Origin of the sequence: Micromonospora sp. C28SCA-DRY-2 (assembly GCF_030519475.1) — a bacterium.
Classification (GTDB): Bacteria; Actinomycetota; Actinomycetes; order Mycobacteriales; family Micromonosporaceae; genus Micromonospora.
Map to the genome: position 1 here is coordinate 111139 of NZ_JAUMKD010000007.1, position 111850 is coordinate 222988.

Here is a 111850-nt window from a genome sequence, read left to right on the forward strand (position 1 = left end):
CCGGTCGACGCGGCCGCCCGGGCCTGGTGGTCGACCGCGCCCAGCCTGGACTCCTACCGGCAGCTGGCCAGCGGTCCCGAACTGTGGCGCACGCTCGGGTTCACCCTGGTGCTGGCCACCCTGGTCACCGCCGCCGTGCTCGGCATCGCGCTGCTGGCGGCGTACCCGCTGGCCTGGCTGACCGGCCCGCCCGCGCAGGCCACCGGGCTGCTGCTGATGGCGGCCAGCGTGGTGCCGGTGCAGGTGATCGCCGGTCCGGTCAACGAGGTGCTCGGCGCGGTGCTCTCCTCCGGCACCACCCGCGGGCTGGCGCTGGTGCACGTGGCGCTGGGCATCCCGTTCGCCGTGCTGGTGCTGCGCAACGCCTTCGCCGACCTGCCCGCCGAGCAGGTGCGCGCGGTACGGCTCGGCGGGCGGCACTGGTGGAGCACGCTGCGGCTGCTGGCCCGGCACAACCGCCCGGCGGTGATCGCGGTCGCCGTGCTGGAGTTCGTACAGGTGTGGAACGACCTGGTGGTCGGCCTGCTGTTCAGCGGGCCGGGCGCGGCGCCGCTGGGGCTGTTCCTCGCCGGCCAGACCCGCGGGTTCGTGGCCAACAGCGGGGTGCTCGCCGCCGGTTCGGTGGTCGCGTCGATCCTGCCGGTGCTGCTGGTGGTGCTGGCCCGCCGCCAGCTCGTCGCCGGGCTGGTCGCCGGGGGCGTGCGGTGAGCCGGCCGGCCGGGCGGTCGCGCGGGCCGGGCCGGCTGAGCGTGCTGCTGGCCGTCGGCGGGGTGCTCGGCGGCGGGGTCAGCGCGCTGCTCGGCAACGTCGCCGGCAACCTGCTCTCCGAGCTGTCGGTCCAGGTGCTGGGCTCGGCGAGCGTCGGCGTGGTGGTGCTCGGCCTGCTCGCCTCCTTCCTGGTCGAGTGGCGCCGGCGCCGGCGCGACCAGCTCGCCGAGCCGGACGAGACGGACGCCGAGGCGCCGGCGGCGGCCGGGCCGCCCACCCTGCCCTACCCGGCCGGGTTCACCGGGCGCGACGACGAGGTGCAGGCCGTCGTCGACGAGCTGAAACAGCACCACGCGGTGGCGGTGGTGGGCCGCCGCGCGGTCGGCACCTCGTGGTGCGCGATCCAGGCGGCCAACCTGTGCCGGGCCGAGTTCCCCGACGGGCTCTACCACCTGGACCTGCGCCGCGGCGGGCGGCGCCGGTCGGCGCGGCAGGTGCTCGCCGCGCTGGCCCGGATCCTGGGCACCCGGCCGCCGGCGTCCGGCCGCCCGGACGACCTGGCGCACGCCGCCGACGAGGTGCGCCGCCAGCTCGACGGCCGCCGGATCCTGCTGGTGCTGGACAACGTGGACGACCCGGCGCAGGTCCGGCCGCTGCTGCCGCCGACCGCGCGGACCTGCCGGCTGCTGCTGGCCGGCACCGGCGCGCTGGCCGCCAGCCAGGGGGTGGCGGCGCACTGGCTGGGCGAGCCGGACACCGACGACGCCGTCGAGCTGTTCGCCGCGGCCGGCGCGGCGGCGCCGGCGGCCCGGCCGCACCGGCCCGACCCGCGTACCGACCCGGCGGTGCGGGACATCGTGGAGCTGTGCGGGCGGCAGCCGCGTACGGTGGCGGAGCTGGGGCGACGCACCGCGCAGCACGGGTGGCGGCACGCCGACGTACTCGACGCGCTGCGCCGGGCGGTCGGGACTCCCCCGCACCAGGAGATCGACGCCTCACCGGCCACGCTGCTGGTGACCGCCCGGGACACCGCCTACCACGCGCTCTCGGCGGAGGCCCGCCGGCTGTGGCGGCTGATGTCGCTCAGCCCGGCGCCGGTGGACCGGCCGACCATCGCGGCGCTCGCCGACCGGCGACCGGACCGGGTCGCCGCCCTGCTGGACGAACTGGCCGCCGGGGCGTTCGTGGTCGGCGCGCCCGGCGACCGGTACGAGGTACGCCCGCTGCTCGGCCCGTACGCCCGGATGCACCTGCGCGACGACGAGCCGGTGCGCCGGCGGGTGGCCGCGCAGGCCCGGCTCACCCGGCACCTGGCCCGGCGGGCCGACCGGCACGTGGCGAGCCTGGCGGTGGCCGCGTCCACCCTGGACCGGGACCGGCCGCTGCCGCTGGACGACGACCCGTACGGCTGGTTCGACCTGCACCAGGAGCTGCTGCTCGCGGTGGTCAAGGTGCCGGCGGGCGCGGCCGAGACGCTGCCCCGGCGGGTCCGCCGCTGGTGGTTCCGGCTGGCGGTCGCGCTGTGCGGCTGGCTCGCCCACGTCGAGCGGCTGGACGAGTGGGACGAGGTGTGCCGCACCGTGCTGGCCACGCCGACCGCCGACGACCGGCCGGAGATCGCCGGCTGGGCGCACAACGAGCTGGGCGTGCTGCGCCGGCGCCGGCACGACCCGCAGGGCGCGGCGACCGCGCTGACCCTGGCCGTGGCGGAGCGCGGCCGCCGGGGCACGGCCCAGGCCCGGATGAACCTCGGCCTGGTCCTGCTCGACCTGGGTCAGCTCGACGACGCGGTGGAACACCTGGAGCTGTCCCGCCGGCACCGTTCCAGCGCCGACCGGGCCGGGCACGCGCTGACCCAGCTCGGCCTCGGCGCCGCCCAGTTGGCGCGCGGCGAACTGGAGATCGCCCACCACCACCTGGTGCGGGCGGCGAACACCTTCCGCTCGCTCGGCGACGCCCGCGGCTACGCGGCGGCGCTGACCAACCTGGTGCTGGTGCACGCCGAGATGGGCGAGCACCTGGACGCGGCGCAGTCGTGGCGGGCCGCGCTGCGCGAGTACGAGTCGGTGGCGGACCCGACGAACCGGGCCGCCGCGCTGCTCAACGCCGGTGCCACGCTGCTCGGCGCCGCGCCCGGCCAGGCCCGGCAGGCGTACGAGATGCTGGCCGAGAGCCGGCGGCTGCGCGAGGGCGGGCCGGCCACCCCCGGGCTGGGCCGGACGCTGTTGTACCTGGGCGACGCGGCGGCCGCGCTCGGCGACCCGGACGAGGCCCGGCGGCACTGGGTGGACGCGGCAGCGATCTGCGAGGCGGCCCGGGACGCCGAGGGCCAGGCCGAGGCGGACGCCCGGCTGGCCGGGGTGGACGCCCCGGCCGACGAGCCCGCCTGATCGGGAGCCGGCCGGGGGGGCACCTCGCGCGGGTCAGCCGTCGAGGCGGCGGACCATGTTCATGATCGTCTCGACCTGGGCGCCGCCCTTGATCGGGTAGTTGGTGGCGCCGAGGTAGCCCCACCAGTCCCAGCAGCCGTTGGGGTTGGTGCCCGCCGTGGCGGCCTGGGGGTAGAGCACGATCAGATTGTTGGTGTCGGCGTACTGGTTGAGGTTGGCCCGGTCCACGAACGCGGTGCCGACCGAGCCGTACGCCTGGAGGCAGCCGTGCAGGGCGACCAGCAGCCGGCAGGACTGGCCGGCGGCGCACGACGACGGCACGTACGCGAAGCCGTTGGCGTCCATGCTCAGGCCGGGGGCGTAGCCGTTGACCGCGTGGGTGTTCTGGCTGAACCGGATGAGCGTGCCGCCCAGGGCTCCGGTGTTCGGCGCCGCGACGCTGCCCAGCAGCTTGCGCAACAGGGCCTGCTGCGGGTCGGTGCCGCAGTTGTTGAGGAACGGCGCCGCGGTCGCGGTGCAGCCGCGGGTGCCGTACGGGGTGACCCAGGCGTGCCCGGCCGAGGAGCCGCTGTCGTACTGGACACTGGCGCCGAAGTGCTGGTAGTAGCGGACCAGGTCGTCGGTGACGGATTTCTTGACGGTGTTGTCGTTCGCGCCGTGGAAGACGTAGACCGGGTCGCCGGAGAGGTTGCCCACCGGGTCGACCCAGCCGTACGAGGCCCAGGTGCGGGTGTAGGTCTGCAGGGCGGACAGGTTGGTCGGGTACTGGTTGTCGCCGCAGCCGTAGAGCGCCTGGGCGACGTTGTTCTGGGCGCAGTAGTAGGGCCCGGCGGCGAAGACGGCCGCGCCGCGGATCCGGGACGAGTAGGCGACGTGCAGTTGGGTGGCCATGTAGCCACCGGAGGAGACTCCGGCGACGTACACGGTGGAGACGTTGTAGGCGCGCAGCGAACCGGCGACCGGGGTCTTGGTGGACGGGTCGGCGGCCTGGGCGGGGGTCGCGGTGGTCAGGGTCAGCAGCAGGGCGGTGACCAGGGCGGCGGTGGCCCTCAGCGGTGTGGTCATGGACGCTCCCGGTTCGGCGAGCGCCGGCGGTGGTGTCGGCGTGGCCAGACGCTAGCGTGACATCGAGCACACCCGATATGAGCGGGGCCGACACGTCGGGCGGTGCCGGTGTGTCGGGAACCGACAGGCGTGGGCGTCGATGACGCGCGCGGGCGACCCGGCAGTCATGGACCAGGTGATTGTCACCGACGCAGGGCGAACGTCACCCCGCGATGCGGTAGTGGTAGCCGCACAGCTCGGTGAAGCCGGCCCGCCCGTACAGCCGCCGGGCCGCGACGTTGCCGCGCTCCACCTGGAGATACACGTGGTCGGCGTGGTGGGCAGCGGCCCACTCGGCCAGCGCGGCCAGCACGGCGCGGGCGGCGCCCCGCCCGCGCGCCCCGGGCAGCGTCACCATGCCGAACACCCCCGCCCAGCCGGCGTCAGCCACCGCCCGGCCGGCCGCGACCACGTCGTCACCGACCAGGGCGCGGGCGTAGCCGGACGGCAATGCCACCCGGTCGAGCAGTTCCCGCTCGCCGCCGGGGTCGCCACCGGCCGCGTGTACGGCGAGCCAGGTGTCCAGCCACGGTCGGCTCGGCCGGTCGTCCAGCTCGACCCGCAGCGCGCCCGGTGCCAACCGGTCGAGCACCTCCACGGTCCGGGCGACCTGCAACGAGACCGGGCACTCCCGCCGGTAGCCGCGCGCGGCCAGCAGCTCGTCGAGCCCGTCCGGGCACGCCGGCGGGCTGATCTGGAACGCCGGCGGCGCGCCGTGGGCCCGGTAGAACTCCTCGGCCGCCGCGACCCGCTGCGCCAGGTCGGCTCCCCGGGCCGGACGATGCGGCAGGACGCTGCCCACCCACCAGGCGCCGCCGGGGGCGAGGCGCAGCCACCACCCGCGCGCGTCCTCGACCAGCGTGGCGGGCTGGCCCCGGGCGGCCCGCTCCTGCAGGTCCCTGACCAGCTCCGGGTCGGTGACGGTCGACGGCGGGAACACGCCGGGCTCCTCTCCGCGGGCAACTGCCGGACAGCTTCCCAGTCGTTGGGGACGGTGGGCGCCCGGTCGCCGGCGCTCCCAGAAAATGGTCAACTCGGCAGGGCGGCAGCGCCGGGTGGCCGAGGTCTGGGTCTTCTTCGGCGGCCGGGTCTAGGATCCGGCGGCCAGGAGCCGGCGGATCGCGTCGGCGATCACCCGGTCCACGGCGAAGCGCACCTCCAGCCAGGTCAGCGTGACCGCCGCCGCCCGCCGGTTGTGCTGGTAGCCGGGCACCATCGCGGCCAGCGGCAGCACCTCCGGCGGGTACGCCTGCTCGACCCGCCGGCTGGCGTCGAAGGGGTCGCGGCGGTGCCCGGCCTCGGGGTGGGTCAGGTTCAGCAGCCCGATCACCCGGTCGACGGCGTACGACTGGATGAACCGCGCGGCGGTCAGCCGCTCACCACGCAGGTCGCGCAGCAGGCCGACGTAGAGGTTGGTCAGCGCCTCGTTGAGGTGGAACTCGACGGTGTCGTACGGAACCGCGGCGGGCGGCGGGCCGGCGTCTGCCAGCCCGGCGGGCGCGTCGTCGCGTTGCCAGACGACCCGGGCGCCGGTGAACGGCAACCGGGCGAGTTCGGCGACGGTGAAGACGGCGTACTCGACGAAGACGCCGTCGGCGTAGAGCGCCTTCCGCCCGTTGCGGTCGTTGGCGAAGCTGTACGCCACCGGGCACGGTGCCTGCAGCCAGTCGACGGACTCCAGGTAGCGCGGCTTGGCGGGCGCGTCGACCACGACGAAGAAGTCGAGGTCGGAGTAGTCGTCGAGGCGGTCGTGCTCGGCGCCGGCGGAGCCCAGCCCGAGCAGCGCGACCACGTCCGGGCGGGCGGCGAGGTGGGCGGCGAGGTCGTCCAGCCGTCGCAGCATCGGGTGCATCACGTCGTCCCTTCGCGAAGAGTCGACGTTTCAGCCCGTACGGCCCTGCTGGCCGCCGAGGTCGCGACACCGGTGCCCCCGATGCTGGGCAGCGGGCGCCGCCGATGTCAAGGCGCACCTCCCCTGCGGCGGCGGCGGTCACGGCATCGCAAGCCTCCGACGCGCCTAATACTTAGGTATTGACCTAAGCTTCGTTCGCCCCTATACTTAGGTACATGCCTAAGCGATCTGGCGACGGAGGCGGGCCGGCGGACCCGGCCCTGGACGGCGTGTTCCACGCGTTGTCCGACCCCACCCGCCGGCGGATCGTCGAACGCCTCGGCCGGGGGCCCGCGACGACCAGCGAGCTGGCCCGTCCGTTCGACATGGCACTGCCGTCGTTCACCCAGCACCTGGGCGTCCTCGAGCGCTCCGGCCTGGTGACGTCGGAGAAGAAGGGACGGGTGCGCACCTACCGCCTCACACCCGCGCCGCTGGAACAGGTCGACAGCTGGCTCGCCGGTCAGCGCGCGCTGTGGACCCGACGCCTGGATCAACTCGACGCACTACTCCACAACCTGAAGGAGCAGCAGAAATGACCACCTACTCCGCGGACCCGAACCTCGACCTCGTCCTGGAGCGCACCGTCGACGTCGCGCCCGAGCTGGTCTGGAAGGCGTGGACGACGCCCGAGCTGATCGTGCAGTGGTTCACCCCGAAGCCCTGGTCGACCACGTCCTGCGAGCTCGACCTGCGCCCCGGCGGCAAGTTCAACACGGTGATGCGCTCGCCGGAGGGTCAGGAGTTCCCCAACGTCGGCTGCGTGCTGCTGGTCGAGGAGAACTCGACGCTGGTCTTCACCTCGGCCCTCGGCCCCGGCTTCCGGCCGCAGGCCAGCGAGGACGGCTTCCCGTTCACCGCCGTCGTGCACATCGAACCCGCCGGCAACGGCACGAAGTACACCGCCACCGCCATCCATGCCGACGCCTCGGCGAAGAAGGCGCACGCGGACATGGGCTTCATCGAGGGCTGGGGCACGGCCCTGGACCAGCTGGTCGAGGTCGCGAAGCGCCTCTGACGTACCCGGTCAGCCAGGGCGATACGCAGGCGTCAGCGCCGCGGGGTCCTGAACCCGCTGCGCTGACGCTCGGGGCGCTGTTGAACAGGATGGCCTCGGGATTCTGGGTGCCGCTGGTGGCCCCGATGGCGCACGGCCCGCGCCTATTCGGCTGGCACCGATGGTAGGTGCCGCGCCTCGTCAACCCGCGGTCAGCCGCTTTCACCACAGTCAGAGGCGGCTTCGCGGGTGCCTGGTACCTCTGCGGCGTAGAAGGCGTACCCGGTCTTCGCGGCAGCCGGGATGAAGGGCTTGTCTCGGGAAAGAGGTTTCGGACCGCCGAGCTCCGTTGAGCCCCAGTTGGCGTTCGGTTCGAGTTCCCACCACTGCACCGTGTCGGTGAACCGGATGGCGCGCACCAAGCTGTAGTCGGCGTCTCCGGTGTTGTCGCTGCCACCGTCCGGAAAGCCGGTCACCAGCAGGCGGAACGTCAGGATCGTGCATGGGGGCGCATGGACGTCGGCAGGGAAGGCAAACGTGTGCTGTCCCCGATCGGCGTAACCGATGGCGGCACCGATGACGTCGACGATGAAGTAAATCTCTCTGACGGGCACCGGCGCCCGGTTCTGCAGCGTCACGACCGGAAGGCTGCGGGGCTCCGCGACCTTCAACCGGTCGTTCCAGAACGTCACGCGCCTGGCGTATCTCTCTTGGTAGCGCTGGCGGTCCAACTGCGTCGACTCCAGCTGCGCCTCAGTGACGCGGATTTGGTCTTGGTACGTCGCCACAGCAACCCATAGCGCCGGGGCGGCAACGATCACCGCGAGCAGCGCGGCGCCAGCCTGCACCCAGTCCGTCGCCTTCGCCCGCTCGCGCGTCCCCGGCCGTTGACTGCGCCGGCGACTCGGCACTGCCCGGCGCCGTGGTGCTGTTCGAGGCACAGCTACCCTCCCTCGTCAATGCAGCCAGCCGCTCTCGCCGCGGTGGCCGCCTCGCGCGCCGGTTATCGGTGACAGATCGTCGTGCGACGAGCCGCCCTTCCCCGCACCGGCTCGGGACCCTCCATCGTGGCTTGGGGAGTCCACACCCACCTCCGCTCCCAGCGTGTCTCGGCAGCTGATCGGCCGCCAGGAGTCGGCTCGGCGGACGAGATCAGCTGCCTGGGGTCCTGGCCGCCGGGAAGCGCCAAAGGTTCCTGAACCAAGGCCACACGGCCCAGTAGGCCCCGACCCACAGGCGAGCCGAATGCTCCGATCTCGCATTCACCGGGATCCCGTGCACGTTGCAACGCGGTGTCGGCGAGATGACAGGAAGCCATACGTCCGGCCACTGCCCGACGTCGGGAGTGAGCGGCATCATCATGCAGGTGAAGAGCCGCCCGCCCACTCGCCCAGCCGGCAAGGCACCCAGTCCCAATACAGTGGTCGGCCTGGTGGTCGGTGTGGTGCTCGTGGCCTGCTGTGGTTGCGGCGCAATCCAGAATCTCTTTGATGGCGATGACACTGGCTCCGCCTCTTCTCCGGCGACCCGATCCGCATCACCTACCACCAGTTCGTCGACGAACGCCAACCGGCTCGCCGACACCGCTCCGACGGCCAGTCCCACGCCGTCTGCCAGGCCGACCCCGGTCGTGCGCTACGCCACTTGTGAAGAGGTGCGCGCCGCCGGCGCCGACCCACTGTTCGAGGGCGAACCCGGCTATCGCAAGGAGCTGGACCGCAACGGCGACGGGCTGGCCTGCGCCTCGGACGACGAACCCACCAAGGCCGCTCCCCCGCCTGAGGACGAGGACGACGACGTCTACTACGCCAACTGCTCGGAGGCCCGGGCCGCTGGCGCGGCGCCGCTGCACCGGGGGGAGCCCGGCTACCGCCTTGGCCTGGACCGGAACAAGGACGGCGTCGCCTGCGAGTAGCCTGCCCGCCGCGGTGCTGTGGTTCGGCGGGTTCTGGATGAGCGAGTCCTGATGCCGGACGCCCCGGGTGCTCGCGTCCGGTGTCCACCGCGCCGGGGACGCACAGCGGCGTTACCAGAGCTGCCCGCACCGGGCGCAGGTCAGAATCATGCTTTGGGCGTAGCGGGTCCGCCACGCCGCCACGGCCGTCTCACTACGGACGGCACACCGCGGGGTTCCCTCATGCGCTGTCATGCCTCCGCGGCGCGGATCGCCGCGGCCTGCTGCCGGGCCAGCGCGCGCATCCGGCCGAACAGGTCGATGAGCAGCCGCAACTGCGCGTCGTCGTAGTCGGCGAGCGCGGCCGACCAGCCGGCTGCCATGCCGGCGAAGAGCGGCTCGATCTCCGCCAGCCGCTCCGGCACCGGCTCCACGATCACCCGGCGGCGGTCCACCGTGTCGTGCCGGCGCCGGACCCACCCGGCGCGCTCCAGGCGATCGATCATCCGGGTCACCGCGCCGCTGGTCAGGCCCGTGCGCTGGGCGATCTCCCCGGCCGTCGCCGAGCCCTGCTCGGTGAGTGCGGTGAGGCACTTGAAATCGGCCAGCCCGAGACCGAGCCGGTCGGCCGCCGCCTGCTGCACCAGGATCGCGTCGGCCACCGCCTGGGTCAGCGTGGCCTGCAGCTCCAGCAGCAGTTCCTGCCGCGCTCTTGACATGGCCCGACTCTACCGCCGCATAATCTGCAACATCGTTTATCTGCATGGTGCAGATTATGTTTGGAGAAGAGATGTGGTCTCGCAGACTCCTCTGGGCCGGCGTCGCCGGCCCGCTGCTGTTCGCCGCCGTCGCACTGGTCGAAGGCGCCGCCCGGCCGTACTACGACCCGCTGCGGAACTGGATCAGTGAGCTGGCCCTCACCGGGCGCGGCTGGATCCAGATCGCCAACTTCGTGGTCACCGGCGTCCTGCTGATCGCCTTCGCGGCCGGGCTGCGGCGGACCATCCGCTCCGGCCCCGCGGCGGTCTGGGGGCCGCGCTGGGTCGCCGCCGGTGGGGTCGCGCTCCTCGCCGCCGGGGTCTTCGTCACCGATCCCGGCCTGGACTACCCGCCCGGCGCGGCAGCGACCGCCTCGTGGCACGGTGCGCTGCACGACGTCGCCGGCCCAGCCGTGTTCCTCGCCCTGGCACTGACCGCCTTCACCTACGCCCGCCGGTTCGCCCGGCCGTACGGGATCGCGGCGGGCGTCGCCGTCCTCGTGCTGTTCCTCGGCGCCGGCACGCTCGTCGGCCTGGACTACGCCGGCGTGTGGACTCCGGCGCCCGCCGGCCTGCTCCAGCGCCTGTCGCTCTTCACCGGGTTGGCCTGGCTCGTCGGGCTGGCCCACCACGCCCTGACCGCCGAGCGGGCGGCGCGGCCGGTACCGGTCGCCCCCGCCGGCAGCGGCCCCAGCTAGCCGCGCAGCACGGCGCCGACGGTGGCGATCCCCTCCTCGATGGTCGAGGCCGGGTTCGCCGCGTAGCCGAGGACCAGCCCGGGCCGGTGTGCCCGCTGGCAGTGCCAGGACAGCGGCTGCACCTTCACCCCGCGTTCCAGCGCGGCCGCGGCCACCTCGGTGTCCGGCACGTCACCGGGCAAGGTGACCATCAGGTGCAGCCCGGCCGCCGCCCCGTGCACGGTCGCGCCGGGCAGGTGCCGGGCCAGCGCGGAGATCATCGCGTCCCGCCGCCGGACGTGCCGCCGGCGCAGCATCCGCAGCTGCCGCTCCAGCGCACCGGAGGTCATCAGCTCGGCGAGCACGAGCTGCGGCAGCACCGCGTTGCCCAGGTCGGCGTTGCGCCGGGCCTCCACCACCGCCTCCCGGTAGCGCGACGGCACCAGCAGCCAGCCGACCCGTAACGCCGGCGCCAGCAGCTTCGACACGCTGGCGGCGTAACAGACCTGGTCGGGCAGCAACGCCCGCAGCGCCGGCACCGGCGGGCGGTCGTAGCGGTGCTCGGCGTCGTAGTCGTCCTCCACGATCAGCCCGCCGGCCCGCGCCCAGGCGACGAGCTGGCGGCGGCGCTCGCCGTCGAGCACCACGCCGGTCGGGAACTGGTGGGCGGGGGTGAGCATCACCGCGGCCACGCCGCTCGCGGCCAGCTCGTCGACCCGCAGGCCGGCGTCGTCGACCGCGACCGGCGGGGTGTCCACTCCCCAGTTGTTCAGATGCTGGCGTACCCCGAGCGAGCCCGGGTCCTCGACCGCGACGCGGGTGATGCCGTACGGCCGCAGGGCCTGGGCGAGCACGCCGAGCGCCTGGGAGACACCGGTCGTCACGATCACCTCGGCGGGATCGACGGCCACGCCGCGACTGCGGGCCAGCCAGGCGGCGACGGCGGCGCGCAGCGCGGGCGCCCCACGCGGGTCGCCGTAGCCGAAGTCGGACGCGGCCAACTGCCGCAGCACGGTCCGTTCGGCGCGCAGCCAGGCCGCACGCGGAAAGGCGGCCAGGTCGGGTACGCCGGGCGTCAGGTCGATCCGCGCCGGCACCGCCCGTACGGCGTCGAAGACGTGGGTGCCCGGGGCGCGCGGGAAGAGCGTGCCCGGGGCGGGCGCCGCGGCCGGGGGCGGCGCGGGCGGCGCGGCCGGGGCGGCGACCACCACGGTGCCGGCGCGCCCCCGCCCGGCGACCTGGCCGTCCTCGACCAGCCGCTGGTACGCCTCGGTGACCACGCCCCGGGAGACGCCGAGGTCGGCGGCGAGCACCCGGGTGGCGGGCAGCCGGCCGCCGACCGGGAGCCGTCCGTCGGCGATGGCCTGGCGCAGCCGGGCGGCCAGCCAGTCGGCGCGGCCGCCGGGCGGCGCCTCGGCGATGTCCAGGTGCAGGAAGTCCGACCCGGCGGTTATGGACCTCTCGGGCGAACGTGGTTTGGCCCTGCTCATTGGACCATGATGGCAGCAGAGTGGGTGGCGAGACAGCACCACCCATTCGTCGGAAGGACGATGATGACCATCGCGTTCCTGGTCACCTCGCTCGTCGTGATCGCCACCCCGGGCACCGGGGCCCTCTACACCCTCGCCGCCGGGCTCGGCCGGGGCCCCCGGGCGGGCGTGCTCGCCGCCGCCGGCTCCACCCTGGGCGTCGCCCCGCACCTGGCCGCGGCGGTCACCGGGCTGGCCGCGCTGCTGCACTCCAGCGCGACGGCCTTCCAGGTGCTCAAGTACGCCGGTGTGGCGTACCTGCTCTACCTGGCCTGGGCCACCCTGCGGGACCGCGACGGGTTCGCCGTCGACCCGGCGCAGCCGGCCCCGTCGGCCGCCCGCGTGATCTCGGTGGCGGTGCTGTCCAACCTGCTCAACCCGAAGCTGACCATCTTCTTCTTCGCGTTCCTGCCGCAGTTCGTGCGGGCCGGCGAGCCGAACCAGTTCGCCCGGATGCTCGGCCTGGGTGCGGTGTTCATGGCGCTCACCTTCGTGGTGTTCGCCGCCTACGGGGTGCTGGCCGGCGCGGTGCGCGACCGGGTGCTGGCCCGGCCGGCGGTGACCCGCTGGCTGCGCCGGGGTTTCGCCGGCTCGTTCGTCGCGCTCGGGCTGCTGCTGGCCCGCGCCGAGGCGTGAGGGAGGGCGGCGATGTACTTCCAGCACTCCCCCGAGGTCTGGGCCGCGCACCCCGGGCTGGTCGCCGGCCTGCTCTACGCCGAGGGCGTCGCCGGCAAGCCGCGCGCCGAGCTGCCGCTGGCCGAGCTGCACGCGGTGGCCCGGGACCGGCTGGCCGGGGGCACCGAGGCGAGCTTCCCGGAGATCCAGGCGTGGCGGCGCGCGTTCGCCCGGATGGGACTCGCCCCGACGAGGTACCGCTGCGCGTCGGAGTCGCTGCTGCGCCGGCTGCGCACCGAGGGTGACCTGCCCGAGGTGCACCCGCTGGTCGACCTCGGCAACGCGGTCTCCGCCGCGTACGCCATCCCGGTGGGGATCCTGGACGTGACGCGGATCGGCGGCGGCATCGAGGTGCGCCCGGCCCGGGGTGACGAGAGCTACCTGACCTTCGCCGGCGCCGAGGAACGGCCCGACCCCGGCGAGGTGATCTTCGCGGATCCGCAGGGGCGGGCGCACGCCCGACGGTGGACCAACCGGCAGAGCGGCTGGTCGGCCGTGCGCGACGACACCGCGTCGATCCTGGTGGTGGTGGAGGCGATGCACGAGGGCGCCGGGCGGGACGTGCCGCGGGTGCTCGACGCCATCGCCGCCGAACTGCGTCGCGGCTGGTCCGCGCCGTCCCGGACGACCCTGCTGACCCCGGCCGCGCCGCGCTTCGAGTTCTGAGTCCCCCGCGCCCGCCCGGCCGCCCTGCCGGCCGGCGGGCGGGGGGAACGGGCCGCGTCAGATGTTGGACGAGTCGGCCGGCACGTCGGTCGGGAGCCTCGGCGCCCCGGTCGCCGGGCCGGCGCCCTCGCAGGCCAGGCCCACCGTGTACGCGGTCATCGACAGCGAGCCGTAGGCGTACCCGTCCACCAGCACGGTGGACCCGTCGCCGGCGGCGCCGGCCAGGCCGGCCAGGTAGAGCAGCGGGATGAAGTGGTCGGGCGTCGGTACGGCCAGGTCGAAGTCGCGGTGGGCGTCCAGGATGGCCGCCTCGGTCGGCCGGCCGAGCATGACCTCCTTCGCCGCCTCGTCGAACCGGTGCGCCCAGTCGAAGCCCTCGTCGACCATTCCGGGGTTCACCCCGCGCAGGTTGTGCACCACGTTGCCGCTGGCCACGACCAGCACGCCGCGCTCGCGCAGCGGCGCGAGCCGCGCGCCCAGCTCCAGGTGGTAGTCCAGCGGCTTGAAGGCGTTGATGCTCAACTGGACGACCGGGATGTCCGCCTCGGGGAAGGCGTGGGTGAGCACCGACCGGGTGCCGTGGTCGATCCCCCAGGAGTCCACGTCGGCGCCCACCCAGGTCGGGTGCACCACGTCGCTGATCTCCTCGGCCAGCTCGGGCAGGCCGGGCGCCGGGTAGCGCACGTCGAACAGTTCCTGGGGGAAGCCGTAGAAGTCGTGGATGGTCCGTGGCCGGGGCATGGCGGTGACGGCGGTGGCCCCGATGTACCAGTGCGCCGAGACCACCATCGCGCGGCCGGGGGAACGGCGCAGGGCTCAGGCGGCGTCGCCGGGGGCCAGGTACCGGTAGCCGGGCACCGTCTCGCCGAACCAGCCGTTGACGCTGGCCAGCCCGCGCTCGTTGAGCTGGGCGTCGTGGATCGGGAACACCCGCCCGGCGCCGACCGCGCGGGCGAAGTCGATCGCCTCGGTGAGCTTCAGCCAGGACGCCTGCGCCGGCACCAGCAGCGTCGGCACCGGCTGCTCGGGGCGGTGCAGCGAGTCGCCCGGGTGGTAGACGCTCTCCTCGACCAGGTAGCCGAGGTTGGCGCAGTCGGGCTGCCCGTCGTGGATGGCGGCGTGCCGCCCGCCGTACGCGGTCACGCTGAGGCCGGCGGCGGTGAACCGTTGCCCGGCGCGGACCCGGGTGACCGGCAGCGGGGCCAGGTCGGGCAGCACCGCCTGCTCGGGGACGAAGACCGGGACCCCGAGGCCGGCCAGCCGCAGCACGTCGATGTGGTCGGTGTGCTCGTGGGTGACCAGCACGGCGTCCGCGCCGGCCAGGGCCCGCGGCTCGCTCCAGGTGCCCGGGTCGATCACCAGGACCGCCCCGTCGAGCTCGATCCGGACACAGGCGTGGGTGTACTTGATGATCCGCACCCGCCGACCGTACGCCCTACCGTCCACCGCCACCGTCCCGCCAACCGCCGGCGCGGGCCGGGTGCGGTGGTCGTCGTGGCGCTCACCCTCGTCCGCCCTGTCGAGCTGCCCGCGGACCCGGGGCGGGTTGCTGCCGGCCGGTGGCGGGCAGGCTCGGATGGTCCTACTGGTGGGGCAGCTCGACAGGGACCGCGGCGCCACCGGCGCCCGGCCGGGTCCGCGCCGCCACCGGCACGGCGGGCGCGCTCAGTCGTGGCCGCTGTGGTCGCCCGACCGCGGCGGGCGGCCGGCTCGCTGGCCCGGCTCGACCACCACGAACTGGCCCATCATGCCGGCGTCCTCGTGGTACAGCAGGTGGCAGTGGTACATGTACGGCATGTCCGGGTCACTGTGGTCGGTGAACCGCATGATCAGCCGCACCGGCCGGTTGGGCGCCAGGTAGACGGTGTCCTTCCAGCCGCTCAGGGCGGGCGGCGGAGCCGAGCCGCCGACCGAGAGCACCTGGAACTGCACGTCGTGCACGTGGAAGTTGTGCGGGGTGCCGTCCCGGTTGGACACCTCCCAGACCTCGGTGCTGCCGCGGGTGACGGTCTCGTCGATCCGGTCCAGCTCCATCGAGCGGCCGTTGATGCTGCGGCCGGTGAGGGTGAACCGGCGGGTCCGCTCCGCGTCGGCCGGGTCCAGCCGCTCGGTCGGCGCCAGCGTCTGCGGCACCGGCGGCGACGCGGCGAGGGTGTCCGCGGCGCGCAGTTGCAGCACGTCGAAGCGGTCCGCACCGCCGGCGAAGCGGTCGGCCAGCGCACCGGCACCCAGCTCGGGCGGGGTGCTGCGCAGGGTCACCCGCTCCCCCGGCCGGAGGTCAACCACGATCTCGGCGCGCTCGCCGGGCGACAGTTGCACCCGGTCGACCCGGGCGGTGCGCGGCAGCAGCCCGCCGTCGCTGCCGATCAGCGCGAACGGCCGGTCGTCGGAGAGGCCGAAGTCGTACGTGCGGGCGGTCGAGCCGTTGAGCAGCCGCAGCCGCACCCGCTCGGTCCGCACGTCCAGGTACGGCCCGACGGTGCCGTTGACCAGCAGGGTGTCGCCCAGCACGCCGATCCCGGCGATCATGTTGCGGGTCTTCTTGAACTGGCCGCCGCGGGAGAAGTCGCGGTCCTGCACGATCACCGGGATGTCGTCCACCCCGTACTGGCGCGGCAGCGGCAGCGCGGCCTCCCGGTCGTCGTCCAGGATGAACATCCCGGCCAGTCCCCGGTAGACGTGCTCCTCGGTCTGCCCGTGCGGGTGCGGGTGGTACCAGAGGGTGGCGGCCGGCTGGTTCACCGTCCAGGTCGGCGACCAGGTGGCACCGGGGCGGACCATCTGGTGCGGCCCGCCGTCCATCCGGGCCGGCAGGTGCATGCCGTGCCAGTGCACGCTGGTCTCCTCGGTGAGCCGGTTGACCACGTTGACCACGACCTGCTCACCCCGCTTCGCACGCAGGGTGGGACCGAGGAAGTCGCCGTCGAAACCGGCGGTGCGGGTCAGCCGCCCGTCGCCGTGGAAGTCGCGCTGGCCCTCCCGGGCGAGCAGGTCGAACACCCGCCGTCCGCGCTCGTCGACCCGGGACTCGGCCAGCGGCGGCACGGCCAGCGGGCGGACGAAGTCCACCCGGCCGACGGTGTCGGTGCCGCCCCGGGCGAGGGCCCAGCCGCCGACGGCCACCCCGCCGCAGCAGAGGACGAGCACGACGGCGAGCACGCCGATGGTCACCCGGGCCAGGGATCGTCGTCCAGCCACCACGCTGGCACCTCCTGTAGGTTCGGTACCTGTAGCGTGACTGCATATGGCGCGCCTGCCCAGTGGATCCGGCCGGTTTCCGGGGCCGCTCCGGGTTCCCCCGGACGAGCGTCCGGGCCGGCTCCCGACAACCGCCTGCCGCGCCCGGGCACTGGGCGGATGATCGGGGCATGGAGCGACCAGCGGACCGGGGACACCGATGCGTGCCGCACACCGCCGACGTCCGGATCGAGGCGTGGGCGCCCAGCCGGGAGGCGTGCGTGGCCGAGGCGGTGACCGCGCTGGTCGACACGTTCACCGACACCGCCGGGGCGCGGCCGGCGGCCGAACGGGAGTTCCGGGCGCCCGCCGGTGACGACGAGGACCTGCTGGTGAGCGTCCTCGACGAGGTGATCTTCCGGATGGAGACCGAGGGTGAGCTGCCGCTGAGCACCGAGGTGACCGACGACGGCGCGGGCGGCCTGCTGGTGCGCTGGCGCACCACCGACACCGAGGCCGTCGAGTTGGTCGGCGCGGTACCGAAGGCGGTCGCCCTGCACGAGCTGCGTTTCGGCCCCGAGGACGGGCGCTGGTCCTGCGCGGTGACCCTGGACGTCTGAAGGTCGGTCGGCGCCCGGCGGGGGTGAAGCGGCGGGTCAGCCCTTCACCACGCCGATCGGCGCCAGCCGGGCGACCTTCCGGCACAGCCCGGCCCCCTCGGCCGCCTCGATCACGGCCGAGATGTCCTTGTACGCCGCCGGCATCTCCTCGGCCAGCCCGCGCCGGGACGCGCCGCGTACCACGATGTCCTGGGCCTCCAGTTGGGCGCGGGGGTCCATTCCCTTCTCGGCCTTGACCGCCTGCTTGCGGCTCTGCACCCGGCCCGCACCGTGACAGGTGGAGGCGAACGCCGGCGCCCCGGGCACCCCGGTGAGCACGTACGACCCGGTGCCCATCGAGCCGGGGATCAGCACCGGCTGCCCCACGTCGCGCAGGTCGTCGGGGAGATCCGGGTGGCCCGGCGGCAACGCCCGGGTGGCCCCCTTGCGGTGAACGCAGAGACTGCGCCGACCGCCGTCCACCCCGTGCGTCTCGATCTTGGCGAGGTTGTGCGAGATGTCGTAGACCAGGTCGAGCCCCCGGCCGGTCTCCCGCTTGAACACCTTGCGGGCCGCGTCGTGCAGCAGCTGCCGGTTGGCCCGGGCGTAGTTCGCGGCGGCCGCCATCGCCCCCAGGTAGGCGCGCCCCTCGTGCGAGTCGACCGGCGCGCAGGCCAGCTGGCGGTCCGGCACGTGGATGTCGTACCGGGCCATCACCTTCTCCATCCGGCGGACGTAGTCGGTGCAGATCTGGTGGCCCAGCCCTCGGGAGCCGCAGTGGATCATCACGCAGATCTGGCCCGGGCGCAGCCCGAACGCGGCGGCCACCCGGTCGTCGTACACCTCCTCGACGGCCTGCACCTCCAGGAAGTGGTTGCCGGAGCCGAGGCTGCCGACCTGGCGGGCGCCGCGCTCCACCGCCCGCTCGCTCACCTCGGCCGGGTTGGCGTCGCCGACCGCACCGTAGTCCTCGCAGCGGGCCAGGTCGCGCTCGACGCCGAAACCCCGCTCCACCGCGTACCGGGAGCCGCCGCGCAGCACCGCGTCCAGCTCCGACTGCTGGGACAGGTGCCACACCGCGCCCTTGCCCATGCCGCGTGGGGTCACCGCGCCCAGCCCGTCCATCAGCGCCTCCAGCCGGGAGCCCAGCTCGGCGCGGTCGAGGTCGGCGGCGAGCAGCCGGACCCCGCAGGAGATGTCGAAGCCCACCCCGCCCGGAGAGACCACCCCACCGGCGGAGACGTCGGTGGCGGCGACCCCGCCGATCGGGAAGCCGTAGCCCCAGTGCACGTCGGGCATCGCGTACGAGGCGCCGACGATGCCCGGCAGGGTGGCCACGTTCGCCACCTGCTCCAGCGACTTGTCCGCCCCGGCGTCCGGCAGCAGCGACCGGGACGCGAAGACCACCCCCGGTACCCGCATCGGGTCGTGCCGGTCGATCCGGAACCGGTACGGCGACTCCTCCACCAGCTCCATCCGCGCCACCTACCCGGTGCGGCGGGCGTTACACGCCGGGGGCGGGACGGCGCATCGCCCACACCCGCGGCCCACCGTCGGGCACGGCGACCTCCCCGGTCACCGCGAAGCCCAGGCGCTGGTAGAACCGGACGTTCGCCGGCGACGACGTCTCCAGCACCGCCGGCCGGCCGGTCCGGTCCGCCTCGGCCAGGCCGGGGCGCAGCAGCCGTCCGCCGATCCCCCGCCCCTGGTCCGCCGGGCACACCCCGACCGTGGCCAGCAGGAAGGCCGGCTCCGGTGACCGCAGCGGGGCGCACGCCGCCTCGGCGGCGACCAGGGCGGGGTACCGCTCGCCGGCCAGCTCCGCGCCGCGCTCGGTCACCTCGGCCCAGACCTGGTCGGGTACCGGCCGGTCGGGCCGCAGCCACACGGCCACCGCGCGGGGGCGGCCGCCGCCGTCCAGCGCCGCCCACACGTCCCCGTACCGCAGGCCGACCGCCGAGATGGTGGCGGCGAACAGGCCAGCCAGCCGTTCCCGGTGCCGGTCGGCCGCCACCGTCCACGCGGTCCACGGGTAGCCGTCGAACGCCTCGGCGAGCACCTCCGCCGCCGCACCGGCCAGCTCCGGCCCGATCCGCCGTACCTCGATCTCCACGATCCCGACCTCCCCTGCCCGTCCCGGTCGGCGATCATCGCACGGGCCCGGTGACCCCGGCCCCGGGTTTCCGCCCGCCGGCCCCGGGCCGGCACCGGTCCCCGTCGTGGTCAGGCCGGGTCGGCCCGCGTGACGGCGACGGTCTGCGCGAGGTCCCGGTCGCCGCAGGCGGCCGGGCGGGGCGCCACGTTGCCGCGCACGGTCACCCGCGCGCCGGGGCGCAGCGCCGCCGCCACCTCGCCGGTCAACGCCCAGCGCCGCTCGCCCACCAGCAGCATGGTGCACTCGCCGTCGCGCTCCACCGTGCCGGTGAGGGTGCGGGCGCCGAACGGCAGCGGCCCGGGCACCTCGCCGCCACCCGGCGGCGGCGTCGCCCCCGGTGGTGTGGGCCGGGCCGGCGCGGTGGTCGGGTCGGCGGGCGGCGACGGGGGGCCCGTGGACGGCGAGGGCGCGGACGGTGGCTGGCCGGTGGCCGCCGCATCGGGCGCGTCGCCGGTGGAGCAGGCGGTCACCGACAACCCCAGACCGATCGCGGTGAGCAGCAGGAACGCTCTGCGCATGACACGACACCTCCGCCAGCTGGGACGGTCCGGCCGGGCACCGGGTTCCTCAGACGCCGTAGAAGGCACGGTAGCGGCGGACCAGCCGCCACTGCACCAGCACCGCCGCCACGGTCAGCAGGATCATCACCAGGGTCACCGCGGCCGCGTAGCCGTACCGCAGGTACTCGAAGGCGTTGCGGTAGACGAACAGCGACAGGTAGGTGGTGGCGTACGGGGGCGGGCCGCCGTCGGTGACCACGAACGCCGGCACGAAGGAGAAGTGCAGGCTCTGGATGAGGTCCCGCACCGCGAGCAGGGCCAGCACCGGGGCCATCAGCGGCAGGGTGATCCGGCGGAACACGTCCCAGCCGGTGGCGTCCTCGAGCGCCGCCATCTCGTACACGTCGCGGGGCAGCGCGCGGCGTGCGGCCAGCAGCACCACGAAGGTCTCGCCCATGGTGAACAGGCTCATCAGGATGATCGCCGCCCGGGCGTCGGTCGGGTCGGTGAGCCACTGCGGCGGGGTGCGCCCGAGCGCGGTGAGCCCGTTCTCGCCACCGGTGCGCAGCAACTGGTTGATCGGCCCGTACAGCGGGTTGAGCAGCCAGAGCCAGAGCAGGCCGTAGGCGATCTCCGGCACCGCGGTGGGCAGCACCGCCGCGCTGCGGGCACTGCCGACACCGAGGGCACGGCGGTGCAGCAGCAGCGCCAGGCCGAGCGCGAGCAGCACCCGCAGCGGTACGGCCACCAGCCCGAACACCAGCGAGTTGGTCAGCGACACCCGGAAGACCGGGTCGTCGACCAGCGCGGTGAAGTTGTCCAGCCCGACCCAGGTCGGCGGACGCAGCAGGTCGTACTCGGTGAACGCCAGCGCCAGGGTCACCACGGCGGGCAGCAGCACCAGGGCGACCAGGCCGACCAGGTACGGCGCCAGCATCAGCGCCAACTGCCGGCGGGAGCGGGTGTCCGGTCGCGTCACGGGGAGTACCGTCGCCCGGAGCCGGCGTGGAAGACGTGCACGTCGGCCCAGCGCACGGCGATCCGTACCGCCGCTCCCCGGTCGGGGCGGCGGGCGGCCGGCACCCGGGCGACCACCGGCTCCCCCCCGGCCAGCCGCAGGTACGCGTACGCGTCCTCGCCGACCACGTCCACCCGGTCCACGGTGGCCGGGGTGCCCTCGGCGTCGGCTCCGGCCACGGTGACCGCCTCGGGCCGGAAGCCGAGATCGAGCCGGCCGGTCTCGGTGACCGGCGCGCCGGGCGGCGGGTTGCCGGCCGGTCGCACCGGCCCGTCCGCCGGCAGCAGGTTCATCGCCGGGGAACCGACGAAGCGGGCCACGAAGCTGCTCGCCGGGGCACGCCAGATCTCGTCCGGGGTGCCGACCTGCTCGATCCGGCCGTCCCGCAGCACGGCGATCCGGTCGGCCAGCACCAGCGCCTCGGTCTGGTCGTGGGTGACGTGCACCACGGTGGCGCCCACCCGGTCGTGCAGGGCGCGCAGTTCGGCGCGCATCTCCACCCGCAGCGCGAGGTCGAGGTTGGACAGCGGCTCGTCGAGCAGGAACACGTCCGGCTCCCGGACCAGCGCCCGGGCCAGCGCCACCCGCTGCCGCTCGCCACCGGAGAGCTGACCGGGGCGGCGGTCGAGCAGCGCCGCGCAGCCGACCGACTCGGCCGCGACCCGGGCCCGCTCCCGGGCGACCGCCCGGGGGGTGTCCCGCACCTCCAGCCCGAACGCGATGTTCTCGGCCACGCTCAGGTGCGGGAAGAGCGCGTACGACTGGAAGACCATTGACACGTTGCGCCGGCCGGGGCGGTCGCCGGTGACGTCCCGCCCGGCGATCAAGACCCGGCCGGTGGTGACCGGCTCCAGCCCGGCCACCACCCGCAGCACCGTCGACTTGCCGGCCCCCGAGGGGCCGAGCACGACGAGCAGTTCGCCGCGGCGCACCGCGAGGTCGACCTCGTGCAGCACGGTCGAGGACCGGTAGGCGGCGCTGACGCCGTCGAGGACGAGCCCCGGTTCGCTCACCCGTGCTCCCCCCGGGCGAACAGCGGCCTGGTCTGCTGGTCGAGGTCGCGGATCACGTCGTCGAGCCGGTCGCCGCGGTGCATCGCGTTCTCCAGGATCCCGTACGTGACGTCCTCGATCTCGGGCCAGGTGGAGACCGTGGGCAGCGCCCGGACGGTGGGGATGGCGTCGAGGAAGACCTTGGCGCTGCGCGGCGGCTGGGCCGGGCCGAGGAACGCCGGGGACTGCGACACCGCGACGTGCGACGGCACGGTGCGGCCGGTGGCCGCGATGATCCGCTGCCCCTCCTCGGCGATGGCGAACTCCAGGAACCGCCAGGCGGCGTCCTTGCGCTTGGCGCCCCGGGTCATGCAGTACGCGTCGGAGTGCAGCACCCCGACCTGCTCCTTGTAGACCGGCAGCGGCGCGACGTCCCACTCGAAGTCGGTGATCGAGCGGAACGTGGTGGTGGACCGGCGGGAGCTCATCAGCATGGCCAGCCGGCCGTTGGCGAACCGGGACTCGTCGTCCTCCGCCTCCACCTCCTCGTCGGTGGGCACCACCCCGTACGCCAGCCGCAGGTCGACGAGGTTCTTCAGCGCCTCCCGGGCGGCGGGCGTGTCCAGCGTCAGCCGGGTCGGCCTGGCCGGGTCGTCCACGATCTCGCCGCCGTTGGACCAGACGAACGGGGCGAGCCGGATGATCGACGGTTCGACGCCGAGGCCGTGCACGGCCGGGCGCAGCGCGGCGCCCTCGCTCTCGGTCGCCTTGACCACCACGCCGCGGGCGTCGCGGGTCATCGCGGTGGCGGTGCCGACCAGGTCGTTCCAGGTCCAGCCGGGCTTCGGCTCCGGCACGCCGTACTTCTGGAAGAGCGTCCGGTTGTAGTAGACGGCCAGGCTGGACACGTTCTGCGGCAGGCAGAGCTGCTTGCCGTTCCACTTGAACGCGTCCATCGCCACCGGGTAGTAGTCGGCCGGGTCGACGGCGTCCGAGGCGGCGATCCGGTCGTCCAGCGGCTCGACCACGTCCTTGGCGGCGAACTGGCCGTAGAAGCGGTAGTTCATCAGGAACAGGTCCGGCGGTGCGCCGCCGGCCACCGAGGTGGCCAGCCGGGCCAGCAGGTCCTTGCGGTCGCTGGCCTCGACGAGCTGCACGTCGGCGCCGGGCCGGGCCTTCTCGTACGCCTCGATCAGGGTGCGGTAGGCGGCCAGTTCCTCGGGCGCGCCGAAGACCAGCAGGCGCACCGGGCCGTCGGCGGACGAACCCGACCCGGACCCGCAGCCGGTGGTCAGGAGCACGGCGGAGAGCAGCAGTGCCAGCAGGGCCTTCGGTCTCATCGGTTCCGTCCCGTCGGGTCGTCGTGGTGGAGGAAGCGCCGCTGGGCCAGCACGAACACGGCCAGCGCGGGCGCCGTGGCGAGCACCGCCCCGGCCAGGAACACCGGGAAGTTCGTCGGGTCCAGCACCGACAGCGAGCGCAGCGCCAGCGGCAGGGTGAACAGGTCACGGTCGTAGACGTAGACCAACGGGTCGAGGAAGTTCGACCAGGTAAGCACGAAGGTGAGCGCGGTGAGCGCGGCGGTGACCGGGCGGACCAGCGGGAGGGCGACCCGCCACCAGATGCGCATCGGGGAGAGGTCCTCCACCAGGCAGGCGTCGTAGAGGTCGGCCGGCAGCGCCCGGAAGGCCAGGTAGTAGACCAGGACGTAGAGCGGTGAGGTGCCCACCAGCGCCGGCGCGATCAACGGCACCAGGGTATCGGTCAGCCCGAGCATCCGGAAGATCGCGAACCGCGGCACCAGCAGCGCGGTGGCCGGCACCATCAGCGCGACCAGGGAGGCCGCGACCACGGTGGCGGTGGTGCGCGGGGCGACCCGGGCCAGCGCGAACCCGGCCAGCGCGGCGACCAGCACGCTCAGCGGCACCGCTACCACCGCCACCAGCACCGAGTTCAGCGACGCGCGCAGCAGCCCGCCGAGCTCCACCGCCTGTTGGTAACCGGTGGTGGAGACGGGCTCCGGCACCAGCTGCGGCGTCGGCGAGGGCGGCAGGCCGGGCTCGGTGAGCGAGCCGGAGACCAGCAGCAGCAGCGGCGGGACGAAGACGAGGAGGACGAAGGCGGCGCCGAGCGTGCGCCAGACACGCGCGGCCCGCTCGGGCAGCGGTGAGGGGCCGCTCGCGCGGCCCCTCACCCGGTTGGTGCCGATGTTCGCCTACCGCAGGGGGAGCTGCCAGGCGCCGAGACCGTGCGAGGCGGCGTAGAGGATCCGCTTGCCCGGCACGATGGTGAGCCCGGCGACCTCCACGTTCGGCATCCCGCCGGCCGCCTTGACCCAGCTCGTCGTCCCCCTGGCCAGCCGCAGCACACCGAAGTCCGTGGCCGCGTACAGGTCGCCGGTGACGTCGTCGCGGACCAGGTCGGTGATCGGCTGGTCGCCGAAGTCGTACGAGCGGTCGGCCCAGGTGGCCCCGGTGCCGGCCAGCCGCACCTCGAACGCGTGCCCGAGGGTGGTCGGGGTGTTCGAGTTGAACCCGCTGTAGGAGATCCACGCCCGGGACGGGTCGGCCGGGTCGACGTGGATGCTGGTCACGAAGCGGTTCGGCGTGCTCGGCGTGTCGATCCGGGTCCAGGTCACCGCGGCGGCCGGCTCGGCGTCGGCGTTGCGGGTGACGAAGACCCGGCCGGTGCTGGTGGCCGCGTACGCCGTCGAGGAGTCCGTGGCGACCCGCTGGACCACCGAGACGGCGCCGCCGGCCCGGTCGCCCCACGCGGCGTCGGTCAGCGCGACGCCGCCCAACTGCTCCCAGTCGCCGCACCGGGCCTCGAAGGTGCCGGTCCAGCTGTTGCAGATCCGGTTGGCCTCCGCCAGCGACCGGTCGCCGAGGCCGAAGGTCTTGGTGCGGTACACCGAGCGGGCGGTGCCGGCGAACATCGTGCCGCTGACCTTCGGGTCGGTGATCACCGGGGCGTAGAAGAGCGTGCCGGCCTGCCCGAAGACGCCGTCGTAGATGGAGATCCAGCTGCCGATGTCGCCGTTGTTGAAGTTCACCTCGGGCGTGGCGTCGTAGAACGTGTGGAACCGGAACTCCGGGCGGCCGACGTCGAAGCCGGACGCCCCGCCGTCACCGATCATCGTGTTCACCCAGCGAGCCCGCTGGCCCTTGTTCTCCCAGGTGCCGTTGTCCTGGGTGCCGCCCTGGAGCATCCGGTGGTCGTGCGGGCTGACCGAGAGGCTGATGAACTGCAGGGTGTTCATGCCCTTGTTGATGCCGTCCAGCTTCGACGGGATCCGGGACAGCATCTGCCGGCAGCGGTCCTTCTGCGCCTGGGTGGTCAGGTTGCGGTCCGGGTTGTCGCACCACGCCGAGCGGTCCACGAACTGGCCGCTGGAGCGCATCACGCCGCCGTCGTTGGCCTCGAAGAACTGGTACGGGTTGCGCGGGTTGGTGACCAGCGCGTGCTGGTCGGGGTGCAGGCCGTTGGGGTGCAGCTCGTCGGTGCCGTCGTAGGTCATGTCGGTGCCGCTGACCCCGGCGTCGGTGGAGAGCACCACGGCCCGCTTGTGCGCCACCGTCTCGCCGTAGACGTAGGAGCCACCGGTGTAGACGATGTCCGGGTGCCCGGCCGGGGTGTGCACGAAGACGTCGTACCAGCACTGGCCGGTGCACTGGTTGTAGGTGGCGAAGCCCGGGTCGGCCGGGTTGGCGCTGGTCAGGTCGGTGAAGGTGGGCGCCCCGGTGGCCACGTCGTCGCTGCGGAACAGCCGCGAGTAGGGGTTGCCCAGGTTGCCCTCGTAGACGTACATCCGGGTCTTGCCGCCGGGCAGCGCCGTCACGTCGATCGCGGCCCGGGTCTGGAAGACCGCGCTGTTGAGGGAGGGCTTGATCTGCGTCCAGGTGGCGCCGCCGTCCGGCGAGCGCCACACCCCGCGGGCGTACGAGGAGGCGTAGACGATCTTCGAGTCGCGCGGGTCGAGCTTGACGTAGCGCACCCCGCGCGGCGAGCAGGCGGCGGTGTTGTTGTACTCCGCGGCGCTGCCGGTGCACTGGGTGGCGTCGGCCGAGCCGTTGTGGATGAACCGCCAGCTCTTGCCGCCGTCGGTGGACTTGTACAGGCCCCACTTGGCGGCGTCCGGCACCGGCCGGGTGACGCCGGTGCAGCAGGAGCTGGACATGCCGCGCAGCGCGGTGGTGGTGGCGACGTAGAGCGTCTTCGGTTGACCGGGGACGATGGTGATCTCGCCGATGCCCTTGCCGGCGAGGGCGTCCTTGCCGAGCGGGCCCTGCCAGGTCAGGCCGCCGTTGGTCGACTTGTACAGGCCGACGCCGGCGACGCAGCCGGAGGCGCAGGTGTTCGCCTCGCCGGTGCCGACGTAGATGGTCAGGCCGGTCTTGTCGTTACGGTCGATCTTCACCGAGCCGGCGGCGTTGATGCCCAGCGGCCCGCCGAGGTAGAACCACTTCGGCTCGGGCGCGAGCACGTTGAGGGTGCCCCAGACGCCGCCGCCGGCCGGGGTCACGTAGGCCCGGCAGAGCAGCGCGTTGCAGTCCGGGGCGATGTCGATGGAGGTGACCCGCCCGCCGGCGACGTACTCGTCGGGCACGTAGTTGTAGGCGTTGCGGAACTCGGTGAACGGGTAGAGCGCCTCGCTCGGCCCGATGTTGGTCCACCTCTGGCTGCCGCGCAGGCGCCGCTCGGCGGCGGCGTAGGCGGCCTTGGACCGGTCGACCTGGGCGATGCTGATCGAGTCGGCCGGGTACGCGCGCTCCAGGAACTCCTGCTGCGCGGCGTTGCCCGGCCCCTCCGGTGACATCCCGTCGCTGCCCGGCACCGCCTGGCGCAGCCGCTCGAGGTGGGCGCCGGTGGCACCCGGCATCTCGCCGTCGCCCACCGCCGCGGCGGCCGGCACCTCGGCGCCGGTGAAGTGGATGCCCGCGGCACCCGTCGACGCCACCAGGGCGGCGACCGCTAGTCCTGCGAAGAGATGGCGACGTCTGCGCTTCACGAGGGTCCCTCCGGCACGAAAAGGCGTCGCCGCAGCGCGGCACCGGATTGGCGACCGTCACTGGCAGCGTCCACGCTGGAGAATGTCAGAGCGATCGGCCGCCGACAATCCCCTGCACGGACCGACCTCGACGGATGGTTGCATTCGCATACGACGGGTATTGCGGCCGCATGCCAGCTCGCTACGAGAACTATCCGAGAATCGCCATCGTCACCGGCGCCGACTCCGGCATCGGGAAGGCCTGCGCGGTGGCGCTCGCCGAGGCCGGGTTCGACATCGGCGTCACCTGGCACGCCGACGCCGAGGGCGCCGACCGGACCGCCACCGAGGTACGCGCCACCGGGCGTCGCTGCGAGGTCGCCCGGCTGGACCTGACCCGGCTGCCCGACGCCGCCGCCGTGGTCGACGAGCTGGCCGACCGGCTCGGCGGGATCGGGGTGCTGGTCAACAACGCCGGCACCGGCACCTCCGTCCCGTTCGTCGACACCGCCTGGGAGCAGTGGCGCGACGTGCTCGCGGTCGACCTGGACGGGCCCTTCCTCTGCTCCCAGCGGGCCGCGCGGCGGATGCGGTCGGACGGCAGCGGCGGGCGGATCGTCAACATCACCAGCGTGCACGAGCACGCGCCGCGGGTGGGCTCGGCGGCGTACTGCGCGGCGAAGGGCGGGCTCGGGCTGCTCACCAAGGTGATGGCACAGGAACTGGCCGCCGACGGCATCACCGTCAACGCGGTCGCCCCGGGCGAGATCGCCACGCCGATGACCGGCCAGGAGGACGTCGACCCGTTCACCCAGGAGCGCCCCGGCGTACCGGTCGGGCGGCCGGGCGACGCCCGCGAGGTGGCCGCGGTGGTCGCGCTGCTGGCCTCCCCCGCCGCCGCGTACGTCACCGGCGCCTCGTGGCCGGTGGACGGCGGCATGCTGATGATGGGCCCGCAGGCCAACGCGCTGCGGTCGGACGACTGGCGGCGGGTCGAGTCCTCGTAACAGTTGGTGACCATTCCGGTTCACAGTGTCCACTTAGCGTGGTCGGCGGCCCGGTCACACGACGGCCGGGCCGATCGCCGGCCCCCACCCGGGGCCCCGACCGGAAGGACACACCATGCCCTTCGCCCAGCGGGTCGCCGCCCTGTTCGCGGTGACCGTCCTGGCCACCGGCGCGCTCACGGCCGCGACCACCCCCCGCGCCGCCCGCGCCGCCGCCACCGACCGGCCCACGTCGGTGCTGTTGCTGACCGTCCTGCCGCACGTGCACGGCGAACCGCGGGCGGCCGCGCTGCGCTGCCACCCGGCCGGCGGGACGCACCCCGCGGCGACGACCGCCTGCCAGGCGGTGGCGGCCGTGCACGGCGACCTCGGCGCGATGACCCCCGAACCGGGGCCGTGCACCCTGGAGTACGCGCCGGTCACCGCCCGCGCGCTCGGCTTCTGGCAGGGTCGGCCGGTGTCCTGGGCGAAGACCTTCGGCAACCGGTGCGCGCTGCTGCGCGAGACCGGATCGCTGTTCGCCTTCTGACCCGCACGCCGCGCGGCGTCCGCCCCTCGGCGGGCGCCGCACCGCGTCGCCGGACCGGCGCACCGGTCGCGAACGGGACAGCGCGGGCGGATCACGGCAACGTATCCTCCGCTTTCCGGGTGATCACGCGGGCCGGCGCGACCAGCGCGATGCCGAGGGGGCCGGATGGCGGGGGCGGGCGGGTGGCGTCGCTGGCGGGGCACCGGCCGGCAGCGGCGGGCGCTCGTCGGCGGCGGCGGGCTGCTGGTCGTCGCCACTGTCCTGCTCCTGGCCGCCTGGCGCAGCACCGGCTTCGCCAGTGACCTGCTGCTCAACCTCGGAGCCAGCGTGGTGCTCGCGGCGATCTCGTACGTCATCTTCGACCCGCTGTTCGAGGAGGCCCGCAAGGCCCGGGTGCAGGAGCACCTCAGCTTCGACCAGAAGGCGTTCGTCGACCGGCTGTGCCGCACCGGCCGCCGGGTGCGGATCCTGGACACCTGGACGATCCTGCTGGAGGACCAGCACCGGGCGGAGACGCTGCGGGCGGTCGAGGCGGCCCTGGAGTCCGGCGCCGAGGTGCAGCTGCTCCTGCTCGACCCGGACTGCACCGCCGCCCAGCAGCGCTCGGAGGAACTGGAACGGCAGCGGGTGGACGTGCCCCGGCAGATCCGGGCCAACCTGCGCCATCTCGCCGCGTTCCAGGAGTCGCTACGGCTGCGGCCGAAGCTGGCCCGCCGGTTCCAGGTACGCGTCTACGACGCCTCCCCCTCCATCCAGCTCTACCAGTGGGACGGGCACGCACTGATCTCGTTCTTCCCGATCGGCAAGCTGTCGTTCAACGTCCCGCAGCTGGAGGTGGACATGGACAGCCCGTGGGGCGGTTTCGTGCACGCCCGGTTCGAGGAGCTGTGGGAACACGAGCAGGCCACCTCGACGCTGGAGCGCTACTGGACCACCACCGTCACCCTGCAGGACGAGGACTCCGACCTGGTCGAGGTGCAGGTGCCGTACGTGACGGTGGACGGGCAGCACTACCTCGACTGCCAGGCGTTCAAGCTGGTCCGGCCGCTGACCGTGCGGGCCCGGCCGCCGGCGCGTACCCCCGGGGTGTTCGGGCTGGCGGAGCCGGCCGACGGCGATCCGGTCCCACCCCCGGTGGTGGCCCGGCTCTTCGACCAGAAGTACGGCCCGGCCGACGGCAGCCGCGCCGTGCTGCGGCTGGTGCCACATCGCCGGGCGAACGACCGCGCCCCCGCTCCCCGCTCCGCCGAGGGGGCCCCGCCGCCCGAACGCTGACCGGCGGGGCTGGGACAATGGGGAGGTCCGCCCGCGCCGCCGCCGGGCGGGAGGGTCCCCCGATCGGCAGGAGAACGGTCAGCGTGTCGGAAACCGCCCAGGCCCCGTCGCCGGCCGGCGAGCTACGCGCCGACTGCGCCCGCTGCTTCGGGCTCTGCTGCGTCGCGCCGGCCTTCGCCGCGTCCGCCGACTTCGCCGTCGACAAGCCGGCCGGCCAGCCCTGCCGGCACCTGGGGCCGGACTTCCGCTGCGGCATCCACACCGAGCTGCGCGAGCGGGGCTTCCCGGGCTGCACGGTCTTCGACTGCTTCGGCGCCGGGCAGCAGGTGGCCCAGGTGACCTTCGGCGGGCGGGACTGGCGGCAGGCTCCGGAGACGGCCGCCCGGATGTTCGACACGTTCGCCGTGATGCGGCCGCTGCACGAGCTGCTCTGGTACCTCACCCAGGCGGTCGCGCTGCGCCCGCCGCGGCCGCTGCCCGACGAGCTGACCGCCGCGCTGGCGGAGACCACCCGGCTGGCCAACGCCGGCCCGGAGACGCTGCTCGGGCTGGACGTCGACGCGTACCGGGGGCGGGTGAACGCGCTGCTGTCGCGCACCGGCGACCTGGTGCGGGCGCGCGCCGGCCGGCCGGGCCCCGACCACCGGGGCGCCCGGCTGTTCGGGGCCGACCTGCGCCGGGCCGACCTGCGGGCGGCCAACCTGCGCGGCGCGCTGCTGATCGGGGCGGACCTGCGCGGCGTGGACCTACGCCTGGCCGACCTGACCGGCGCGGACCTGCGGGGCGCCGACCTGCGCGGGGCCGACCTGTCCGGCAGCCTCTTCCTGCACCAGTCGCAGCTCGAGGCGGCCCGCGGCGACCGGCACACCGAACTGCCGGCGACGCTCACCCGGCCGGCGCACTGGTCGGCGCTGCCGCTCACCCCGGTACGCCGCACCCCCCGCGCCGGCGCCCGCCGCCCCGGCCCACCCCGGCGCCGCTAGTCCGACGGTCCGGCCGCTCGCCGCCTACCGCGCCCCAGCCGTCCGCCGCTCACCGCACAACCGAGCCTCCGGCCGCTCGCCGCCCAACCGAGCCCCAGACCCGTCCGGCCGCTCGCCGCACAAACCGCGCCCGACCCGTGCCGCCGCTCGCCTCCTACCGTGCCGGGGTCGGGTCCTCGGTGGCCCCGGCTGCGCCGCCGGAGGCGCCGGCACCGGCGCAGGGTGCGCCCCGGTAGCCGTCGTGCACCGGGCAGGTCGGGCAGCGGGACCGGTCGCAGAGCCGGCAGAGCCGCGCCAGCTCGCGCCGGTCGCCCGCCTCGCACCGCAACAGGTTGCCGGCGATCCGCGCCAGCTGGTGGCGCTGCTCGGCGGTGAGCAGCCCGACCAGGTCGGCCAGCGCGTCCTGCCGGGCCCGCAGGATCCGCTCGGCGGCCACCCGGCCGGCGGCGGTGAGGTGCAGCGCCCGGCTGCGGCCGTCGGCGCCGGGCTGCCGCCGTACCCAGCCCTGGTCGACCAGGCGGCGGACCAGGTGGGCCGCGCCGGGCTGGGTGAGGCCGAGCACCTGGCCGAGCCATTCGGCGGTGCTGCCTGGCTGGTCCTTGATCACGACGACCGCCTCGGCCAGCGCCCCGCCGGCGCCGGCCGCGTCGACGACCGCGGCCCGCATCCGGGAGTTCACGGCGAGCGCCAGAGCGCCGAGGAGGTTCGGGGCGGCGTCCTCGGGTAGATTCATAAGTTATGAATCTACCCGGTCGAGCCGTCGCGGTCATCGTGCTGATGAACCTCGCCCAGCTCCCGGTCGCGATGCGACAGTTGCTCGTGGTGCTGCTCGGTCACCACAACACGGGCAGCTTCGCCACCGCCGGTGCCGCGAGCGCCGCCTGCGGGCTCGGCCTGGCGGTGTCCGCACCCCTGTACGGCCGGTTGCTGCCCCGCTTCGGCGACCGGGTGGTGCTGCTCGGCTCCGGCCTGGCCCACCTCGCGGCCCTGTCCGGGCTGGCGCTGAGCACCCGACCCACCGCCTTCGTGGCGCTGGCCGCCGCCGCCGGATTGGCCACCCCGCCCGCGCTGAGCAGCGGCCGGTCGCTGCTGCCCCGGCTGGTGCCCGCGCCGGCGCTGACCCGCGCGTACGCCGTGAACGCGGTCGGGCAGGAACTGCTCTACGTCGGCGGCCCGCTCGCGGTGACCCTGAGCCTGCTGCTGACCGGCCCCGCCGGTGCGGTGTTCGCGTTCGCGGCCGTCGGTTCCCTCGCCCTGGTCGGCAACGCCCTGGTCGTTCCTCGCCGGCACGGCGCCGACGCGGCCGACCGGGCCGCCCGTCCGGCCGCCCGGCGCACGGTGCGCACCCTGCTCGGCGTGCACCTGGGCTACGCGACGTGCATGGGCGCCATGTGGGTGCTGGTCCCGGCGTTCGCCGCCGGCGCCGGGCACCCGGACCAGGCCGGTGTGCTGATCACCGTCTGGTCGGTGGGCAGCCTGGCCGGCGGTCTGGTGCTCGCCCGCCGCGGCCGGTTGGCCGATCCGCGCCGCGCCTACCTGGCGCTGCTGGCCACCATGGCGCTCACCTCGGCGGTGCTGCCCTGGCCGCGTACCGTGCCGCAGATGGCGGTCGCCCTGGCCGTCTTCGGGCTCGCGCTCGCGCCGTGGCTCGCCGTCACCGACGGACTGATGGCTCGGGCCGCCCCCGCGCCGCACACCGCCGAGGCGTACGGCTGGTTGCAGACCGTCGGGCAACTCGGGACCGCCCTCGGCGCGGCGAGCAGCGGCGCGGTCAGCGACCGGTTCGGCACCACCGGCGCCTTCCTGATCGTCCCGGCGGCGCTGGCGGTCGCCGTCGCGGTCGCGCTCACCCGCCGTCGTGCGCTGTCCGCCGGGCCGGAAACGGCCGGCCCGCCGGCGCCGGAACCCGACGTTTCGCTGCCAGGTGGTCGGGTAGCCGGCTGACCGACGGTACGAGCGGGGAGGCGATGGTGGGATATCGGGCACGTCAGGGCGTACAGCCGGTCGACCCGGAGCACGCCGAGGACGAGGCCGGCCAGGCCCGGCTGGTCCAGGTCGGGGCGGACACCGACGTCCCGGCTCCGGACGACACCGAGATCAAGCCGGACATCGTCACCGAGGACGACGGCTCCGGCGTGGCGGGCGGGGCGTCGGGCACCAGCAGCGGTGGCTCGACCATGCCCGGCCACCCGGACGCGACCCGCTGACCACCTCGCCGGCCGACCGTCGGGTGTGGTGTCCGGGCCTGCCCCGGGCAGCCCGCGCGGGTCCGCTCCGGGCCGCCGCGCCGGCCCAACCCCCATCGGCGTCAGCGGCCGGCGGGCACCGCCGCGGCGCGGGCCTCGGTCATCCCCCGGTTGGCCAGCGCGTCCGCCCGCTCGTTCTCCGGGTGTCCGTTGTGGCCCTTCACCCACAGCCAGGTGACCTGGTGGCGGGCGCACGCCGCCTCCAGCCGCTGCCACAGGTCGGCGTTCTTGACCGGCTGCCGGGCCGCGGTCAGCCAGCCGTTGCGCTTCCACGAGGCGAGCCAGCTGGTGATGCCGTTGCGCACGTACGTGCTGTCGGTGTGCAGCTCGACCGTGACCGGGCGGGTCAGGCTCTCCAGCGCCTGGATGGCGGCCATCAGCTCCATCCGGTTGTTGGTGGTCGGCGTCGCCTCACCGCCGTGCAGCTCCCGCTCGTGGCTGCCGTAGCGCAGCACCACGCCCCAGCCGCCCGGACCGGGGTTGCCGCTGCACGCGCCGTCGGTCCAGATCTGCACGATCCTGCCGGTCGTCCCGTCCACCATGCCGGCAACCTACCCGGTGCCGACGCCGGCCCGGCGGCTCGGGGCATCCGCCACGCGGGCCGGCAGCTAAGGTCGGGCGGTGGAACGGCACATCACCTTTGAACGACTGCACAACTTCCGTGACCTGGGCGGCTACCGGGCCGGCGACGGCCGCACCGTGCGGTGGGGTCAGCTCTACCGGTCGGACTCGTTGGGCAAGCTGGCCGGGGCGGACCTGGCCCGGTTCCGCGAACTCGGCGTGCGTACGGTGATCGACCTGCGCTACCCGTGGGAGATCGAGGCGCGCGGCCGGGTGCCGCACCACGAGGGTCTGGTCTGGCACAACCTGAGCATCGAGCACCGCCCCTACGACCAGGCCACCATCGACCCGACGGTCGACCCGTGGCGCTACCTCGCCGACCGGTACGCGGAGGTGGCCGACGACGGCGCGGCCGAGCTGCGGGAGGCGCTGGAGGTGATCGCCGAGGCCGACGGTCCGCTGGTCTTCCACTGCGCCTCCGGCAAGGACCGCACCGGCCTGCTGGCCGCCCTGCTGCTCACCCTGCTCGGGGTCGACGACGAGCAGATCGCGGCGGACTTCGCGCTGACCGAGCTGGCCACCGAGCGGTTGGTGGCCGACTGGCGGGCCGCCCATCCGGGCCGCACCCTGGTCTGGCCCGGCTACGGCCGCGCCCCGGCCGAGATCATCCAGCTCGTGCTGGCCGACCTGCGGGCGGCGCACGGCTCGGTGCACGGCTACGTCACCGACCGGCTCGGCGTGTCCGAGAAGACGATCACGCGGCTGCGCGAGCGGCTGTTGACCGGGTGAGGCAGGCCGGCGCCGGTGGCTCGTCCCCAGGGACGGGAAATGCCCGCGCCCAGCGCGGCGGTGGTCTGGCAGGGTGGGCACCGTGACGGTGATCGACAACGGCCTGCGGGCCGGGGCGGGTGGGACCTTCGACGAGCTGCGGCGCGCCGGCCGTGCGGCGATCCGGCCGGCCGAGCCGGGCGACGCCGACACGCTGCACCGGTTCATCGTGGAGCTGGCCGCGGCGGAGGACTTCCCGGGCGAGGTCAGCGCCGAGCCGGCGGACGTCGCCCGGGCGCTGTTCGGGTCGCGGCCGGTGGCGGAGGCGGTGGTGGCGACCGTCGACGACAAGCCGGTCGGGTTCGCGTTGTTCTACCCCACCTACAGCACGGTGCTGGGCCGCCCCGGCATCCATCTGGAGGACCTCTACGTCCGGCCCGAGCAGCGTGGCGGCGGGCTCGGCCGGGCGCTGCTCGCCCACCTGGCCGCGCTGGCCGTGGCGCGGGGCTGCGCCCGGCTGGAGTGGTGGGTGCTGCGCACCAACGACCCGGCGCTGCGCTTCTACCGCCGGCTGCGGGCGCGATCCCTGGACGAGATCGACGTGCTGCGACTCGACGGTGAGGTGCTGCGCGAGCTGGCCGACGGCAGCCAGCTCGGCGGCGGGCAGGCGACGGCCGGCGTCGCGCCCGACGCCTGATCCGCCGCCTGCCCGGGCGTCGGGAACGCTGGCCTAGCGGCTCCGCCGACCGCGGACGAGGCGGGCGCGGAGCCGGTCGGCGGCGTCGCCGGCGGTGGCGGCGACCATCGGCGACAGCCGGGTGGAGCTCATCACCGCCAACTCCTCGGCCGGGCTGGTGGCGCCGTCGAGGAAACGCAGCACCCGCTCGGCGGGGTTGCGGTCGAAGAGCCGGTCGAAGAACTCCGGCCCGCTCACCCCGCCGCGGTCCAGCGCGCGCAGCGCGACCGCGTCCATCCACAGATGCCGTCGGGGGTACGCGGGCGCCGGCACCGGTGGCCGCCCGGCCGCCAGGGCGCGGGCCACCTGCTCGGCCTGCCGCCGCATGGCGGAGAAGGTGAAGCCGGTGGAGGGGCGGGTGGCGCCGCCGGCCGTGCCGAGGCGGACCACCCGGGGTGACGGGTGGGCGTCGAACGGCGCGTCGGTCATCGGGATCACCCCGTCCTCCACCTCCCGTACGACCAGCCGGACCGGGTCGAGGCCGAGCAGGTCACGGTAGCCGGCCAGGGCCGCGTCGTAGCCGGCGTCGGTGAGCCGCGCGGGCGAGAACTCGGTGTACTCGACCAGGGCGTAGCGGTCGCTCACCGGCAGCACGTAGCCGAACGAGACGCCCCGGGCCGGCTGCGGGGTGCGGAAGTCCATCAGCACCGCGCGGTCGGCGTCGAAGACCGGGGTGTCCGAGGCCAGCCACCACCCCCGGAAGTGCTGGAGCCAGTTGGTGCGCCCGGGCCGGCGCGGCGGGCGGGGCCGGGAGTCCAGCACCCAGGACGCCCGGAGCACGGCGCTGCCGTCGGCGCGGACCAGCACCCGCTCGCCGTCGTCGTCGAGGGCGTCGGCGGCGGCCACGATCCGCCGCACGCCGAGGCGCCGCTCGGCGGCGGCGGCCCGGTCGTAGACCGGGCCGGAGCGGAGCATGGCGTACCGCAGCGGGGCGAGGTCGAGCACCCGGCGGCGCTGCGCGGTGACCACCTCGACCTGCCGCCAGCTCGCGCTCAGCACCGGGTCGAGATCGTTGCCCGGGCGGTCCCAGAACGCCCAGGTGCGGTCCTGGCCGCGCTTGTGCACCGGGTCCACCACGGCGACCCGCAGGTCGCGCACCCCGTGCCGGTCGAGCGCGGCGAGCACCAGCGACGCGGCGCCGCCACCACCGACGAGGGCGAGGTCGACGTCGACCGGTGCGCGGTTCACCCGGTTCACGGTGTCACACCGGTCCCCGCGCGGTGTTCGGTGGCCGCCGTGACCTGTCGGATCCGGGCCCGCAGCGCCCGCTGGAGCAGGATCGGGTAGCCGTGCAGCGGCACGGTCAGCCCGGCCAACCAACCGGCGGCCGGGCCCGCCCCGAGCAGGGCCGCCACCCCGGCCAGCCCGAGGGCGACGACGGCGAGCACCGAGTGCCCGAACTCGGAGCGCCGGGTGCGCAGGTCGAGTGCCGGCAGGGCGGACCGGGTGCCGGCGAAGGAGTGCCCCATCAGCCGTTCCCAGCCAAGCCGGCGCAGCAGTCGCCGGTACGCCGCGACACCCAGCCGCCGGTACAGCGCCGGCTCCCACCGGCGGATCCGCCAGTGGTCGCCGCGCAGCGCCGGCCGCGCGGCCTCCACCCAGGCGGCGGCCCAGGCCATCAGCGCGAAGTGGACCACCCAGGCGAACGCGAAGCCGTAGCCGAGCAGCGCGCCGGTCACGGCGCCCGCGGCGGCCACCGCGATCCCACCCGCCACCAGGACCAGCAGCGCCCGGGTCGTCATCCGGGCGAGCCTAGCCGGGCGGCCGGCGACCACGGGCGAGCGGGGACCGCGACCCCGTCGGTACGGTGTCCGTCATGGCGGATCGATCCCAGCCGCTGGGCCGCCCGTTCTGGGCGTTCTGGGGTGCGGCGGCCCTGGCCAACCTCGGCGACGGCATCCGGGTGGCGGCGTTCCCCCTGCTTGCCGCCGCGCTGAGCGACGACCCGGTGGCGGTGGCCGGGGTCGCCGCGGCGCAGTTCCTGCCCTGGCTCGTCGCGGGGCTGCTCGCCGGCGCGCTGGCCGACCGGCGCGGCGCGCGTACCGTGATCGCCGCCGCCGACGCCGGCCGGGTGGTCGTGCTGGCGGTGCTGGCCGTGGCCGTGGCGACCGGCCGGGCCACCATTCCGCTGGTGATCGCCGCCGCGTTCCTGCTCGGCGTGGGCGAGACCCTGCGCGACACCGCCGCCCAGACCGCGGTGCCCCGCCTGGTCAGCGACGCCCAACTGGAGAAGGCGAACGGACGGCTGGTCGCCGGCGAGATCGTCGGCAACGAGTTCGTCGGCCCGCCGGTGGGTGCGCTGCTCTTCGTCGTCGGTGCCGCGCTGCCGTTCGCGGCCAACGGCGCGGCGCTCGCGCTGGCGGTCATGCTGGTGCTGTCCCTGCCGCTGAGCCTGACCCGCCCCGCCCGGGCCGCGGGCGCGAGCCCGGTCCCGGCCAACCGGGACGGGGTGTTGGCCGGACTGCGCTGGCTGGTGCGGCAACCACTGCTGCGCACGCTGGTCGTGGTCGGCGCAGCCGTCGCCGCCGCGGACAGCGCCTGGTTCGCGATCTTCGTGCTGTACGCGCGGGAGAGCCTCGGTCTCGGCGCGCTCGGCTTCGGCCTGCTGCTGGCGACCGGCGCGGCCGGCGGGCTCGCCGGTTCGTTCGCCGCCGACCGGCTGATCGCCCGGTTCCGGCACCGGGACGTGCTGACCTGGTCCCTGGCGACGACGGCGGGCGTTCCGCTGCTCCTGGTGGTGGCACCGCACCGGGTCGCCGCGGTGGCCGTCGTCGTCACGACCAGCGCGTCGTTCGCGGTGCTCAACGTCGCCGCGCTGTCGATCCGGCACCGCCTCGTGCCCGAGGGGCTGCTCGGCCGGGTGGTCGCCGCCTCCCGGATGCTCACCTTCGGCTGCACCGCGCTCGGCGCGCTGGCCGGTGGCGCGCTCGCCGCGCGCGCGGGCGTCGAGGCGCCGTTCCTGTTCAGCGGTGCGGTCGCCGTGCTCGCGACGGTGGCCTGGTGGCTCTCCTCGCGGCCGGCCGCGCCGCCCGATCCCGCCTGAGCCGCCGGCCCGTCAAGCGACCGGGCTCGACGCGGCGGGCTGGCCCGGCGCGGCGGGCTGCTCCGGCGCGGCGTGCTGGTCCGGCGGCGGGGCGGCGTACGCCCGGCGACGGTCGTCCGGTCGAAGACCCGCCAGGTCGCGGCCGAGACGCCGACTCGCCATGGCCGGCCCCTGGCCGTGTCGCTCACGTAGCTGTCGCCGGGAGCGCGGGTTGATGCGCCGGCGCCCTGTCGAGCTGCCCCGTCCATGGGACCACCGGGCTGGCGACGACCGGTCGTCGCGCTCGTGCACGACGCCGCGCGCCCCTACCGACGGGGCAGCTCTGAAGGGCGCCCCTACCGACGGGGCAGGTCTGAAGCGGCTGCGGGAGTGGTGGGCCGCCACCGACCTGCCCCAGCCCACGGCAGCTCGACACGATGACAGCGCCGGCCCTGCCTGCCCCGCCCGGACGCGGCAGCACGACCCGGTGACAGCGCGGCGGGCACCCCGCCGGCGATGCTGGGCCAGTCGCCCTGCCTGTCCTGGCCGGACGCGCGGCAGCAGGACCCCGGTGACAGGGCGGGCCCTGCCTGCCCCGGCTGGAAACGGCAGCAGGACCCGGTGACAGCGCGGCACCGCGCGCCCCGGCGAACGCACCGCCCCGGACCGCCGGCTCGGCACGGCGACGCCCGCACTCGGTGGAAGGGCCAGCGGGGCGCGCCGTTCGCGCGGCGAAACCCCGTTGGCCCACGGCGGGCGGGTGTGCGACGGTCTGGCGGTGAACGATCACCGGACGGTCAACCGGACCACCTGGGACGAGCGCGCCCCCGCCCACGCCGCGTCGCCGGACTACGGCGTCGAACGCTTCGTCGCCGACCCCGAGCACCTCAGCGAGGTGGTGCGGTTCGACCTGCCCCGGCTCGGCGACGTGACCGGGCTGCGCGGGGTACACCTGCAGTGCCACATCGGCACCGACACGGTCTCGCTGCACCGCCTCGGCGCGCGGATGACCGGCCTGGACTTCTCCGGCGCGGCGCTGGTGCAGGCCCGCCGGCTGGCCGAGCGCACCGGCGCGGCGGTCGACTTCGTGCAGGCGGACGTGTACGACGCCCCGCAGGCGCTCGGCGAGGCCGGGTTCGACCTGGTCTACACCGGCGTCGGCGCGCTGTGCTGGCTGCCGGAGATCCGGCGCTGGGCCGAGGTGGTCGCCGCACTGCTGCGCCCCGGCGGGCGGCTGTTCCTGCGCGAGGGCCACCCGATGCTCTGGGCGCTGGCCGATCCCCGGCCCGACGGCCTGCTGGCGGTCGAGCACCCGTACTTCGAGCGGCCGGAGCCGACCGTGTGGGACGAGCCGGGCACGTACGTCGAGACCGACGTGACCTTCACCCACACCCTGTCGTACGAGTGGAACCACGGGCTGGGCGAGGTGGTGAGCGCACTGCTCGACGCGGGCCTCGACCTGACCATGCTGACCGAGCACGACAGCGCGCCGTGGGACGCCCTGCCGGGTCAGACGGCCCGCGACGCGCACGGCGAGCACCGGCTGCGGGACCGGCCGTGGCGCCTGCCGCAGACGTACACGCTCCAGGCCCGCAAGCGGGGCTGAGCCGGGGCCGCGGTCAGCCGGGGCGCTTGCGGTAGAGCACGCTGCGGCGCAGCGGGCCGGCCGGGACGCTCGGGTCGTCGAAGTCGTCGGCCGGGTCGGTGGTCATCCCGAGGCGGCGCATCACCGCCTGCGAGCGCAGGTTGGTGGCGGTGGTGACGGCGAGGATCTCGGGCAGCCCGACGGTGTCGAAGCCGTACGCCAGCACGGCGCGGGCCGCCTCGGTGGCGTAGCCGTGCCCCCAGGCGGCGCGGGCGAGCCGCCAGCCCGCCTCGACGCCGGTGAAGGGCATGCCGGGCTCGACCCGGTCGAGCCCGGCGAAGCCGACGAACTCGCCGGTGTCGCGGACCTCGACCGCCCAGAAGCCGAAGCCGTCGCGGGCCAGGGCGGCCTGGAACCGCCGGACGGAGGCGGTGGCCTGTTCCGGGGCGAGCAGCGGGCCGAGGTGCTCGCGCACCTCGGGGTCGGCGTTCATCGCGGCCCAGGGCGCGAGGTCGGACTCCTGCCAGTCGCGCAGCAGCAGCCGCCGGGTTCTGATCTCCGTCACCGGCCGACCCTAGCCGGCCGGCTCGGCGGCCTCCGAACGCTTTTCGGCCGCCTGGTCCCGGGGGATCGCCTCGATCGTCGCCATGTGCCGCTCACCCCATTCGCCGAGCGGGATCAGTGCCTCGTTCAGCGAGGCGCCGAAGGCGGTCAGCGAGTATTCCACCTTGGGCGGCACCTGCCGGTAGACCTCCCGGTGCACGAGGCCGTACGCCTCCATCTCGCGCAGCTGCTGGATCAGCATCTTCTCGCTGATGCCGGAGATCCCCCGGCGCACCTCGGCGAAGCGGCGTGGACCCTGGTGCAGCTCCCAGAGGATCAGCGCCTTCCACTTGCCACCCACCACGTCCACGGCGGCGTCGAGGCCGCACGTGTAGGTCCGCTTCTTCACCGCACCCCCTCCACACTTACCGAAAGGTAAGTACCTGGGAAAATAGTAGGTACTTGTCGCTCCGCGCGTACCGGAACCAGGATGGAGCCGCCCGGCGGGATGCGCAAGAGCACCCGATCCGGCGCCTCCACCCTTTTCTGATCCCTGTGAGGAGCGGATCCATGACCGACCACGATCCTGCCCCGGTGACCGTGCTGGGGCTCGGGCCGATGGGCCGCGCGCTGGCCGGCGCGCTGCTCGCGGCGGGCCATCCGACCACCGTCTGGAACCGGACGGCCGACCGCGCCGACCGGCTGGTCGAACGCGGCGCACGGCGCGCCACCACCGTCGAGGAGGCGGTCCGGGCCAGCCCGCTGGTGCTCGCCTGCGTCGTCGACTACGCCGCCGTGCGCGCCATCGTCGAGCCGGCCGCCGCCGCGCTGAACGGCCGCACCCTGGTGAACCTCACCGCGGACACCCCGCAGCGGGCCCGGGAGCTGGCCGACTGGGCCGCCCGGCACGGCGTCGACTACCTGGACGGGGCGATCATGACGCCCGCCCCGACCATCGGCGGGCCGGCCGCGCTCGTGCTCTACAGCGGGCCGGAGCGGACCTGGCAGGCGCACCGGGCGACCCTGGCCCACCTGGGCGGCGACGCCGAGTGGCTCGGCGCGGACCCCGCCCGGGCCGCCGGCCACGACGTAGCCCTGCTCGACGTCTTCTGGACGGCGATGAGCGGGATCGCGCACGCGTTCGCCCTGGCCCGGGCCGAGAAGATCCGGGCGACCGACCTGGCCCCGTACGCCCGGGGCATCGGCAACCTGCTGCCCGACCTGATCGACGACCTGGCCCGGCGGTTGGACGCCGACGACCACGTCGCCGACGTCTCCAGCATCGCCTCCGCCGCCGCCGGCATGGCGCACATCATCGAGGCCGCCGAGGGGCACGGCATCGACGCCGGCGTGCTGCGGGCCGCCCACGCCGCCGCGGGCCGGGCGATCCGGGCCGGGCACGGCGACGACGACTTCTCCCGGGTGGCCCGGATCTACGAACAGGCCGCGGCCTGAGCGGGCCGGCCCGTCGACCGGTCACCGTGCTCGGGCTCGGCGAGATGGCCTGAACGCTGGCCGTCCCCCGGTTGGACATGCAGCCGTTTGGCTGCCTATAGTGACAGGCAACCAAACGGCTGCATGTGCGGGGTGCGGGGTGGACGAGGTGTTCCGGGCGCTGGCCGACGCCAGCCGCCGTCGGCTGCTCGACGACCTCAACCTGCGCAACGGGCAGAGCCTGCGCGAGCTGTGCGCCGGGCTCGCGATGACCCGGCAGTCGGTCAGCAAGCACCTGGCCGTGCTGGAGGCGGCCAACCTGGTGACCGCCGTGCGCCGCGGCCGGGAGAAGCTGCACTACCTCAACCCGGCGCCGATCAACGCCATCGCCGACCGCTGGATCAACCGGTACGACCGGCAGCGGGTCCACGCGCTCGCCGACCTGCAGACAGCATTGGAGCGGGAGTCCATGCAGATTCCGACGTTCGTCTACACGACCTACATCAACACCACCCCGGAGCGGCTCTGGGCCGCGCTGACCGAACCGGCGTTCACCCGCCGCTACTGGGGCGGCGTGGCGCTGAAGTCCGACTGGCAGGTCGGCTCCCCCGTGCTGTGGCAGGACGCCCCGGACGGCGACTACCGCGACCTCGGCCAGCGGGTGCTGGCCGCGGAGCCGTACCGGCTGCTCAGCTACAGCTGGCACGGCTTCCAGCCGGAGCACGCGGCGCACTTCGGCTGGTCGGCGGAGGAACTCGCCGCCCGGCTGGGCGAGCGCCGCTCGAAGGTGACCTTCGAGATCACCCCGCACGGCGGGGCGGTCCGGCTGACCGTCGTGCACGACGACTTCTCCCCCGACAGCGAGATGCACCGGGCGATCAGTGGGCAGCTCGACGGCAGCGGCGGCTGGCCGGAGCTGCTGGCCAGCCTGAAGACGCTGCTGGAGACGGGTGAGCCGCTGCCCGAGCCGGTAGCCGAGCCGGCACCCGCCTCCTGACCCGACGGGCCGGCTCGGGGCCGCGCCCGCCGGGCCGGCCCACCGCGCGCCGGCCCGAGGGCGGCACCGCCGGGAGGCGGTGCCGGGTGGCACCACCTCCCGGCGTCGCCGTCACCGGTGTTCGAGGGCGAGCCGGGGCAGCCGCCGGGCCAGCCAGGCCGGCAGCCACCAGGCCCGCCGCCCGAACAGCTGCATCACGGCCGGCACGATCAGGCACCGGATGACCAGCGCGTCGACCAGCACCGCCACGGCCAGCCCGAGGCCGAACTGCTTGAGCATCCGGCCCGGGTCGAACAGGAACGAGCCGAACACCACCACCATGATCGCGGCGGCGGCCGTGATGATGCGACCGGTGGTCGCCATGCCGTGCCGGATCGCGGCCGGGGCGTCGTGGTGCTGCTCCCAGTGCTCGTGCATCCGGGCGAGCAGGAAGATCTCGTAGTCCATCGACAACCCGAACGCGATCGCGAAGATCAGCACCGGCACGAACGCCTCGACCGGGCCGGGCTGGACACCGAGCGCGTCGGCCAGCACGCCGTGCTGGAAGACCAGGGTGATCGCGCCCAGCGCCGCGGCCACGCTGAGCAGGTTGAGCAGCGCGGCCTTGAGCGGGATCAGCAGCGAGCGGAAGACCAGGACCAGCAGCAGGGTGGAGAGGCCGACCACCACCAGGACGAACAGCGGCAGCCGGTCCGCCACGGCGGTCGAGAAGTCCACCGTCGCCGCGGTGGTCCCGCCGACCAGGAAGCTCACCCCGGGGCCGCCCAGCCCGGGCAGCACGTCGGCGCGCAGCCGGTCCACCAGCTGCTGGGTGCGGGCGTCCTGTGGCTTGGCGTCGGGAACGACGATCATGGTGGCGACCCGGCCGTCCGCGGTGGGCACCGGCGGCACGACGGTGGCGACACCGGCCGTGCCGGCCAGCGCCGGGCGGGCCGCCTCGGCCACCGCCCGCGCGTCGCCGCCCGGCGCCCCGGTGGCGTCGACGACCACCACCAGCGGCCCGTTGAAGCCGGGGCCGAACCCCTCGGCCAGCAGGTCGTACGCCTGCCGGCTGGTGCGTTCCGGCGCGCCGTTGCCCGGGTCGGCGATGCCCAGCCGCATGTCGAGCACCGGCACGGCCAGCGCCAGCAGGGCGCCGACGGCGACCACGGTGGCCGTCCAGGGGTGCCGCTGCACCAGGCTCGACCAGGCCGCCCAACGCGACCCGTCGCCGCGGCGCCGGGTGGCCCGCCGGCGTACCGTCCGCTCGATCCGGCCGCCCATGATGCCGAGCAGCGCGGGCAGCAGGACCAGCGCCGCGGCCATGGTGGCCGCCACGGTCACCGCCACGGCGACCGCCACGCCCTGCAACGAGCCCAGGCCGAGCACCACCAGGCCGAGCAGGGCCAGGATCACCGTGGTGCCGGCGAACAGGACGGTCCGGCCGGCGGTGTCCACCGCCCGGCGCCCGGCCTGCTCCGCGCTCGCGCCGGCGAGCAGTTCCGCGCGGTAGCGGGAGAAGAGCAGCAGCGCGTAGTCGATGCCGACGCCGAGCCCGACCAGGGCCAGCAGCGGGGTGGTGTAGTCGGCGACCGTCGCGACGTGCGACGCGAGCAGGACCAGCCCCATCGCGGTGCCGACGGCGAAGACCGCGATGATGATCGGCAGGCTGGCCGCGAGCACCGAGCCGAAGAGCACGACGAGGATCACCAGCGCCGCGAGCAGGCCGATGCCCTCCGCCGGTCCGCCGCCGCCCTCCTCCACGGCCACCACCGGGTCGCCGCCGACCTCCACCCGCAGCCCGTCGCCGGCGGCGTCCCGGGCGGTGTCGACCAGCCGCCGGACGTCCTCGTCCGGCACGTCACCGGCCTGCCCGGTGAGGGTCACCGTGGCGTAGCCGACCGTCCGGTCGGCGGAGAGGGCGCCGGGATCGGCGTACGGGTCGCGGGCCTCGGCGACCGAGGGCAGCCCGCGTACCCGGTCGAGCAGCTGCCCCACCCGGTCCCGGGTGGCCGGTCGCTCCAGCCCCGCCGGGTCGGCCAGCACGATCTGCACGCTGGTGTTGGCCGCGACCGGCGCCCGCTCGCGCAGCGTGTCCAGCGCGCGCTGCGACTCGGTGCCGGGCAGCGAGACGTCGTTGCGGTAGTTCGCGCCGACGAGTTGCGCGCCGACGCTGACCGCCACCAGGGTCACCAGCCAGGCGAGCAGCGCCTGCCACCGGTGCCGGTGCGCCCAGCCGGCCAGTCGCTCGAACCGGCTGGCGGGTGGGGTTGTCGGGGGCGCGCTCGGCGCCGGGCTGGACTGGACCATCGCGGTGACGACCTCCTGACGTGCACGGATGCCGCCGACGCTAGGAGCGCCGGGCCGCGCGGGGCGACGCCCGCGGTGGTGATCTCCGGATACCCCCCGGGAGGGAGGAGGGATGCTCCCGCCGGGTGATCCGGCGGCCGCCGCACCCCCGCTAACCTCGGTGTCGTGACCCGTCGTGACCAGGTGGTGGACGTCGGCGTGGCGGTGTCCGTGCTCGCCGCGTCGCTGCTGGTGCTCGTCCTGGACGGGATCGGCACGCCGTCGCCGGACGCGACAGCCCTGGACGCCACCGGCGTGGCGCTGGTCGCCACGGCCTGCCTGCCGCTGCTGGTCCGGCGGCGGGCGCCGCTGGCGGCGTACCTCGGCACCGCCGTCGGCACCGCCGCCCTGCTCGTCCTGCGCTACCCGCTGGACTTCCCGTTCAGCTGCGCCGTCGCGATCTACACGCTGGCCGCGGTGTACGGCGGCGACCCGCGGCCCGGCCGGCGCTGGGCGGCCCGGCTGGCGGTCGGGGCGTTCGTCCCGGTGGCCGCCGGAGCGTACGCCGCGGCCGGTTTCCGCGGCCACGGGGTGGTCTCCGGGATCGGCGCCTGGGCGCTGACCTTCGCCGGCGCCTGGCTGGCCGGCGAGCTGTCCCGGGTACGCCGGGAGCGGATCGACGAGCTGGAGGAGCGGGCCGCCCGCGCCGCCCGGGAGATCGAACGCGAGCGCCGGCTGGCGGTGGCCGAGGAGCGCACCCGCATCGCCCGGGAGCTGCACGACTCCGCCGGCCACGCGGTCAACGTGATCCTGGTGCAGGCCGGCGCGGCCCGGCTGACGCACGAGCGGGACCCGCAGCGGTCGCTGCGCGCCATCGCCACGGTGGAGGAGGTGGCCCGGAGCACCATCGTCGAGATGGAGCGGCTGGTACGGGCGCTGCGCGACGACGACGCCGAGCCGGTGCCGGCCGACCCGGGCGCCCTGGAGGAGCTGCTGGACCGGCACCGGGTCGACGGTCTGCGCATCGACGCCGAGCTGAACGGCCCGCACCGGCCGCTGCCGCGCAGCGTCTCCTGGGCCGCCTACCGGATCCTCCAGGAGTCGCTGACCAACGCCGCGCGGCACGGCTGCGGCACGGCCCGGGTCGCGGTGGACTTCCGGGCGGACGCGGTGGAGATCGCGGTGAGCAACCCGGCCCCGGCGACTCCCGCCGCGGCCGGGGTCCGCGGGCGGCGGCACGGCATCGTGGGCATGCGGGAGCGGGCCACCCTGCTCGGCGGGAGCCTGGAGACCGCGGCCGAGCAGGGCGAGTTCCGGCTGCGGGCCCGCCTGCCGTACGACGGGGCCGGCCGGTGAGCGCGCTGCGCCTGCTGCTGGTCGACGACGACGACCTGATGCGCGCCGGCCTGCGGGCGGTGCTGTCGGTCGACGACGGCATCGAGGTGGTCGGCGAGGCCGCCGACGGGCGGCTGGCGGTCGAGCGCAGCCGCGCGCTCGACCCGGACGTGGTGCTGATGGACGTGCGGATGCCCCGGATGGACGGGGTGAGCGCGACCCGGGAGATCGTGGCGGCGGGTGGCCGGGCCCGGGTGCTGGTGCTGACCACCTTCGAGGACGAGGACTACGTCTTCGGCGCGCTGCGTGCCGGGGCGTCCGGGTTCGTGCTCAAACGCACCCGGCCGGAGCAGTTGATCGCCGGCATCCACACGGTGGCCGGCGGCGAGGCGCTGCTCTCCCCCGCGGTGACCCGTACGGTGATCAGCCGGATGGTCGACCACGACGAGCCGGTCGATCCGGCGCTGCGCCGGCGGCTGGCCGAGCTGACCCCGCGCGAGCGGGACGTGCTGGAGCGGGTGGCCCGCGGGCTGTCCAACGCCGAGATCGCCGCCGAGCTGGTGATCGAGGAGTCGACCGTGAAGACCCACGTCAAGCGGATCCTGGCGAAGCTGGGGCTGCGCGACCGGGTGCAGGCGGTGGTGCTCTGCTACGAAACCGGCATCATCCGCCCCGGCCGGCGCCGCCCCGACTGACCGGGCCGTACGCCGCGGAGGGTGCGCAACGGCGGCTTTCCTCGCGGCGCTCGCGTCCCGCGTATCGCCCCCCACCTGCGGCTTCGGCCGCCGTCGGGTGGACACGTGACGGCAACGAAGATTTCTCATTTTCATCGGATCGAGGGCCCAACCCTCCTAGTGTTGGGCACACCGGTGCTAGTCACGGAGTTGGCCACCCGAACGACGTCCCACGCAGTCAGCGGACGAAATGTGAGGGAAGACGCGTATGAAGGCTAAGACAGTTCTCGTATCGGCGGCGGTGGGCGTGGGTCTCGGCGCGCTCCTGCTCCCGGGCGCCGCGCTGGCCGAGACCATCGTGTCACCGGCCACCACCCCGGTCGGCGGGACGGTCGTGCTCACCGCGACGACCTGCAACCCGAAGTCCGGCGACGCGATCTTCCGCGTCACCGGCCCGAACCGTGACATCAACGTCCGGTCCACCACCGCCGCGGCCGGCGGCGGGCTGAGCGCCGAACTCTTCACCGCCGGGTTCACCCTGGGCACCTACACGGTCACCGCCACCTGCGGCGACGGCAGCGCGGCCGGCAGCGCCACCTTCACCGTCACGCCGATCGGCGGCGCACCGGCCGGAGCCGGCGACGGAACGGACGGCACCGGCTCACTCGCCGCCGGCGCGACCCTGCTCGGCACCGCCCTCGGCGGGGCCCTCATCCTGGCCCGCCGCCGGCGCCACCCCGCCGGCGCCGCCGCCTGACCGACCGGACACCGGGTGCCCGCGCCGACACCGGCGCGGGCACCCGAGAATCGAGCGCCCCCGGAGGTGCGGACGTGTGGTGGCGCAGGCAGGCTCCGGCCGTCGTGGCGGTGGCCCTGCTCGGCACGGCCGGGCTCGGGCTGATCGCGTCCGGGCTGACCGCCGCGCCGACCCGGCCGCCGCGGCCGGACGCCGCCGACGCGCCGGTCACCGCCCGGCCCGCGCCCAGCCTGCCGCCGCTGCCCCGCGCCGACCCCGTCCGGGTCGAGGTGCCGGCCATCGGCGTACGCGCGGAGGTGGTGCCGGTCGCGGCCGACGCGGCCGGGGTGCTGGAGGTGCCGCCACTGGACCGGCCCGCCCTGGCCGGCTGGTACTCCCCCGGGGTGAGCCCGGGCGAGACCGGCAACGCGGTGCTCGTCGGGCACGTGGACTCCCCCACCGGCCCGGCCGTCTTCTTCGACCTGGGCCGGCTGCGCCGGGGCGACACGGTACGGGTCACCCGCGCCGACGCCGGCGTGGCGACGTTCACAGTGGACGGCGTGGCGGCGTACCCCAAGGACCGCTTCCCCGCCGAACTCGTCTACGGCCCGAACCCGGTGGCCGGGCTGCGCCTGGTCACCTGCGGCGGCCGGTTCGACGAGCGCAGCGGCGACTACGTCGACAACGTGGTCGTCTTCGCCACCCGCACGGGCTGAGCCCGCCGACGGTCGGAGGCCGGACACGGCGGCGGCCATGATCCGCGTACGGTGTCGGGTCAGTGCCCGGCGACGCGGAGGTGGACGTGGACCAGCAACCCGTACGGACCCGGATGCGCCTGCCGGAGCTGGTCACCCGGCTGCTCGGCCGGCCGGCCGACGCGCAGGTCCCGGCACCCCGTCGACGGGCCAACCCGGACGCGGTGGTGGACTGCGCCGTCTACGTCAACGGTCACCGGGAACCGGGCCGGCCGCACTACGCCGACGCGTACGCCCGGGCCCGGCGCGGCCGCAACACCTTCGTCTGGCTCGGCCTGCACGATCCCGGCGCGGCGGTGATGGCGGCCGTCGGCCGCACGTTCGGCCTCGACGAGTTCGCCGTCGGCCAGGCGCTCGCCGACGGGCACCGGCCCACCGTGCAGCGGCACGGCGACGTCACCCTGCTGGTGCTGCGCACCGCCGGCTACGTCGCGCACCACGAGCTGACCGACACCTCCGAGGTGATCGACACCGGGGACGTCATGGTCTTCCTCGGCGACCGGTTCGTCATCACCGTCCGGCACGGCGCCGCCGGCGCGCTCACCCCGGTCCGCGAGGAGATCCAGGGCCGCCCGGCGGTGCTGGCCGAGGGGCCGTGGGCGGTGGCGTACGCGGTCTGCTCGCGGATGGTCGACCTCTACCTGGAGGTGGCCGGGCACGTCGAGCGGGACCTGGAGCGGGCCGAGGAGACGGTCTTCGCCCGCGACCGGTCCGCCGACATCCAACAGCTCTACCAGCTCAAGCGGGAGGTGGTGGAGTTCAAGCGGGCGGTGCTGCCGTTGCAGGCGCCGCTGCGGTCGCTGCTGGAGCAGCGGCCGGACGGCCCGCCGCGCGGGCTGCACCGGTGGTTCGCCGACGTCGACGCCCGGCTGGCCCGGGCCGTGGACCGGGTCGCCGCCTACGACGACCTGCTCACCTCGATCGTGCAGTCCCGGCTGGCGCAGCTGACCGTGGAGCAGAACAACGACATGCGCAAGATCGCGGCGTGGGCGGCCATCGCCGCCACCCAGACCGGCATCGCCGGCATCTACGGCATGAACTTCGCCAACATGCCGGAGCTGGGCTGGCGCTACGGGTACTTCGCGGCGCTCGGTCTGATGGCGGCGGTCGCGTTCCTCCTGCACCGCCTGTTCCGCCGCTCCGGCTGGCTCTGAACCGCCGCGCGCTCAGCGCAGCCGGGTGAGGAAGGCGCGGACGCGTTCCCGGGCGTTGTCGGTGATCTCCGCGCCGTGGGTGAAGGCGGCCACGTCGTAGTCGAGTTCGCCGAGCACGTGCGCGGTCTGCTGGGTCATCCGGAAGTCGGTGCAGAAGCTCTTGATCGGCCAGCGCACGCCGGCCACGTTGAACAGCGCGTCGCCGGTGATCAGCACCCGGGTCGGCTCGTGCAGCAGGGAGACGTGCCCCGGCGAGTGCCCGGGGGTGTGCACCACGCGCAGGCCGCCGCCGACCGGCAGCACGTCGCCGTCGGCGAGCGGCTGCGCCACCTCGACGGCCGGGAAGCGGCCGCCGGGGAGCCGGGCGAACAGCCGCGCCCCGGTGACCGCCGGATCCCGGGGCGGCGCCTGGCCCGCCGCGGCGTAGCCCGCGTCGGCGGCGTGCACGGCGACCGGGGCGCCGGTGCGGCGGGCCAGCTCGGCGGCGCCACCGGCGTGGTCGGGGTGGGCGTGGGTCAGCACGATCCGGGTGACGTCGGCGGGCGTCCGGCCGATCGCGGCCAGGCCGCGCACGATCCGGGCCGGCGCCCGCTTCACCCCGCAGTCGACGAGGGTGACGCTGCCGTCGTCGTCGACCAGGGCGTAGGAGTTGATGAAGGCGCGGCCGACGGTGGGGATGCGCCAGACCCCGGGGGCGAGCGGAACCGCGGCAGTACGCGCCATCGGCCGAGTCTACGGGCCATCGTCATCGGTCGCTGTCCCGACCGAGCCGACACCGCGGCAATCTCGGTCCGGGCCACTTTCGCTACCCTCGGCGCCGTGATGTGGCGGCGGTACGTGGCGATCGGCGACAGCACCACCGAGGGGCTGGACGACCCCGACGGCGCGGGCGGCTACCGGGGCTGGGCGGACCGGTTCGCCCTGGCGGTGGCCCGCGCCCAGGGCGGGCTGGAGTACGCGAACCTGGCCGTCCGGGGCCGCACCGCCGGCCGGATCCGGGCCGAACAGCTGCCGGTCGCGCTCGACCTGGCGCCGGACCTGGCCACCGTGGTGGCCGGGATGAACGACGTGCTCCGCCCCTCCTTCGACGCCGACCGGGTGGCCGCCGAGGTCGAGGCGATGCAGCATGCCCTGGTCGGGCAGGGTGCGACCGTGCTGACCTTCACCCTGCCCGACCCGGTGCCGGTGATGCCGGTGGCCCGCCCGCTGCGCGGCCGGGTGCTCGCGCTCAACGCGGCGCTGCGCGCGGCCACCGCCCGCACCGGGGCCACCCTGGTGGACCTCGGCGCGCACCCGGTCGCCTCGGACCCCCGGCTGTGGAGCGACGACCGGTTGCACGCCAACAGCGCCGGCCACGAGCGGATCGCCGCGGCGCTGGCGCACACCGTCGGCCTGCCCGACGCCGACGACGGCTGGTCGCGGCCGCTGGCCGCCGCGCCGCGCCGGCGCCGGCACGAGGTGGTCCGGGCCGAGCTGGCGTGGACCCGCCGGCACCTGCTGCCGTGGCTGGGCCGGCACCTGCGCGGCCGGTCCTCCGGCGACGACCGGGTCGCCAAGCGCCCGGTACCGCTGCCGGTCGACCTGCCCTGACCTGGCCGCGCCGGCCCCAGCCGCGCCGCCCGCCACCGCCTTGCCGGTCGCCGCTGAGTGCCGCTGGGTTCCGACGCTGATACCTGAGAGTCGTCATGATGACTCTCAGGTATCAGACCTCGGGGACACCGGCCCCGGCCGCGGGGACCGGCGGCGACGCGCCCGGGTTCGCGGTCGGTCGGCGGGGGGCCCGGGTGGGATCAGCGCTCGATCGGTGGGCGGGTGCGGGCCCGCTTGAGCTCGAAGAACCCGTCGGTGTTGGCGCACGCGAGCACCCCGTCCCAGAGCCGGCCGGCCGCCTCGTCGCGCGGAATCGGGGCGACCACCGGGCCGAAGAAGGCGGTCCGGTGGCCGTCGGCGGTGACGTGGATGGTCGGGGTGCCGAGATCCTCGCCGACCGGCTCCAGGCCGGCGTGGTGGCTGGCCAGCAGCGCCTCGTCGTGGTCGGTGGACTCCGCCGCGTCGGCCAGCTCGACGGCCAGCCCCACCTCGGTCAGCGCCGCCCGGTACAGCTCCGGCCCGATCGGCGCGCGCTCGTGGTGGATCCGGTTGCCGAGCGCGGTGTAGAGGTCGCGCAGCACCCCGTTGCCGTACTTCTGCTCGGCGGCGACGGCGACCCGCACCGGGCCCATGCCCGGCTTGAGCCACTCCCGGTACCACTCCTCCAGCCCGTCGCGCCCCTCGTTGAGGACGGACAGGCTCATCACGTGGAACCGGACGGTGACCGGCCGGACCCGCTCCACCTCCAGCAGCCAGCGGGAGGCGTTCCAGGCCCACGGGCAGCGCGGGTCGAACCACATGTCGGCGGTCGTCGTCATGGTGGGTGTTCCGCCCTTCAGCTCGGGTGTGTGCGTCCACCCTGCCGGCCGGATCGGCTCAGCGGCAGAGCCGATCCCCGCACCGTTTTCTGGTCCAATCGTCGCCGCCGACGGTGGCGGGCGGGGGGTGACGCGGCCGGTGGAGCAAGGGGCGGCGGACGCGTGGGTCGCGGCCCCCGAAGCTGCCGGCGTTTGGCGGGCGGGGCCTCGGGAAGACCGTCGCGCCGGGCGGGTCGAGGGCCCGTGCCGGCCGGTCAGCACCCGTCCCGTCGGCGACGGCGGGCAGGGCGGATCCGCGAGGAGGGACGATGGCGGCCAGATCCACCGGTGGTACCAGCAGGGCGACCGGCGGGCCCCACGGGGGCCCGCTGAACCGGAAGGCGGCGACGAAGAAGGTCGCGGCGGCCACGAAGCGGGCGACCGGGGCGAGCGCGGCCAAGACGCCGGGCGGGAAACCCACGTCGACCACGGACCGGGTCGCGCGGAAGAAGGACACCTCGGCCACGGCCGCCCCCACCCGCCGGCCGCGGGTCTCGGCGACGGCCGCCAAGGCCCCCGGCACGACCGCCCCGGCGAAGGCGCCCGGTACCAAGGCGGCGGCGAAGAAGGCCCCGGCGAAGAAGGCCGCGGCGAGCCGGTCCCGCGCCACGACGACGGCGCCGGCGAAGAAGACGGCGACCAGGAAGACCACGATGGAGTCGTACGGCACCCGGCGCGGTGCCCGCCGGACGACCGGCTGACCGTCACCGCACCGGCCCGCGCAGCGGCGCCGGGCCGGCCGACGCCGCTGGCGGTACCCGGGGGGTGGCCCGGCCGGGGACCGGCCCGGCGGTGGGCCAGAATGGTCGGGTGCCCCGACCTGCCGCCCGCCGCGCCGCCGCGTCCGACCCCGGGCCGTGCCCGTGCGGCACCGGTGCGGCGTACGCGGACTGCTGCGGCCCGCTGCACCGGGGCGGGACGGACGCCGCGACCGCCGAGGCGCTGATGCGCTCCCGGTTCAGCGCGTTCGCCCTCGGCGACGCCGGCTACCTGCTGCGCAGCTGGCACTCCTCGACCCGGCCGGCCCGGCTGACCCTCGACCCCGGCCAACGCTGGCTCCGGCTCGAGGTGGTCGGCGGCGACCGGGGTGGCCTCTTCGACACCACCGGCACCGTCGAGTTCCGCGCCCACTACCGGCACGGCGGGAGCGCCGGCACGGTCGCCGAGCGCAGCCGCTTCGTCCGGGAGGACGGCCGCTGGGTCTACCTCGACGCGCTGCCGGAGTGACGGTCGGTCAGGCGGCGACCCGGGGCAGGCCGAGCTTGCCGACCGCCGCCTCGACGAGTTCCTCCGGTGTCAGCGACACGTCGAGCACCAGCACCGCCTCGTCCGGTTCCGGCTGCTCCAGCGTGGCCAGCTGTGATTCCAGCAGGCTGGCCGGCATGTAGTGCCCGGCCCGCTGGGACAGCCGTTCCCGGATCACCTCGGCCGGCCCGTCCAGGTGCACGAACTCCACCGCCGGCGGCCCCTGCCGGAGCACGTCGCGGTAGGACCGGCGCAGCGCCGAACAGGCCAGCACCGTGGAGACGCCCTCGGCGGCGCGGGCCGCCATCCAGGCGGCCAGCTCGCGCAGCCAGGGCTGGCGCGCGGCGTCGTCCAGCGGCACCCCGGCGCGCATCCGCTCCACGTTGGCCGGGGTGTGGAACTCGTCCGCCTCGGCGAAGGTCAGCCCGGTGCGCGCGGCGATGCCCCGGGCCACCGTGGTCTTTCCGGCCCCGGACACCCCCATCACGACCACGTGCCGGGTCGCACCGGCCGGGGCCGGCGGCTGCTCACCAGTCATGGACGGTGCCGTCCTTGAGCCGGTTGAACGGCAGGTAGGCCGGCTGGTACGGGAACTTTGCGGCGGCCACCTCGTCGAGCTCCACGCCGATGCCCGGCTGCTCACCCGGGTGCAGGTAGCCGTCGGTGAAGGTGAACGACTGCCGGAACACCTCGTTGGTGAGCGGGCCGTGCCGCATGTACTCCTGGATGCCGAAGTTGTGGATGGCCAGGTCCAGGTGCAGCGCGGCGGCCATGCCGACCGGCGAGATGTCGGTGGGGCCGTGGATGCCGGACTTGATCTGGTACTGCGCGGCGAAGTCGAGCAGCTTGCGCATCGCGGTGATGCCGCCGGTGTGGGTGACCGCCGACCGGACGTAGTCGATGAGCTGCTCGCGGATCAGGGTCTGGTAGTCCCAGACCGTGTTGAAGACCTCGCCGATGGCCAGCGGGGTGGTGGTGTGCTGGCGGACCAGCCGCAGCGCCTCCTGGTTCTCCGCCGGCGTGCAGTCCTCCAGCCAGAACAGGTCGTACGGCTCCAGCGCCTTGCCGAGCTTGGCGGCCTGGATCGGGGTCATCCGGTGGTGGCCGTCGTGCAGCAGCGGCAGCTCGGGGCCGAACTCGTTGCGCACCGCCTCGAAGACGCCGGGCAGGTGGCGCAGGTAGGCCCGGGTGTCCCAGTCCTCCTCGGCGGGCAGCGGGATGCGCTGCGCCGGCTCGTAGTCGTAGCGCTTGCCGTCGACGCTGGGCTGGGCGGCCACCCCGTAGACGGCGTTGATGCCCGGCACCGAGGTCTGCACCCGGATGGACCGGTAGCCCTCCTCCAGGTGCCGGCGGATCGAGTCGAACAGCTCCGGCAGGTCCCGGCCGGACGCGTGCCCGTACGCCATGACGCCGGTGCGCGACGCGCCGCCCAGCAGCTGGTAGAGCGGCATGCCGGCGGCCTTGGCCTTGATGTCCCACAGGGCCACGTCGACAGCGGCGATGGCCGCCATGGTGACCGGCCCGCGCCGCCAGTACGCCGAGCGGTACAAGAACTGCCAGGTGTCCTCGATGCGGTGCGGGTCCCGGCCGATCAGCAGCGGGACGACGTGGTCGCTCAGGTACGAGGCGACGGACAGTTCCCGCCCGTTGAGGGTGCCGTCACCCAGGCCGACGATGCCCTCGTCCGTGGTGATCTTGAGGGTGACGAAGTTGCGGTCCGGGCTGGTGACGATGACGTCCGCTGCGGTGATCTTCACGGGGTGGTGCCTTTCTGCACGGGGTGTGGCGGCGGCTAACGGAGGACGCTTCCGGTCTCGTGGCCCTCGAGAAGGGACAGTTCGGCACGGCGGGGCAGCCCCTCGCAGTCGCCCCTGGTGGAGACGGCGAAGGCGCCGAGGGTGGCCGCCCGGCGCAGGCGGCCGGCCAGGTCGAGCCCGTCGAACCAGCCGGACAGGTATCCGGCGGTGAACGCGTCCCCGGCGCCGACCGGGTCGACGGCGGTCACGGTGAGCGTCCCGACCTGCTGGACCCCCTCCGGGGTGTGCGCCCGGGCGCCGTCGGAGCCGAGCTTGACCAGGACGGTCCGCACGCCCCGGCGGAACAGCCCGGCGACCACTGTGGACTCGTCCGCCCCCGGCTCGCCGACCAGGTCCAGCTCGTCGGCGGAGGCGATGACGACGGCGGCGTGCCCGGCCAGCGGGGCGAGCACCGCGCGGGCGCTCTCCCGGGACCAGAGCCGGGCCCGGTAGTTGACGTCCAGGCAGACCGGGACGCCCGCGGCGGCGGCGGACTCGGCGGCCCACCGGGTGGCCTCCCGGGCGGTGTCGGACAGCGCCGGGGTGATCCCGGTCAGGTGCAGCACCCGCGCGCCGGCCGCCAGCGGGGCCCGCAGGTCGTCGACGCGCAGCGCCGAGCCCGCCGACCCGGCGCGGTGGTACTGCACCCGGGTCAGGTCGGCGGTGCGCTGCTCCAGGAACATCAGCCCGGTGGGGCGGTCGGCGTCCCGGCTGACGCCGCCCACGTCGACGCCCTCGGCGCGCAACTGCCGCAGCGTGTACTCGCCGAACTCGTCGCCGCTGACCCGGCCGACCCAGGCGGCCCGGTGACCCAGCCGGGCCACCCCCACTGCCACGTTGGACTCGGCGCCGGCCAGGTGCATGGTCAGCGAGCCACCGGCGGCGAGCGGGCCGGCCGAGCGCAGCGACACCATGGCCTCGCCGAAGGTGAGCAGGTCGGGCGCGGTCATCGGCGGGCCGTCTCCCGGATCGCGGCGAGGTAGGTGCGGGCCCGCTCGCGCAGCGCGGCCAGGTCGCCGCCGGAGGCGGCGTCGCCGACCAGCGGCCCGCCCACGCCGACCGCTATCGCGCCGGCGGCCAGGTAACCGGGCACGTCGTCGAACCCCACGCCGCCGACGGCGACGAACGGGATGTCCGGGAACGGGTCGCGCACCGCCTTGAGGTACGCCGGGCCGCCGACCGAGGCCGGGAAGAGCTTGATCGCCGAGGCCCCCATCCGCATCGCGGTGTACGCCTCGGTCGGGGTGAGCGCCCCGGCGGCGACCGGGACTCCCCGGCGGGCCGCCTCGGCGATCGACTCGACCACGGCCGGCGTGACCACGAACTGCGCGCCCGCGGCGACCACGTCGGCCACGTCGGCGGTGGTGAGCACCGTGCCGGCGCCGACCAGGGAGCCGGCGGGGGCCGCCGCGCGCAGCGCCTCGACGGCGCGCGGGGCGTCCGGCGTGGTGAGGGCCACCTCGACGAGGCGTACCCCCTCGTCGAGCAGGGCGGTGCCGGCGGCGATCGCGGCGGCGGTGTCGGTGCCTCGGATCACCGCGAGGATGCGGGCCTCGGCGAGTTCGGCGGCGAGGTTGACGGTCATGTGATCACCATTCCGCGTAGGAGCCGTCGCGGTGCCGCCAGGTGGGGCTGCGCCAGGCGTGGCCGCGCTTGTCGGCCGTCCGCACCGCGTGTTCGTCGATCTCGATGCCCAGGCCGGGGGCCGTGAGCCGCTCGACGTACCCGTCGACGAAGGTCAGCGGGGTCTTGTCGAGGCAGTAGTCGAGCACCTCGGCGCCGAGGTTGTAGTGGATGCCGATGCTCTGTTCCTGGATCAGGTAGTTCGGGGTGGCGAAGCCGACCTGGAGGCAGGCGGCCAGCGCGATCGGCCCGAGCGGGCAGTGCGGGGCGAGCTGCACGTCGTACACCTCGGCCAGCGCGGCGATCTTGCGGACCTCGGTGATGCCGCCGGCGTGCGAGAGGTCCGGCTGGGCGACCGCGATGCCGGCCTGGAGCACCGGCAGGAACTCCTGCCGGTTGTAGAGCCGCTCCCCGGTGGACACCGGGGTGGTGGTGGAGCGGACGAACTCGCCGATCAGGTGCGAGTTCTCCGGCACCACCGGCTCCTCCAGGAAGAACGGCCGGAACTGCTCGAGCAGCGGGGCGACCCGCCGGGCGCTGGCCAGGCTGAACCGGCCGTGGAAGTCGACGGCGACGTCCCGCTCGTCACCGAGCACCTCGCGGGCGGCGGCCACCCGCCGGACCACGCCGTCGAGCTCGGCCACCGAGGCGACCGGGCTCATCTTCCCGGACGCGTTCATCTTCACGGCGGTCAGGCCGCTCTCGACGGCGGCGCTGATCTGGTCGCGGACCTCGGCGGGCTCGTCGCCGCCGACCCAGCCGTAGACCCGGATCCGGTCCCGGACCGGGCCGCCGAGCAGTTGGTGCACCGGCGCGCCGAAGTGCTTGCCGGCGATGTCCCAGAGCGCCTGGTCGAGCCCGGCGACGGCGCTGGCCAGGATCGGCCCGCCCCGGTAGAACGAGCCCTTGGTCATCACCTGCCAGTGGTCCTCGATGCGCAGCGCGTCCTGGCCGACGAGCAGCTCGCTGAGCTGCTCGACGGCGGTGCGGACGGTCTCCGAGCGCCCCTCGCAGGTGGCCTCGCCCCAGCCGACGATCCCGTCGGTGGTCTCGACCCGGACGAAGAGCCAGCGCGGCGCGACGAGGAACGTCTCCACCCGTGCGATGGTCGGCATGGCCTCAGCCCTTCGTGGCGCCGGCGGTCAGGCCGGAGACGATGTACTTCTGCACGAACAGCGCGATCACCATGATCGGCACGGTGACCACGGTGGCCGCCGCCATCAGGCCGCCCCAGTCGATGCTGGCGTAGCCGACGAAGTCGAAGATCGCCACCGGCAGCGTCTTGGTGTCGGCGCCGGAGAGCACCAGGGCGAACATGAAGTTGTTCCAGGAGAAGATGAACGACAGGATGCCCGCGGTGGCGACACCGGGCACCGACAGCGGCAGGGTGATCCGCCGGAACGCGCCGATGTGGGTCAGGCCGTCGACCAGCGCCGCCTCTTCGAGTTCGGCCGGCAGGCCGTCGAAGTAGCCCATCATGATGTAGACGATCAGCGGCAGCGACACGAACATGTGGCTGAGGATCAGCACGGTGTAGCCGCCGACCATCTGCAGGTTCGAGAAGACGTAGTACCAGGGCACCAGGAGCGAGACGCCGGGGATCACCCGGGCCATGAGCACGACGAGCGCGGACTTCTTCATGTTGAAGCGGCTCATCGAGTAGGCCGCGGGCACGCCGAGGATCAGCGACAGCACGGTGGCGGCGAACGCCACCCAGAGGCTGTTGCCGATGAACTGGACGTAGTTCGCCTGCTCCAGCACGGTGCCGTAGTTGTCCAGGGTGGGCGAGAAGGAGAACGCCTTCTCGGTGTCGTAGATGTCGACGTTGGTCTTCAGCGACGCGAGGATCATCCAGAGCAGCGGCGCGACCAGCGAGGCGACCACGACGACCAGGGCCACCGCCCGGAAGACCTTGAACGGCCTGCTCGGCTTCATCGTTCCAGCCCCTTCTTGCGGTACGTCAGGGCCCACATCACCCCGATGATGATCAGGAAGAAGATGATGAGGACCGTCGACGAGACGCCGTAGTCGTTGTAGTCGAAGCTCAACCCGTAGGCGTAGACGTTGAGCGTCTCCACCTCGTGGAACGACCCGCCGCCGCGACCCTTGGTCGCGTAGAGGATGTCGAAGGTCTTCAGCGCGTCGATGCCGCGCAGCAGGATCGCGACGATCACGGTCGGCATCAGCAGCGGCAGGGTGACGTGCCGGAACCGCTGCCAGGTGCTGGCGCCGTCGATCAGCGCCGCCTCCTGCGGCTCGTCGGAGAGCGAGGTGAGGCCGGCGAGCAGGATCAGCACGACCATCGGGGTCCACTGCCAGATGTCGATGAACATCGTCGTCGGCAGGGCCGAGCTCTGGCCGGACAGCCACGGCTGCGGGCCGATCCCGACCCAGCTCAGCAACTGGTTCGCCATGCCGATGTTGGGGTCGAAGATCAGTCGCCACATCATGCCGACCGCGACCGGGGTGGCCACCAGGGGCAGCAGGATGGCGACCCGGACCCACTTCTCGCCGCGGAACGGTCGCCACAGCAGCAGGGCGATCGCCATGCCGAGGACGACCTCGACCAGGAGCACGACGCCGGTGAAGAGGACGGTGCGCCAGACCGCCGGCCAGAACCGGTCGGTGTCGGAGAGCACGTCCAGGTAGTTCTGGAAGCCGATGAACTCGCTCTCGGCGCGGACCGAACCCTCGGCGTCGGTGAGGCTCAGGTACCCGGTCCACGCGACCGGGAAGACGATCAGCACGGCGACGAACGCCATGGCGGGTGCCGCGAAGAGCCACTTGCGGTGCGCGTTGGCCCAGCGCGACCAGGCCGAGTCGGACGACGCCGGCGGGGCCGACGGCGATCTGGTGGCTGGGGTGGTGACGACTGACATGGGGTCTCCGGGTTCTCAGGGCCAGGGTCCCGGCGCGGGGTGGCGGAGCCGGCCGGCCCCACCACCCCGCGGTCGGACTACTTCGCCTCGTCGTCGAGGAACTTCTGGAACGCCTCGTTCGCCGCGTCCGCCGAGGCGGCCGCGTCCTTGCCGGTGATCGCGTCGACGATCGGCTGACCGACGATCTCGCGGGCCTCGGCGACCTTCACGACCAGCGGACGGTCGTGGCCGATGCCGTTGGTGGTGCTGACCGCGGTGGCCTCGGCGAGGTCCTTCGGGTAGGTCGAGGTGCCCTCCGGGTTCGACCAGACGGAGGCACGGGCGCCGGGGACGCCGGCCTTCTGCTGGGCCAGCGACTGCTCCTTGCCGGCCGCCCACTGGATGAACTTCCAGGCGTTGTCCTTGTTCTTCGACGCGTCGTTGACGCCGAGCGCCCAGGACGGGATGTTGTACGGCTTCGAGCCGGCCGGGCCGGCCGGGAAGGTGGCGAAGCCGACGGTGTCGGAGACCTTGGACTTGGCCGGGTCGGTGGCGTTCTTGTAGAGCGAGTTGGCCTCGGTGTAGAAGGCCGCCTTGCCCTGGGTGAAGATCGCCATGGCCTCGGACCAGCTCATGTCGGTGCTGATGTTCTCCGGGCCGTGGTCGCGCAGCAGCCCGCCGTAGTAGGCGTACGCCTGCTTGGCCTGCTCGGTGTTGACCGAGGCCTTGCCGCTGGCGTCGACGAAGTCGCCGCCGAAGCTGTAGAGGAAGCTGGAGAACTGGGTGACCGCGGCGGCCTTGCCGGTACGGGCCACGAAGCCGGCGACACCCGGGTTGTCGGCCTCGACCTTGGCCGCCTGCGCCTTGAGCTCGTCGAGGGTCTTCGGCGGGGCGGTGAAGCCGGACTTCTCCAGCAGGTCCTTGCGGTAGTAGAGGACCTCCTGCTCGGTGATGATCGGAACGCCGACCAGCTTGTCCTCGTACGAGGTGGCCTGCACCGGGCCGGCCTGGAAGTCGCTGAACTCGAAGGCGCTGTCGGACTTGGCCTTCTCGGTCAGGTCGGCGAGGTACTTGTTCTTGGCGAACAGCTTCCCCTCCTGCAGCGGCCGGTACATCATCACGTCCAGGTCGGTGGACCCGGCGTTGAGCTTGACGTTGTACTGGTCGGACAGCTGGTCCTCGCCGAGCTGGGTCACCTCGACCTTGAGGCCGGTCTGCTTCTCGAACTCCGGCAGGGCCTTCTTGATGTTCTCCGTCCAGACGTGGTTGACCAGCGTCACCCGGAGGGTGTTCGATCCGCTGCCGCCGTCGTCCCCGCCGCCGCAGGCGGACAGGCCCATGGCGGCGACCACGGCCAGAGAAGTGCCGATTATTGATCGACGTCGCACGCTTGTCTCTCCTTCTGTCGCCGGTCGCTGCCCTGGTGAGGGCGCTACCTCGGTGTTTACATCCGCTTAACGTCGGGATGCTAGGCCGAAAAAGCGGATTTATTCAAGAGGTTGATCTAACTGATATGATCCGTGGCGTGGAACGGTACTCCTCCGGGGGCGCAGCCGCCCAGAACGCCCCTGCCGAGGCCGGGCTGCACGCACGTGTCCTCGACCACCTCGGCACGGCCATCTGCGGCGGCGACCCGGCCCCCGGGGCGGTGCTCAACATCGACGAACTGGTCGACCGGTACGCGGTGTCCCGCTCGGTGATCCGCGAGGTGCTGCGGGTACTGGCCTCGATCGGGTTCATCGAGACCCGCCGACGGGTCGGGGTGATGATCCGGCCGGCGAACGACTGGAACGTCTTCGACCCGCAGGTGATCCGGTGGCGGCTCGCCTCGGCCGGCCGGATCACCCAGCTCCGGTCGATCACCGAGCTGCGGACCGCTGTCGAGCCGCACGCCGCCTGGCTGGCCGCCGGCCGGGCCGACCACGACGAGGCGAGCGATCTCGTCGGCCTCGCGGCCAAGATGTGGGCCGCCGGCAAGGCCGGCGACGAGGAGCGCTTCCTGAGCCTCGACATCGAGTTCCACCGGCGGGTGCTGGTCGCGTCCGGCAACGAGATGTTCGTCCGGTTGCAGGACCTGATCGCCGAGGTGCTCACCGGCCGGCACAAGCACCACCTGATGCCGCACCACCCGAGCGACGAGGCCCTCCAACTGCACGCCGACGTCGCCCAGGCGATCCAGCGGCACGACGGCGAGCGCGCCCGGCGGGCCATGGTGCAGCTCATGGAGCAGGCGTTCGACGAGATGAAGTCGATCTGGGAGCAGAGCGGCGAGCCGGACGGCTCCTGACCACGCCCCTTCCGCGCGTCCCCGCCCCGGCCTCCGCCCGCCCGGCGTATGCTGGTGGCGGCGCCGTCCCGCGCCCCACCTCCTTTCCGGTGCTCACGCCGCCGGCCGCGCGGAGGCAAAGGGAACCTGGTGTTCTCGGGATGCCGTGCCACATGCCTTCTCCGGCGCGGTCGACGGGAGCGTGAGTCCCTGCGGCCGTGCCGTTGACAGGGAGCATGTGATGACGCACCAGCGCACCTTCAAGGCCCGGGTCCGCAGCCGGATGGCCAAGACCGGCGAGAGCTACACCACCGCCCGCCGGCACCTGCTCGCCCGCGCCCAGACCACCCCGGCCGAGCCCGCCGCACCCGCCGCCGCCCCGGCCGAGCCGGCGACCCCGCTCTCCGCGGGCCCGGCGGCGTCGTCGGTACCCGAGCAGGCCGGCCCGCCCGCGGCGGTCCCGACCGTCGCGGGCCCGGCGGAGCAGACCGAACGGATCTCCGACGCGCTGCTCGGCGAGCGCACCGGGCGCGACTGGGCGCAGTGGTTCGCCCTGCTCGACGAGTGGGGCGGCACCGGGCGTACCCACACCGAGATCGCCCGCTGGCTGGTCACCGCCCACGAGGTGCCCGGCTGGTGGGCGCAGACCATCACCGTCGGCTACGAGCAGGCGCGCGGGCTGCGCGCTCCCGGCCAGCGCCGCGGCGGCGGGTTCTCCGCCAACGGCTCCCGTACCGTGGCGGTGCCGGTGGGGCGGCTCTTCGCGGCGTTCGCCGACGACGCGCTGCGCCGGCGGTGGCTGCCCGAGGACGTCCGGGTCCGCACGGCCACCGCGCCGAAGTCGTTCCGCGCGGACTGGGCCGACGGGTCGACCCGGATCGTGGTCGGCTTCGCGGCCGCCGGCGAGTCGAAGTCCCGGGTGGCGGTGCAGCACGAGAAGGTCGCCGACGCCGAGCAGGCGGCGCGGCTGAAGGCGTACTGGCGGGAGCGGCTGGCGGCGCTCAAGCAGCTCCTCGAGGCGGACGGAGACCCGCGATGACGACCACCTTCATCAACCTGCCGGTGCGCGACCTGACCACCTCCACCGAGTTCTTCCGGATCCTCGGGTTCCACGCGGGTGAGCTGTCGCCGGACGGCACCAGCATCCAGCTCACCCTCACCGACACGACGCACCTGATGCTGCACACCACCAGCTCGTTCGCCGGCTACACCGGCGTCGACGTGCCGGACACGGCGACCGCCCGGGAGGTGATCGTCGGGCTCGGCCTGGACAGCCGGGAGGAGGTCGACGACCTGGTCGGCCGGGCCGTGGCGGCCGGGGCGGAGAGCCTCGGCGAGCCGGAGGAGCGGGGCGGCCGCTACATGGGCGGCTTCCGCGACCTCGACGGCCACCAGTGGTCCTTCCTGCACGTCGGCGGCTGAGGTCCGGGTCCGGCGGCGGTCGGTCGACCGCCGCCGGACCGCCGGCCACCCCGTCGCCGCCCCTGCCGCGGCGCGCGCCCGTGGCGATCGACCAGAATGGCGCCATGGCGCGGGAGATGACCGACGAACAGTGGCGGGCGTTCGTCAGCCACGGCACCCGGACCGGCAAGCTCGCCACCGTACGGGCCAACGGCTCGCCCCACGTGGTGCCGGTCTGGTTCGTGCTCGACGGCGACGACCTGGTCTTCACCACCGGGCGGAGCAGCGTGAAGGGGCGCAACCTGCGGCGCGACCCGCGGGCGGCGCTGACCGTCGACGAGGAGCACCCGCCGTACGCGTTCGTCGCGGTCCGGGGGCGGGTCACCGTCAGCGAGGATCTCGACGAGATGCTGACCTGGGCGACCCGGATCGCCGCCCGCTACGTCGGCGACGACCTCGCCGAGCGGTACGGCCGGCGCAACGCGGTGCCGGGCGAGTTGCTGGTGCGGCTGCGGGTGGAGCAGCGGGTGGCGTTCACCGGCATCGCGGACTGACCCCGGCGGAGCCACCGACGGCCGGGCCACGGCCGTGGCTCGCACCGGTGATCTCCGGTGACGCCGACGCGCGGCCACCCGACGCGAACACGTCGCGTGATCTAACGTGAGCGGGGAGCGCCGGTGGGGCGGGTACGAAGCCGGGGTGCGTCGCAGCGATGAGTCTGCCGGCGCCCACAGGTCTACCTCCCGACCGAGACCACCAACTCATCGGGAGTACGGCATGGGCGTCATCCACATCGAGCTGTTCGCGACCCTCGACCTGGTCGGGCAGTCGCCCGGCGGACCCGACGAGGATCCGGTGGGGTTCCCGTTCGGCGGCTGGCAGGCGCCCCTGCTGGACGAGGTCGCCGGGGCGCAGGTCGCTGCCGCGTACGAGGGCACCGACGCGCTCCTGCTCGGCCGCCGGACATATGACATCTTCGCCGCCTACTGGCCGCACCAGGAGGGCGGCGAGGACGACGACATCGCCCGGCTGTTCAACAGCGTCCCGAAGTACGTGGCCTCCCGCGGCCGGCCCGACCTCTCGTGGGCCGGGTCCACCCGGCTCGGCCCGGACCTGGCCGGCGCGGTACGCGAGATCCGGGACCGGCACGAGCACGTGAAGGTGGTCGGGAGCCTGAACCTGGTGCAGACCCTGCTGCGCGAGAAGCTCTTCGACCGGCTCGACCTCTGGGTGCACCCGATCGTGCTCGGCGTCGGCAAGAAGGTGTTCGACGGTGGCGCGGTGCCCACCAACGTCACCCTCCTCGACCCGCCGGTGGCCAGTCCGACGGGCACCGTGTACCTGCGCTACGGGCTCGCCGAGGGCACGCCCGGGACGGGGGACATGAGCGCACCCGATCGCGGTGTCGGGCGCGGCGACTGAAGCGCCCTGCCCCGGGCGGATCGCCGGCGGTGAATCCGCCCCTGGTCGGCACCGCGGCACGGCGTCGGCGGTTCCCGGTGCCGACGCCGTGCCGCGGTGCCTCGCCAGCCGGTCGCTGCCGGCCCGGCGATGCTCCGGTGGCCGCCCGAGGTCCGGCGTCACCACCGGCCACCGGCCCGAGCTACGCCCGCGGTGCTAGCGGGCGCGACCGGCTGCCGCCCACCGGTCGCCGCGACCCGTCCCGGCCGCCCCTCGCCGCCGCCCGCCGCGCGCCAGCAGCACGGCCACCAGCAGATACGCCGTCGCGAACACCGCGAACGCCGCCCCGTTGCCGGAGGCCGTGGCGACCAGGCCGTACCCGAGGTAGACCACGATGATGGTCAGGCCGGTGCCCATCCCGGCCAGCGAGGTGACGGTGGCCCGCCCGGGGCCGGCGATCCGGGCCTGCAACCGTGCCTCGGCCAGCACGCTGGCCAGTTGGAAGCCGCAGAAGGCCAGGCCCACCAGGACGAAGCCGGCCGGGCGGCCGAGCAGCGCCCCGACGGCGAGGGCCAGGCCGGCGAGCGCCAGCAGGGCGGCCCGACCGCGCCGGCCGAGCCGTTCCCCGGCCGGGGCGAGCAGGCCGCCGATGCTCACCCCGACCCAGGTGAGCAGGAGCAGCAGCGGCACGGTCTCGGCGGCGACGCCGGTGTCCCGGGCGAGCAGTGGCGTGTACTCGTCCAGTGCGTTCCACACCGCGGTGACCGCGGCGACCAGCAGCACCGCCGACCGCACGGCCGGGTCGGCGCGCACCTCGGCCAGCCCGGCGCGCAGGCTGGCCCACCAACCGAGGTCGTCCTCCGCCGGCTCCACCCCGCCGGCCGGCTCGGCCGCGCCGGTCGGGTCGGGGCTGGCACGGCCGGGGCCGGGCACGGCAGCGCCGGCCGGCACCGCGCTCGCCGGGGCGGGGCTGGTCGGCGCGGCGTCGAGGGGGGCGGCGGGGCTGGTCGGGGCGGGGCGGTGTTCCGGGAACCGGGTGGCGACGGCGGCGGCGAGCAGGCACGCCAGCACGCTGGCCGCGCCCACCGCCGGGTATCCGCCGGCGTCGAGGACCGGGGCGGCCAGCACGATCGAGGCGAGCACGGCGAGCGTTTCCGCGGTACGCGCCCGGCCGATGGTCCGGGCGTAGCGGCCGGCCGCGCCGAGGCGGTCCAGTTCGGTGAAGACCAGCGCCTCCAGCGCACCGGAGGCCAGCGCCCCGCCGGCGCCCCAGAGCACGAAGCCGACGGCGAACGCCGGATAGGACGGGACGAGCACCCAGAGGGCGAACGCGGCGGCGCTGACCAGCGGAGCGAGGCAGAGCAGCAGCCGCCGGGAGACCGCGTCGGCCCAGGCGCCGGAGGGCACCTCGAGCAGGATGCTGCTGGCCGACCAGATCACGAACAGCGAGCTGATCTGCCAGACGGACAGGCCGGTGTCGCTGAACAGCAGCGCGTACACCGGATAGAGCAGGACGAGTTCGCTGAGGAACGCGTACCCGTAGAGGGTGGCCGCCAGCCGGCGGACGCGCGGATCGGGCACGCGCGCGGAGATGGGTGTCATGAGACCTTCCCGGTGGGACGAAACGGACGCCGGACGTACGGCGACCGTGGCGGCCCACGGCAACGGCCTCTAGCGGAGCATCAACATCGCCACGTCATGCGGCGATGGTAGACGGACGCAACGGTCCGGTCACGCCCATTCGCCGGACGCGCGCCGGGGTGGGACCCGACGGGCCCCACCCCGGACGGTCGGCGGCGGCTCAGCGCCGGTCGCGGTCCACCGGCGGGATGACCATGGTGGCCTCGGCGTCGTCACCGGTCGGCTGGGCCGGGATGGTGGCGCCCCGGGGGGGTGGGCTGGGTGGCGTCCGGGTCGAGGTGCGCCGGGGCGCCGGCTCCGGTGTGGCTGGCCGCGGTGGGCACCACCTGGGTGGCCGCCGGGTCGTCACCGACCGGGCCGGTGCCGGGAGCGGACTCGGCCAGCCGGGCCGCGGTGTCCCGACGGCCGGCCTGGTAGGCGCGGGCGTGCGTGGCGATCTCCCGGGACTCCTGCTCGGCCCGGGTGAGCCAGGACTCCCACCGGCTCTGCATCGGCCGGACCAGCCCGCCGCCGACGCCGACGACCAGGATGCCGCCGACGGTGGCCAGCACGGCGATCAGCACCGGGGTGGTCACCGCGGTGGCCACGCCGATCTGGTTGAGCGCGGCGATGATGCCCAGGCCGAGGATGAACACCGAGGCGATGGTGGCCAGGATCCGGCCGTACGACAGGCCGCCCAGGGCGCCGCTGATGATGTCCTTGACCGCGTTGGCGATCGCCGCGGCGACCACCACGATGACGATCGCGACGAAGGCGCGCGGCAGCCAGGCGATGACCCCGGCGATCAGGTCCGAGACGGGGTTCGGTCCCCAGATGCCGAAGGCGAGTTGCAGGGTCACCAGCAGCACGCCGTAGTAGACGAGCTTGGCGACGATGTCGCTGGCGTCGTACCGGGACCGGGCCAGGGCCCGGCGGATGCCGCCGCGCTCGACGGCCCGGTCGAAGCCGACCCGCTCCAGCACCTTGTTCACGATCTGCCGCAGCGCCTTCGCGGCCAGCCATCCGACCACCAGGATGGCCACGAAACCGACGGCCTTGGGCAGGAAGAGCAGCACCGAGCGGACGGTGTCCCCCACCGCGTCACTGAAGTTTTCTCGCATCGATATCCTCCACAGCACCGGTTCGTCCGGGCCGACCTACCCCATCGGGATCCGCCGGAAACCCGGGTGCGGCGCCGGGAGGTCACGGGCGGCAGTCGTACGCGACCTCGGTCTGCGCCTGTGTGGGGGTGGGCGAGGTGATGTTGACGGTGGCCGTCTGGCGGGTGCTGCCGACGCCGGTGAACGTCCACTCCAGCCTCAGGTCGACGCTGCGCTGCCCCCGGCCGACCCGCTCGGTCAACACGCTGCTCGGCGGGCTGCCGGAGCGCAGCCACTGGTACTCGACGACCCCGCCCCGGCCGTTGGTGCGGACGGTCGCGACCACGGCCACGGTCACGTCGCACCGGTCGCCGGCCGGCTCGGGCACCGCCACCGTCACCCCGGTGATCTCCAGCGGGCTGATCCGCTGCCACAGGTAGATCCCCACGGCGGCGAGCAGCGCCAGGGTGAGCAGAGTGGACAGCACCGAGGTGACCGCCCGCCAGACCGACCGCCGGCGTCGCCCCGGCGGCGCCGGCCAGGCGGGCGCGGCCGGCGGCGCGGCCGGAACGCCGGGCCCGAACCGCACCTCCCCGCCGACCGGTGCGGCGCCGGCCCGGGGAGCACCGACGACCGGGCCCGCCCCGCCCGGCGTGGTCGCGCCGGCCACGCCGGTCCGGCCGGGCGCGGTCCCGGCGGCGGTACGCGCGCCGTAGAGCGTGCCCGTCCCGGCCACGGTGGCGGCCGCACCGGGCGGATCGGTCGACGCCGTACCGCCCGGCCACGCCGTCGGCCCGGCGTGCCCGGCCGGCGTCCGCCCAGCCCCGCCCAGCTCGACCGTCGACTCCCCCATGCCGCGCTGGGTGACCGGCTCAGCGGCGCTCGGAGGGACAGTTGCCTCCGCACCGCCCAGCCGCGCGGTCGGCTCCCCCGCGCCGAGGTGGACGGCCGATCCGACGCCTCCGGGCCGGGCGTCCGCACCGGCCGCCAGGTGCACGGTCGGCGCGGCACCGCCCAGGTGGACCGTGGGTTCCACCCCGCCGAGCCGAGCGGTCGGCTCGGCCGTGCCCAGGTGGACCGTGGGCGCCACGCCAGGCGGCGGGCCCAGGTGGACCGTCGGCTCGACCGTTCCCGGCACGGCCTGGGCCGCGGCGAGCCGCGCGGTGGGCTCGGCCGGGCGCATGGGACCGGCGGGCCGGTCGGAGGTGTCGTCGGTCCCCGGGCGGGTGGGCAGCGCCTCGGTCGGGTCGTTCGGCTGGGTCACGGCGGCCCGTCCTTCGTCGTCGTGGTCGGCCTGGCGTCCGGGTGGCCGGTCAGCCCGGGGTGCAGTTCGAGTCGAGGGTGACGTAGACCGGTCCGCCCTCGGCGGTGTTGCCGGCCTGGTCGGTGGCGAGCACCCGGACCGGGATCCGGGTGGCGCTCGCGGGCCGGGGCAGGTCGCCGAAGGCTCCCCGGAACGCCCCGTCGCGGCCCGGTGCCATGGCGACGTCGGTGGACCGGCCCTCGTGGGTGTAGCGGAGCCGGACCCGCAGCGAGCCGGCCGGCGTCCCGTCGTCGGAGACCACCGCGGTGACGGTGCTCGACGTCGGCCCGTACGGGCAGCCCCGCGGGTCGAGTCTGGTCGGGTTGGCCGCCACCCTCCCCACCGCCGGGGCGACGGTGTCCGGCGGCGGTGGGCTGGTGCTGGTCGACGCGCTCGGGCTCGGGGCCCGGGTGGGTGGGCGGGTCGTCGCGCCGGGGGCGGGCGGCTCCGGGGTCGCCGTCGTGGCCGCCACGCCCGACGGGGTGGGAGTCGCGCTCGGCGTCGGGGCGGGCGATCCGGCGCTCGCCGTCGCCACCGCGCCACCGGTCACGGTGGTCGACCCCGAGGCGGCCGCCCCGGCGGCGGCCACCGGCTCGTCGCGGGCGGCGTAGCTCAGCCCGGCGCCGCCGACCACCAGGGTGGCCACCACCCCGGCGGCGACCAGCGACCCGCGGGCCCGGCCTGGACGCAGCCAGGTCCACCGCCCGGAGCTTCCGCCGAGGGCGGTGCCGGCCAGGCTGGTGGCGCCGCCGGTGCCGTCCGGGACGGGGAAGAGGGCGGCCAGCAGCGCCGCCCGGCGGGCCAGCTCGCGCAGCCCCCGCTCCTCCCAGTCCGTGCCGTACGCCCGGCCGGCCACCTCTTCGAGCAGGGCGAGGAACGCCTGGGCGGGTTGCGGCCGGTCGGCGGGCCGCTTGGCCATGCCGTACCGCAGCAGGTCGTGCACCGGCGCGGGGGCGGGGTCGGTGGGGATCGGCGCGGTGGCGTGCTGCTGGCGCAGGGTGAGCAGGTCCCGCCCGTCGTACGGGGGGCGCCCGGTGAGGCATTCGAAGAAGGTCGCGGTCGCCGCGTAGATGTCGCAGGCCGGGGTGGCCGGGGCGCCGGTCCACTGCTCCGGGGCCATGTAGCGGGGCGTGCCGGTGACCGTGACGCCGGAGCCGGCGCCGGCCGGCATCGCGATGCCGAAGTCGGCCAGCTTGCTGGTGCCCTCGGCGGTCACCAGCACGTTCTCCGGCTTGTAGTCGCGGTGCACCACGCCCCGGGCGTGCGCCGCCCCGAGCCCGGCGAGCGATCCCTTCAGCACGCAGAGCGCCGACTCCGGCCCGGTCGGGCCGTGCGCGCGCAGCATCTGCCGCAGCGACACGCCGTCGACCAGCTCCATCACGATCGCCGCACCGTCTGGCGACTCGACGTACTCGTAGAGCCGGCAGACGTGCGGGTCGTCGATCTCGCCGAGCAGCCGGGCCTCGTCGCGGAAGGCGGTGCGGAACGACGGGTCGCCGCCGGTGAGGTACTTGATCGCCACCGGGGTGCCGGTGCCGTCGTGCACGGCCAGGTCCACCCGGCCCGACGCGCCCGCGCCGAGCTGCCGCACCGGCGTGTAGCCGGACACCTGCCAGCCGGTCACGCGATCACCTCCCGGCTCGGCGGGTCGTCACGGACGCCACGCTGGTCATTGTGGTCGGCGGGCCCGGTCGGGCCATCGGCGCAACGGCTGCTTCCGCCGCCCCGGACGTCGGCCGGCGCGCGGCCGCCCGGCGCGCCGAACCCGCCGGCGCGCCGCCCGGCGACGCGTCGGGCAACGCTGGCATGGTCGACCGCGGACACACGCCCCACAGGTAGCAGCTCCCGGCAAGCCGGTCCGGGTGCCTCCGCCCGTCGCGCCGGGCCGGGCCGGCTCGGTTAATGTGCAGGCCGTGAGCGGCAGCGGAACGGTCCCGGCGCCGGACAGCCGGCGGAAGACGACGCGGTGGTGGCTCAGTGTCATGTTGCTGACCATGGCCGCCCTCGTCGTGCTCGGCGGTGGTCTGGGCGCCGCCGCGCTCACCCACACCTCGACCGTGTCCGACCGGTTGGCCGACCGGATCGCGCCGGCCCGCACGGCTGTGGGCGAGCTCGACGGCGAGCTGGTGAGCCAGCGTGCGGCCGTGTTCGCGTACGCCCTCAGCGGCGACGACCGGTACCTCGCCACGTACCGGGAGAACGCCGAGGCCGAACCCGCGACGATGGCCCGGCTGCGCGACCTGCTGGCCGACGAGCCGGCGGCGCTGCGCGACCTGGAACGCGCCGACGCGCTCGCCGACCGGTGGCACGACGACGTCGCGGAGCCGCTGGTCCGGGGCCGGCAGGCCGGCGCGAGCCCGACGGAGCTGGCGGCGGTGGCGATCCGCGGCCTGGACACCTTCGAGGCGCTCCGGGCGGAGTTCAGCGGGCTGGTGGCGCGGCTGGACCAGATCCGGGACGCCGGTCGGGCGGACCTCGACCGGGCCCGCGAGTTGCGGGACATCACCTTCGTGGCGATCCTCGCCGCGCTGCTGCTGACCGGTGTGGTCAGCTCGGTGCTGGTCCGGATGACGGTGCTGCGCCCGCTGGAGCGGCTCGGCGTCTCGGTGCGGCAGGTGGCCGGCGGTGACTTCCGGCACCGGCTGCGCCCGCAGGGGCCGGCCGACATCGCCCGGCTCGCCGACGACGTGGAGACCATGCGGCAGCGGATGGTGGACGCGCTGGAGCGCAGCCAGCAGGACCGGGACGCCCTCGAACAGCAGGCCGCCGAGCTGCGCCGGTCCAACGAGGACCTGGAGCAGTTCGCCTACGTCGCCTCGCACGACCTGCAGGAGCCGCTGCGCAAGGTGGCCTCGTTCTGCCAGATGCTGCAACGCCGCTACGCCGACCAGCTCGACGACCGGGCCCGGCAGTACATCGGGTTCGCGGTCGACGGGGCCACCCGGATGCAGGAGCTGATCAACGACCTGCTCGCGTTCTCCCGGATCGGCCGGGTCTACGGCGACCTGCGCGAGGTGGACCTGGCCGAGGCGTTCGAACAGGCGGCGGCGAACCTGTCCGGCATGGTCGAGGAGGCCGGGGCCCGGATCAGCCGCGATCCGCTGCCCACCGTGCAGGGCGACCCGACGCTGCTGACCATGCTGTGGCAGAACCTGCTCGGCAACGCCGTCAAGTTCCGCAGCCCGGAGCGGGACCCACAGGTCCGGGTGACCGTCACCGACACCCCGGACGGCTGGTCGTTCACCGTCGAGGACAACGGCATCGGCATCGACCCCCGGTACGCCGAGAAGATCTTCGTGATCTTCCAGCGGCTGCACCCGCGCGGCTCGTACCCGGGCACCGGCATCGGCCTGGCGATCTGCAAGAAGATCGTCGAGTACCACGGCGGCACGCTGAGCCTGGACGAGACGTACACCGGCGGGGCCCGGTTCCGGTTCACCCTCCCCCGCCCGGCGCCGCCCGCCGTACCGGAGCAGCCGGGCGAGCCGGCGGCGGAGTCGGCGGTCCCGGCCCTCGGCGGGTAGCCGCTCGGGTCAGCCACCCGGTGGGCCGCCGTCGGGCTCGGCGGCCGCCGCGACCGTCCCGGTGACCGGTCCGGGATCCGGCACGCCCGTCCCGTCCCGTTCCGGCGCGCCCATCCCGTCCCGCTCCGGCATGGTACGGCTGAACTGGTCGAAGAAGCGCAGCAGCTCGACCGGGAACGGCATCACCAGGGTGCTGTTCTTCTCCGCCGCCACGTCCACCACGGTCTGCAGCAGCCGCAACTGGTACGCCCCGGGGGTGCCCGCCATCGCCCGGGAGGCGTCGGCGAGCCGGCGGGACGCCTGGTACTCGCCGTCGGCCGCGATCACCCGGGCCCGGCGTTCCCGCTCGGCCTCCGCCTGGCGGGACATCGACCGCTTCATTCCCTCGGGCAGCTCCACGTCCTTGACCTCGACCCGCTCGATCAGCAGTCCCCACGGCTTCTCGGTCGGCGCGTCGATGACCGCCTTCAGCTCGGCGTTGATCCGTTCCCGGTCGCCGAGCACGGTGTCCAGGTCGGCCTTGCCGATCACCGACCGCAGCGCGGTCTGCGCCACCTGGAGCACCGCGGACGGATAGTCGTGCACGTTGACCAGCGCCTTCACCGGGTCGACCACCCGGTAGTAGACGACCGCGTCGACGGTGAGCGTCACGTTGTCCCGGGTGATCGCGCCCTGCGCCGGCACGCCCATCACCACCGTCTGCATACTCACCCGCACCATCCGGTCGGCGATCGGCACGATGAGCTGCAGGCCCGGCTGGCGGACCCGGTCGAGCACCCGACCGAACCGGAAGACGATGCCACGCTGGTACTGCTGTACCAGCCGGACGCTGAGCGCACCGAGCAGCGCCAGCAGCGCGAGCACGATCACCACGCCGATCACGGTGGCCTCCATGGCACCCCCGATCCGGGCGACCACGGCCGCCGCCCGGGCCGCCGGATACCCGTTGCCACGCCGGACACGCCTGCCGACCGTCACGGGGCGGCACAGATCGACCTCGATTGGTAACGTGACCGGGGCTCGCACCGGCGGAACGGGGAGGCTCCGGCGTGTGGACGGACGAGGCGGCGCTGGACGCCGTACGACGACGGGTCGACGACTGGGAATCCACCGTCGCCGAGCGGGCGACGCGGACCACCGCACTGACCCGGGAGCTGGCGGCGCTCACCGCGACCGCCCGCAGCCCCGACGGCGCGGTCGAGGCGACCGTCGACGCCGCCGGGGCCCTGGTCGACCTGCGGCTGGGCGAGCGGGTGCGCGGGCAGCCCGCGGCGCGTACCGCCGATCAGGTGCTGGCCACCGCGCGGGCCGCGCAGGCCGAGCTGGCACGCCGGGCGGTGGCGATGACCGAGGCGGCGCTCGGCGCGGACGACCCGGCCGCCCGAGCCCTCGTCGAGTCCTACGCCCGCCGGCTGCGCCGGCCCGACGGGGGCGTTGCCGGTGCCGCCCGCTGACGGCGTCCGGGTCCGCCCGGAGGATCTCGACACGCACGCCGGTCACCTTGACGCCGTCGCCGACGCGCTCCACCTCGCCACCGCGGCCGGCCGATCCGTGCGGCTCGGCGGCGACGCCTACGGTCAGCTCTGCGCGCTGGTGCCGGTCCTGGTCGACCAGGTGCAACGGGTGCTGGTCGAGGGCCTCGACGGCGCCGCCGGCTCGGTGGGCGACACCGCCGGACGGGTCCGCACCGCCGCCGGCCGCTACCGGGGCACCGACGCCCGCGCCCAGGCCGCCCTGAACGGGCTGCGCGGGCGGCGGTGAGCGGCAACCCGCTCGTCGCCGCCCCCGCCGACACCACCAGCCCGTGGACCGGGGCGTGGATCGCCGAGGACATCGAGCTGATCGGCCGGGGCATCCGCGACGGCAACTGGATCGACGGCAGCCTCGGCGTGGTCGGCGCCGGTCTCGACGCGCTGGCCCTCGTCTCCGATCCGGTCGGCTCGCTGCTCCAGTACGGCATCGCCTGGATCATCGAGCACGTCCGGCCACTGACCGAGGCACTCGACTGGCTGGCCGGTGACCCGGCACAGATCGCCGCCCACGCGCAGACCTGGCGCAACGTCGCCGGCGCACTGCGGACCGAGGCGGAGGCGCTCGCCCGGGCGGCCCGGCTGGACCTCGCCGAGTGGAGCGGCGCGGCCGCCACCGCGTACCGGTCGTGGGCGGCCGAGCAGCAGGGTTCGCTCGTCGGCCTGAGCCGGGCCGCCGACACGATGGCCACGCTCACCGAGGGCGCAGGCGCCCTGATCGCCGCCGTCCGGCTCATGGTCCGCGACGCCATCGCGCTCTGCGTCTCCCGCCTCATCGTGTATGCGGCCGAGGAGGCGTTCAGCTTCGGCCTGGCCACTCCCCTGGTGGTGGAGCAGGTCGTCACCACGGTTGCCGCGTTCGCGGCCAGGATCGCCCGGTGGCTGCGCGGGCTGCTGGCCAGCCTCCGGCGGCTGCTCCCCGAGGCGCACCGCCTCGCCCACCTGATCGACCTCCTCAAGCGACTCCTGGCCAGACTCAGGGCGGGCGGTCAGCCGGGCAGGACGGCTGGGCCGGGCGCGCCGAATGACAAGCCGAACTCACCCTCTCCCCTGGACGACCCGCGGGTTCGCGAACTCGGCATGGACCCAGCCACCGGCCGTTTCCGGCCGGGCGAGGCGGAGACGGCGGTCCGCATCGAGCACGAGCTCGGTGTCCGGTTGCGCCGAGCCCCAGCCGACTCCTCGGCCGACTGGGTGGACGAGGCGGGCCGTACCTATGATGCTGTCGGCAACTTCCCGGCCCAGTTCTTCGACCGGCAATGGCCTCAGCTCCAGTACCAGGTCGAGCGGCACCTCGACAAAGCTGATCTGGTGCCGGTCGACGTGTCTCGGTTCTCCCCCGAGCAGATCGCAAAGGTCGAGCAGTTCATCGCGGATCGGCAACTCCATCCGCGCGTCTTCGTTGTGGGGAAGTGATGGCGGCTCTCATTGTGCTGGAACCGGGCGTCGACTGGACATCGACGGGAGGGCTGTTCGACTGGACCCTGGAGTTCCTGATGCGGCGGGTACCGCACCGGGAAGTGGTCGACCACCTGCGGGAGATCGTCGACAACAACCTCGGGTCGTTCTGGCTTGACGACGTGCCGGCGCGGTATCGGGCCGAGATCCTCACACAGCTGCGGCAGGAGTTGCTTCCCGCGGCGGAGCGGGAACTGCCGGACACCGACCAGAAGTCAGCGGTCCTCGGTCGTCTGCGCGAACTGGCGGATGCCGCCGGCCGGACCGGCACCTCCGGCTAGGGCCGGTACCGACGTCACGCGGGGAAGGCGACCGGCTCGTCGGTGCCCTCCCGGCTGAACAGCCACGCCGGAACCAGCCGCGGATGGTGACCGTCGTTGCCCCAGTCGAGGGCGTAGACGAAACGCGCCCCGGTCACGTTGGCCGAGGGGTTGCGCCGGGCGCAGGGTGGCGTCCCCGCGCCGTGGGCGGCCGGGCACAACTGCCCGGACGACGGAGTGGCCGCGGCCTCCTGCTGGAGGCGGGCGAAGGCCTGCCCGGCGTCGAGCAGCGGACGATCGGCGTCTCCCCGCGCCGGCCCCAGCCAACCGGTGGCGTAGCCGATGCCGCGCTCGTCGAGCTGGACCTTGGTCTGCCAGCCCCACGTCGGGTGGCCGGCGACGCGGGGCTCGACCACCACCTGGCCGCCGTCGAACCGGGCCAGGGCCGGGTCGACTCCGGCAGCGCGCAGGACGGGCTGGGTGAGCGCGAGCGCCTGCCGTTGGCCCGAGTCGTACGGCCCCTCGCCGTTGGTCTGCTGCTGCCGCAGGTATCTCCACCGGCCGCCGCTGTCCGGCCAGATCTCCAGCGTGGCCTCGCCGCGGGTGACCGTCCACGGGTTGCCGTCGAAGCCGATCGGCGCGTCGTCGAAGCCGAGCGCGTCGGCCAGCGCGATCGCGTGGCGCTGGGCGGGCGTGTTCAGCGCGTACGTGCGGCCCGTCGCGGGGCCGCGCTCGGTCAGTGGGCGGGCCATGACGTACGTCCCCGGCAGGAAGCCGAGCCGCTGCTCCGGATACAGGGGCGGGACCGCGGGGGCGCGGACGACCTCGACGCCCGACGGGACGGGAACGGTGTCCCCGGTGCGCGGTCCGGTGCCCGTGCAGGCGGTCAGCAGGCCGGCGGCGACCAGGAGGAGGCCGAGGGTCCGTCGCGCCGCGGTCCGTCGACGGGGCGGCAGTTCGTGCCGCGGTGCGCCGGCCGATTCGGAGGACCGCCGGGCCGGCGGCGCGGGAGACCCCATGGGGCCGGATTCTGCCACGGTGGCCGGCACGCCGACGGCCGGCAGCGACGGCGCCCGGGCGGCCCTGCGCGCCGGCTGGGTGTGGAGTTCCCCGATCCCGCCCTCGCCGTCGTGGATCTGCACGTGGTGATGTGCTGTGCGCGGTGCGCTGTCACCTGTCCTCTGTGCTGGGCGGCTCTGTGAGTCGAGGAATCGAACCTCCGCGCTGCCCGCCGCGCGCCAGGGAAAGGAGTCCGGTTTACAGCCGGCTCTGGTGCTGTGCACGCCTCCACGACGGCTACCTGCTCCACACCCGACTAGTCCAGCAGGTCCGCCTCCCAGTTGGTGCGCTGGATCAGCACGTCCAGCTCGCGCAGTTCGCGGGCCAGCGCGTCGGCCTGGCCGCGCAGCTCCGCCACCGGGAGCGCGGTGAGCATCTTCAGCTCCGAGCGCAGCTGCCGGACCGCGTGCCGCCCGCCGGCCGCCGCGTCGGCGGCAGCGGTGAGCACCGAGTGCCGCAGCCGGAGTACGTCCCGGCGGGCGAGCACGTCGGTGAGCGTGCCGAGGTCGCCGGCCGGCACCGCGGCGTTGGTCCGGTTGATCCGGCGGATCAGTGACTCCAGCTGGTCGAGCGTCTCGGTCAGCTCACCGAGCAGGGCGTTGGCGTCCTCCGGCGGCACCTCGCCCTCCTGGTAACGGGCGCTGCCCACGATCCGCGCGCGCAGCTGTTCCACCCGCCGGACCGCGTCGGCCCGATCCGCCAGTGCCTCACCGAGCTTCATCGCTCCACCTCCCGTGTCGAGCCCGGCAAGGATAGTTGATCTCGGTCGGTGGGGCGGACCCGTTTTCCGGGCGTACGGGGGCCAGGCGATCGGGATTGGACCTCGCCGTCGCGCCGGTCGGCGTCCCTACGATGGCGGTCCACGATCCACAGCCGCCCGGAGGACGTCATGGTGGAGCACCTCGCCGACCTGCCCACGCCGCTGCTGGCCGACGCCTGCGTACGACTGGACGTGCCGTTGCGGGCGGCGCCCGTGGGCGTCCGGCCGGTGGTGCCCGGCCAGCGGGTGACCGGCCGGGTGCTGCCGGTGCGGCACCACGGCAGCGTGGACGTGTTCCTCGAGGCGTTCGGCTCGGCGGCGCCCGGGGACGTACTCGTGATCGACAACGGCGGCCGGACGGACGAGGCGTGCGTCGGTGACCTGGCGGTGCTGGAGGCCGCCGCGGCCGGGGTCGCCGGCCTGGTGGTGTGGGGGTTGCACCGCGACACCGCCGAGCTGGTGGAGATCGGCCTGCCGGTGTTCAGCTACGGCAGTTGCCCGCTGGGACCAACCCGGCTGGACGATCGCGAGCCGCAGACGCTGACCAGCGCCCGGATCGGCGGGCACCTGGTCACCGCCGACGACCTGGTCTGCGCCGACGACGACGGGGTGCTCTTCCTGCCCGCCGCCCGCGCCGATGAGGTGCTGGCGACGGCGGCGCGGATCCGGCGTACCGAACGGCTCCAGGCGGCCCGGATCCGCGCCGGTGAGACGCTGCGCCAGCAGACCGCGTTCGACGACTACCTGGCCCGGCGCGAGACGACACCCGGCTACACCTTCCGGCAGCACCTGCGCCGGGTGGGTGGGGCGATCGAGGAGTGAGCGGTCAGCGTCGCGCGGCCCCGTACACCCGCAGGATGCTGGTGCGCAGCGCGGCGGCGCGGTAGCCGATGGAGTCGGTGCTGCCTGGCACGACGGTCGTCACCGAGGTCTACATGTTCGGCGAACTCGCGTCGGACGGCCGACTGCGCCGCGTCGACCAACTCACCAGCACTCCCTGAGGACAGCCGGCGACCCCGCCCCGGTCCGGCCCAGCGGCCGGGTCCGGGGGGACGGTCCAGTCCGGACCGGCTTCACCGGCACCAACCTCTAGCGCTCGCCCGAGCGGCGGCAATATCCTCCACTGCACGCGCGACTACTGGAGCTACTTTTCACGGCTCCGCTCATCCCCCGTCGTCGCCGCAGAGGAGATGCCATGCACGTCGACCATTCCGAACTGGACCGTCGCACCCTGCTGCGGGCCGGCCTCGGCGCCGCCACGGTGGCGGTCGTCGGGAGCGAACTCGCCTTCCCGGCGGCCGCGCAGGCGGACCCGGGCGCGGACCTGGACTGGATCTACAGCTGCGACGAGTGGGGAGCGCGCCCGCCCGCCGACCCGCTGTCGATCAGCGCCATCCCCACCAACAAGATCATCGTGCACCACATGGCCTTCCCGAACGTCACCGACTACTCGGAGGCGCAGGCGATCAAGCTCGCCCGCGACTGCCAGGACCTGCACATGGACGGCAACGGCTGGTCCGACACCGGCCAGCACTTCACCATCAGCCGCGGCGGCTACGTCCTGGAGGGCCGGCGCGGCAGCCTGGAGCGGCTCCAGGCCGGCGACCGGCAGATGATCTCGGCGCACTGCCCCGGCGAGAACGGTCGGGCCATCGGCATCGAGAACGAGGGCACCTACGTCACCGAGACGCCGCCGGAGGCCCTGCTCGACTCGCTGGTGAAGCTCTGCACCACGATCTGCCAGCAGTACGGCCTGGCCGCCCACGACATCTTCGGCCACTGGGACTTCCGCACCACCCAGTGCCCGGGCGCCGCGTTCTACCGGCAGTTCCCGATGCTGCGCCGGCGGGTCTTCCGGGCGCTGGGCACCGACCTCGCGGACGTGCCGGCGCGCCGTTGGCCCGACCTGTGGCGGTTCGTCGGCTCGCCGTCGGTCCGGGTGGTGCAGTACCTGCTGGCCCACCGCGGCTACACGGTGCCGGTGAACAGCGTCTTCGACGCGGCGACCGTGGCGGCGGTGCAGGACTGGCAGGCCCGCAACGGCATCCCGGTCGACGTGGACGCCACCCTCACCACCCCGACCTGGGAGACCCTGGTGCCGGAGCTGGACAAGGACGCCACCGGCATCCCGGTCAGCGCCGCGCAGTTCATGCTCAACTTCAAGGGGTGGACCGACGTCGCCGTCACCGGCGAGTACGACTACGCGACGAAGAAGGCGGTCCAGGACCTCCAGGCCCTGCACGGCCTGCCGCGCAACGGCAAGCTCACCACCAGCACCTGGTGCGTGCTGGTCGGCGGGGTGGTCCGGCAGTCCTTCCGGCACCGCTGACGGTCCCCGGGCCGTGGCGGAGGTGGCGCGAGTTCGCCCCCGCCGCCGCGGCCCGCCCGCGCGTCCATCCGGCGATTCACCTGCTGGAGCACCCGCCCTCTGCGACGATGACCCCTGGTCAGGACCAAGGAGGCCGCCATGACGTCGCGACTCAACCCGTACCTCAGCTTCGACGGCAACGCCCGGGAGGCGATGGAGTTCTACCGGCAGGTGTTCGGCGGCGACCTGACGTTGAGCACCTTCGGCGAGTTCGGCACCGACGACCCGACGCTGGCCGACAAGGTCATGCACGGCATGCTGGAGACCCCCGGCGGCTACACCCTGATGGCCTCGGACACCGCCCCGGGCATGCAGCACGTCCCCGGCAACAACGTCTCGGTGAGCGTCAGCGGTGACGACGGCAACGAGCTGCGCGGCTACTGGGAGAAGCTGACCGTCGGCGGCACGGTGAGCGTCCCGCTGGCCAAGCAGATGTGGGGCGACGAGTTCGGCATGTGCGTCGACCGGTTCGGCATCGGGTGGCTGGTGAACATCAGCCAGCCCGGGCGCTGAGCGCCCGCCCCGGCGACGGCACGTGTACCGGGGGCGGCACCGGGTAGGAACCGCCGTGCGCACCGTCCGGAACCTGCGTGTACGCCCGGATCTGCTCTACCTGGCGAGCGGTTGGAGCACGCTGGTCACCGACGTACGCGGGCGGATCCGGGGCACCGGACCGCAGGGGTTCTTCGCCCGCAACACCCGGGTGCTCAGCCTGGAACGGATCACCGTCGACGGCCGCGAGCCGGTGCCGTTCAGCACCGCGAACGTGCGCGGCCACGCCCAGCTCTCGTACGCCGAACTCGGCGACGGCGAGACGCTGCCCGCCCGGGTCGCCTACCTGCTGGTCGAGCGGTTCGTCGGTGAGGGGCTGCGCACCCGGCTGACCGTGGCCAGCTACGCCGGCCAGCCGCTGGAGCTGCGCCTGCGGATCCACCTGGCCGCCGACTTCGCGGACACCTCGGAGGCCGAGACCGGGCACCGGGTGCAGGTCGGCGAGGTGGACACCGCCTGGGACGCCGCCGGCCAGGAACTGTGCCTGCGCTACCGCTGCCACGGGCTGGACCGGGCGGTGGCGATCCGGGCCACGGGCGACGGGCCGGTCCGGTACGCCGACGGGGAGTTCGTCGTCGACCTGGCGGTGCCGCCCCGGGAGCGCCGCCGGGTGGACCTGCTCGTCGAGCCGGTCTTCGAGGGCCGGCGGCTCGCCGCGCCACCGCCGACGTTCGCCGACCCCGACGACGCCGCCGCCCGCGCCCGCACCCGGCTCGCCGCCGAGCTCACCCGGCTGACCAGCGCGAACTTCGACGTCACGGCGGCCTGGCGGTGCGCGGTCGGTGACCTCGCCGTGCTGCCGCTCGGGGAACCGGACGGCCCGACGGCGCCGATCGCCGGCCTGCCGATCTACCAGGAGATCTTCGGGCGGGACACGATGACCGCGTCCTGGCAGGCGCTGCTCGCCGGGCCGACCATGCTCGCGGACAGCCTGCGGCTCAACGCCCACCACCTGGGGCGGCGCGTCGACGACTGGCGGGACGAGGAGCCCGGCAAGCCGTTGCACGAGTCCCGGAGCGGGCCGGTCTCCGTGCTCGGCCTCGACCCGTTCGCCCACTACCACGGCGACTGGTCCACCGCGCCGGACTTCCTGGTCTTCCTCGGCCAGTACTACGCCTGGACCGGTGACCTCGACACCGTCCGCGAGCTGCTGCCGACGGCCCGCCGGGCGCTGTCCTGGATCGACCGGTTCGGCGACCTCGACCACGACGGCTTCCTGGAGTACCACTGCCGCTCCCGGGCCGGCCTGAAGAACCAGGGCTGGAAGGACTCCGACACCGCCATCGTGGACGAGCACGGGCGGGTGGTGCCGAACCCGATCGCCACCAGCGAACTCCAGGCGTACTGGTACGCGGCGCTGCGGCACGCCGCCGTGGCGTTCGCCGCGACCGGTCACCCGCGGCTCGGCGCCGCCCTGGTGCGGCGGGCGGCCGCGCTGCGCCGGCGGTTCCACCGCGCGTACTGGCTGCCCGACCGGGGTTGTTACGCGATGGCGCTGGGACCGGACGGGCGGCCGGTGCGGTCGGTCAACTCCAACGACGGTCACCTGCTGGCCACCGGGATCGTGCCGGCCCGGATCGCCCGGACCGTCGCCGACCGGCTGCTCGCCCCCGACATGTTCAGCGGCTGGGGGATCCGCACGCTCTCCGCGGACCACCCGGCGTACAACCCGTTCAGCTACCACCGGGGCAGCGTCTGGCCGGTCGAGGCGGGCACCATCGGCCTCGGCCTGGCCCGGTACGGCTGCTGGCAGCACCTGCACCGGCTGGCCGAGGGGATGTTCGCCGCGGCGGCGCTCTTCGACGAACACCGCCTGCCCGAGGTGCTCTCCGGGCTGCCCCGCGACGACGCCCACCCGTACCCCGGTGTCTACCCCGCCTCGTGCTCGCCGCAGGCGTGGTCGGCCAGTTCGGTGGTGGCGCTGATCCAGGCGCTGCTGGCGCTGCGACCGGCCGCGCCGCTGCGGACCATCTTCGTCGACCCGCACCTGCCCGAGTGGCTGCCGGAACTCACCCTGGAGGGCGTCCGGGTCGGACGGCGCACCGTCGATCTGACCGTCCGCCGCCGACGCGGCGGGCGTACCTCGCTGCGCGCCCGCGGCGACCGGATCGCGGTGGTCCGCCGCCCCACGTCGCAGGCTGTCGCCGCCCGCCGCCGCTGACCGAGGTCCGCCGCGCACCACCGCTGGCCCGTCCCGTCGTCCGCCGGTCCGGAAACCGGCCGATCGGGCGTATCCGCCGGGGCGGTGGCGGCGCTACCGTACGGCAGGCTTCCGCGACGCGGATCTCCTGCGAGGAGAGGACTGGGGAGATGGACGGCACGGCGCGCCCGCACCGACTGACCCGACTGTTCACCGCCGCCGCCCTGGTGACGGCCGCCCTGGGGTTGGTCGCCCCGCCCGCGCAGGCCCAGCCGGGCGCCAAGATCACGGTGCTGACCCGGAACCTGTACCTCGGCGGCGACCTCACCCCGTCGATGACCGCGCCGAACCTGCCGGCGTTCCTGGCCGCGAACGCGGCCCTGCTCAGTCACGTCGACCTGGTCGACTTCCCGGCCCGGGCGAAGCTCATCGCGGCGGAGATCCGCGAGCACCGACCCGACCTGGTGGGCCTGCAGGAGGTGGCGCTGTGGCGTACCGGGCCGCTCGGCGACCCCGCCCCGGCCACCACCGTCCGCTACGACTACCTGGCCCTGCTGATGGCGGAGCTGGCGGTCGCCGGCCACCGCTACGACGTGGCAGTGGTGCAGGACGAGGCGGACCTCGAGGCTCCGGCCGGGGCACCGCACCTCGTGGACGCCCGGCTCACCATGCGCGACGTCATCCTGGTCCGGCACGGCGGCCGGGTGACGGTCACCGGCACGTCGTCGGGGAACTTCGCCACCAACATGGTGACCCCGCTGCCGGCCACCGGCAGCTCGGTGACCAGCACGCGGGGTTGGACCGCGGTGGACGTCATGCACGGCCGGCGCGCGTTCCGGGTGGTGAACACCCACCTGGAGGCGTTCCACCCCGGAGTCCGGGTGCGGCAGGCCGAGGAACTGCTGGCCGGGCCGCTGGACGTGCCCGGCCGGGTGGTCCTCGTCGGCGACCTCAACACCGGGCCCGAGCTGCCCGAGCCGGTCAACCGCCTGGCCTACGTCACGCTGGTCGCCGGCGGGATGGTGGACACCTGGCCGGTCCTGCATCCCGGCGACCCCGGCTACACCGCCGGCCTCGGCGACGACCTGACCGAACCGGCCGACGACGTCGAGCACCGGATCGACATGGTGCTGGTCCGCGGCCCGGTGACGCCGGTGGCCAGCGAGGTCTTCGGCACCGAGCGGCGTACGCCGCACGGCCGCTGGCCCTCCGACCACCTGGGGCACGTGGCGGTGCTCGCGCTGCCGTGACGTTCCGTCGGCCCGGCCGGGGCCGCCGCAGGTCAGGCATGTCGGTGCGGGACGGCAAGACTAGGATCCTTGCGTGGTCGAGACCGGGCTCATCCAGGACGAGGAGCGGCTGCGCCGCATCGAGGCGGTGACGGACGCCGCCCTGTCCCGCCTCGATGTCGCCGACCTGTTCGACGAACTGCTGGAGCGCGTCCGGGACCTGCTGGAGGTCGACACCGCCGCGATCCTGCTGCTGGACGCGCACGCCCGGCAGTTGGTGGCCACCGCGGCGAAGGGCCTGGAGGAGGAGGTCCGGCAGGGGTTCCGGGTCTCCCTCGGCCGTGGCTTCGCCGGCCGGATCGCGCTCACCCAGCGGCCCGTGGTGATCGAGGACGTCCGCCCGGGCGACGTGGTCAACCCGGTGCTGCTGCAGATCGGGCTGCGCGCCCTGCTCGGCGTGCCGATGTTCGCCCGCGACCAGCTCGTCGGCGTGCTGCACGTGGGGACGCTGCGCCCCCGGGCCTTCACCCCCGACGACGTGCGCCTGCTCGAACTGGTCGCCGACCGGGCCGGCCTGGCCAGCCTGGCCCGCTCGGACAACCTCGACCACAACGCCGCCCTCGCCCTGCAGCGCAGCCTGCTGCCCACCCAACTGCCCGAGGTGCCGGGGCTGCAGATGGCCGCCCGGTACGTGCCGGGTCACGTGGCCGGCATCGGCGGCGACTGGTACGACGTGTTCACCCTGCCGTCGGGCTGGCTCGGTCTGGTCATCGGCGACGTGTCCGGGCACGGGCTGCAGTCCGCGGTGGTGATGGGCCGGGTGCGCAGCGCGCTGCGCGCGTACGCGCTGGTCTGCGACGAACCGGCGGAGGCGCTGGCCCTCCTCGACCGCAAGGTCGACCACTTCGAGGCCGGCAGCCTGACCACCGCGCTCTACGCGATGATCTCCCCGGACCGGGAGACCGTCCACCTCTCCACGGCCGGGCACCTGCTCCCCGTGCTCGCCGCGCCCGGTGAGCCGGCGACCCTGGTGCCGGCCCACGTGGACCCGCCGCTGGGCACCGGCCGGCGACTGCCATCCCGGCGGCAGACCACTGTCCGCCTGCCGCCCGGCGCCGTGCTGGTCTGCTACACCGACGGGCTGGTGGAACGGCGTAGCGAGGTGATCGACGTCGGCGTCCAGCAGCTGCTCGCCGCGGTGCGGCCGGAGCCGGCCGAGGAGGTCTGCTCCACCGTCATGAACGCCTTCGGCGCCGAGCGCCCCACCGACGACATCGCCGTGCTGGCCGTCCGCCGCGACCCGACCGGCCACTGACCCGCCGCCCCGGGCGTCGGGCCGTTTGACCGGCGACGATCCCGGAAAGAGTGGCGGGCATGACATGGGCAAGCCGAGCCGTACCCGCCGTCGCCGCCGCCGTGGCCGCCCTGGCCGCGCGGGACCTCCTGCAACGCGACCACGCGCTGCTGCGTAACTTCCCGGTGCTCGGGCGGGCCCGCTACCTGCTCGAGGCGATCGGGCCGGAGCTGCGCCAGTACATCGTGGCCGGCAACAACGAGGAGCGGCCGTTCACCCGGGACCAGCGGCGCTGGGTGTACGCGTCGGCGAAGGGGCAGAACAACTACTTCGGCTTCGGCACCGACAACGACATCGAGTTCACCCCTGGCTACCCCATCATCAAGCACCGCACCTTCGGCCGGGCGGTGCCGCCGTCCGCGCCGGGGGCCGGGCACGGCGTACGGCTGCCGTGCGCCAAGGTGCTCGGCGGCGCGCGGGGACGGGCCCGCGCGTTCCGGCCGGAGTCGGTGGTGAACATCTCGGGGATGAGCTTCGGGTCGCTGTCCGGCAACGCGGTCGAGGCGTTGAACCGGGGCGCGGCGCTGGCCGGCTGCCTGCAGAACACCGGCGAGGGCGGCCTGTCGCCGTACCACCGCAAGGGCGGTGACCTGGTCTTCCAGATCGGCACCGCGTACTTCGGCTGCCGTGACGAGCACGGCCGGTTCAGCCTGGAGCGGCTCAGGGACCTGGTCGCCGGCGCGCCGGTGCGGGCCCTGGAGATCAAGCTCAGCCAGGGCGCGAAGCCCAGCCTCGGCGGGCTGCTGCCCGGCGCCAAGGTGTCGGCGGAGATCGCGGCCACCCGGGGCATCCCGCGGGGACGCGACTGCGTCAGCCCGTCCCGGCACGCCGAGTTCTCCGACTGCGACAGCCTGCTGGACTGGGTGGAGCTGCTGGCCGCCGAGACCGGGCTGCCGGTCGGCATCAAGTCCGCCGTCGGCGACCTGGGCTTCTGGGAGGAACTGACCACCCTGATGCGGGACACCGGCCGGGGTGTCGACTTCGTCACCATCGACGGCGGCGAGGGCGGCACCGGCGCCGCGCCGCTGATCTTCACCGACTCGGTGTCGCTCCCCTTCCAGCAGGGATTCGCCCGGGTCTACCGGATCTTCGCCGAGCGGGACCTGCACGAGCAGGTGGTCTTCGTCGGCGCCGGCAAGCTCGGCCTGCCGGACAACGCCGTGGTCGCCTTCGCGCTCGGCTGCGACCTGGTCAACGTGGGCCGGGAGGCGATGCTGGCGATCGGCTGCATCCAGGCCCAGAAGTGCCACACCGACACCTGCCCGACCGGGGTGGCCACCCAGAACGCCTGGCTCGCCCGCGGCCTGGACCCGGCGTCGAAGTCGGTGCGCGCGGCGAACTACGTCCGGACGTTGCGCCGCGACCTGATGAAGGTGGCCGAGGCGTGCGGGGTGGAACACCCCGGGCTCATCTCCACCGACGCCGTCGAGGTGCTCGACGGGCGCACCGCCTCGACGCCGCTGCGCGAGGTGTACGGGTACCGGCCGGAGTGGGGCCTGCCGTCGCCCGCCGACCAGGCGGAGATCGTCCGGCTGATGACCGCCGAGGCGCCGCAGGGCGACTCCGCCCCGCCCTCCCCCACCGCGGTCGGCTGACCCGGTCGGCACGGCCGCGCCGCCGGTCGCGGGCCGGCGGCCGCCGTCCCCGCCGGATGCCGGCCGCACGGTCGCCGGGCGCCGGAAACGCCGTCGCGTCCGGGCGGCCGCGCGTCCTATGGTGGCGCGATGTTGATCCGACGCGAGACCGCCGACGACGTCGAGGCCGTCCGGGCGGTGCACACCGCCGCGTTCGCCAAGGCAGACCAGCCCGGCGCCGTACCCGTGGAGACGGCCCTGGTGGACGCGCTGCGCGCCGACGACGGCTGGTTGCCGCCGTTGTCCCTGGTCGCGTCGGATCCGGCCGGGCAGGTCGTCGGGCACGTGGTGTGCACCCGCGGCCGGGTGGCCGGCGAACCGGTGGCGCTCGGGCTCGGGCCGCTCGGGGTGCTGCCGGCCTGGCAGCGACGCGGGGTGGGCAGCGCGCTGATGCACGCCGTGCTCGGCGCGGCGGACGCGCTCGACGAGCCGCTGGTGGTGCTGCTCGGCCATCCCGACTACTACCCCCGGTTCGGCTTCCGGCCGGCGGTCGACCTCGGCGTCACGCCGCCCGGGCCGTGGGGCCCGCGGTACTTCATGGCCCGCCCGCTGAGCGCCTGGCGGCCGTCGATCCGTGGCGAGTTCCGGTACGCGGCGCCGTTCGAGGATCTCTGACCTTTCGCGGGGTCACCGGTTGTTGCATTCTGGTTGCCATGGGAGAGGTGCTGCCGATGCCCGGGTTCGGCGACCTGTTCGCCGACACGCGGGGCGATGACCGGACCATGCGAGTCAGCTACCACCCCGAGCGGGGCGCCGTGGTGCTGTCCCTGTGGAGCGGCACGGTGTGCCGGGGATCGTTCCGGATGGCCGTCGGCGACGCGCCCCGGCTGCTGTCGCTGCTCGCCCAGATCAGCGCGACCGCGGCGCCCGGGGCGCGTCCGGACGGCCCGGCCGCCGGGCCGGGCGCCCGCGCGGCGGCGGAGGTCCCCGCACCGACCCCCGATCCGGTCGAGCAGACCGGTCAGATCGCCGGCCCGGCGCACCGCGCCGCGCTGCCGGTCGTGCCGGCGCCCCGGGTCGCCTGAATCCGGCACCGGGCAGCGGCCGGATTGCTCCGCGACCGCTCGGCCCGGTGTCCGCACGGCGGTGAACACGCGCGTTCGGGCAGGTCAGTGCCGGATTCGCGGCGGCCGTGCGAACATGTGTTCGTGTCGCGCGAGGCCAGCATCCTGCACGCCGACCTGGACGCGTTCTACGCGTCGGTCGAGCAGCGGGACGACCCGCGCCTGCGCGGCCGGCCGGTGATCGTCGGCGGTGGGGTCGTCCTCGCCGCCAGCTACGAGGCGAAGGCCCGGGGCGTACGCAGCGCGATGGGCGGCCGGCAGGCCCGCCGGCTGTGCCCGGAGGCGATCGTGGTGGCGCCCCGGATGTCGGCGTACACAGCGGCCAGTCGCGCGGTGTTCGAGATCTTCCGGCAGACCACCCCGCTGGTCGAGGGGCTCTCCGTCGACGAGGCGTTCCTCGACGTGGGTGGCCTGCGCCGGCTGGTGGGGCCGCCGACCGACATCGCCGCGCGGCTGCGGCGCGAGGTGCGCCACCGGGTGGGCCTGCCGATCACGGTGGGCGTGGCCCGGACGAAGTTCCTCGCCAAGGTGGCCAGCGGGGTGGCCAAGCCGGACGGCCTGCTGGTGGTGCCGCCGGACGGCGAACTGGCCTTCCTGCACCCGCTGCCGGTGGAGCGGCTGTGGGGCGTCGGGCCGGTCACCGCGACGAAGCTGCGCGAGCGGGGCATCCGTACCGTCGGCCAGGTCGCCCGGCTCGGCGAGGCGACCCTGGTCTCGCTGCTCGGCGCGGGCGCCGGCCGGCACCTGCACGCCCTGGCGCACAACCGCGATCCCCGGCCGGTACAGGTCGGCCGGCGGCGCGCGTCGATGGGGGCGCAGCACGCGCTCGGCGGCCAGCCGCACTCCCCGGCCGACCTGGACGCCGTCCTCGCCGGCCTGGTCGACCGGGTGACCCGGCGGATGCGCGCGGCCACCCGCACCGGCCGTACGGTGACGTTGCGGTTGCGCTTCGCCGACTACTCCCGGGCGACCCGTTCCCACACCCTGCCGAAGGCGACCGCGGACACCCAGCCGCTGCTCGCCGCCGCCCGCGCACTGCTGCGCGCGGCCCTGCCCGAGATCGACCGGCGGGGCATCACCCTGCTCGGCGTCTCGGTGGCCAACCTGGACGGTGGGCACGTGCAGTTGTCGTTGCCGTTCGAGCGCGATCCGGGCGCCGAACTGGACGCCGCGGTCGACGCGGTACGGGACCGGTTCGGCTCCGCCGCGCTCACCCGCGCGGTGCTGCTCGGCCGGGAGACCGGGCCGGAGATGCCCCGCCTGCCGGACTGATCCGAGACGCCGACCGCACCGGACCAGCGTCGGCGACGGTGTCGCGACGCGGGCGAGCCGGTGCGGTCGGCGACGTGCTCGGGGCCGGGCGGGCGACGGCCGCCGTCAGCGGCCGGCGGACTCGGCTTCTCGGCTACCCGCACGCCCACTCTGGCAGGGCACCTCGCGCCAGGTCGACCGGCCACCTCGCCAGGCGCTGGCGAGGATGACGGCGGCGGCCCGGCTGGGGCACGTCTGCACCTGCGACCGGCCGGTGGCACCGCCGATCTGCGCCTGCACTTCCCAGCGCTGCCCGTCGGTGCGGATGTAGACGTCCCGACGGCCACGCGCGGTGGCGTCGCCGTTCCACCAATGCTGCTCAACTGTCACAAGCCCGACGGTAGAGCACCGGGAACCGGAGCAGTAGTGGTGTGGTCCGCTTTCCGCAGGTCACGCCCGGGTCGGCGGCACGGACGGTATTCGAACCGCGACTCAGGGTCACCGGCGTGGGTGTTGTGTCGTTGAACCGGCGTGTTCGACGGATTCGAGGAGTTGGACGTCGCCACGGACGAGAGCAGCGTTCACCTCCGCCGGGGTGGTGCCGGCCCGCCGGTCCTGCTGCTGCACGGCATGCCCGAGACCCACCTGATGTGGCACCGGGTGGCGCCCCGCCTGGCCGAGCGCTGCACAGTGGTCGCCGCCGACCTGCGTGGCTTCGGCGGCAGCGGCACCCCGCCCAGCGACGCCGACCACACCCCGTACGGCATGCGCGCGGTGGCCCGCGAGCAGGTGGCCGTGATGCGGGCGCTCGGGTACGACACGTTCGCCGTCGTCGGGCACGACCGTGGCGGTCGCTGCGGCTACCGGATGGCGCTGGACCATCCGGACGTCGTCACCCGGCTCGCGGTGCTCGACATCGTGCCGACCGGCGACGCGTTCGGCCGCGCCGACCGGGAGTTCAGCCTCGGGTTCTGGCTCTGGTCGTTCCTCGCCGCCCCGGCGCCGGTGCCCGAGCGGCTCGTCGCCGGCGCCCCGGAGGCGATCGTCGACCACATGCTCGACGACCTGTCCGAGGTGGCCGACGCGTTCCCCGCCGACGTCCGGGCCGCGTACGTCGGCCAGCTGCGCGACCCGGACCGGATCCACGCCGTGTGCGAGCAGTACCGGGCCGCCGCCACCCTCGACTACCGGCAGGACGAGGCCGACCGGGGCGTACGGCGGATCGGCTGCCCGGTGCTGGTGCTGTGGAGCCACGCGGGACCCGTCGCGAGCTGGTACCGGCCGCTGAAGGTGTGGCGGGCGTGGGCCGACGACGTGACCGGCGGGCCGGTGCGGGCCGGGCACTTCCTCCCCGAGGAGGCGCCCGACGAGACGACCCGGCACCTGCTGGCGTTCCTCGGCTGAGACCCGGGGCAGCCGGTCGGGGCGCGGCAGCGGCTGGCCGAAGGGGCCGCGAACCGTCGGGGGGTGCTGCCATGATGCTGGCCCGCACCGAACGAGGAGGCACGCGTGGAATCGGGCGACGGCTTCACCCCGGTGTTCGTGTCGTACCACCAGTTCCAGGTCGGCGGCGGCGCCGAGCGCGGCGACGACCTCGGTCTCTACACGGTCGGCGACGACCTGCTCCAGCTCACCGGCCGGAGTCAGCTCACCGTGCTCACCGGGCCGCACACCGCTCACGTCGGGGTGCGGCTCGCCGTCCTCGGGTCGCCGCCGCCCGACGACGACCACGACTGGGAGGCCGCCGCCGAGGCGACGATATGGCTGCCGGACGGCCGGGTCAGCGTGTGTGGGCTGATGGGCGACTGCCCGGACCCGTTCCGCCAGGTGGCGGCGGGCCCGCCGGGCCTGTTCCGGGTCCGGGTCCAGGCGCGCGACCGGCGGCCGGAGGACAGCTCCCCCGCACCGGGAGCGCCGGAGCGGTACGCGGTCACCGTGTGGCCGGTCAACGAGGACCTTGGCTTCCGGACGGTGCGCCGCGACGGCCTGCGGTCCTCCCCCTGGGCACCGCGGCCGGCACGGGCCGCCGGCTGGGCGATGGTGCGGCTGGTCACCCTGGCCAACCCCGACCCACGGGAGGTGGCACGGCGGCGGCTCCTCGCCGTGGGTCAGGCGCCCGCCGACCCGCCGGCCGGCCGGGTCGCGGTCCGGCGGCACCGCACGATTCCCGGGTCCCGCGCCACGGAGCTGCTGCGCCACCCGGCCGAGCTGCTCGGCGCGCGCACCGACGGCGACGAGTTCGTGCTGCCCGCCGGTGGGCTGGAGATCAGGCTCCGCGTCCTGCCCCCGCTGAGCCAGGCGGAGGGTGGGCCCCGGGAGCAGGACGCCGACCACCTGCGCCTGAGCTGGCGGTGGGCGCCGAGGCCCGGTTCGTCGAGCGACGTGCCCGACACCGGGCGCGGCAGCGTCGACGTGCTGGTCACGCCCGGCGACGGCCGGGCCGAGCTCGCCGTCGTCCACCACGGTGTCCGCGCGCCGGACGCCGTGCTGCTCGGGCTGGTCTGGGACCACCTGCTCGACCGCCTGGGCGGCGGTCCGGGCGATGGCGAGTCGCCGCACCCGTGGGAGCCGTTGCTCGCCGACCTGGCGGCCAGAGCCGCGGCGCGGGCCGCCGACGACCTGCGCCGCCGGCGGGAGTACGAGGCCCGCCGGTGGGGCGGCACGCCGCCGTCGGACCGGCTACGCGAGGTGGCTGCCAACACCATCGGGTTGGCGCTGCTCGACCGCGCGCTCCTCGACGCGCTGGCCGAGGCGGCGCCGGCCGTGCAGCGGGCCGTGGCCCGGTGGGCCACCCGGCAGGCATACGCGCTCGCCGGGCTGGCCGAGATCGACTGGATCGTCCCGGCGCTGGCCGCCCTGGACCGGGGCGAACCGCTGCCGCCGCCGTTCGACGACGACCACCGGGCCTGGCAGCGCCTGTGGGCCGACGGCCGGGTACCGGCCACCACCGTCACCAGTCCGGACGGCACCCCCAACTGCTCGGCGCAGGCGATGGCGTTCCCGGCGATCCGCGCCGCGGTCCACCCCGACCCCCTCGCGGGCGCCGTCGACACCGTCTACTTCGCCGCCCTCACCGCCGGCGACCAGCGCCCCGCCCTGCTGGCCGCCGCCCGGGCCGCCCTCGCCGACCTGGGCGGCGACCGGTAGCCCCGGAACCGGCGGACCGGCGCGGGGCCGGCGCGTGCAGCCCCGGAGCCGGCGGACCGACGCGGACCGGACCGGGCAGCCCCGGAACCGGCGGACCCGCGGGGCCGGCGCGGGCAGCCCCGGAACCGGCGGGTGGGCGAGCCGGGGCCGGAGTCGGTGGCGCCGAACCCGGCCGGTGGCCGGTCAGACGGCGGTGGCCCGGGTGACCTTCCAGTCGCCGTCGACCCGCTCCAGGGTGAGCACCACCCGGTTCTGGTCCACCTTCTCCCCCGCCGTGGTGACGTTGCGCCGGTACTGGTTCAGGTAGACCAGCAGTTCCACCCGGTCGGCGGTGGCGGTGACCACGCCGGTCGAGGTGACCTCGGCCAGCACCACCGCCTGCTGCTTGGTGGCGGTCTGCTTCAACGTCGCCGTGGTCTGTGCGTACTCGTCGGCGAACGCGCCGGTGGTGAAGGTCCGGGCGTTCGCCACGCTCTCGTCGAAGGTCCGGTAGTCGTACGAGAAGATCGCCTTGGCGGCCGCCGGGGCAGTGGCGAGCGCCTGGCGGACGGCGGCGTCACGGCGGTCGGCGGCCCGGTCGGCGTACCAGCCGGCGACGGCGACGCCCGCCGCCAGCACGATCGCCGTGACCAGCGCCGGCACCGGCCGTACCCGCCACCGCCGGGGGCGGGCGGGCCGCAGTCGTGGCCGCGGGATGCGGGCGAGGAAACCCATCGGTCCTCCCTGGGGACGTCGCGCCGGGGTCATCCGACGAACTGGAGTCGGGACACGAGCCACTCGCCGGAGTCCCGGTCGCGGACCATGTCCAGCTGGATCCGGTAGTGCGACGGCCGACCCTCGGGCGCCTTGGCGTTCTTCACGGTGGCGTCGACGGCCACGATGACCACCGCCCGGTCCCGGTCGCCGGAGACCAGGCCGGCGCGCAGCACCGACCCCCGCGAGTCGACCTTGTTCTCCACCACCGCGGCGCGCACCTGCGACTGGCCGCGGGTGAACTCGTCCTTGAACTCGCCGGTCGCCCCGGCGGCGATCCGTTGCAGGTCCCGGTCGACGCTGGCCGCGCTGACCGAGACGAAGTCGACGCTGGCCTGGCGGGCCGCGGCCACCGCCGCCTCGCGGGCGTCCGCGACGGCGCGCACGGTGTACCAGCGGTGCCCGTAGAACCCGGCAGCGGTCAGGCTGGCGGCGAGCAGCACCACGAGCAGGCCGACGAGAACTCTGCGGCGGGCCGCGGCCTTGTCCGCCGCCGCACCGCCGGCGCCGGTCCCGTCGGCCGCCGGGTCGTCGTCGGCCCCGGCCGGGTCGTCGTCGGCGTCGGCAGGTGGGTCGTCGGCCCGCGCCGGGTCGCCCAGCGCCGTCAGCTCGTCGACCTCGGCCGGGTCCGCCACCGGCTCCCGGTCGAGCCGCTCCAGCACGGCCTCGATCGACGGCTCCGGGCGCGGCACGGTGCGGTTGACCAGCCGGCGCTGGGTGGGCCGGCCGGGCGTGCCGGCCTTGGCGCCCTTGATCACTTTCAGGGTGCGGTCCCTGCGGGTCTGCACGGGCTCCTCCTCGGGTCTGCCGGTCACGGGGTCACCCCGGCGAGCAGCAACTGCTTCCACGACTGGTCGCCGGCCGTCCGGTACTGGCCGCCGGTCCCGCCGAACTGCAAAGGTCGACCGTCGGAGCCGAGCACCAGGCCGGTGGCCGGGTCGTAGCCGACGGCGCTGGCGGCGGGCGGGGCGCCGGTGGCGGGCGCCGGGTCGGCACCGCCCGGACGGGGCGCGTTCGGGGCGCCGCGCACCCCGGCGCCGGCCGCCCGGTCCTGCGGGCCGCACTGCCGGCTGCCGCCCCGGTACACGCAGGACGGCGGGTTGTTGAGGTTGAGCACCAGGCCGAGGTGGGCGGTGCCGTCGCCCGGGGTCACGGTGAAGCCGCCGGCCACGGCGATCGGGTACGCCACGAGCAGTTGCTCGATGCCGGGCAGCCGCCGGGCGGCGATCCCGTTGACGGTCACCAGGTTGCCGAGCAGGGTGCCGATGGTCGGCTCCAGGCCGCGCAGCAGTGCGATCGTCTCGGTGGCGGCGGGCGGACCGGCGGCGAGGACGCGCCGCAGGTCGGGGTCGGCCGCCCGGACGGTGGCGGCCAGCTCGGCCAGCCCGCGCGCCCAGCGCCGCAGCGCCTCCGCCGACTCGGCCTGGGTGGTCAGCACGGTGCGACCGTCGTGGATCAGGGCGAGGGTCTCGGGCAGGGCCGCGGTGGCGTCGGTGAGCAGCGCGTCCCCGGCGTCGAGGATCCGCGCCAGCGCGTCCTCGTTGCCCTGGAACGCGGTGCCCAGCTCGGTGATCAGCACGGCCAGGTCCTCCGGGCCGACCGAGCGGACCAGCGCGTCCAGGTTGGACAGCAGCACCTCGGGGGCGAGCGGCAGACCGGTGCGGTCGGCCGGGATCACCGAGCCGTCGCGCAGGTAGGGGCCGCCGTCGCGGTCCGGCCGCAGGTCGAGGTACTGCTCGCCGACGGCGGACCGGTGCGCCACCACCGCCCGCAACTCGGCGGGCACCCGCACGTCCCGGTCGATCCGCAGGTCGGCGCGGACGCCGTCGTCGCGCAGGTGGACAGCGGTGACCCGGCCGACGGGCACCCCGCGGTAGGTGACCGGGGCGTTGGCGAACAGGCCGCCGGCGCGGGCGAGGTCGACGTGCACCACGTATCCGCCGCCGAGCAGCCGGTCGCCGAGGCCGACGTAGCGCACCCCGACGTAGCCGACGCCGAGCAGGCTCACCAGCACGAAGGCGATCACCTGGAGTTTCGTGGTCCGTCCGATCATGGCAGCAGCCCCCCGCCGAGGATGTCGGTCAGGCCGCCGACCGTGCCGGTGATCGCGCCGGTCACCGGCAGGATGCAGTCGGCGGAGAGGATCGTGCCGACCGGGAGTTCGGTGCCGGCGGGGAAGGCGGTGCCGGGCGGCACGATCCCCTTGGGCAGGATCAGCCCGCCCACGGGCACCTTCGAGCCGGGCTTGAGCAGCACGCACCCCTCCGGCAGTTGGCACTCCTTCGGCGGCGTCCAGGTCGCCGGGAACTTCGTCAGGTCGGGCAGGCACTTCAGCAGCGGCAGGTCCGGCAGGGTCCCCCCGGGGCGGGATCCGGGGCGCGACCCGCCGGCCGTGGGCGGCGGTGCGGCACCGCCCGCCCGCGCGCCGGTGGCCGGCGCCCGGGCGGGCGCGGGCGCGGCGGCCACCAGGTTGGCCAGGATCGAGGCGGCATCCAGGTCGGCCGTGATGGCGAGGTTGACGAAATCGCCGACGATCGCGCCGGTCACGTTCGGCGGGAACGGGTACGACAGCATGAAGTCCAGCGACTTCGGCAGGTCGTCCCCGGCGCGGACCAGCTGTTCCAGGATCGGTTTCAGCGACCGCAGACTGGCCAGGGTGTCGTCGCGGCTGCGGTCGACCACCCGGGTGCCGACCCGGCCGAGTTCGCCGAGGGCGGTCAGCGCGCTGGTCAGCTGGGCGCGCTGGCGGGCCAGCACGGTCATCCCGGGGGCGAGCGCGTCGACGGCCTCGCCGACGACCTGCCGCTGCCGGGCCAGCCGCCCGCTCAGCCGGTCCAGCGCCTCGACCGCCCGGACGATGTTCGCCTTCTGCCGCTCCAGCCCGCCGACGAACTCGTCGAGCTGGCGCAACGCGTCGCGGACCGCGGGCTCCCGGCCGTCGAGCGCCCGGCCGAGTTCCTGGTTGATGGTGCGCAGCTGGGCCAGGCCGCCACCGTTGAGCAGCAGCCCCAGGGCGGCGAGCACCTCCTCCACCTCGGCGCCGCGGGTGGTGCGGGCCAGCGGGATGACATCGCCGTCGGCGAGCCGGCCGCGGCGCGGTTCGGTGGTCGGCGCGGTCACCGCCACGTACTTCTCGCCGAGCAGGCTGCTCTGCCGGACCGCGGCGGTGGCGTTGGCGGGCAGCTCGACCTCGCGATCGATCCGCAGCCTGACCCGGGCGGTCCAGCCGGCGAGCGAGATCTTCTCGACGCTGCCCACGGTGACGTCGTCGACCTTGACGGCCGCCTGCGGCACCAGGTCGAGCACGTCGGTGAACTCGGCGGTGACCCGGTAGCCGGGTCCGGACGGCGCCCCGCCGGGCAGCGGCAGGTCGGTCAGCTCCGGCAGGCCGCAGCCGGCGGGCAGCAGCGCCACGACCAGCGCCGCGGCCAGCAGCCGGCGGATCCGGGCGGTCATGCCGGGCCTCGCAGGATGCCGCCGAGGGTGCGGTCCACCGCGTCGACGGGGCCGCCCGGCGCCAGGTCGAGGGCCGGCCCACCGGGCTGGGTGGACGGAGGTTCGCCCGGCGGGACCGGGCCGGCCGTCGGGGCGCCGGGCGGCAGCTTGAGCAGCTTGCGCAGCTGGTCGGTCATCGGCAGGCCGCGCGCGTGCAGCGTCTGGGCGAGCGCGTGGCAGGTGGCCGGGACCTGTCTGGCGGGAAGCTGGTCGACGATCAGCGAGCAGGCGAAGCCGGCCGGGTCGTACGGGCCGGTGGCGTTGTCCCGGGTGTCCAGGGTGCCCGACCGGGGGTTGTAGGCCAGCGCGAGGTTGTTCAGCGCCAGCGGCGCCACGTCGAGGATCTCGATGACCGCCTCCTGCTGGCGGACCAGCACTCCGGTGATGTCGGCGAGCGCGGCGACGTCGGCGGTGAGCAGCTGGCGGTTCTTCTTCACGAAGGCGGTGACGTCGGCGAGCGCGACGGCCAGGTTGCGCAGCGCGGCGGAGAGCTCGTCGCGTTCGCCGGAGAGCTGTTCGGCCACGTCGGCCAACTGCCGGTGGAAGGCACGCACCTGCTGGTCGCTCTCGGCCAGGGTGGTGGTGAACCGTTGCAGGTTGCCCACCGAGCCGAACAGGTCCTGCCGGCCGTCGGCGAGCGTGGTCAGCGCCCGGGACAGCCCGTCCAGGGTCTCCCGCAGCTGCTCGCCGTTGCCCTCCAGGTTGGCCCGGCCGGTGGCGACCAGGTCGGACAGGGCGCCGTCGGCGTTCGCGCCGTCCGGGCCCAGTGCCCGGTTGAAGTCGTCCAGCGCCCGGTAGATGTCGTCGATCTCCATCGGCGCCGCGGTGCGGCTGGGCGGGATGTCGGCGCCGTCGGCCAGCGTGGCGCCGCCGGCGTACGCGGGGGTGAGCTGGACGTACCGGTCGCTGACCACGCTGGGCGGGACGATCAGTGCCTGCGCCTCGGACGGGATGCGCACCCCCGGGTCGTAGCGCATGGCGACCTCGACGGTGCGGCCGCGCGGGGTCACCGCCACCACCTCGCCGACCCGGACGCCGAGGACCCGGACGTCGGAGCCGGGGTGTACGCCGACGGCGCGGGTGAAGTGGGCGGTCAGCCGCCGCTGGGGCGGCTCGTGCCGGGTGACCACCACGGCGGCGGCCAGTGCGGTGAGCAGGACGGTGGCGGCGGCGACCGGCCGGCGCCAGCGGCGGGCGGCCATCACCGGCCGCCCGTGGGCACGTACGGCTGCACCAGGCCGTGCACGTACGAGTCGAACCAGCGGCCGTTGCCGACCACGTTGGCGAACGCGGTGACGAACGGCGCCATCCGCGCGATGCTGCGTTCCAGGTTGTCCCGGTTGCGTTGCAGCACGGCGATCACCTCCCGCAGCTCCCGCAGGGCCGGTTCGAGTTCGGTCCGGTTGTCGGCGACCAGCCCGGAGAGCTGGGTGGCCAGGTCGTTGGTGCCGACGAGCAGCTTGTGGATGGCGTCCCGGCGGCGGCTCACCTCGGCCAGCAACGCCTCGCCGTCGGTGACCAGCTTGCGGAACTCCTCGTCGCGGGTGGCCAGCACGTCGGTGACCTCGCGGGCCCGGGTCAGCAGCGAACGCAGTTCGGCGTCCCGGTCGGCGACGGTGCGGGAGAGCCGGGCCAGCCCGCCCAGCGCCGAGTCGACGCTGGCGGGGGTGTCGGCGAAGGTCTCCGACAGGGTGGCGAAGGCGGCGGCGAGCTGGTCGGTGTCGACCCGGTCGAGGGTGTCGGCGAGCCCGGTGACCGCCTGGACCACGTCGAACGGGGCGGCGGTGCGGTCCAGCGGGATCTGCCCGCCCTCCGGCAGCCGGCCCGCCCCGGCGGGCGTCAGGGCCAGGTACTTCTGCCCGAGCACCGTCTTGATCCGGATCGTCGCGCCGGTCCGGTCGCCCAGGCGTACGCCGTCGTCGTCGACCCGGAACCGGACCCGCACGTACGACCGGGTGTCGCTGGCGAGTTCGACGGCGGTGACCTTGCCGACGCGTACCCCGGCGACCCGCACCTCGTTGCCGACGGCGAGGCCGCTGGCGTCGGTGAAGGCCGCCTGGTAGGCCCGGCCGGTGAGCGCGGCGATCCGGTCGAGCTGGAAGGCGCCGAGCAGCGCGGCGACGATCAGGGTCAACCCGACGGCGCCGGTGACCACGGGGTTGCGTTCGCGGAACGCTTTCATCGGCTGCCTCCGGTGGCGCACCGGGCGGCCGGCGCGCTGAAGGTGACGGGGTTGAGGGTCTGGCCGGCGGCCGACACCCGGCCGTCGAAGTCGCAGAGGTAGAAGTTGAACCAGGAGCCGTACGAGGCGACCCGGGTCAGCGACTCGTAGCGCTGCGGCAGCCGGCCGAGCGTGCTGTCGATGACCGCGGAGTTGCGGTTGAGCGTGCCGGCGAGTTCGTCGAGAGCGCGGATGTCGGCGGCCAGCGGCGGGCGGGCCTCGCCCACCAGCGACGAGGTCGCCTCGGTGAGGTCGCCGAGGTTGACCAGCGCCTCGCCGATGGCGGTCCGGTCGGCGGCCAGCCCGGAGACGAACTCCTGAAGCTGGGTGACCGTCCGGTCGAGGTCGCGGTCCCGCTCGGCGAGGGTGGTCAGCACCGTGTTCAGGTTGGTGACCACCCGGCCGATGACGGCGTCCCGGTCGGCGAGGGTGTTGGTCAGCGAGGCGGTGCGGCTGAGCAGGCTCGCCACGGTGCCGCCCTCGCCCTGGAGCACCTGGATGATCTCGTAGGCGAGTTTGTTGACGTCCTCCGGGCGCAGCGCGGTGAACAGCGGCCGGAAACCGTTGAACAGCACTGTCAGGTCGAGCGCCGGGGTGGTCTGCCCGATCGGGATGAGCCCGTCCGGCCGCAGCGGCCGGCGCTCCCCCGGCCCTTCGGTGAGCGCCAGGTAGCGCTGCCCGACCAGGTTGCGGTAGCGGATGGCGGCGCGGACGCCGGTGGCCAGGGGGACGTCCTCGGTGAGGGTGAACTCCACCTCGGCCACGGTGTCGTCGACGACCCGGATCGCCCCGACCCGGCCGACCCGGACTCCGGCGATCCGCACGTCGTCGCCGGGCAGCAGGCCGGTGACGTCGGTGAACCGGGCCCGGTAGTCGACGCCGCCGGCCGGGAAGGCGCCCAGGGTCTGGGCGAGCAGCGCGGTCAGCAGCAGGGTCACCGCGGCGAAGGTCAGCAGCTTCACCAGGGGGCGCACGGTGCCGGTCATCGGGCGTTCACCACCGCTCCGCGCAGCAGCGGCCCCCACAGCAGCACCGCGATGTCGGGCACCTCCGCCGGCGGGGTGCCGGTGACGGCGCCGAGCAGCGGCTTCACCAGGGCCCGTTCCGGGCCGGTGGCGGCCTGGCCCATGGCCGGCGAGGCGGCGGCCGGGGTGGGCAGCCCGACGGGCAGGGTGACCGGGGGGCGCGGGCCGGAGTAGTCGTAGCCGTCGTCGATCGGCTTCTCCGGCGCCGGGCTGGGCGGGCGGGGCAGGCCGTGGCACTTGGGGCCGTCGTCGGCGCCGTAGACCGGCTCGTCGCGGCCCCGCTCGTACTTGCCGCCGTCGCGGGTGACCTCCAGGGTGATCCGCATCCGCCCGCCCGCGAACACCTCCTCCACCCGGGGTTGCAGGGCCACCAGGCCGCTCATCAGGCAGGGGTACTCGGGGGCGTAGGTGGCGAGCAGTTCGAGCACCGGCCGGCTCACCGCACCGAGCCGGATGAGCTGGTCGCCGTGCCGGTCGAGGAACCCGTGCGCGACGTCGGCGGCGTCGGTGGCCTCGGCGAGGAACGCGGCCAGCTGGGTGCGCTGGTCGGTGACCGTGCGGGCGGTGACGCTGACGTCGCGCAGCAGCGCGAGCAGGTCCGGCAGCGCGGCGTCGTAGCTGTCCAGCACGGTGGCCAGGGCACGCACGTCCGCCGCGATGGCCGGCATGGCCGGGTTGAGCCGGGCCAGGTACGCCTCCAGCCGGGCCAGGTTCGCGCCGAGCTGCTCGCCGCGGCCCTGCAGCGCGGTGGCCAGCGCGCCCAGCGTGGCGGCCAGCTGGTCGGGGCGGATCGCCTGCAACAGCGGCAGCGCCTCGTCGAGCACCCGCTCCAGCTCGACGGCGGTGCGGCTGCGGTCCTGGCTGATGACCGCGCCGTCGCGGATCGGCCCGGCGGTGCTGCCCGGTGGCGGGACGAGCTCGACGTAGCGCTCGCCGAAGAGCGTCTTGGGCAGCAGACGGGCGGTCACGTCGGCCGGGATCCGGGCGGTGGTCGCCGGGTCGAGGGCCAGCCGCAGGGTGGCGCCGGCGCCGTCGCCGCGTACCGAGCGGACGTCGCCGACCAGCACGCCGCGCACCTTGACGTCGGCGCCGTCGGCCAGTTGCAGGCCGGCGCGGTCGGCGTGCAGGGTGACCCAGGCGACCGGGGTGAACGCCTTGCGGTACTGCAGCACCGAGCCGGTCAGCGCGGCGGCCAGGACGGCGACGAAGACGATGCCGAGGATGCGATGTCTCATGCTCACCCCGCGATCCGGACTGTGGTGGTGGCGCCCCAGATGGCCAGGGACAGGAAGAAGTCGACGATGTTGACCGCGACGATGGCCAGCCGCACGGCCCGGCCGACCGCCACACCGACGCCGGCCGGTCCGCCGCTGGCGGTGTAGCCGTACCAGCAGTGCACCAGCACCACGATCACGCTGAACACCAGCACCTTGCCGAAGGACCAGAGCACGTCGCCGGGTGGCAGGAACAGGTGGAAGTAGTAGTCGTAGGTGCCCGCCGACTGCCCGAAGTAGAAGACGGCGATGGCGCGGGTGGCCAGGTAGCTGGAGAGCAGCCCGATCACGTACAGCGGGATCACCGCGATGAAGCCGGCGATCATGCGGGTGGTGACCAGGAACGGCAGCGACGGCACGCCCATCACCTCGAGCGCGTCGACCTCCTCGGAGATCCGCATGGCGCCGAGCTGGGCGGTGAAGCCGCACCCCACGGTGGCCGACAGCGCGAGCGCCGCCACCAGCGGGGAGATCTCCCGGGTGTTGAAGTACGCCGAGATGAAGCCGGTGAAGGCGCTGCTGCCGATCTGGTTGAGCGCCTGGTAGCCCTGCAGGCCCACCTCGGTGCCGGTGAAGAAGGTGAGGAAGCAGATGACGCCGACGGTGCCGCCGAGCACCGCGAGGGCGCCGGTGCCGAAGCTGACCTCGGCGAGCAGCCGTACCACCTCGCGCCGGTAGCGGCGCACGGTGCGCGGCGCCCAGCCGAAGGCCCGCAGGTAGAAGGCGAGCTGTCCGCCCAGGTCGTCGAGCTGTCGCAGCACCGGCACGTCAGCTTCCCTTCTGCGGTACGACCTGGAAGTACACGGCCGTGACGAGGAAGTTCAGCGCGAACAGCAGCATGAAGGTGAACACGACGCTCTGGTTGACCGCGTCGCCGACCCCCTTCGGGCCGCCCCGCGCGTTCATCCCCTGGTAGGACGCGACCAGGGCCGCGGTGGCGCCGAACAGCAGCGCCTTGACCTCGCCCACCAGCAGGTCGGGCAGTTGCCCGAGGGCCTGGAAGCTGGCCAGGTACGCGCCCGGCGTGCCGCCCTGCATGACCACGTTGAACAGGTAGCCGCCGGTCACCCCGACCACGCTGACCAGGCCGTTGAGCAGGACGGCGACCAGCATCGCCGCCAGCACCCGGGGCACCACGAGCCGGTGGATCGGGTCGATGCCCAGCACCCGCATCGCGTCCAGTTCCTCGCGGATCTTGCGGGAGCCGAGGTCGGCGCAGATCGCCGAGCCACCGGCGCCGGCGATGACCAGCGCGGTGACGATCGGCCCGGCCTCGCGCACCACGGCGAGCACCGACGCGGCGCCGGTGAACGACTGCGCGCCGAGCTGGCGCACCAGCGAGCCGAGTTGCAGCGCGATGACCGCGCCGAACGGGATCGCGACGAGCGCGGCCGGCAGGATCGACACCGAGCTGATGAACCAGGCCTGCTGGACGAACTCGCGCAGCTGCACCGGCCGGCGGGGCAGCGCCCGCAGGGTGTCGAGGCAGAAGCCGAAGAAGTCGCCGGAGCGGCGGACGGCGGTCAGTGGGGCGCTCATGCCGGGACTCCGCCGCGCTCCGGGCCGCACCGGGGCACCCTCGCGCCGAGCCTGGTGATCCGGTCGCTCATTCGGCCGCCTCCCCGTCCCGGGCGCCGACCGGGATTTCGACGGTCGGGCGGTCGGCGGTCAGCCGGTCCGTGAAGGAGCCCGGCGGCGGGGTCACGCCGTGCTCGCGGCACCACGCGCCGGGTGGGCGCTCGGCCCGTCGGGGCCGGCCATCGGAGGGCTGCAACTGGGTCGGGATGGGCGGCAGGGGCGGCAGCTCCACGCCGGCTTGGGCCTCGGCCCGCAGCTCCTCGGCGTCCTTCTCCTCGGCCATCCCGATCGGCCCGATCCGCTGGGCGTTGAGGAACTGCCGGACCACCGGCTCGGTGCTGGACAGCAACATCTCCCGCGGCCCGAACATGGCCAGGTGCCCGTGGTAGATCAGCCCGATGTTGTCCGGCACGGTCCGGGCGGTGTTGATGTCGTGGGTGACGATCAGGAACGTCGCCTCGGTGCGCTGGTTGAGGTCGATGATCAACTGGTTAAGGTACGCGGTGCGCACCGGGTCGAGGCCGGAGTCCGGCTCGTCGAAGAGGACGATCTGCGGGTCGAGGACGAGCGCCCGGGCCAGCCCGGCGCGCTTGCGCATCCCGCCGGAGATCTCCCCGGGCAGCTTCCGCTCGGCGCCGGTCAGGCCGACCATCTCCAGCTTCTCGCCGACCACCGCCCGGATCTGCGCCTCGCTCTTGCGGGTGTGCTCGCGCAGCGGGAAGGCCACGTTGTCGTAGATGGTCATCGAGCCGAACAGGGCGCCGTCCTGGAACAGCACGCCGAACAGCTTGCGGACCTCGTACAGGGCGCGCTCGGAGAGCCGGGGCAGGTTGTGGCCGGAGATCCAGATGTCGCCGCGGTCGGGCCGGAGCAGCCCGACCAGGGTCTTGAGGAAGACCGACTTCCCGGTGCCGGACGGGCCCAGCAGCACCGAGATCTCGCCGGCCGGCAGCGTGAGGCTGACGTCCGACCAGACCGGCTGCCCGCCGAAGGACTTGGTCAGCCCCTGCACGGCCACCTCGACGCCCACGCGGTCCCCTCTCCTCGGTGCTGCTACTTCGGACATCGCTGCGGCGCGGCGCGGTGTAACAGATTTCTCGCAATTTCTTTTCGGTACGGCCGAGCTACTCGCGGTGAGCTAGGCAAATGCCGGTCGGCTCGATAGCGTGCGCGTTAACCGGCCGGTAACGAAGGTGCTCCGCGACGCGATGACCACAACGATCGAGCCCGAACTCATCCGGCGGGCCGCAGAGGGCGACTCCAGGGCCATGGCGGCCCTGCTCACCGACGTGCGCCCGGGGCTGGTGCGGTACTGCCGGGCCCGGTTGGGGCGGATCGGCGGGGCGTACACCACGGCGGACGACGTGGCGCAGGAGATCTGCCTCGCCGTCCTGCGCGCGCTGCCCCGCTACCGCGACCAGGGCGCTCCGTTCTCCGCGTTCGTCTATGCCATCGCCGGGCACAAGGTGGCCGACGCGCAGCGCGCCGCGGCGCGGGCCGCCGCGGTCACCGCGGCCGCCGACGCCCCGCTCGACACCCCGGACGCGGAGCCCGGGCCGGAGCAGCAGGCCGTCGCCAGCGACCTCGCCCGCCGCCTGTCGGTGCTGCTGGACCGCCTGCCGGACGCGCAGCGGGAGATCGTCCTGCTCCGGGTGGCGGTCGGTCTCACCGCCGAGGAGGTCGGGGCGATCGTGGGCATGTCCGCCGCCGCCGTTCGGGTGGCCCAGTCCCGCGCCCTGGCCCGCCTCCGTACCCTGGCAGGCGACACACTGGACGAGGTGGCGGCATGACCGAGCAGCGGCCCCAGGGGGGCGACGAGCTGGACCTGGCGACCATCGCCCGGGACGACCAGCTGCTCGACGCGCTCGGCCGGGGCGAGCCGGCGCCGGCCGGCGACGACGTCGCCGCGATGCTCGCCGCCTGGCGGGCCGACCTCGACAACGCCGACGACGAGCCGGTCCTGCGGCCCGCCGTGCAGCCGCCGCCAGCGGCGCCCGCGTCCCGGCCGGCGGCGTTCGGGCAGCGCGTGCTGCGCCTCGCGGCGGCCGTGGTCGTCCTGGTGGCCATCGCGACAGCGCTCGGCGTCGCCAGCCGCACCGCCGGGCCGAGCAGCCCACTCTGGTCGCTGACCAAGGTGCTGCACCCCCAGCAGGCGCAGGTACGCACCGTCGAGGACACCATCGACCGGGCTCGGGTCGCACTGTCGGCCGGTCGGCTGGCCGAGGCCGCGCAGCTCGTCGAGCAGGCGCGGGACGACCTCGCCGGGGTCGACGACCGGGCGCTGGCCACCCGGCTGCGCGCGGAACTCGACGCCCTGCACCGCGAGCTGCTGGCCGCGCTGACGCCGCCACCCGCCCCCGCCACGGCCGCTCCGGCGCCCGCACCCACCGATGGCGGGTCCGCCCCACCGGCCGCGCCCGGCCCGGTGGGCTCGCCGCCACCCGCGTCGCCGCCGGCCGCCGGGGAGCCGGATCCGCCCCGCGTCCTGCCGTTGCCGTCACTGCCCACCCTGCTGCCCAGCGAGGGCCTGCCGCCGCTGCTCCCGTCGCTGCCCGGGCTGCCGCTACCCACCGGCAACCCGCTGGGCTGAGCACGCTCGGCCCGGCGGCCACGTCCGGCCCGGTCCACGGCCCACGGTTCGGCGCCGGCACCCGCGGCCGGCACTCCTTCGGCTGATGTCGATTTGTCGGGTGTCGGACCGTGTCCGTCCGCTCACCGTTCGGCACAATCAGGAGCAGCCCTGACAGGACTCCCGGAGGTGCGCGTGGTGCGGCGTCGCGGCCGGCTGGCTCGGACGGTGCTGCGTGGGCTGCTGCTGATCGCGGGCGCCCTCGGCGCCTGGAGCGCGTACGACGCGGTCGTCGACGAGGCCGCGTACGCCGCCGGTCCCAGCGAGCCGTGTCCGCTCGGCGAGCTGCTCGACGGGGTGGGGACGATCCTCGGCGCCCCGCTGCCCGGCGCCGCGACCGCCGCGCCGGGCGGTCAGGAGGCAGCCGAGGGTAGGCCGCACCCCGGCACCGCCCAGCCACCCGCGCCCGCCGGGTCGGCGGCCCCGCCCCCGACTGGGCAGCGGTCGGTAACGGGCGCATCGCCGGCGGACGCACCGGCGCCCGGCCGGGCGGCCGGGCCGGCCCGGGCCGTGCCGTCGGCCGACGACCCGAACGCCCCCGGCGCGCGTCGGGAGGGCGCCCGGCCGGGTGAGCGGACGCCGGCCAGGGCAGCTCCGGGCAGACCGGCGAGCGCCCTCCGCCCGCCGGCCCGGCCGGAGGTGGCACCCGCCCCCGGGACGCCGGTAGGGGACGCGCTGGCTCCGGTGCTCGGCCCGGCCAAGCCGATCGTGCGGGCCCTGGCGCCGGCGCTCGGCCCGGCCAAGCCGATCCTGGAGGCGCTGGCACCGGCGCTCGGCCCGACCCGACCGGTCCTGGAGGCGCTGGCACCGGCGCTCCGCCCGGCCAAGCCGGTCGTGGCGGCGCTCGCTCCGGCGCTCGACCTGGCGGAGCCGGTGGTCGGAGCCCTCGAACCGGTGCTGGACGTGGCCGAGCCGGTGGTGGACGCGCTCGCCCCGGTACTCGACGTGGCCCAGCCCGGCGTCGGCGGGCCGACCGGTCCCCCGACCCCACCCCAGAGCGTCACCGGCGTCCGGTCCCCGGCGACCGCACCCGCACCGGCCGCCACCGCGCCGACCAGGACCACCCAAACCGCACCCCCGGCGCCGGTCGACACCGGCGCGTGGTGGCCCGCCGCGACCTCCCGGCCGTCCGGTGCCGACCAGCCGGCCAGCGACGACGCCGCGGCGGGTCGCCACCGTCCGCCGGCCGGCGATCCGGGCCGCGCCCACCGCGAGGCGCCCGCCGGCTGCGGCAACACGGCCGGCACGGCCAGCGCGGGCGCCTGGTCCGGCGCCGCCGAGGGCCCCCTGCCCTGGGCCTGGCAACCGCAGCTCTGGCCGCAGGACGGTCACCCGGCCCGCAGCGACGAGCTGACCCACCGGACGAGCCGACCGGAGACCAGACCGGCCTGACGGCCACCCGGTCGGGCAGCACCCGAGGGCGCTGACCGGGCGACCGGCACTCCTGCCGGCCCCGCTCCGCACCCCGTCGTCGCCGCCCGACCGCGGCACAGGACGCACGGGGTGGGCGCTCGACGGGCCTTGCGGATCGGTCCGGTCGGCCCACCCACCGGCCCGGCGCACGATGCGCCCGGTCGGCCACACCGCCACGAACCGGGTGCCGACACCCGACTCCCGCGGCCACGAAAGACCTGCTCCACCGCAACTCCGTCGCGCGGGCTCAGCCACCCGCGCACCTGGGAAGGAGAGCTCGTGAAGAAGACCCTGCCGGTCGCCCGCGCCCGCTGGTGCGACATCGCCGACATCGTCGACCTGGTTGCCGGCGCACTGGCCCGCACCGACACCGGCGCCTGGCTCGTGCCCGACGTCCACCGCCGACGTCGGGTGCTGGCCGCCGTCACCCGGATCTGGACCGAGCACGCGCTGCTCTTCGGCGAGGCGTACCTGGCCAGCGACCGCTCCGCCGCCGCCGTCTGGTTCCACCGGTACGGCCCGATCCCGCCGCCGCCCGGCTACGGCGAGCGGCTCGCCGTCGCCTGCGGCGACTACCTGGACCGGTTCCTGCTCCTCGACGAGGTCCTCGCCGACCGGCGGCCCACCGGCCCGCACAACCACCTGGCGTTCTTCGCGGTCGCACCCGAGCCACGTCGCGGCGACCGGTCCGGCACGCTGCTCGCCGGCAGTCACGCCCGGATGGACGCCAGCCTGCTGCCCTCGTACACGGAGGCGACGACGCTCGCCGAGCGGGACCTGTACGCCCGGCACGGTTACGTCGCGCACGGATCGTTCACGCTGCCCGACGGCACCACGGCGTACCCGATGTGGCACCGGCCGTGACGGCCGCCGGTGGGTCCGGGCGGGCCCACCGGCGGCCGACCGGCGCTCACCGCGCCGGCCCGCCCGCGGCCTCCAGGCCGGCGAGGGCCCGCCGCAGCGCCCCGGCCCGGGCCGCCGGGGTGCGCGCCTTGAGCAGCGGCAGGAACACCGCGTACCGGTCGCTGCGGCCGAGCGCCCGGTAGGCCGCGCGGGCGCGGTCGTTCGCCGCCAGCGCCGCGGCCAGGTCGTCGGGTACGGCGGCGCTGCGCTGCGGCGCGTACGCCGCCGCCCAGCGACCGTCGGCCCGCGCCGCCGCGACCTGGGCCCGGCCGGCGGGGCGCATCCGCCCGGCGGCCTCGAGCGCGGCGACCCGTTCGACGTTGACCCGGGACCAGGGACTGCCGGGCCGGCGCGGCGAGTAGCGCTGGAGGAAGTGCGTGTCGTCCAGGCGGCGGCGGTGGCTGTCGATCCAGCCGTGGCAGATGGCCACGTCGCCGGCCTCGGTGGCGGTCATGGTGCCCGCGCCGCTGCCCTTGCGGGCGATGGCCAGCCAGACGGCGGACCGGCTGGTGCCGTGCGCGGCGAGCCACCGGTCCCACTCGTCGACATCGGCGCAGCGGAGGATGTCGGCGTCGTCCACGGGCTCACTCCCTCCCGTCGACGATCTCGACGTAGTGCGGGTTGTACATCACGCCGAGCAGGTTGCCGAACGGGTCGACCACGGTGGCGGTGACGAAGCCCGCGCCCCGGTCCCGCGGCGGCTCGTGCTCGGTGGCGCCCATCGCGAGCAGCCGCGCGACCATGCCGGGCACGTCGTCGACGTGCCAGTAGAGGACGACGCCGCCCGGACCGGCGGCCGCACCCGGCGGCCGGTAGCGGCTGTCGATCAGGCCGAGTTCGTCCTGGTGGTCGCCGAGTCGCCATTCGGCGTAGCCGTCACGCAGGAAGTACGGCTCGAAGCCGATCAGTTCGCTGTACCGGGCCTTCGCCGCCGGCCAGTCCGCGGCCCAGTAGCTGACGTTGGCCATGCCCCGCAGTTTCGGTGTCTCCGTCATGCCCCTCACGCTAGGAGGTGTTGAGGAACGATCGGTTCCTCGATCTGACGCAGAATCGGGGAATGTTGGAAACCTCGGCGCGACTGCTGCGCCTGCTCTCGTTGTTGCAGCAGCGGCGGGACTGGTCCGGCGCGGAGCTGGCCGGCCGGCTGCGGGTCACCACCCGGACGGTGCGCAACGACGTCGACCGGCTGCGGCAGCTCGGCTACCAGGTGGACTCGACCACCGGGCCGGCCGGCGGCTACCGGCTGGGTGCGGGCAACGCGCTGCCGCCGCTGCTGCTCGACGACGACGAGGCGGTGGCGGTCGCGGTGGGGCTGCGCGCCGCGGCGGCGGGCACTGTCACCGGCCTGGAGGACGTGTCGCTGCGGGCGCTGACCAAGCTGGAGCGGACGCTGCCGGCGCGGCTACGGCCGCGGGTGGACGCCCTGCGCGGGACGACGGTGTCGGCGGCCGGCGGCGGGCCGACGGTCGACGCCGACACGTTGACCACGATCGCGGCGGCCGCGCACGACCACGAGCGGCTCCGGTTCCGCTACGTGGGCCACGACGGGCAGAGCAGCGAGCGCGACGTCGAGCCGCACACCCTCGTCTACACCGGCCGCCGCTGGTACCTGCTGGCCTGGGACACCGACCGGCGGGACTGGCGCACCTTCCGCGCCGACCGGATCCGGCCGCTGCCGCCGGCCGGGCCGCGGTTCGTGCCGCGCGAGCCGCCCGGTGGCGACGCCGCCGCGCACGTGCTGCGTGGTGTCCGGTCGGAGGTGTGGAGGTACCAGGCGCGGATCCGGGTGCACGCGCCGGCCGCGGTGGTGGCCGAACGCAGCACCACCACCTCGGGGCAGGTCGTCCCGCTCGACGACGGCACGTGCGAGCTGGTCACCGGCACCGACTCGCTCACCGACCTGGCCACCTACCTGGCCAAGTTCGAGGTGCCGTTCACCGTGCTGGAGCCGCCCGAGCTGCGCGAGGCGCTGCGCGAGTTGGCCGCCCGCTACCTCGCGGCCGCCGGGTGAGGGCGGCGCACCGATACAGCGGGTTCCGGCGGGGCGCACCGGCCGCGCGGGCCGTTTGCCGGGCGGGCACGCGGGTAGACGCCGCTGTCCACGCAGAGAAAGGCCCGGCAGGTGGAGAACAGCGAGTTCATCGACTCGGTGGCGCGACGCTTGCGTACCTCACCCGAGCAGGCGACCGCCATCACCCGCGCCACGCTCACGACCCTCGCCGAGCGGATCGACGGGGGCGAGGCGCGGGACCTGTCCGCCCGGCTCCCCGAGGGGCTGCGGGCCTACGCGTTCGCGCCCCGGGACAAGGCCCAGCGGTTCGGGCTGGACGCCTTCGTGCAGCAGGTCAGCGGCCGGGCGGAGGTGGACGGCGACCTGGCGAAGGCGGGGATGCGCGCGGTGTTCGACACCCTCCGCGAGGCCATCCCGCCGGGCGAGTACGACGACGTCGTCACCCACCTGCCCGCGGAGTTCTGGGACTCACCGACTCGGCGGCCCGCTACGACGGGGAGACCCGCCGCGGCTGACCCGTACCCGCGCCGGTTCGGGGGTCGGCGGCTCAGCGGAGCTTGGGGTCGAGGGCCTCGCGGACCGCCTCGCCGAGCATCACGAAGCTCAGCACGGCGGTGACGAGGAACGCGGCGGGGAAGAAGAGCAGGAACGGCGAGACGCGGATGTACTGCTGCGCCTCACTGATCATGATGCCCCAGGACACCACCGGGGTCTTCAGGCCGACGCCCAGGAAGGACAGCGTCGCCTCGGCGCCGATGAACGAACCCACCATGATCGTGCCGTACACCAGCAGCGGCGCCAGGCAGTTCGGCAGCAGGTGCTTCAGGATGATCCGGCCGGTGCCGGCACCCAGCGCCCGCGCGGCCACGATGTAGTCCGCCTCCTTGGTGGCCAGCACCGAGGAGCGCATCAGCCGCATCACCACCGGCCAGCTCAGCACCGTCAGGGAGAGGATCACCAGACCCATGATCTCCGGGGTGCTGTTGTCGGTGCCCGAACCGTTGAAGGTGGTCAGGATGACGATAGCGCCGAGCACGAACGGCAGGCCGAAGAAGACATCGGCGATCCGGGACAGCAGGCCGTCCACCCAGCCGCCGCGGTAGCCGGCGATGATCCCCATGGTGCCGCCGATCAGCAGCGTACCGGCCACCGAGAGCACCGCCACCACGATCGAGGCGCGGGCGCCGTAGATGACCCGGGCGTACACGTCGCGGCCCTGCACGTCGTAGCCGAACCAGCCGTCGGCCCCCGGCTCCACCCGGCTGCGCGACAGCGCGCCGTTGACCGGGTCGCCGTTGGTGAACAGCGACGGGAACGCCGCCATCACCAGGAAGATCACGATGAACGTGGCCGAGATCCAGAACAGCGGCTTGCGACGCAGGTCCCGCCAGGCGTCACCGAGCAGACCGCGCGGCTTGTCGGCGCGGGTGCCGCCCGGAAGCCCCGGGTTGACCGGCGCGACGATCTCGGACGGCTGCTCGGGGCGGGGTGCGGAGGCGATCGACGCCGTGCTCGGATCACTCATGACGGCTCCTCCGGTGCGGGGCGGCGTGGAGCAGATCCACCAGCAGGTCTACCAGGAACGTGACGACGCCACAACAGACGGTCCGCCAGAAGCCGGTCAGCCCTCCCGGTACGCGGGCAGCCCGAGCGCGGCCCGGACCGTGCCGGCCTCCTCGGCGCCGCTGTGCGCCGCCGCCGCCCGGATCTCCCGCAGCAGCGCCTCGGCGTCGGCCGCCTTGCTCGCACGCCGCCAGTGCCGCAGCGCGATGTCGTTCTCGGCCAGCAGGGCGGCCATCGGCGCCCGGGCCGGCGCCGGCCAGGTCGTCTCCCGCAGCGCCGCCGCGTGGGCCTCGTTGGCCCGAAGCACCTCGGCGGCCAGCTCGCGCACCGTCCGCCAGGGCTTCCCCGCGTTGGCCGCCGTCTCCAGCTTCTCCAGCGCGGTGTTGTACGGCTCGACGATCGCCAGGTAGCGGCGCTTCGCCTGCTCCGGCGTCAGCGCGGCCGGCGTGGTCGGCCCGGCCGACGCGCCACCCTGCCAGGCCGGTTGCCGGGTCTGCGCCCCGGTCTGGTCGCCGCCGCAACCGGCGAGCAGCACGGTCAGGGCCAGGGCGGCCGTCCAGCGACGCACGTCATTCCCCTCCGTCGGGCTGCGGAACAGCCGGAGTCTAGGGGCCACCGGGCACCCGCGCCGCCCCGCCCACCGGCCCGCTCCCCCGCCGCCGGCCCAACCGCGGCGGGATCTTGACCGGCCAAAATCGCAGGTCATAGGCTCCGGTCAATGTGAGCCATTTCCCGGGAAGGGAAGACGACCATGGCCCCGATGACGCGTCCGGTCTGGACGGTTCCTCCGAGACGGTTGGCGGGCGCGGCCGCGGTCGCGCTCGTGCTCGGCACGACGCCCCTGCTGGGCGCCGCGCCGGCCACCGCCACCCCGCGACCCGCCCCCTGCAGCACCGACCCGAACGCCCGGCTGGCCGCCGTGCCCAGCCCGGAGCAGTCCCTCGGCTTCCCCCTCGGCGTCGGCCAGGAGCGGGTGGTCGGCACCGACGAGATCCGCCGGTACCTCGGCGCCGTCGACGCCGCCTCCGACCGGGTCGTCACCGGCGTCCTGGGCACCAGCGTGCTCGGCCAGCCGCTGCCGTACGCGGTGGTGTCCACCGAGCGCAACGTCCGGCCGGCCACCCTGCGGAAGATCGCCGAGGACGTCCGCGACCTGCGGGATCCCCGGCGCACCTCGGCGCGGAAGGCGGCCGCGACCGCGGCCGGCGACCCGGCCATCGTCTGGGTCACCGGCAACGTGCACGGCGGCGAGAAGAGCGGCGCCGACGCCG

At 74.8% G+C, this 111850-nt stretch carries 116 protein-coding genes (2 of these 116 running past the window's edge); 57 read left to right on the plus strand and 59 right to left on the minus strand.

Features of this window, described 5'->3' with window-relative positions; translation table 11 throughout:
- On the plus strand, positions 1–708 hold the end of the coding sequence (locus Q3W71_RS25005) for an ABC transporter permease subunit (RefSeq protein WP_302921896.1). The gene continues 1056 nt to the left of window position 1, outside the view; 708 of the gene's 1764 nt are visible here — the last part of the coding sequence; its start codon lies off the left edge, out of view; its stop codon occupies positions 706–708.
- Positions 705–3098, plus strand: coding sequence for a tetratricopeptide repeat protein (locus tag Q3W71_RS25010; protein WP_302921897.1), 2394 nt, complete (start codon positions 705–707; stop codon positions 3096–3098). Before Q3W71_RS25005 ends, Q3W71_RS25010 begins: the two co-directional genes overlap by 4 nt.
- A 33-nt stretch (positions 3099–3131) precedes the next feature.
- On the opposite strand, the gene Q3W71_RS25015 is transcribed toward Q3W71_RS25010, so the two are convergent.
- The 3 genes from Q3W71_RS25015 to Q3W71_RS25025 all read right to left on the minus strand — a co-directional run bounded on the left by Q3W71_RS25015 (position 3132) and on the right by Q3W71_RS25025 (position 6045).
- Complete coding sequence (locus tag Q3W71_RS25015; protein ID WP_302921898.1) at positions 3132–4163, minus strand: PHB depolymerase family esterase; 1032 nt, start codon at positions 4161–4163, stop codon at positions 3132–3134.
- A gap of 202 nt (positions 4164–4365) precedes the next feature.
- Positions 4366–5142: a GNAT family N-acetyltransferase gene (locus Q3W71_RS25020; RefSeq protein WP_302921899.1), complete on the minus strand. Its 777-nt coding sequence runs from the start codon at positions 5140–5142 to the stop codon at positions 4366–4368.
- A gap of 150 nt (positions 5143–5292) precedes the next feature.
- Positions 5293–6045, minus strand: a complete 753-nt coding sequence (locus Q3W71_RS25025) for a hypothetical protein (RefSeq protein ID WP_302921900.1) — start codon at positions 6043–6045, stop codon at positions 5293–5295.
- Between the two features lie 224 nt (positions 6046–6269).
- Here Q3W71_RS25025 and Q3W71_RS25030 point away from each other — a divergent pair, with 224 nt between their 5' ends.
- Both Q3W71_RS25030 and Q3W71_RS25035 read left to right on the plus strand, forming a co-directional pair.
- A complete protein-coding gene (locus Q3W71_RS25030; RefSeq protein ID WP_302921901.1) occupies positions 6270–6632 on the plus strand; it encodes a helix-turn-helix transcriptional regulator in 363 nt (120 codons plus the stop codon).
- Positions 6629–7111, plus strand: a complete 483-nt coding sequence (locus tag Q3W71_RS25035; protein WP_302921902.1) for an SRPBCC family protein — start codon at positions 6629–6631, stop codon at positions 7109–7111. Before Q3W71_RS25030 ends, Q3W71_RS25035 begins: the two co-directional genes overlap by 4 nt.
- A gap of 191 nt (positions 7112–7302) precedes the next feature.
- Here the strand turns inward: Q3W71_RS25035 and Q3W71_RS25040 are convergent, their stop codons facing one another.
- Positions 7303–7938, minus strand: a complete 636-nt coding sequence (locus Q3W71_RS25040) for a hypothetical protein (protein WP_302921903.1) — start codon at positions 7936–7938, stop codon at positions 7303–7305.
- Positions 7939–8435: 497 nt separating this feature from the next.
- Here Q3W71_RS25040 and Q3W71_RS25045 point away from each other — a divergent pair, with 497 nt between their 5' ends.
- Positions 8436–9005: an excalibur calcium-binding domain-containing protein gene (locus Q3W71_RS25045; RefSeq protein ID WP_302921904.1), complete on the plus strand. Its 570-nt coding sequence runs from the start codon at positions 8436–8438 to the stop codon at positions 9003–9005.
- Positions 9006–9235: 230 nt separating this feature from the next.
- Here the strand turns inward: Q3W71_RS25045 and Q3W71_RS25050 are convergent, their stop codons facing one another.
- Positions 9236–9703, minus strand: coding sequence for a MarR family winged helix-turn-helix transcriptional regulator (locus Q3W71_RS25050; RefSeq protein ID WP_302921905.1), 468 nt, complete (start codon positions 9701–9703; stop codon positions 9236–9238).
- Between the two features lie 71 nt (positions 9704–9774).
- Here Q3W71_RS25050 and Q3W71_RS25055 point away from each other — a divergent pair, with 71 nt between their 5' ends.
- Positions 9775–10440 (plus strand): DUF998 domain-containing protein, encoded by a 666-nt coding sequence (locus Q3W71_RS25055; RefSeq protein ID WP_302921906.1) that lies wholly within the window; start codon positions 9775–9777, stop codon positions 10438–10440.
- On the opposite strand, the gene Q3W71_RS25060 is transcribed toward Q3W71_RS25055, so the two are convergent.
- Positions 10437–11909, minus strand: a complete 1473-nt coding sequence (locus tag Q3W71_RS25060) for a PLP-dependent aminotransferase family protein (protein ID WP_302921907.1) — start codon at positions 11907–11909, stop codon at positions 10437–10439. The two genes, Q3W71_RS25055 and Q3W71_RS25060, sit on opposite strands and share 4 nt — an antisense overlap.
- A gap of 63 nt (positions 11910–11972) precedes the next feature.
- Here Q3W71_RS25060 and Q3W71_RS25065 point away from each other — a divergent pair, with 63 nt between their 5' ends.
- Together Q3W71_RS25065 and Q3W71_RS25070 are read left to right on the plus strand one after the other, a co-directional pair.
- On the plus strand, positions 11973–12584 hold the full coding sequence (locus Q3W71_RS25065; protein ID WP_302921908.1) for a LysE family translocator: 612 nt from the start codon (positions 11973–11975) through the stop codon (positions 12582–12584).
- A gap of 12 nt (positions 12585–12596) precedes the next feature.
- Positions 12597–13289, plus strand: a complete 693-nt coding sequence (locus tag Q3W71_RS25070) for a B3/4 domain-containing protein (RefSeq protein WP_302921909.1) — start codon at positions 12597–12599, stop codon at positions 13287–13289.
- A 57-nt stretch (positions 13290–13346) separates the two neighbouring features.
- On the opposite strand, the gene ygiD is transcribed toward Q3W71_RS25070, so the two are convergent.
- From ygiD to Q3W71_RS25085, 3 genes are all read right to left on the minus strand, one after another.
- Entirely contained in the window at positions 13347–14102 is a 756-nt protein-coding gene (ygiD, locus tag Q3W71_RS25075; protein ID WP_302922083.1) for a 4,5-DOPA dioxygenase extradiol, read from the minus strand.
- A gap of 3 nt (positions 14103–14105) precedes the next feature.
- The gene (locus tag Q3W71_RS25080) at positions 14106–14708 is read right to left on the minus strand and encodes an MBL fold metallo-hydrolase (protein WP_302921910.1); all 603 of its coding nucleotides are present in this window, start codon (positions 14706–14708) and stop codon (positions 14106–14108) included.
- 246 nt (positions 14709–14954) lie between these two features.
- The gene (locus Q3W71_RS25085) at positions 14955–16487 is read right to left on the minus strand and encodes a multicopper oxidase family protein (protein WP_302921911.1); all 1533 of its coding nucleotides are present in this window, start codon (positions 16485–16487) and stop codon (positions 14955–14957) included.
- A gap of 170 nt (positions 16488–16657) precedes the next feature.
- Between Q3W71_RS25085 and Q3W71_RS25090 the strand changes: the two genes are divergently transcribed.
- Positions 16658–17086: an archease gene (locus Q3W71_RS25090; protein WP_302921912.1), complete on the plus strand. Its 429-nt coding sequence runs from the start codon at positions 16658–16660 to the stop codon at positions 17084–17086.
- Positions 17087–17122: 36 nt separating this feature from the next.
- Here Q3W71_RS25090 and Q3W71_RS25095 read toward each other — a convergent pair whose 3' ends face one another.
- From Q3W71_RS25095 to Q3W71_RS25130, 8 genes are all read right to left on the minus strand, one after another.
- On the minus strand, positions 17123–18541 hold the full coding sequence (locus Q3W71_RS25095; protein WP_302921913.1) for an RtcB family protein: 1419 nt from the start codon (positions 18539–18541) through the stop codon (positions 17123–17125).
- A 28-nt stretch (positions 18542–18569) separates the two neighbouring features.
- Complete coding sequence (locus Q3W71_RS25100; RefSeq protein ID WP_302922084.1) at positions 18570–19172, minus strand: GNAT family N-acetyltransferase; 603 nt, start codon at positions 19170–19172, stop codon at positions 18570–18572.
- Positions 19173–19288: 116 nt separating this feature from the next.
- Positions 19289–19738 carry a DUF5818 domain-containing protein gene (locus Q3W71_RS25105; protein WP_302921914.1) on the minus strand — a complete coding sequence of 150 codons (450 nt, stop codon included), beginning with the start codon at positions 19736–19738 and terminating at the stop codon, positions 19289–19291.
- Positions 19739–19787: 49 nt separating this feature from the next.
- Positions 19788–20657: a carbohydrate ABC transporter permease gene (locus Q3W71_RS25110; protein ID WP_302922085.1), complete on the minus strand. Its 870-nt coding sequence runs from the start codon at positions 20655–20657 to the stop codon at positions 19788–19790.
- A gap of 38 nt (positions 20658–20695) precedes the next feature.
- Positions 20696–21751: an ABC transporter ATP-binding protein gene (locus tag Q3W71_RS25115; RefSeq protein WP_302921915.1), complete on the minus strand. Its 1056-nt coding sequence runs from the start codon at positions 21749–21751 to the stop codon at positions 20696–20698.
- Entirely contained in the window at positions 21748–23070 is a 1323-nt protein-coding gene (locus Q3W71_RS25120) for a sugar ABC transporter substrate-binding protein (RefSeq protein WP_302921916.1), read from the minus strand. Before Q3W71_RS25120 ends, Q3W71_RS25115 begins: the two co-directional genes overlap by 4 nt.
- Positions 23067–23924 carry a carbohydrate ABC transporter permease gene (locus Q3W71_RS25125; RefSeq protein WP_302921917.1) on the minus strand — a complete coding sequence of 286 codons (858 nt, stop codon included), beginning with the start codon at positions 23922–23924 and terminating at the stop codon, positions 23067–23069. The genes Q3W71_RS25120 and Q3W71_RS25125 overlap by 4 nt, the downstream gene beginning before the upstream one ends.
- Before the next feature lie 21 nt (positions 23925–23945).
- Positions 23946–26738 carry an exo-alpha-sialidase gene (locus tag Q3W71_RS25130; RefSeq protein WP_302921918.1) on the minus strand — a complete coding sequence of 931 codons (2793 nt, stop codon included), beginning with the start codon at positions 26736–26738 and terminating at the stop codon, positions 23946–23948.
- A gap of 170 nt (positions 26739–26908) precedes the next feature.
- On the opposite strand from Q3W71_RS25130, the gene Q3W71_RS25135 reads away from it, so the two are divergent.
- The 4 genes from Q3W71_RS25135 (at position 26909) to Q3W71_RS25150 (ending at position 30511) form a co-directional block, all read left to right on the plus strand.
- Positions 26909–27724 carry an SDR family oxidoreductase gene (locus Q3W71_RS25135; protein WP_302921919.1) on the plus strand — a complete coding sequence of 272 codons (816 nt, stop codon included), beginning with the start codon at positions 26909–26911 and terminating at the stop codon, positions 27722–27724.
- Positions 27725–27839: 115 nt separating this feature from the next.
- Complete coding sequence (locus Q3W71_RS25140) at positions 27840–28253, plus strand: SSI family serine proteinase inhibitor (protein WP_302921920.1); 414 nt, start codon at positions 27840–27842, stop codon at positions 28251–28253.
- 165 nt (positions 28254–28418) lie between these two features.
- On the plus strand, positions 28419–29528 hold the full coding sequence (locus tag Q3W71_RS25145) for a DUF5919 domain-containing protein (protein ID WP_302921921.1): 1110 nt from the start codon (positions 28419–28421) through the stop codon (positions 29526–29528).
- An 83-nt stretch (positions 29529–29611) separates the two neighbouring features.
- Positions 29612–30511 (plus strand): pentapeptide repeat-containing protein, encoded by a 900-nt coding sequence (locus tag Q3W71_RS25150; RefSeq protein WP_302921922.1) that lies wholly within the window; start codon positions 29612–29614, stop codon positions 30509–30511.
- Positions 30512–30665: 154 nt separating this feature from the next.
- Here Q3W71_RS25150 and Q3W71_RS25155 read toward each other — a convergent pair whose 3' ends face one another.
- Positions 30666–31244, minus strand: a complete 579-nt coding sequence (locus Q3W71_RS25155) for a MarR family winged helix-turn-helix transcriptional regulator (protein ID WP_302921923.1) — start codon at positions 31242–31244, stop codon at positions 30666–30668.
- Between the two features lie 5 nt (positions 31245–31249).
- Here Q3W71_RS25155 and Q3W71_RS25160 point away from each other — a divergent pair, with 5 nt between their 5' ends.
- A complete protein-coding gene (locus tag Q3W71_RS25160; protein ID WP_302921924.1) occupies positions 31250–32455 on the plus strand; it encodes an MFS transporter in 1206 nt (401 codons plus the stop codon).
- Between the two features lie 23 nt (positions 32456–32478).
- A complete protein-coding gene (locus Q3W71_RS25165) occupies positions 32479–32718 on the plus strand; it encodes a preprotein translocase YidC (RefSeq protein ID WP_302921925.1) in 240 nt (79 codons plus the stop codon).
- A 101-nt stretch (positions 32719–32819) separates the two neighbouring features.
- Here the strand turns inward: Q3W71_RS25165 and rnhA are convergent, their stop codons facing one another.
- Complete coding sequence (gene rnhA, locus Q3W71_RS25170; protein WP_302921926.1) at positions 32820–33299, minus strand: ribonuclease HI; 480 nt, start codon at positions 33297–33299, stop codon at positions 32820–32822.
- Between the two features lie 79 nt (positions 33300–33378).
- On the opposite strand from rnhA, the gene Q3W71_RS25175 reads away from it, so the two are divergent.
- Positions 33379–34107 (plus strand): tyrosine-protein phosphatase, encoded by a 729-nt coding sequence (locus tag Q3W71_RS25175; RefSeq protein ID WP_302921927.1) that lies wholly within the window; start codon positions 33379–33381, stop codon positions 34105–34107.
- An 82-nt stretch (positions 34108–34189) separates the two neighbouring features.
- Entirely contained in the window at positions 34190–34783 is a 594-nt protein-coding gene (locus Q3W71_RS25180; protein ID WP_302921928.1) for a GNAT family N-acetyltransferase, read from the plus strand.
- Between the two features lie 33 nt (positions 34784–34816).
- Here Q3W71_RS25180 and Q3W71_RS25185 read toward each other — a convergent pair whose 3' ends face one another.
- Positions 34817–36010, minus strand: coding sequence for a lycopene cyclase family protein (locus Q3W71_RS25185; RefSeq protein WP_368051142.1), 1194 nt, complete (start codon positions 36008–36010; stop codon positions 34817–34819).
- Positions 36011–36015: 5 nt separating this feature from the next.
- Positions 36016–36564, minus strand: a complete 549-nt coding sequence (locus Q3W71_RS25190; protein ID WP_302921929.1) for a hypothetical protein — start codon at positions 36562–36564, stop codon at positions 36016–36018.
- Between the two features lie 74 nt (positions 36565–36638).
- On the opposite strand from Q3W71_RS25190, the gene Q3W71_RS25195 reads away from it, so the two are divergent.
- Positions 36639–37865 (plus strand): MFS transporter, encoded by a 1227-nt coding sequence (locus Q3W71_RS25195; protein WP_302921930.1) that lies wholly within the window; start codon positions 36639–36641, stop codon positions 37863–37865.
- 12 nt (positions 37866–37877) lie between these two features.
- Here the strand turns inward: Q3W71_RS25195 and Q3W71_RS25200 are convergent, their stop codons facing one another.
- On the minus strand, positions 37878–38027 hold the full coding sequence (locus Q3W71_RS25200) for a hypothetical protein (RefSeq protein WP_302921931.1): 150 nt from the start codon (positions 38025–38027) through the stop codon (positions 37878–37880).
- A 595-nt stretch (positions 38028–38622) separates the two neighbouring features.
- On the opposite strand from Q3W71_RS25200, the gene Q3W71_RS25205 reads away from it, so the two are divergent.
- Complete coding sequence (locus tag Q3W71_RS25205; RefSeq protein ID WP_302921932.1) at positions 38623–39450, plus strand: bifunctional 2-polyprenyl-6-hydroxyphenol methylase/3-demethylubiquinol 3-O-methyltransferase UbiG; 828 nt, start codon at positions 38623–38625, stop codon at positions 39448–39450.
- A gap of 13 nt (positions 39451–39463) precedes the next feature.
- Here the strand turns inward: Q3W71_RS25205 and Q3W71_RS25210 are convergent, their stop codons facing one another.
- Together Q3W71_RS25210 and Q3W71_RS25215 are read right to left on the minus strand one after the other, a co-directional pair.
- Complete coding sequence (locus Q3W71_RS25210) at positions 39464–39994, minus strand: GNAT family N-acetyltransferase (RefSeq protein ID WP_302921933.1); 531 nt, start codon at positions 39992–39994, stop codon at positions 39464–39466.
- Between the two features lie 9 nt (positions 39995–40003).
- Entirely contained in the window at positions 40004–40381 is a 378-nt protein-coding gene (locus tag Q3W71_RS25215; protein ID WP_302921934.1) for a helix-turn-helix domain-containing protein, read from the minus strand.
- Positions 40382–40542: 161 nt separating this feature from the next.
- On the opposite strand from Q3W71_RS25215, the gene Q3W71_RS25220 reads away from it, so the two are divergent.
- Both Q3W71_RS25220 and Q3W71_RS25225 read left to right on the plus strand, forming a co-directional pair.
- On the plus strand, positions 40543–41427 hold the full coding sequence (locus Q3W71_RS25220) for an NAD(P)-dependent oxidoreductase (protein WP_302921935.1): 885 nt from the start codon (positions 40543–40545) through the stop codon (positions 41425–41427).
- Positions 41428–41566: 139 nt separating this feature from the next.
- Positions 41567–42403 (plus strand): metalloregulator ArsR/SmtB family transcription factor, encoded by an 837-nt coding sequence (locus Q3W71_RS25225; RefSeq protein WP_302921936.1) that lies wholly within the window; start codon positions 41567–41569, stop codon positions 42401–42403.
- A gap of 111 nt (positions 42404–42514) precedes the next feature.
- Here the strand turns inward: Q3W71_RS25225 and Q3W71_RS25230 are convergent, their stop codons facing one another.
- A complete protein-coding gene (locus Q3W71_RS25230) occupies positions 42515–44692 on the minus strand; it encodes an MMPL family transporter (RefSeq protein ID WP_302921937.1) in 2178 nt (725 codons plus the stop codon).
- Between the two features lie 165 nt (positions 44693–44857).
- Here Q3W71_RS25230 and Q3W71_RS25235 point away from each other — a divergent pair, with 165 nt between their 5' ends.
- The 5 genes from Q3W71_RS25235 to Q3W71_RS25255 all read left to right on the plus strand — a co-directional run bounded on the left by Q3W71_RS25235 (position 44858) and on the right by Q3W71_RS25255 (position 49325).
- Positions 44858–46027 (plus strand): sensor histidine kinase, encoded by a 1170-nt coding sequence (locus Q3W71_RS25235; RefSeq protein WP_302921938.1) that lies wholly within the window; start codon positions 44858–44860, stop codon positions 46025–46027.
- A complete protein-coding gene (locus Q3W71_RS25240; protein WP_302921939.1) occupies positions 46024–46701 on the plus strand; it encodes a response regulator transcription factor in 678 nt (225 codons plus the stop codon). Before Q3W71_RS25235 ends, Q3W71_RS25240 begins: the two co-directional genes overlap by 4 nt.
- Positions 46702–46981: 280 nt before the next feature.
- Positions 46982–47437, plus strand: a complete 456-nt coding sequence (locus Q3W71_RS25245; protein ID WP_302921940.1) for a hypothetical protein — start codon at positions 46982–46984, stop codon at positions 47435–47437.
- 74 nt (positions 47438–47511) lie between these two features.
- Positions 47512–48132: a class F sortase gene (locus tag Q3W71_RS25250; RefSeq protein ID WP_302921941.1), complete on the plus strand. Its 621-nt coding sequence runs from the start codon at positions 47512–47514 to the stop codon at positions 48130–48132.
- A gap of 62 nt (positions 48133–48194) precedes the next feature.
- Positions 48195–49325 (plus strand): magnesium and cobalt transport protein CorA, encoded by a 1131-nt coding sequence (locus Q3W71_RS25255; RefSeq protein ID WP_302921942.1) that lies wholly within the window; start codon positions 48195–48197, stop codon positions 49323–49325.
- Positions 49326–49337: 12 nt separating this feature from the next.
- Here Q3W71_RS25255 and Q3W71_RS25260 read toward each other — a convergent pair whose 3' ends face one another.
- A complete protein-coding gene (locus tag Q3W71_RS25260) occupies positions 49338–50048 on the minus strand; it encodes an MBL fold metallo-hydrolase (RefSeq protein ID WP_302921943.1) in 711 nt (236 codons plus the stop codon).
- A gap of 99 nt (positions 50049–50147) precedes the next feature.
- On the opposite strand from Q3W71_RS25260, the gene Q3W71_RS25265 reads away from it, so the two are divergent.
- Positions 50148–50915, plus strand: coding sequence for an SGNH/GDSL hydrolase family protein (locus Q3W71_RS25265; protein ID WP_302922086.1), 768 nt, complete (start codon positions 50148–50150; stop codon positions 50913–50915).
- A 200-nt stretch (positions 50916–51115) separates the two neighbouring features.
- Here the strand turns inward: Q3W71_RS25265 and Q3W71_RS25270 are convergent, their stop codons facing one another.
- Together Q3W71_RS25270 and Q3W71_RS25275 are read right to left on the minus strand one after the other, a co-directional pair.
- Complete coding sequence (locus Q3W71_RS25270) at positions 51116–51733, minus strand: disulfide bond formation protein DsbA (RefSeq protein ID WP_302921944.1); 618 nt, start codon at positions 51731–51733, stop codon at positions 51116–51118.
- A gap of 58 nt (positions 51734–51791) precedes the next feature.
- Positions 51792–52442: a hypothetical protein gene (locus tag Q3W71_RS25275; RefSeq protein WP_302921945.1), complete on the minus strand. Its 651-nt coding sequence runs from the start codon at positions 52440–52442 to the stop codon at positions 51792–51794.
- A gap of 140 nt (positions 52443–52582) precedes the next feature.
- Between Q3W71_RS25275 and Q3W71_RS25280 the strand changes: the two genes are divergently transcribed.
- The gene (locus tag Q3W71_RS25280) at positions 52583–52999 is read left to right on the plus strand and encodes a YchJ family protein (RefSeq protein ID WP_302921946.1); all 417 of its coding nucleotides are present in this window, start codon (positions 52583–52585) and stop codon (positions 52997–52999) included.
- 7 nt (positions 53000–53006) lie between these two features.
- Here the strand turns inward: Q3W71_RS25280 and Q3W71_RS25285 are convergent, their stop codons facing one another.
- The 8 genes from Q3W71_RS25285 to Q3W71_RS25320 form a co-directional block, all read right to left on the minus strand.
- Positions 53007–53555: a gluconokinase gene (locus Q3W71_RS25285; protein ID WP_302921947.1), complete on the minus strand. Its 549-nt coding sequence runs from the start codon at positions 53553–53555 to the stop codon at positions 53007–53009.
- Complete coding sequence (gene manD / locus Q3W71_RS25290) at positions 53545–54882, minus strand: D-mannonate dehydratase ManD (RefSeq protein ID WP_302922087.1); 1338 nt, start codon at positions 54880–54882, stop codon at positions 53545–53547. Before manD ends, Q3W71_RS25285 begins: the two co-directional genes overlap by 11 nt.
- Positions 54810–55763, minus strand: coding sequence for a sugar kinase (locus Q3W71_RS25295; protein ID WP_302921948.1), 954 nt, complete (start codon positions 55761–55763; stop codon positions 54810–54812). Before Q3W71_RS25295 ends, manD begins: the two co-directional genes overlap by 73 nt.
- Positions 55760–56398, minus strand: a complete 639-nt coding sequence (locus Q3W71_RS25300; protein WP_302921949.1) for a bifunctional 4-hydroxy-2-oxoglutarate aldolase/2-dehydro-3-deoxy-phosphogluconate aldolase — start codon at positions 56396–56398, stop codon at positions 55760–55762. The genes Q3W71_RS25295 and Q3W71_RS25300 overlap by 4 nt, the downstream gene beginning before the upstream one ends.
- Positions 56399–56402: 4 nt before the next feature.
- Positions 56403–57551: a galactonate dehydratase gene (gene dgoD / locus Q3W71_RS25305; RefSeq protein ID WP_302921950.1), complete on the minus strand. Its 1149-nt coding sequence runs from the start codon at positions 57549–57551 to the stop codon at positions 56403–56405.
- Between the two features lie 4 nt (positions 57552–57555).
- Positions 57556–58371: a carbohydrate ABC transporter permease gene (locus tag Q3W71_RS25310; RefSeq protein ID WP_302921951.1), complete on the minus strand. Its 816-nt coding sequence runs from the start codon at positions 58369–58371 to the stop codon at positions 57556–57558.
- A complete protein-coding gene (locus Q3W71_RS25315) occupies positions 58368–59315 on the minus strand; it encodes a carbohydrate ABC transporter permease (protein WP_302921952.1) in 948 nt (315 codons plus the stop codon). Before Q3W71_RS25315 ends, Q3W71_RS25310 begins: the two co-directional genes overlap by 4 nt.
- 77 nt (positions 59316–59392) lie before the next feature.
- Positions 59393–60682 carry a sugar ABC transporter substrate-binding protein gene (locus Q3W71_RS25320; protein WP_302921953.1) on the minus strand — a complete coding sequence of 430 codons (1290 nt, stop codon included), beginning with the start codon at positions 60680–60682 and terminating at the stop codon, positions 59393–59395.
- A 137-nt stretch (positions 60683–60819) separates the two neighbouring features.
- Between Q3W71_RS25320 and Q3W71_RS25325 the strand changes: the two genes are divergently transcribed.
- From Q3W71_RS25325 to Q3W71_RS25345, 5 genes are all read left to right on the plus strand, one after another.
- A complete protein-coding gene (locus Q3W71_RS25325) occupies positions 60820–61581 on the plus strand; it encodes a FadR/GntR family transcriptional regulator (RefSeq protein ID WP_302921954.1) in 762 nt (253 codons plus the stop codon).
- A 220-nt stretch (positions 61582–61801) separates the two neighbouring features.
- Complete coding sequence (locus Q3W71_RS25330; protein ID WP_302921955.1) at positions 61802–62599, plus strand: hypothetical protein; 798 nt, start codon at positions 61802–61804, stop codon at positions 62597–62599.
- On the plus strand, positions 62596–62982 hold the full coding sequence (locus tag Q3W71_RS25335) for a VOC family protein (RefSeq protein WP_302921956.1): 387 nt from the start codon (positions 62596–62598) through the stop codon (positions 62980–62982). Before Q3W71_RS25330 ends, Q3W71_RS25335 begins: the two co-directional genes overlap by 4 nt.
- 104 nt (positions 62983–63086) lie before the next feature.
- On the plus strand, positions 63087–63515 hold the full coding sequence (locus Q3W71_RS25340) for a PPOX class F420-dependent oxidoreductase (RefSeq protein ID WP_302921957.1): 429 nt from the start codon (positions 63087–63089) through the stop codon (positions 63513–63515).
- Between the two features lie 223 nt (positions 63516–63738).
- Entirely contained in the window at positions 63739–64383 is a 645-nt protein-coding gene (locus tag Q3W71_RS25345; protein WP_302921958.1) for a dihydrofolate reductase family protein, read from the plus strand.
- Between the two features lie 195 nt (positions 64384–64578).
- On the opposite strand, the gene Q3W71_RS25350 is transcribed toward Q3W71_RS25345, so the two are convergent.
- The 4 genes from Q3W71_RS25350 to Q3W71_RS25365 form a co-directional block, all read right to left on the minus strand.
- Entirely contained in the window at positions 64579–65964 is a 1386-nt protein-coding gene (locus Q3W71_RS25350; RefSeq protein ID WP_302921959.1) for an MFS transporter, read from the minus strand.
- 251 nt (positions 65965–66215) lie between these two features.
- On the minus strand, positions 66216–67121 hold the full coding sequence (locus Q3W71_RS25355; RefSeq protein WP_302921960.1) for a hypothetical protein: 906 nt from the start codon (positions 67119–67121) through the stop codon (positions 66216–66218).
- A 64-nt stretch (positions 67122–67185) separates the two neighbouring features.
- A complete protein-coding gene (locus Q3W71_RS25360) occupies positions 67186–68346 on the minus strand; it encodes a hypothetical protein (protein WP_302921961.1) in 1161 nt (386 codons plus the stop codon).
- A 49-nt stretch (positions 68347–68395) separates the two neighbouring features.
- Positions 68396–70009, minus strand: a complete 1614-nt coding sequence (locus Q3W71_RS25365) for a serine/threonine-protein kinase (protein ID WP_302921962.1) — start codon at positions 70007–70009, stop codon at positions 68396–68398.
- A gap of 358 nt (positions 70010–70367) precedes the next feature.
- Here Q3W71_RS25365 and Q3W71_RS25370 point away from each other — a divergent pair, with 358 nt between their 5' ends.
- The gene (locus tag Q3W71_RS25370; protein ID WP_302921963.1) at positions 70368–71909 is read left to right on the plus strand and encodes an ATP-binding protein; all 1542 of its coding nucleotides are present in this window, start codon (positions 70368–70370) and stop codon (positions 71907–71909) included.
- Between the two features lie 9 nt (positions 71910–71918).
- Here the strand turns inward: Q3W71_RS25370 and Q3W71_RS25375 are convergent, their stop codons facing one another.
- Positions 71919–72803: an SPFH domain-containing protein gene (locus tag Q3W71_RS25375; RefSeq protein ID WP_368051151.1), complete on the minus strand. Its 885-nt coding sequence runs from the start codon at positions 72801–72803 to the stop codon at positions 71919–71921.
- Between the two features lie 155 nt (positions 72804–72958).
- Between Q3W71_RS25375 and Q3W71_RS25380 the strand changes: the two genes are divergently transcribed.
- From Q3W71_RS25380 to Q3W71_RS25395, 4 genes are read left to right on the plus strand one after another with little or no spacing between them, the layout of a single operon-like run.
- The gene (locus Q3W71_RS25380; RefSeq protein WP_302921964.1) at positions 72959–73363 is read left to right on the plus strand and encodes a YbaB/EbfC family nucleoid-associated protein; all 405 of its coding nucleotides are present in this window, start codon (positions 72959–72961) and stop codon (positions 73361–73363) included.
- Positions 73350–73670 carry a type VII secretion target gene (locus Q3W71_RS25385; protein WP_302921965.1) on the plus strand — a complete coding sequence of 107 codons (321 nt, stop codon included), beginning with the start codon at positions 73350–73352 and terminating at the stop codon, positions 73668–73670. Before Q3W71_RS25380 ends, Q3W71_RS25385 begins: the two co-directional genes overlap by 14 nt.
- Positions 73667–74854, plus strand: a complete 1188-nt coding sequence (locus tag Q3W71_RS25390; RefSeq protein ID WP_302921966.1) for a WXG100 family type VII secretion target — start codon at positions 73667–73669, stop codon at positions 74852–74854. The genes Q3W71_RS25385 and Q3W71_RS25390 overlap by 4 nt, the downstream gene beginning before the upstream one ends.
- A complete protein-coding gene (locus Q3W71_RS25395) occupies positions 74854–75177 on the plus strand; it encodes a hypothetical protein (protein WP_302921967.1) in 324 nt (107 codons plus the stop codon). The genes Q3W71_RS25390 and Q3W71_RS25395 overlap by 1 nt, the downstream gene beginning before the upstream one ends.
- Before the next feature lie 14 nt (positions 75178–75191).
- On the opposite strand, the gene Q3W71_RS25400 is transcribed toward Q3W71_RS25395, so the two are convergent.
- Positions 75192–76175 carry a hypothetical protein gene (locus Q3W71_RS25400; RefSeq protein WP_302921968.1) on the minus strand — a complete coding sequence of 328 codons (984 nt, stop codon included), beginning with the start codon at positions 76173–76175 and terminating at the stop codon, positions 75192–75194.
- Between the two features lie 296 nt (positions 76176–76471).
- Complete coding sequence (locus tag Q3W71_RS25405) at positions 76472–76936, minus strand: DIP1984 family protein (protein ID WP_302921969.1); 465 nt, start codon at positions 76934–76936, stop codon at positions 76472–76474.
- A 168-nt stretch (positions 76937–77104) separates the two neighbouring features.
- Here Q3W71_RS25405 and Q3W71_RS25410 point away from each other — a divergent pair, with 168 nt between their 5' ends.
- From Q3W71_RS25410 to dinB, 10 genes are all read left to right on the plus strand, one after another.
- Complete coding sequence (locus tag Q3W71_RS25410) at positions 77105–77797, plus strand: RraA family protein (protein ID WP_302921970.1); 693 nt, start codon at positions 77105–77107, stop codon at positions 77795–77797.
- Positions 77798–78170: 373 nt separating this feature from the next.
- Complete coding sequence (locus Q3W71_RS25415; RefSeq protein WP_302921971.1) at positions 78171–79304, plus strand: N-acetylmuramoyl-L-alanine amidase; 1134 nt, start codon at positions 78171–78173, stop codon at positions 79302–79304.
- Positions 79305–79442: 138 nt separating this feature from the next.
- Positions 79443–79856, plus strand: coding sequence for a VOC family protein (locus tag Q3W71_RS25420; RefSeq protein ID WP_302921972.1), 414 nt, complete (start codon positions 79443–79445; stop codon positions 79854–79856).
- 55 nt (positions 79857–79911) lie between these two features.
- Positions 79912–82056, plus strand: coding sequence for a glycogen debranching N-terminal domain-containing protein (locus Q3W71_RS25425; protein WP_302921973.1), 2145 nt, complete (start codon positions 79912–79914; stop codon positions 82054–82056).
- A gap of 149 nt (positions 82057–82205) precedes the next feature.
- Positions 82206–83285, plus strand: a complete 1080-nt coding sequence (locus Q3W71_RS25430; RefSeq protein ID WP_302921974.1) for an endonuclease/exonuclease/phosphatase family protein — start codon at positions 82206–82208, stop codon at positions 83283–83285.
- Between the two features lie 73 nt (positions 83286–83358).
- Positions 83359–84579, plus strand: a complete 1221-nt coding sequence (locus Q3W71_RS25435) for a PP2C family protein-serine/threonine phosphatase (protein WP_302921975.1) — start codon at positions 83359–83361, stop codon at positions 84577–84579.
- A 59-nt stretch (positions 84580–84638) separates the two neighbouring features.
- Positions 84639–86213, plus strand: a complete 1575-nt coding sequence (locus Q3W71_RS25440; protein WP_302921976.1) for an FMN-binding glutamate synthase family protein — start codon at positions 84639–84641, stop codon at positions 86211–86213.
- A 129-nt stretch (positions 86214–86342) separates the two neighbouring features.
- Positions 86343–86867, plus strand: a complete 525-nt coding sequence (locus Q3W71_RS25445; protein WP_302921977.1) for a GNAT family N-acetyltransferase — start codon at positions 86343–86345, stop codon at positions 86865–86867.
- A gap of 38 nt (positions 86868–86905) precedes the next feature.
- Positions 86906–87277 (plus strand): hypothetical protein, encoded by a 372-nt coding sequence (locus Q3W71_RS25450; protein WP_302921978.1) that lies wholly within the window; start codon positions 86906–86908, stop codon positions 87275–87277.
- A gap of 123 nt (positions 87278–87400) precedes the next feature.
- Positions 87401–88588, plus strand: a complete 1188-nt coding sequence (dinB, locus tag Q3W71_RS25455; RefSeq protein WP_302921979.1) for a DNA polymerase IV — start codon at positions 87401–87403, stop codon at positions 88586–88588.
- A 105-nt stretch (positions 88589–88693) separates the two neighbouring features.
- Here dinB and Q3W71_RS25460 read toward each other — a convergent pair whose 3' ends face one another.
- Positions 88694–88957, minus strand: a complete 264-nt coding sequence (locus tag Q3W71_RS25460) for a hypothetical protein (protein WP_302921980.1) — start codon at positions 88955–88957, stop codon at positions 88694–88696.
- Between the two features lie 141 nt (positions 88958–89098).
- Between Q3W71_RS25460 and Q3W71_RS25465 the strand changes: the two genes are divergently transcribed.
- Together Q3W71_RS25465 and Q3W71_RS25470 are read left to right on the plus strand one after the other, a co-directional pair.
- Positions 89099–89971 (plus strand): alpha/beta fold hydrolase, encoded by an 873-nt coding sequence (locus Q3W71_RS25465; protein ID WP_302921981.1) that lies wholly within the window; start codon positions 89099–89101, stop codon positions 89969–89971.
- 105 nt (positions 89972–90076) lie between these two features.
- A complete protein-coding gene (locus Q3W71_RS25470) occupies positions 90077–91714 on the plus strand; it encodes a hypothetical protein (RefSeq protein ID WP_302921982.1) in 1638 nt (545 codons plus the stop codon).
- A gap of 183 nt (positions 91715–91897) precedes the next feature.
- Here the strand turns inward: Q3W71_RS25470 and Q3W71_RS25475 are convergent, their stop codons facing one another.
- The 11 genes from Q3W71_RS25475 to Q3W71_RS25525 form a co-directional block, all read right to left on the minus strand.
- Positions 91898–92428 (minus strand): hypothetical protein, encoded by a 531-nt coding sequence (locus Q3W71_RS25475; protein ID WP_302921983.1) that lies wholly within the window; start codon positions 92426–92428, stop codon positions 91898–91900.
- Between the two features lie 29 nt (positions 92429–92457).
- Positions 92458–93282, minus strand: coding sequence for a hypothetical protein (locus tag Q3W71_RS25480; RefSeq protein ID WP_302921984.1), 825 nt, complete (start codon positions 93280–93282; stop codon positions 92458–92460).
- Positions 93279–94520 carry an MCE family protein gene (locus Q3W71_RS25485; RefSeq protein WP_302921985.1) on the minus strand — a complete coding sequence of 414 codons (1242 nt, stop codon included), beginning with the start codon at positions 94518–94520 and terminating at the stop codon, positions 93279–93281. The genes Q3W71_RS25480 and Q3W71_RS25485 overlap by 4 nt, the downstream gene beginning before the upstream one ends.
- A complete protein-coding gene (locus Q3W71_RS25490) occupies positions 94517–95923 on the minus strand; it encodes an MCE family protein (RefSeq protein ID WP_302921986.1) in 1407 nt (468 codons plus the stop codon). The genes Q3W71_RS25485 and Q3W71_RS25490 overlap by 4 nt, the downstream gene beginning before the upstream one ends.
- Positions 95920–97164, minus strand: coding sequence for an MCE family protein (locus Q3W71_RS25495; protein WP_302921987.1), 1245 nt, complete (start codon positions 97162–97164; stop codon positions 95920–95922). Before Q3W71_RS25495 ends, Q3W71_RS25490 begins: the two co-directional genes overlap by 4 nt.
- Positions 97164–98144, minus strand: coding sequence for an MCE family protein (locus Q3W71_RS25500; protein ID WP_302921988.1), 981 nt, complete (start codon positions 98142–98144; stop codon positions 97164–97166). Before Q3W71_RS25500 ends, Q3W71_RS25495 begins: the two co-directional genes overlap by 1 nt.
- Positions 98141–99169: an MCE family protein gene (locus tag Q3W71_RS25505; protein WP_302921989.1), complete on the minus strand. Its 1029-nt coding sequence runs from the start codon at positions 99167–99169 to the stop codon at positions 98141–98143. The genes Q3W71_RS25500 and Q3W71_RS25505 overlap by 4 nt, the downstream gene beginning before the upstream one ends.
- Entirely contained in the window at positions 99166–100443 is a 1278-nt protein-coding gene (locus Q3W71_RS25510) for an MCE family protein (protein WP_302921990.1), read from the minus strand. The genes Q3W71_RS25505 and Q3W71_RS25510 overlap by 4 nt, the downstream gene beginning before the upstream one ends.
- Before the next feature lie 2 nt (positions 100444–100445).
- Positions 100446–101249, minus strand: a complete 804-nt coding sequence (locus Q3W71_RS25515) for an ABC transporter permease (protein ID WP_302921991.1) — start codon at positions 101247–101249, stop codon at positions 100446–100448.
- A 1-nt stretch (position 101250) separates the two neighbouring features.
- Positions 101251–102021, minus strand: coding sequence for an ABC transporter permease (locus Q3W71_RS25520; protein ID WP_302921992.1), 771 nt, complete (start codon positions 102019–102021; stop codon positions 101251–101253).
- Positions 102022–102088: 67 nt separating this feature from the next.
- A complete protein-coding gene (locus Q3W71_RS25525) occupies positions 102089–103090 on the minus strand; it encodes an ABC transporter ATP-binding protein (RefSeq protein WP_302921993.1) in 1002 nt (333 codons plus the stop codon).
- A gap of 178 nt (positions 103091–103268) precedes the next feature.
- On the opposite strand from Q3W71_RS25525, the gene shbA reads away from it, so the two are divergent.
- The 4 genes from shbA (at position 103269) to Q3W71_RS25545 (ending at position 106966) form a co-directional block, all read left to right on the plus strand.
- Positions 103269–103850: an RNA polymerase sigma factor ShbA gene (shbA, locus tag Q3W71_RS25530; protein ID WP_302921994.1), complete on the plus strand. Its 582-nt coding sequence runs from the start codon at positions 103269–103271 to the stop codon at positions 103848–103850.
- On the plus strand, positions 103847–104650 hold the full coding sequence (locus tag Q3W71_RS25535) for an anti-sigma-D factor RsdA (RefSeq protein WP_302921995.1): 804 nt from the start codon (positions 103847–103849) through the stop codon (positions 104648–104650). The genes shbA and Q3W71_RS25535 overlap by 4 nt, the downstream gene beginning before the upstream one ends.
- A gap of 177 nt (positions 104651–104827) precedes the next feature.
- Positions 104828–106081 (plus strand): hypothetical protein, encoded by a 1254-nt coding sequence (locus Q3W71_RS25540; protein WP_302921996.1) that lies wholly within the window; start codon positions 104828–104830, stop codon positions 106079–106081.
- A gap of 300 nt (positions 106082–106381) precedes the next feature.
- Positions 106382–106966 (plus strand): hypothetical protein, encoded by a 585-nt coding sequence (locus Q3W71_RS25545; RefSeq protein WP_302921997.1) that lies wholly within the window; start codon positions 106382–106384, stop codon positions 106964–106966.
- Between the two features lie 46 nt (positions 106967–107012).
- On the opposite strand, the gene Q3W71_RS25550 is transcribed toward Q3W71_RS25545, so the two are convergent.
- Positions 107013–107585: a YdeI family protein gene (locus Q3W71_RS25550; RefSeq protein WP_302921998.1), complete on the minus strand. Its 573-nt coding sequence runs from the start codon at positions 107583–107585 to the stop codon at positions 107013–107015.
- A gap of 4 nt (positions 107586–107589) precedes the next feature.
- Positions 107590–108000 carry a VOC family protein gene (locus Q3W71_RS25555; RefSeq protein WP_302921999.1) on the minus strand — a complete coding sequence of 137 codons (411 nt, stop codon included), beginning with the start codon at positions 107998–108000 and terminating at the stop codon, positions 107590–107592.
- A gap of 62 nt (positions 108001–108062) precedes the next feature.
- On the opposite strand from Q3W71_RS25555, the gene Q3W71_RS25560 reads away from it, so the two are divergent.
- Together Q3W71_RS25560 and Q3W71_RS25565 are read left to right on the plus strand one after the other, a co-directional pair.
- The gene (locus tag Q3W71_RS25560; protein ID WP_302922000.1) at positions 108063–109016 is read left to right on the plus strand and encodes a YafY family protein; all 954 of its coding nucleotides are present in this window, start codon (positions 108063–108065) and stop codon (positions 109014–109016) included.
- Between the two features lie 111 nt (positions 109017–109127).
- Positions 109128–109634 carry a DUF2267 domain-containing protein gene (locus Q3W71_RS25565; RefSeq protein WP_302922001.1) on the plus strand — a complete coding sequence of 169 codons (507 nt, stop codon included), beginning with the start codon at positions 109128–109130 and terminating at the stop codon, positions 109632–109634.
- Here Q3W71_RS25565 and Q3W71_RS25570 read toward each other — a convergent pair.
- Positions 109564–110541: an ABC transporter permease gene (locus Q3W71_RS25570; protein WP_302922002.1), complete on the minus strand. Its 978-nt coding sequence runs from the start codon at positions 110539–110541 to the stop codon at positions 109564–109566. The genes Q3W71_RS25565 and Q3W71_RS25570 overlap by 71 nt on opposite strands.
- 96 nt (positions 110542–110637) lie before the next feature.
- Entirely contained in the window at positions 110638–111147 is a 510-nt protein-coding gene (locus Q3W71_RS25575) for a hypothetical protein (RefSeq protein ID WP_302922003.1), read from the minus strand.
- A 192-nt stretch (positions 111148–111339) separates the two neighbouring features.
- Here Q3W71_RS25575 and Q3W71_RS25580 point away from each other — a divergent pair, with 192 nt between their 5' ends.
- Positions 111340–111850: the 5' end (the start) of a M14 family zinc carboxypeptidase gene (locus tag Q3W71_RS25580; protein WP_302922004.1), read on the plus strand. Its footprint extends 2288 nt past the window's final position; only the first 511 of its 2799 coding nucleotides appear in the window; it begins with the start codon at positions 111340–111342; the stop codon falls past the right edge of the window.

Bases quoted from the DNA above. Each gene is read 5' to 3' on its own strand.
- Q3W71_RS25310 (WP_302921951.1), bottom strand. From the start codon at position 58,371: ATGAAGCCGAGCAGGCCGTTCAAGGTCTTCCGGGCGGTGGCCCTGGTC.
- Q3W71_RS25430 (WP_302921974.1), top strand. From the start codon at position 82,206: ATGGACGGCACGGCGCGCCCGCACCGACTGACCCGACTGTTCACCGCC.
- Q3W71_RS25095 (WP_302921913.1), bottom strand. From the start codon at position 18,541: ATGGAGCTGGTGGAGGAGTCGCCGTACCGGTTCCGGATCGACCGGCAC.
- Q3W71_RS25105 (WP_302921914.1), bottom strand. From the start codon at position 19,738: ATGCGCAGAGCGTTCCTGCTGCTCACCGCGATCGGTCTGGGGTTGTCG.
- Q3W71_RS25485 (WP_302921985.1), bottom strand. From the start codon at position 94,520: ATGATCGGACGGACCACGAAACTCCAGGTGATCGCCTTCGTGCTGGTG.
- Q3W71_RS25220 (WP_302921935.1), top strand. From the start codon at position 40,543: ATGACCGACCACGATCCTGCCCCGGTGACCGTGCTGGGGCTCGGGCCG.
- Q3W71_RS25140 (WP_302921920.1), top strand. From the start codon at position 27,840: ATGCCCTTCGCCCAGCGGGTCGCCGCCCTGTTCGCGGTGACCGTCCTG.
- Q3W71_RS25420 (WP_302921972.1), top strand. From the start codon at position 79,443: ATGACGTCGCGACTCAACCCGTACCTCAGCTTCGACGGCAACGCCCGG.
- Q3W71_RS25375 (WP_368051151.1), bottom strand. From the start codon at position 72,803: ATGGAGGCCACCGTGATCGGCGTGGTGATCGTGCTCGCGCTGCTGGCG.
- Q3W71_RS25520 (WP_302921992.1), bottom strand. From the start codon at position 102,021: ATGAGCGCCCCACTGACCGCCGTCCGCCGCTCCGGCGACTTCTTCGGC.
- Q3W71_RS25505 (WP_302921989.1), bottom strand. From the start codon at position 99,169: ATGACCGGCACCGTGCGCCCCCTGGTGAAGCTGCTGACCTTCGCCGCG.
- Q3W71_RS25535 (WP_302921995.1), top strand. From the start codon at position 103,847: ATGACCGAGCAGCGGCCCCAGGGGGGCGACGAGCTGGACCTGGCGACC.
- Q3W71_RS25475 (WP_302921983.1), bottom strand. From the start codon at position 92,428: ATGGGTTTCCTCGCCCGCATCCCGCGGCCACGACTGCGGCCCGCCCGC.
- Q3W71_RS25035 (WP_302921902.1), top strand. From the start codon at position 6,629: ATGACCACCTACTCCGCGGACCCGAACCTCGACCTCGTCCTGGAGCGC.
- Q3W71_RS25200 (WP_302921931.1), bottom strand. From the start codon at position 38,027: ATGGCGAGTCGGCGTCTCGGCCGCGACCTGGCGGGTCTTCGACCGGAC.
- Q3W71_RS25330 (WP_302921955.1), top strand. From the start codon at position 61,802: ATGACGCACCAGCGCACCTTCAAGGCCCGGGTCCGCAGCCGGATGGCC.
- Q3W71_RS25340 (WP_302921957.1), top strand. From the start codon at position 63,087: ATGGCGCGGGAGATGACCGACGAACAGTGGCGGGCGTTCGTCAGCCAC.
- Q3W71_RS25015 (WP_302921898.1), bottom strand. From the start codon at position 4,163: ATGACCACACCGCTGAGGGCCACCGCCGCCCTGGTCACCGCCCTGCTG.
- Q3W71_RS25440 (WP_302921976.1), top strand. From the start codon at position 84,639: ATGACATGGGCAAGCCGAGCCGTACCCGCCGTCGCCGCCGCCGTGGCC.
- Q3W71_RS25500 (WP_302921988.1), bottom strand. From the start codon at position 98,144: ATGAAAGCGTTCCGCGAACGCAACCCCGTGGTCACCGGCGCCGTCGGG.
- Q3W71_RS25110 (WP_302922085.1), bottom strand. From the start codon at position 20,657: ATGCTGGCGCCGTACCTGGTCGGCCTGGTCGCCCTGGTGCTGCTGCCC.
- Q3W71_RS25350 (WP_302921959.1), bottom strand. From the start codon at position 65,964: ATGACACCCATCTCCGCGCGCGTGCCCGATCCGCGCGTCCGCCGGCTG.
- Q3W71_RS25190 (WP_302921929.1), bottom strand. From the start codon at position 36,564: ATGACGACCCGGGCGCTGCTGGTCCTGGTGGCGGGTGGGATCGCGGTG.
- Q3W71_RS25270 (WP_302921944.1), bottom strand. From the start codon at position 51,733: ATGACGACGACCGCCGACATGTGGTTCGACCCGCGCTGCCCGTGGGCC.
- Q3W71_RS25560 (WP_302922000.1), top strand. From the start codon at position 108,063: ATGTTGGAAACCTCGGCGCGACTGCTGCGCCTGCTCTCGTTGTTGCAG.
- Q3W71_RS25315 (WP_302921952.1), bottom strand. From the start codon at position 59,315: ATGTCAGTCGTCACCACCCCAGCCACCAGATCGCCGTCGGCCCCGCCG.
- Q3W71_RS25160 (WP_302921924.1), top strand. From the start codon at position 31,250: ATGAATCTACCCGGTCGAGCCGTCGCGGTCATCGTGCTGATGAACCTC.
- Q3W71_RS25345 (WP_302921958.1), top strand. From the start codon at position 63,739: ATGGGCGTCATCCACATCGAGCTGTTCGCGACCCTCGACCTGGTCGGG.
- Q3W71_RS25370 (WP_302921963.1), top strand. From the start codon at position 70,368: ATGTTGCTGACCATGGCCGCCCTCGTCGTGCTCGGCGGTGGTCTGGGC.
- Q3W71_RS25415 (WP_302921971.1), top strand. From the start codon at position 78,171: ATGCACGTCGACCATTCCGAACTGGACCGTCGCACCCTGCTGCGGGCC.
- Q3W71_RS25025 (WP_302921900.1), bottom strand. From the start codon at position 6,045: ATGCTGCGACGGCTGGACGACCTCGCCGCCCACCTCGCCGCCCGCCCG.
- Q3W71_RS25230 (WP_302921937.1), bottom strand. From the start codon at position 44,692: ATGGTCCAGTCCAGCCCGGCGCCGAGCGCGCCCCCGACAACCCCACCC.
- Q3W71_RS25300 (WP_302921949.1), bottom strand. From the start codon at position 56,398: ATGACCGTCAACCTCGCCGCCGAACTCGCCGAGGCCCGCATCCTCGCG.
- Q3W71_RS25055 (WP_302921906.1), top strand. From the start codon at position 9,775: ATGTGGTCTCGCAGACTCCTCTGGGCCGGCGTCGCCGGCCCGCTGCTG.
- Q3W71_RS25135 (WP_302921919.1), top strand. From the start codon at position 26,909: ATGCCAGCTCGCTACGAGAACTATCCGAGAATCGCCATCGTCACCGGC.
- Q3W71_RS25295 (WP_302921948.1), bottom strand. From the start codon at position 55,763: ATGACCGCGCCCGACCTGCTCACCTTCGGCGAGGCCATGGTGTCGCTG.
- Q3W71_RS25070 (WP_302921909.1), top strand. From the start codon at position 12,597: ATGTACTTCCAGCACTCCCCCGAGGTCTGGGCCGCGCACCCCGGGCTG.
- Q3W71_RS25120 (WP_302921916.1), bottom strand. From the start codon at position 23,070: ATGAGACCGAAGGCCCTGCTGGCACTGCTGCTCTCCGCCGTGCTCCTG.
- dgoD (WP_302921950.1), bottom strand. From the start codon at position 57,551: ATGCCGACCATCGCACGGGTGGAGACGTTCCTCGTCGCGCCGCGCTGG.
- Q3W71_RS25260 (WP_302921943.1), bottom strand. From the start codon at position 50,048: ATGGCGCGTACTGCCGCGGTTCCGCTCGCCCCCGGGGTCTGGCGCATC.
- Q3W71_RS25285 (WP_302921947.1), bottom strand. From the start codon at position 53,555: ATGACTGGTGAGCAGCCGCCGGCCCCGGCCGGTGCGACCCGGCACGTG.
- Q3W71_RS25060 (WP_302921907.1), bottom strand. From the start codon at position 11,909: ATGAGCAGGGCCAAACCACGTTCGCCCGAGAGGTCCATAACCGCCGGG.
- Q3W71_RS25410 (WP_302921970.1), top strand. From the start codon at position 77,105: ATGGTGGAGCACCTCGCCGACCTGCCCACGCCGCTGCTGGCCGACGCC.
- Q3W71_RS25195 (WP_302921930.1), top strand. From the start codon at position 36,639: ATGGCGGATCGATCCCAGCCGCTGGGCCGCCCGTTCTGGGCGTTCTGG.
- Q3W71_RS25570 (WP_302922002.1), bottom strand. From the start codon at position 110,541: ATGAGTGATCCGAGCACGGCGTCGATCGCCTCCGCACCCCGCCCCGAG.
- Q3W71_RS25030 (WP_302921901.1), top strand. From the start codon at position 6,270: ATGCCTAAGCGATCTGGCGACGGAGGCGGGCCGGCGGACCCGGCCCTG.
- Q3W71_RS25395 (WP_302921967.1), top strand. From the start codon at position 74,854: ATGGCGGCTCTCATTGTGCTGGAACCGGGCGTCGACTGGACATCGACG.
- Q3W71_RS25405 (WP_302921969.1), bottom strand. From the start codon at position 76,936: ATGAAGCTCGGTGAGGCACTGGCGGATCGGGCCGACGCGGTCCGGCGG.
- Q3W71_RS25450 (WP_302921978.1), top strand. From the start codon at position 86,906: ATGGGAGAGGTGCTGCCGATGCCCGGGTTCGGCGACCTGTTCGCCGAC.
- Q3W71_RS25265 (WP_302922086.1), top strand. From the start codon at position 50,148: ATGTGGCGGCGGTACGTGGCGATCGGCGACAGCACCACCGAGGGGCTG.
- Q3W71_RS25555 (WP_302921999.1), bottom strand. From the start codon at position 108,000: ATGACGGAGACACCGAAACTGCGGGGCATGGCCAACGTCAGCTACTGG.
- Q3W71_RS25495 (WP_302921987.1), bottom strand. From the start codon at position 97,164: ATGGCCGCCCGCCGCTGGCGCCGGCCGGTCGCCGCCGCCACCGTCCTG.
- Q3W71_RS25155 (WP_302921923.1), bottom strand. From the start codon at position 31,244: ATGAATCTACCCGAGGACGCCGCCCCGAACCTCCTCGGCGCTCTGGCG.
- Q3W71_RS25510 (WP_302921990.1), bottom strand. From the start codon at position 100,443: ATGAGACATCGCATCCTCGGCATCGTCTTCGTCGCCGTCCTGGCCGCC.
- Q3W71_RS25145 (WP_302921921.1), top strand. From the start codon at position 28,419: ATGGCGGGGGCGGGCGGGTGGCGTCGCTGGCGGGGCACCGGCCGGCAG.
- Q3W71_RS25335 (WP_302921956.1), top strand. From the start codon at position 62,596: ATGACGACCACCTTCATCAACCTGCCGGTGCGCGACCTGACCACCTCC.
- Q3W71_RS25445 (WP_302921977.1), top strand. From the start codon at position 86,343: ATGTTGATCCGACGCGAGACCGCCGACGACGTCGAGGCCGTCCGGGCG.
- Q3W71_RS25090 (WP_302921912.1), top strand. From the start codon at position 16,658: ATGGAGCGACCAGCGGACCGGGGACACCGATGCGTGCCGCACACCGCC.
- Q3W71_RS25400 (WP_302921968.1), bottom strand. From the start codon at position 76,175: ATGGGGTCTCCCGCGCCGCCGGCCCGGCGGTCCTCCGAATCGGCCGGC.
- shbA (WP_302921994.1), top strand. From the start codon at position 103,269: ATGACCACAACGATCGAGCCCGAACTCATCCGGCGGGCCGCAGAGGGC.
- Q3W71_RS25065 (WP_302921908.1), top strand. From the start codon at position 11,973: ATGACCATCGCGTTCCTGGTCACCTCGCTCGTCGTGATCGCCACCCCG.
- Q3W71_RS25165 (WP_302921925.1), top strand. From the start codon at position 32,479: ATGGTGGGATATCGGGCACGTCAGGGCGTACAGCCGGTCGACCCGGAG.
- Q3W71_RS25490 (WP_302921986.1), bottom strand. From the start codon at position 95,923: ATGACCGCCCGGATCCGCCGGCTGCTGGCCGCGGCGCTGGTCGTGGCG.
- Q3W71_RS25050 (WP_302921905.1), bottom strand. From the start codon at position 9,703: ATGTCAAGAGCGCGGCAGGAACTGCTGCTGGAGCTGCAGGCCACGCTG.
- rnhA (WP_302921926.1), bottom strand. From the start codon at position 33,299: ATGGTGGACGGGACGACCGGCAGGATCGTGCAGATCTGGACCGACGGC.